Source organism: Vibrio sp. Isolate32 (assembly GCF_022397955.1).
Classification (GTDB): domain Bacteria; phylum Pseudomonadota; class Gammaproteobacteria; order Enterobacterales; family Vibrionaceae; genus Vibrio.
In genome coordinates this window covers 1-110,026 of record NZ_JAKEUQ010000014.1, presented here as the reverse complement: position 1 = coordinate 110,026, position 110,026 = coordinate 1, and the positions used below count along the sequence as shown (strand labels likewise).

The 110,026-nt window shown below is 45.5% G+C and carries 99 protein-coding genes and 2 pseudogenes; 30 read left to right on the top strand and 71 right to left on the bottom strand.

All coding sequences use genetic code 11. From position 1 onward, the window contains the following. Positions 1-218, top strand: a 218-nt coding sequence (locus tag L1D11_RS12545; protein ID WP_239833427.1) for an IS3 family transposase, incomplete at its 5' end; no start/stop codon positions are given. 292 nt (positions 219-510) lie between these two features. Here the strand turns inward: L1D11_RS12545 and fadJ are convergent. Next, positions 511-2,727, bottom strand: coding sequence for a fatty acid oxidation complex subunit alpha FadJ (fadJ, locus tag L1D11_RS12540; protein WP_239831835.1), 2,217 nt, complete (start codon positions 2,725-2,727; stop codon positions 511-513). Further along, the gene (fadI, locus tag L1D11_RS12535) at positions 2,727-4,034 is read right to left on the bottom strand and encodes an acetyl-CoA C-acyltransferase FadI (RefSeq protein WP_239831836.1); all 1,308 of its coding nucleotides are present in this window, start codon (positions 4,032-4,034) and stop codon (positions 2,727-2,729) included. Before fadI ends, fadJ begins: the two co-directional genes overlap by 1 nt. Before the next feature lie 562 nt (positions 4,035-4,596). Between fadI and L1D11_RS12530 the strand changes: the two genes are divergently transcribed. The 4 genes from L1D11_RS12530 (at position 4,597) to L1D11_RS12515 (ending at position 9,063) form a co-directional block, all read left to right on the top strand. After that, positions 4,597-5,145: a sigma-70 family RNA polymerase sigma factor gene (locus L1D11_RS12530; RefSeq protein WP_239831875.1), complete on the top strand. Its 549-nt coding sequence runs from the start codon at positions 4,597-4,599 to the stop codon at positions 5,143-5,145. Then, positions 5,138-5,866 (top strand): DUF3379 domain-containing protein, encoded by a 729-nt coding sequence (locus tag L1D11_RS12525; protein WP_239831837.1) that lies wholly within the window; start codon positions 5,138-5,140, stop codon positions 5,864-5,866. The genes L1D11_RS12530 and L1D11_RS12525 overlap by 8 nt, the downstream gene beginning before the upstream one ends. A 290-nt stretch (positions 5,867-6,156) precedes the next feature. Next, complete coding sequence (locus tag L1D11_RS12520) at positions 6,157-7,455, top strand: outer membrane protein transport protein (protein ID WP_239831838.1); 1,299 nt, start codon at positions 6,157-6,159, stop codon at positions 7,453-7,455. Positions 7,456-7,752: 297 nt separating this feature from the next. Further along, positions 7,753-9,063 carry an outer membrane protein transport protein gene (locus L1D11_RS12515; protein ID WP_239831839.1) on the top strand — a complete coding sequence of 437 codons (1,311 nt, stop codon included), beginning with the start codon at positions 7,753-7,755 and terminating at the stop codon, positions 9,061-9,063. Between the two features lie 90 nt (positions 9,064-9,153). On the opposite strand, the gene L1D11_RS12510 is transcribed toward L1D11_RS12515, so the two are convergent. The 60 genes and pseudogenes from L1D11_RS12510 to L1D11_RS12215 form a co-directional block, all read right to left on the bottom strand. After that, complete coding sequence (locus tag L1D11_RS12510) at positions 9,154-9,936, bottom strand: MlaA family lipoprotein (RefSeq protein WP_239831840.1); 783 nt, start codon at positions 9,934-9,936, stop codon at positions 9,154-9,156. A 117-nt stretch (positions 9,937-10,053) separates the two neighbouring features. Continuing rightward, entirely contained in the window at positions 10,054-11,274 is a 1,221-nt protein-coding gene (gene ccmI / locus L1D11_RS12505; protein WP_239831841.1) for a c-type cytochrome biogenesis protein CcmI, read from the bottom strand. Then, on the bottom strand, positions 11,274-11,765 hold the full coding sequence (locus tag L1D11_RS12500; protein WP_239831842.1) for a cytochrome c-type biogenesis protein: 492 nt from the start codon (positions 11,763-11,765) through the stop codon (positions 11,274-11,276). The genes ccmI and L1D11_RS12500 overlap by 1 nt, the downstream gene beginning before the upstream one ends. After that, on the bottom strand, positions 11,762-12,313 hold the full coding sequence (locus L1D11_RS12495) for a DsbE family thiol:disulfide interchange protein (RefSeq protein WP_239831843.1): 552 nt from the start codon (positions 12,311-12,313) through the stop codon (positions 11,762-11,764). The genes L1D11_RS12500 and L1D11_RS12495 overlap by 4 nt, the downstream gene beginning before the upstream one ends. Positions 12,314-12,318: 5 nt before the next feature. Next, positions 12,319-14,289 (bottom strand): heme lyase CcmF/NrfE family subunit, encoded by a 1,971-nt coding sequence (locus tag L1D11_RS12490; protein WP_239831844.1) that lies wholly within the window; start codon positions 14,287-14,289, stop codon positions 12,319-12,321. After that, the gene (ccmE, locus tag L1D11_RS12485) at positions 14,286-14,768 is read right to left on the bottom strand and encodes a cytochrome c maturation protein CcmE (RefSeq protein ID WP_061019578.1); all 483 of its coding nucleotides are present in this window, start codon (positions 14,766-14,768) and stop codon (positions 14,286-14,288) included. The genes L1D11_RS12490 and ccmE overlap by 4 nt, the downstream gene beginning before the upstream one ends. Further along, the gene (ccmD, locus tag L1D11_RS12480) at positions 14,765-14,971 is read right to left on the bottom strand and encodes a heme exporter protein CcmD (protein ID WP_239831845.1); all 207 of its coding nucleotides are present in this window, start codon (positions 14,969-14,971) and stop codon (positions 14,765-14,767) included. Before ccmD ends, ccmE begins: the two co-directional genes overlap by 4 nt. 14 nt (positions 14,972-14,985) lie before the next feature. Then, a complete protein-coding gene (locus tag L1D11_RS12475; protein WP_017064107.1) occupies positions 14,986-15,726 on the bottom strand; it encodes a heme ABC transporter permease in 741 nt (246 codons plus the stop codon). Between the two features lie 147 nt (positions 15,727-15,873). Continuing rightward, complete coding sequence (gene ccmB, locus L1D11_RS12470) at positions 15,874-16,542, bottom strand: heme exporter protein CcmB (RefSeq protein ID WP_239831846.1); 669 nt, start codon at positions 16,540-16,542, stop codon at positions 15,874-15,876. 1 nt (position 16,543) lies between these two features. Further along, complete coding sequence (ccmA, locus tag L1D11_RS12465; protein WP_239831847.1) at positions 16,544-17,161, bottom strand: cytochrome c biogenesis heme-transporting ATPase CcmA; 618 nt, start codon at positions 17,159-17,161, stop codon at positions 16,544-16,546. Between the two features lie 276 nt (positions 17,162-17,437). Further along, a complete protein-coding gene (locus tag L1D11_RS12460) occupies positions 17,438-17,950 on the bottom strand; it encodes a DUF2802 domain-containing protein (protein ID WP_239831848.1) in 513 nt (170 codons plus the stop codon). Continuing rightward, positions 17,950-18,444 (bottom strand): chemotaxis protein CheW, encoded by a 495-nt coding sequence (locus L1D11_RS12455; RefSeq protein WP_004739873.1) that lies wholly within the window; start codon positions 18,442-18,444, stop codon positions 17,950-17,952. Before L1D11_RS12455 ends, L1D11_RS12460 begins: the two co-directional genes overlap by 1 nt. Positions 18,445-18,514: 70 nt before the next feature. Next, positions 18,515-19,662, bottom strand: a pseudogene (locus L1D11_RS12450) (chemotaxis protein CheW). Continuing rightward, on the bottom strand, positions 19,649-20,431 hold the full coding sequence (locus tag L1D11_RS12445; protein WP_239831850.1) for a ParA family protein: 783 nt from the start codon (positions 20,429-20,431) through the stop codon (positions 19,649-19,651). Before L1D11_RS12445 ends, L1D11_RS12450 begins: the two are co-directional and overlap by 14 nt. Before the next feature lie 10 nt (positions 20,432-20,441). After that, positions 20,442-21,560, bottom strand: coding sequence for a chemotaxis response regulator protein-glutamate methylesterase (locus L1D11_RS12440; protein WP_239831851.1), 1,119 nt, complete (start codon positions 21,558-21,560; stop codon positions 20,442-20,444). Positions 21,561-21,573: 13 nt separating this feature from the next. Next, entirely contained in the window at positions 21,574-23,754 is a 2,181-nt protein-coding gene (locus L1D11_RS12435) for a chemotaxis protein CheA (protein ID WP_239831852.1), read from the bottom strand. A gap of 9 nt (positions 23,755-23,763) precedes the next feature. Beyond that, positions 23,764-24,495 (bottom strand): protein phosphatase CheZ, encoded by a 732-nt coding sequence (locus tag L1D11_RS12430; RefSeq protein ID WP_239831853.1) that lies wholly within the window; start codon positions 24,493-24,495, stop codon positions 23,764-23,766. A 106-nt stretch (positions 24,496-24,601) separates the two neighbouring features. After that, positions 24,602-24,970 carry a chemotaxis response regulator CheY gene (gene cheY, locus L1D11_RS12425; RefSeq protein ID WP_016767062.1) on the bottom strand — a complete coding sequence of 123 codons (369 nt, stop codon included), beginning with the start codon at positions 24,968-24,970 and terminating at the stop codon, positions 24,602-24,604. A gap of 42 nt (positions 24,971-25,012) precedes the next feature. Beyond that, a complete protein-coding gene (locus L1D11_RS12420; RefSeq protein ID WP_017060667.1) occupies positions 25,013-25,747 on the bottom strand; it encodes an RNA polymerase sigma factor FliA in 735 nt (244 codons plus the stop codon). After that, positions 25,740-26,627, bottom strand: coding sequence for a MinD/ParA family protein (locus L1D11_RS12415; protein WP_239831854.1), 888 nt, complete (start codon positions 26,625-26,627; stop codon positions 25,740-25,742). The genes L1D11_RS12420 and L1D11_RS12415 overlap by 8 nt, the downstream gene beginning before the upstream one ends. A 13-nt stretch (positions 26,628-26,640) precedes the next feature. Then, the gene (gene flhF / locus L1D11_RS12410) at positions 26,641-28,206 is read right to left on the bottom strand and encodes a flagellar biosynthesis protein FlhF (protein ID WP_239831855.1); all 1,566 of its coding nucleotides are present in this window, start codon (positions 28,204-28,206) and stop codon (positions 26,641-26,643) included. A gap of 27 nt (positions 28,207-28,233) precedes the next feature. After that, positions 28,234-30,333 (bottom strand): flagellar biosynthesis protein FlhA, encoded by a 2,100-nt coding sequence (flhA, locus tag L1D11_RS12405; RefSeq protein ID WP_239831856.1) that lies wholly within the window; start codon positions 30,331-30,333, stop codon positions 28,234-28,236. A 210-nt stretch (positions 30,334-30,543) separates the two neighbouring features. Continuing rightward, positions 30,544-31,674 carry a flagellar biosynthesis protein FlhB gene (gene flhB, locus L1D11_RS12400; protein WP_239831857.1) on the bottom strand — a complete coding sequence of 377 codons (1,131 nt, stop codon included), beginning with the start codon at positions 31,672-31,674 and terminating at the stop codon, positions 30,544-30,546. 9 nt (positions 31,675-31,683) lie between these two features. Further along, positions 31,684-32,466 carry a flagellar biosynthetic protein FliR gene (gene fliR / locus L1D11_RS12395; RefSeq protein WP_239831858.1) on the bottom strand — a complete coding sequence of 261 codons (783 nt, stop codon included), beginning with the start codon at positions 32,464-32,466 and terminating at the stop codon, positions 31,684-31,686. Positions 32,467-32,472: 6 nt separating this feature from the next. Then, positions 32,473-32,742, bottom strand: coding sequence for a flagellar biosynthesis protein FliQ (gene fliQ / locus L1D11_RS12390; protein ID WP_029235191.1), 270 nt, complete (start codon positions 32,740-32,742; stop codon positions 32,473-32,475). Positions 32,743-32,753: 11 nt separating this feature from the next. Then, positions 32,754-33,683 carry a flagellar type III secretion system pore protein FliP gene (gene fliP, locus L1D11_RS12385; protein WP_239831859.1) on the bottom strand — a complete coding sequence of 310 codons (930 nt, stop codon included), beginning with the start codon at positions 33,681-33,683 and terminating at the stop codon, positions 32,754-32,756. Then, positions 33,670-34,110, bottom strand: coding sequence for a flagellar biosynthetic protein FliO (gene fliO / locus L1D11_RS12380; RefSeq protein ID WP_239831860.1), 441 nt, complete (start codon positions 34,108-34,110; stop codon positions 33,670-33,672). The genes fliP and fliO overlap by 14 nt, the downstream gene beginning before the upstream one ends. Next, on the bottom strand, positions 34,110-34,520 hold the full coding sequence (fliN, locus tag L1D11_RS12375) for a flagellar motor switch protein FliN (protein ID WP_004739851.1): 411 nt from the start codon (positions 34,518-34,520) through the stop codon (positions 34,110-34,112). The genes fliO and fliN overlap by 1 nt, the downstream gene beginning before the upstream one ends. A 29-nt stretch (positions 34,521-34,549) precedes the next feature. Next, positions 34,550-35,593: a flagellar motor switch protein FliM gene (gene fliM / locus L1D11_RS12370; protein ID WP_239831861.1), complete on the bottom strand. Its 1,044-nt coding sequence runs from the start codon at positions 35,591-35,593 to the stop codon at positions 34,550-34,552. A gap of 7 nt (positions 35,594-35,600) precedes the next feature. Continuing rightward, a complete protein-coding gene (gene fliL, locus L1D11_RS12365) occupies positions 35,601-36,089 on the bottom strand; it encodes a flagellar basal body-associated protein FliL (RefSeq protein WP_239831862.1) in 489 nt (162 codons plus the stop codon). A gap of 53 nt (positions 36,090-36,142) precedes the next feature. After that, positions 36,143-38,200: a flagellar hook-length control protein FliK gene (locus L1D11_RS12360; RefSeq protein WP_239831863.1), complete on the bottom strand. Its 2,058-nt coding sequence runs from the start codon at positions 38,198-38,200 to the stop codon at positions 36,143-36,145. 182 nt (positions 38,201-38,382) lie between these two features. Further along, on the bottom strand, positions 38,383-38,820 hold the full coding sequence (gene fliJ, locus L1D11_RS12355) for a flagellar export protein FliJ (RefSeq protein ID WP_239831864.1): 438 nt from the start codon (positions 38,818-38,820) through the stop codon (positions 38,383-38,385). A 19-nt stretch (positions 38,821-38,839) separates the two neighbouring features. After that, positions 38,840-40,159, bottom strand: coding sequence for a flagellar protein export ATPase FliI (fliI, locus tag L1D11_RS12350; protein ID WP_061033695.1), 1,320 nt, complete (start codon positions 40,157-40,159; stop codon positions 38,840-38,842). Continuing rightward, on the bottom strand, positions 40,159-40,959 hold the full coding sequence (gene fliH / locus L1D11_RS12345) for a flagellar assembly protein FliH (RefSeq protein ID WP_239831865.1): 801 nt from the start codon (positions 40,957-40,959) through the stop codon (positions 40,159-40,161). Before fliH ends, fliI begins: the two co-directional genes overlap by 1 nt. A gap of 125 nt (positions 40,960-41,084) precedes the next feature. Next, entirely contained in the window at positions 41,085-42,146 is a 1,062-nt protein-coding gene (gene fliG, locus L1D11_RS12340; protein WP_060983693.1) for a flagellar motor switch protein FliG, read from the bottom strand. Further along, positions 42,139-43,881, bottom strand: a complete 1,743-nt coding sequence (gene fliF, locus L1D11_RS12335) for a flagellar basal-body MS-ring/collar protein FliF (RefSeq protein ID WP_239831866.1) — start codon at positions 43,879-43,881, stop codon at positions 42,139-42,141. Before fliF ends, fliG begins: the two co-directional genes overlap by 8 nt. A gap of 16 nt (positions 43,882-43,897) precedes the next feature. Continuing rightward, on the bottom strand, positions 43,898-44,209 hold the full coding sequence (gene fliE, locus L1D11_RS12330; protein WP_239831867.1) for a flagellar hook-basal body complex protein FliE: 312 nt from the start codon (positions 44,207-44,209) through the stop codon (positions 43,898-43,900). A 133-nt stretch (positions 44,210-44,342) separates the two neighbouring features. Beyond that, complete coding sequence (locus tag L1D11_RS12325; protein ID WP_239831868.1) at positions 44,343-45,752, bottom strand: sigma-54 dependent transcriptional regulator; 1,410 nt, start codon at positions 45,750-45,752, stop codon at positions 44,343-44,345. A 33-nt stretch (positions 45,753-45,785) separates the two neighbouring features. Next, positions 45,786-46,826, bottom strand: coding sequence for an ATP-binding protein (locus tag L1D11_RS12320; protein WP_239831869.1), 1,041 nt, complete (start codon positions 46,824-46,826; stop codon positions 45,786-45,788). 184 nt (positions 46,827-47,010) lie between these two features. Then, positions 47,011-48,477 (bottom strand): sigma-54 dependent transcriptional regulator, encoded by a 1,467-nt coding sequence (locus L1D11_RS12315; RefSeq protein ID WP_239831870.1) that lies wholly within the window; start codon positions 48,475-48,477, stop codon positions 47,011-47,013. Between the two features lie 228 nt (positions 48,478-48,705). Further along, positions 48,706-49,116, bottom strand: a complete 411-nt coding sequence (gene fliS, locus L1D11_RS12310) for a flagellar export chaperone FliS (protein WP_004736194.1) — start codon at positions 49,114-49,116, stop codon at positions 48,706-48,708. Between the two features lie 12 nt (positions 49,117-49,128). Continuing rightward, complete coding sequence (locus L1D11_RS12305; protein ID WP_004739828.1) at positions 49,129-49,434, bottom strand: flagellar protein FliT; 306 nt, start codon at positions 49,432-49,434, stop codon at positions 49,129-49,131. A gap of 3 nt (positions 49,435-49,437) precedes the next feature. After that, complete coding sequence (fliD, locus tag L1D11_RS12300; protein ID WP_239831871.1) at positions 49,438-51,465, bottom strand: flagellar filament capping protein FliD; 2,028 nt, start codon at positions 51,463-51,465, stop codon at positions 49,438-49,440. Positions 51,466-51,487: 22 nt separating this feature from the next. Further along, on the bottom strand, positions 51,488-51,913 hold the full coding sequence (gene flaG, locus L1D11_RS12295) for a flagellar protein FlaG (RefSeq protein WP_239831872.1): 426 nt from the start codon (positions 51,911-51,913) through the stop codon (positions 51,488-51,490). An 80-nt stretch (positions 51,914-51,993) separates the two neighbouring features. After that, positions 51,994-53,124, bottom strand: coding sequence for a flagellin (locus tag L1D11_RS12290; protein ID WP_061033702.1), 1,131 nt, complete (start codon positions 53,122-53,124; stop codon positions 51,994-51,996). Between the two features lie 656 nt (positions 53,125-53,780). Next, positions 53,781-54,914, bottom strand: coding sequence for a flagellin (locus L1D11_RS12285; RefSeq protein WP_239831873.1), 1,134 nt, complete (start codon positions 54,912-54,914; stop codon positions 53,781-53,783). Between the two features lie 646 nt (positions 54,915-55,560). Next, positions 55,561-56,697, bottom strand: coding sequence for a flagellin (locus L1D11_RS12280; protein WP_076651682.1), 1,137 nt, complete (start codon positions 56,695-56,697; stop codon positions 55,561-55,563). Positions 56,698-57,120: 423 nt separating this feature from the next. After that, positions 57,121-58,311 (bottom strand): flagellar hook-associated protein FlgL, encoded by a 1,191-nt coding sequence (gene flgL / locus L1D11_RS12275; RefSeq protein WP_239862552.1) that lies wholly within the window; start codon positions 58,309-58,311, stop codon positions 57,121-57,123. Between the two features lie 9 nt (positions 58,312-58,320). Further along, complete coding sequence (flgK, locus tag L1D11_RS12270; protein WP_239832354.1) at positions 58,321-60,201, bottom strand: flagellar hook-associated protein FlgK; 1,881 nt, start codon at positions 60,199-60,201, stop codon at positions 58,321-58,323. 209 nt (positions 60,202-60,410) lie between these two features. Continuing rightward, the gene (flgJ, locus tag L1D11_RS12265) at positions 60,411-61,328 is read right to left on the bottom strand and encodes a flagellar assembly peptidoglycan hydrolase FlgJ (RefSeq protein ID WP_239832353.1); all 918 of its coding nucleotides are present in this window, start codon (positions 61,326-61,328) and stop codon (positions 60,411-60,413) included. 10 nt (positions 61,329-61,338) lie between these two features. Beyond that, on the bottom strand, positions 61,339-62,430 hold the full coding sequence (locus L1D11_RS12260) for a flagellar basal body P-ring protein FlgI (protein WP_017085296.1): 1,092 nt from the start codon (positions 62,428-62,430) through the stop codon (positions 61,339-61,341). Between the two features lie 94 nt (positions 62,431-62,524). Next, positions 62,525-63,301 carry a flagellar basal body L-ring protein FlgH gene (flgH, locus tag L1D11_RS12255; protein ID WP_102426545.1) on the bottom strand — a complete coding sequence of 259 codons (777 nt, stop codon included), beginning with the start codon at positions 63,299-63,301 and terminating at the stop codon, positions 62,525-62,527. An 89-nt stretch (positions 63,302-63,390) separates the two neighbouring features. Further along, entirely contained in the window at positions 63,391-64,179 is a 789-nt protein-coding gene (gene flgG, locus L1D11_RS12250; protein WP_004739713.1) for a flagellar basal-body rod protein FlgG, read from the bottom strand. A 21-nt stretch (positions 64,180-64,200) separates the two neighbouring features. Further along, positions 64,201-64,950, bottom strand: a complete 750-nt coding sequence (locus L1D11_RS12245) for a flagellar basal body rod protein FlgF (RefSeq protein ID WP_004739714.1) — start codon at positions 64,948-64,950, stop codon at positions 64,201-64,203. 251 nt (positions 64,951-65,201) lie between these two features. Beyond that, positions 65,202-66,506 (bottom strand): flagellar hook protein FlgE, encoded by a 1,305-nt coding sequence (flgE, locus tag L1D11_RS12240; RefSeq protein ID WP_239832352.1) that lies wholly within the window; start codon positions 66,504-66,506, stop codon positions 65,202-65,204. Positions 66,507-66,555: 49 nt separating this feature from the next. Next, positions 66,556-67,269: a flagellar hook assembly protein FlgD gene (gene flgD, locus L1D11_RS12235; protein ID WP_239832351.1), complete on the bottom strand. Its 714-nt coding sequence runs from the start codon at positions 67,267-67,269 to the stop codon at positions 66,556-66,558. Positions 67,270-67,286: 17 nt separating this feature from the next. Beyond that, positions 67,287-67,700 carry a flagellar basal body rod protein FlgC gene (gene flgC / locus L1D11_RS12230; RefSeq protein ID WP_017631739.1) on the bottom strand — a complete coding sequence of 138 codons (414 nt, stop codon included), beginning with the start codon at positions 67,698-67,700 and terminating at the stop codon, positions 67,287-67,289. Between the two features lie 4 nt (positions 67,701-67,704). After that, positions 67,705-68,100: a flagellar basal body rod protein FlgB gene (gene flgB / locus L1D11_RS12225; RefSeq protein ID WP_004736175.1), complete on the bottom strand. Its 396-nt coding sequence runs from the start codon at positions 68,098-68,100 to the stop codon at positions 67,705-67,707. Between the two features lie 255 nt (positions 68,101-68,355). Further along, complete coding sequence (locus tag L1D11_RS12220) at positions 68,356-69,183, bottom strand: protein-glutamate O-methyltransferase (RefSeq protein ID WP_239832350.1); 828 nt, start codon at positions 69,181-69,183, stop codon at positions 68,356-68,358. Positions 69,184-69,194: 11 nt separating this feature from the next. Next, positions 69,195-70,121, bottom strand: coding sequence for a chemotaxis protein CheV (locus L1D11_RS12215; RefSeq protein WP_239832349.1), 927 nt, complete (start codon positions 70,119-70,121; stop codon positions 69,195-69,197). 77 nt (positions 70,122-70,198) lie between these two features. Between L1D11_RS12215 and flgA the strand changes: the two genes are divergently transcribed. From flgA to flgN, 3 genes are all read left to right on the top strand, one after another. Beyond that, positions 70,199-70,945 carry a flagellar basal body P-ring formation chaperone FlgA gene (flgA, locus tag L1D11_RS12210; protein ID WP_239832348.1) on the top strand — a complete coding sequence of 249 codons (747 nt, stop codon included), beginning with the start codon at positions 70,199-70,201 and terminating at the stop codon, positions 70,943-70,945. Between the two features lie 178 nt (positions 70,946-71,123). Continuing rightward, positions 71,124-71,441: a flagellar biosynthesis anti-sigma factor FlgM gene (gene flgM / locus L1D11_RS12205; RefSeq protein ID WP_239832347.1), complete on the top strand. Its 318-nt coding sequence runs from the start codon at positions 71,124-71,126 to the stop codon at positions 71,439-71,441. Between the two features lie 61 nt (positions 71,442-71,502). Beyond that, entirely contained in the window at positions 71,503-71,928 is a 426-nt protein-coding gene (flgN, locus tag L1D11_RS12200) for a flagellar export chaperone FlgN (RefSeq protein ID WP_061034109.1), read from the top strand. A gap of 259 nt (positions 71,929-72,187) precedes the next feature. Here flgN and flgP read toward each other — a convergent pair whose 3' ends face one another. Continuing rightward, positions 72,188-72,619, bottom strand: a complete 432-nt coding sequence (flgP, locus tag L1D11_RS12195; protein WP_004739728.1) for a flagellar assembly lipoprotein FlgP — start codon at positions 72,617-72,619, stop codon at positions 72,188-72,190. 9 nt (positions 72,620-72,628) lie between these two features. Beyond that, positions 72,629-73,264 (bottom strand): FlgO family outer membrane protein, encoded by a 636-nt coding sequence (locus L1D11_RS12190; protein ID WP_239832346.1) that lies wholly within the window; start codon positions 73,262-73,264, stop codon positions 72,629-72,631. Between the two features lie 192 nt (positions 73,265-73,456). On the opposite strand from L1D11_RS12190, the gene L1D11_RS12185 reads away from it, so the two are divergent. Both L1D11_RS12185 and L1D11_RS12180 read left to right on the top strand, forming a co-directional pair. After that, entirely contained in the window at positions 73,457-74,590 is a 1,134-nt protein-coding gene (locus tag L1D11_RS12185; protein ID WP_239832345.1) for a flagellar assembly protein FlgT, read from the top strand. A 139-nt stretch (positions 74,591-74,729) separates the two neighbouring features. Next, the gene (locus tag L1D11_RS12180) at positions 74,730-75,236 is read left to right on the top strand and encodes a Fe3+-citrate ABC transporter substrate-binding protein (RefSeq protein ID WP_239832344.1); all 507 of its coding nucleotides are present in this window, start codon (positions 74,730-74,732) and stop codon (positions 75,234-75,236) included. Positions 75,237-75,361: 125 nt separating this feature from the next. Here L1D11_RS12180 and L1D11_RS12175 read toward each other — a convergent pair whose 3' ends face one another. From L1D11_RS12175 to L1D11_RS12165, 3 genes are read right to left on the bottom strand one after another with little or no spacing between them, the layout of a single operon-like run. After that, entirely contained in the window at positions 75,362-76,603 is a 1,242-nt protein-coding gene (locus L1D11_RS12175) for an NAD(P)/FAD-dependent oxidoreductase (RefSeq protein WP_239832343.1), read from the bottom strand. A 25-nt stretch (positions 76,604-76,628) separates the two neighbouring features. Then, entirely contained in the window at positions 76,629-77,702 is a 1,074-nt protein-coding gene (locus L1D11_RS12170; RefSeq protein WP_239862549.1) for a methyltransferase, read from the bottom strand. 30 nt (positions 77,703-77,732) lie between these two features. Beyond that, the gene (locus L1D11_RS12165; protein WP_239832341.1) at positions 77,733-78,122 is read right to left on the bottom strand and encodes a hypothetical protein; all 390 of its coding nucleotides are present in this window, start codon (positions 78,120-78,122) and stop codon (positions 77,733-77,735) included. Positions 78,123-78,194: 72 nt separating this feature from the next. Between L1D11_RS12165 and L1D11_RS12160 the strand changes: the two genes are divergently transcribed. The 17 genes from L1D11_RS12160 (at position 78,195) to L1D11_RS12080 (ending at position 93,865) form a co-directional block, all read left to right on the top strand. After that, on the top strand, positions 78,195-78,941 hold the full coding sequence (locus L1D11_RS12160; RefSeq protein ID WP_239862547.1) for a beta-ketoacyl synthase chain length factor: 747 nt from the start codon (positions 78,195-78,197) through the stop codon (positions 78,939-78,941). Next, a complete protein-coding gene (locus tag L1D11_RS12155) occupies positions 78,941-79,711 on the top strand; it encodes a lysophospholipid acyltransferase family protein (RefSeq protein WP_239862545.1) in 771 nt (256 codons plus the stop codon). Before L1D11_RS12160 ends, L1D11_RS12155 begins: the two co-directional genes overlap by 1 nt. A gap of 105 nt (positions 79,712-79,816) precedes the next feature. Next, complete coding sequence (locus L1D11_RS12150) at positions 79,817-80,077, top strand: phosphopantetheine-binding protein (RefSeq protein ID WP_004739743.1); 261 nt, start codon at positions 79,817-79,819, stop codon at positions 80,075-80,077. Between the two features lie 10 nt (positions 80,078-80,087). Then, positions 80,088-80,345: an acyl carrier protein gene (locus tag L1D11_RS12145; RefSeq protein WP_239862543.1), complete on the top strand. Its 258-nt coding sequence runs from the start codon at positions 80,088-80,090 to the stop codon at positions 80,343-80,345. Next, on the top strand, positions 80,345-80,896 hold the full coding sequence (locus tag L1D11_RS12140; protein WP_239862541.1) for a septation protein IspZ: 552 nt from the start codon (positions 80,345-80,347) through the stop codon (positions 80,894-80,896). The genes L1D11_RS12145 and L1D11_RS12140 overlap by 1 nt, the downstream gene beginning before the upstream one ends. A gap of 12 nt (positions 80,897-80,908) precedes the next feature. Next, a complete protein-coding gene (locus tag L1D11_RS12135; RefSeq protein WP_239862539.1) occupies positions 80,909-82,297 on the top strand; it encodes an AMP-binding protein in 1,389 nt (462 codons plus the stop codon). Positions 82,298-82,385: 88 nt separating this feature from the next. Next, entirely contained in the window at positions 82,386-82,748 is a 363-nt protein-coding gene (locus L1D11_RS12130; RefSeq protein ID WP_239862537.1) for a 3-hydroxyacyl-ACP dehydratase, read from the top strand. Further along, positions 82,741-84,540, top strand: a complete 1,800-nt coding sequence (locus L1D11_RS12125) for a glycosyltransferase family 2 protein (RefSeq protein WP_239862535.1) — start codon at positions 82,741-82,743, stop codon at positions 84,538-84,540. Before L1D11_RS12130 ends, L1D11_RS12125 begins: the two co-directional genes overlap by 8 nt. Beyond that, positions 84,518-86,065, top strand: coding sequence for an aromatic amino acid ammonia-lyase (locus L1D11_RS12120; protein ID WP_239862533.1), 1,548 nt, complete (start codon positions 84,518-84,520; stop codon positions 86,063-86,065). The genes L1D11_RS12125 and L1D11_RS12120 overlap by 23 nt, the downstream gene beginning before the upstream one ends. 55 nt (positions 86,066-86,120) lie before the next feature. Then, positions 86,121-86,624: an acyl-CoA thioesterase gene (locus L1D11_RS12115; RefSeq protein WP_239862531.1), complete on the top strand. Its 504-nt coding sequence runs from the start codon at positions 86,121-86,123 to the stop codon at positions 86,622-86,624. Beyond that, positions 86,611-87,291 carry an outer membrane lipoprotein carrier protein LolA gene (locus L1D11_RS12110; protein WP_239862529.1) on the top strand — a complete coding sequence of 227 codons (681 nt, stop codon included), beginning with the start codon at positions 86,611-86,613 and terminating at the stop codon, positions 87,289-87,291. Before L1D11_RS12115 ends, L1D11_RS12110 begins: the two co-directional genes overlap by 14 nt. Next, complete coding sequence (locus L1D11_RS12105) at positions 87,263-89,635, top strand: MMPL family transporter (RefSeq protein ID WP_239862527.1); 2,373 nt, start codon at positions 87,263-87,265, stop codon at positions 89,633-89,635. The genes L1D11_RS12110 and L1D11_RS12105 overlap by 29 nt, the downstream gene beginning before the upstream one ends. Continuing rightward, complete coding sequence (locus L1D11_RS12100) at positions 89,632-90,255, top strand: DUF3261 domain-containing protein (RefSeq protein ID WP_239862525.1); 624 nt, start codon at positions 89,632-89,634, stop codon at positions 90,253-90,255. Before L1D11_RS12105 ends, L1D11_RS12100 begins: the two co-directional genes overlap by 4 nt. A 5-nt stretch (positions 90,256-90,260) precedes the next feature. Continuing rightward, positions 90,261-91,460 (top strand): beta-ketoacyl-[acyl-carrier-protein] synthase family protein, encoded by a 1,200-nt coding sequence (locus tag L1D11_RS12095; RefSeq protein WP_239832328.1) that lies wholly within the window; start codon positions 90,261-90,263, stop codon positions 91,458-91,460. Next, positions 91,453-91,917: a hotdog family protein gene (locus L1D11_RS12090; protein ID WP_004739763.1), complete on the top strand. Its 465-nt coding sequence runs from the start codon at positions 91,453-91,455 to the stop codon at positions 91,915-91,917. Before L1D11_RS12095 ends, L1D11_RS12090 begins: the two co-directional genes overlap by 8 nt. Continuing rightward, the gene (locus L1D11_RS12085; RefSeq protein WP_239832327.1) at positions 91,914-92,639 is read left to right on the top strand and encodes a 3-ketoacyl-ACP reductase FabG2; all 726 of its coding nucleotides are present in this window, start codon (positions 91,914-91,916) and stop codon (positions 92,637-92,639) included. Before L1D11_RS12090 ends, L1D11_RS12085 begins: the two co-directional genes overlap by 4 nt. Beyond that, entirely contained in the window at positions 92,636-93,865 is a 1,230-nt protein-coding gene (locus L1D11_RS12080) for a beta-ketoacyl-ACP synthase (RefSeq protein ID WP_239832326.1), read from the top strand. The genes L1D11_RS12085 and L1D11_RS12080 overlap by 4 nt, the downstream gene beginning before the upstream one ends. Positions 93,866-93,942: 77 nt before the next feature. On the opposite strand, the gene gltX is transcribed toward L1D11_RS12080, so the two are convergent. Then, entirely contained in the window at positions 93,943-95,370 is a 1,428-nt protein-coding gene (gene gltX / locus L1D11_RS12075; RefSeq protein WP_239832325.1) for a glutamate--tRNA ligase, read from the bottom strand. 300 nt (positions 95,371-95,670) lie between these two features. Between gltX and L1D11_RS12070 the strand changes: the two genes are divergently transcribed. Together L1D11_RS12070 and L1D11_RS12065 are read left to right on the top strand one after the other, a co-directional pair. After that, a complete protein-coding gene (locus L1D11_RS12070) occupies positions 95,671-98,484 on the top strand; it encodes a copper-translocating P-type ATPase (RefSeq protein WP_239832324.1) in 2,814 nt (937 codons plus the stop codon). Next, positions 98,474-98,914: a DUF411 domain-containing protein gene (locus L1D11_RS12065; RefSeq protein ID WP_239832323.1), complete on the top strand. Its 441-nt coding sequence runs from the start codon at positions 98,474-98,476 to the stop codon at positions 98,912-98,914. The genes L1D11_RS12070 and L1D11_RS12065 overlap by 11 nt, the downstream gene beginning before the upstream one ends. 262 nt (positions 98,915-99,176) lie before the next feature. On the opposite strand, the gene L1D11_RS12060 is transcribed toward L1D11_RS12065, so the two are convergent. Next, a complete protein-coding gene (locus L1D11_RS12060) occupies positions 99,177-99,923 on the bottom strand; it encodes an oligogalacturonate-specific porin KdgM family protein (protein ID WP_239832322.1) in 747 nt (248 codons plus the stop codon). 533 nt (positions 99,924-100,456) lie between these two features. Then, positions 100,457-103,111 (bottom strand): beta-N-acetylhexosaminidase, encoded by a 2,655-nt coding sequence (locus L1D11_RS12055; protein ID WP_239834789.1) that lies wholly within the window; start codon positions 103,109-103,111, stop codon positions 100,457-100,459. A 403-nt stretch (positions 103,112-103,514) separates the two neighbouring features. Between L1D11_RS12055 and L1D11_RS12050 the strand changes: the two genes are divergently transcribed. Then, a complete protein-coding gene (locus tag L1D11_RS12050) occupies positions 103,515-104,387 on the top strand; it encodes a TraB/GumN family protein (protein ID WP_239834593.1) in 873 nt (290 codons plus the stop codon). Positions 104,388-104,647: 260 nt separating this feature from the next. Here L1D11_RS12050 and L1D11_RS12045 read toward each other — a convergent pair. Continuing rightward, a pseudogene (locus L1D11_RS12045) lies at positions 104,648-110,026 on the bottom strand (hypothetical protein); the annotation flags it as partial.

Here is a 110,026-nt window from a genome sequence, read left to right as displayed (position 1 = left end):
GTATGAGTAGGAAAGGAAACGGCTGGGACAATGCTTGTGTTGAGAGCTTCTTCCATTCAATGAAAGTTGAAGCGATCCAGTATGAGCCGATCATGACGCGAGACGAGATGCGCCAAACAATCTTTGAATACATAGAGGTTGATTATAATCGGACAAGAAGGCACAGTGCTCTTGGGTATCTAAGCCCAGTTAACTTTGAAAATCAAAATGTCGCTTAATGAAGTGTCCAGTCTGGCTGGAGCAGATCATTACGCTCCTTCGTCGCTTAAGGAGATGACGGTACAGCAGAGTTGATATTCTCCCCAAGGAACTTATGTGCTACCAACGACTACTGTAATGACTCCGTCATTCTGAAAAAGCAGAGACTACCAAGCAAAGTTCCACCCTTTTCGTCATTCCCGATAAGGAGGAACGACTGAGTCAGGAATCTCTTTCTTTTCACATGCTCCTATAAAACACAAAGCCCGCATCAATCGCTTAATACGGGCTCATAATCAGTGAGTTAGAGAGTTACTTATAAAAAGAATCACCCAATCCAGCACGTTTCAGCAGTCCATCACATGGTGCAAAACGATCACCATACTTCTTAGCGAAGTCGTTCATCACCTCTACCAGTGACTTAATACCGATTTGATCCATGTAACGGAACGGACCTCCTAGGAATGGAGGGAAACCAATACCGAAGATAGCACCAATATCACCATCACGAGGGCTACGGATAATGCCTTCATCCAGACAACGAACCGCTTCATTCAGCATAGGTAACACGCAACGCATTGCGATGTCGTTATCACTTAGCTTCGGCTCAGGTTGCAGCTTAAGTAGCTTGTAAACAGACTTATCGACTTCCTTCTTCTTGCCTTTGTAAGTGTAGAAACCTTTACCGCTCTTACGGCCTTTACGGTTGTCATTCAAAAGAATGTCGAACACATCAGGGCCTTGGAAACGGTCACCTAACTCATTGACAAGAATCGGAATGATCTTAGCACCGATATCCACACCTACCTCATCTAGCAAGGTAATCGGGCCAACCGGAAAACCAAAATCCAGCAGTGCACTATCCAATTTTTCAATCGGCTCATTCGCTAGTAGCAGATGTGCCGCTTCATTCATGTATGGAGCAAGAATACGGTTTACGTAGAAACCTGCCGTGTCTTTAACAACAATCGGTGTTTTGCCTTGTTTTTTCGCTAATGCCACTACCGTCGAGATAGTCTCTTCTGAAGTTGTTTCATGAGGGATAACCTCAACCAGCGGCATTTTCTCTGCAGGGCTGAAGTAGTGAAGACCTACCACGTTTTCTGGGCGCTGTGCCTTCTCTGCAATCCTATGGATTGGCAGTGATGAAGTATTCGTCGCGAAGATAGTCTCTGGCTTCGCATTTTGTTCAATGTCTGCAACCATAGACTGCTTAAGATCGAGATCTTCAAACACCGCTTCGATTACTACGTCAGTGTGGTTGAAGCTCGTAAAGTCGATACCACCAGAAAGCTGAAGCATCTTACTTTCAAGACCCGCACGGCTCAGAATACGACGCTTGCGCTGCTTATCGAACAACTTATAGTTGTAGTTAAGCGCGTTCAAGACACCATCATTTGATACATCTTTAATACGAACCGGTACTTTTGCTTTCGCAACACTCACATGGCTAATACCAGCACCCATTAGACCACCGCCTAACACACCAACACGCTTAACCGCTTTTGGTTCTGCGTCTGCACCGTGTTCTTTCTTCATTTCTGTAGTAGCAAAGAAGATAGAACGAAGTGCTTTTGATTCAGAGGTCATGACCAGTTCAGAGAAACGCTTCGCTTCATACTGAAGACCTTTTTCAAAGCCGTTTTCTAGACCGTAACGAATCACATCGAGAATCGCGTCAGCTGTTGGGTAGTTACCACGAGTTTTCTGATTGGTCTTCTTCGCAGCTTGTTCGAAAATCACTTTACGACCAAGGCTGTTGCGAGAGATAAGTTTCTCTTTAGTCGAAGCTTGGTTCTTAGAAGCAAGGCGCTTACCTTTTTTGCTGCCCGTATTCTTTTCAACGTAGCTTTTCGCAACTTCAAGCAAAATCGTATCAGGGACACAAGCATCCACGACACCGAGCGATTTCGCTTTTTTAGCGCGCAATTGCTTACCGGTAAGAATCAAGTCGAGTGACGGTAGCAAACCAATTAAACGAGGCAAGCGTTGTGTACCACCAGAACCTGGCAGTAAACCCAGCTGAACTTCAGGTAAACCAAGGCGCGTCTTATCTGAATCGGTACATACACGGTAGTCACAAGCTAATGCGAGCTCTAAACCGCCACCAAGACATGGGCCGTGAATTGCAGCAACAACTGGGTAAGGAAGATCAGACAACGCTTGGAACATATCTTGACCTTGGCGTGCTAGAGATTGTGCTTCATCAGCGGTTTTACACGCATCCAGCATTCGAACATCAGCACCAACGATAAAGTTATCTGGCTTAAGAGAATGAACAATTAAGCCCTTAACACGGCTTTGTTTTTCTTTTAGCTGTTCAAAGATCGCTTTCATCTCTTCTGCAAAAGCCGCTTGTAGCGTGTTCATTTTATCGCCTGGTACATCAATCGCTAGCCAAGCAATGTCTTGATCATCGATGTTAAGAGAGAATGCGGTCGCTTTCTTTTTCGGTGCTTCAGTCACTGGAGTTGACTCCGCGTTAGTGACTACTTCTTTTTCTGTTGTTGCATCAAGAGTCGTAGACATTATTCTACCTCCAAGATCATTGCTGCACCTAAACCACCAGCTGCACATGCTGTATTCAGTGCCAAGCCGCCACCGCGGCGTTTTAATTCACGTAATGTTTGAGTCATCATACGCGCGCCAGTTGCTGCAAACGGGTGACCATAAGCAATTGAACTGCCCAGCACGTTGAACTTATCCATATCAATCTCACCGATCGCTTTATCACGGCTAAGATTCTTCTGTGCGAACTCATCACTAGCAAACATCTTCACATTCGCTAGAACTTGGGCTGCAAAGGCTTCATGCATCTCGATAAGCGTAAGATCCGATAGCTCTAAGCCAGTGTTTTTTAATACTTGCGAGGTCGCGTAAGTTGGGCCCATTAGCATGTCCGTTTCAACACCAATAGCTGAGAACGCATAGCCACGAATGTAACCCAGCACTTCTAAGCCTAGCTCTTTCGCTTTACCTTCGCGCATCAACATCACAGCTGCACCGCCATCAGTCAGCGGCGTTGCATTCGCAGCAGTCACACTGCCGTATTTTCTATCGAACGCAGGACGAAGTTTGGCGTAACCTTCAACCGTAGAGTCATGACGAATGTTGTTATCTTCCGCTAGGTACTTTTTGTACGGTGCCGGAAATGCCGTCATGACTTCATCTTTAATCTTGCCTTCTTTCCATGCTTGAGAAGCCAAAGAGTGAGAACGGTGAGCAAGTGCATCTTGATCTTCACGAGTAATACCGTGTGTCTTTGCCATCTGTTCAGCGGTTTGGCCCATCGATAAACCAGTCGAGTATTCAGCAACCGCAGGTGGCACTGGCATCAAGTCTTTCACTGAAAGTGTTTTGAGGATTTTCAGTTTTTGGCCCATGGTTTTCGTTTTGCTCAGCGCTAGCAAGTTAGCGGCAAGCTTTTTAGAAACACCAATCGGCAATACAGAAGAAGAGTCTGCACCACCAGCAATGCCGACATCAATCGTGCCAGCCATAATGCTTTCAGTCACATTAACTGCAGCTTGGAAGCTGGTCGCACATGCTCGAGTCACACTGTAGGCATCAGTATTGATATCCATGCCTGTGCCCAACACGATTTCACGCGCGATGTTCGGTGCTTCTGGCATTTGCACGACTTGACCGAACACGACTTGTTCGATAAGCGCAGGATCGACATCTGTTCTTGCAAGCATTTCGCTCACAACCATTTTGCCTAAGTCGACCGCAGGCACTTGACTAAATTCGGTGCTCTGGCGAGCGAATGGGGTTCGTAATCCAGCGACAACGGCAACACGTTCTCCAGAACGCGTTTTGACTTCCTGTTTGCCCATGGTTTCTCCTTAAAGTTAAGAGGTCTGACCTGAATCATTGTAAAGAAGTTGTTAATTAAATCAAACGAGCGTTTAAATAAACGTGATACGAGTATCTCACTGTCTGAAAATATAACTGCAAATTCAGGCGAACCTTTTGGGGTGAAAGGTTGTCGTAAGATACTAAACTATTGTAAGTAACGACTGTTATAGCGGTTTAAGAGATTGGTTTTCTTGAGGCAAAAAAAAACCACACAATACTGTGTGGTCGGAATGTGTATAAAGCAATTAACTTAACGCCAATTGAAATAATCAGTTTCCTGATTAGGAGAAAGTAAAGTCAGCCTTCAAAAGGAAGTGGCGTCTTGCTCAACATGCTAGCCACGAATGACTAACTAGACGACAAGGTGTACTATAGCTTTTTCAGGGTCTTAGATTTTGAAGTAGATCAATTTTAATGTGATTTTACGATTTCCTGCCGCTCGTTCGCTCTAAAGACGAAACAGATTATAAAACGAAGCACAACGTATAGAGGACAGCTATACGCAGAGCAATTATGGAGGCTCGTGTGTCAATAATAAAAATGTTTGGAAAGAAAAAAACCAAGCGCCCGGTCAACTCTGATATGGACAAACAAAGAAAATACGAAGCACTCGTACGTGCCTATCACCGTGACCTCTTTCGCTACGCCTATTGGTTATGCAAAGACAAAAGCATTGCCGAAGATCTAGTACAAGAAACTTGCCTCCGCGCTTGGAAGTCACTCGATAGCCTACAAGATGAAAAAGCCGCGAAGTCTTGGCTGATTACTATCTTGCGCCGCGAGAATGCTCGACGTTTTGAACGCAAACAGTTTGATCTGGTTGATATCGACGATCATGGTAATGATGCTAGTGTCAGTGATGACCCACACCATCAACACCAATGGTTGCAAGTCCAGATCATGAAACTTGAAATTGATTACCGTGAACCTCTCTTCTTACAAGTGATTGGTGGTTTTAGTGGTGAAGAGATCGCGGATATTCTCGATCTCAACAAAAACACGGTGATGACACGTTTATTTAGAGCTCGAAACCAATTGAAAGAGATGCTAGATACAGAAGAAGCAGAGAGGGGGCAACATAATGGATGATTTAGAATTTCGTCGTCGTGTATTGTCGGAACCTAAACAGCGCACACAAGATATTGTTGATGCAGCCGCGAGCAGTAAAGCTAACAGTCACTTTTTAGATGACGTACTATCGCTTGATAAACAGATCCACTCTGCAATGAATGTAGACGTGCCAGACGATCTTGCCGATCGCATTCTGTTCAATCAAACCTCAAGCGAAGAAAGCAAAGTCGTAAGGCCTACGTTTGCGAGACGTGCAATGGCAATGGCGGCTTCTGTAGCGTTTGTCGCTGGTCTATTAGTTGGCCAAGTAAACTGGGGGAATGCATTAGTATCTCCAGCACAAGCAAGCTTGGCTGATACGGCGATGAAACATGTTATCGATGAAAAAAGCTTTGTCAGCACCATCGATGAACAAGTTACATCACAGCAAATCAATGCAAAAATGAACCCATTTGCTTTTCAGTTTGATGAAGCTTTCCCATACCACGTCTATTATCTGAACCATTGTGGTTTTGGGAAGACTAACGCAGTACACATGGTATTCCAGGGTGAAAAAGGCAAAGTTACGCTATTTCTAACTAGCATCCCGACAGACAAACCGGTCGACTTTGACGAAAAAGGAATGTCAGGCTCGGTAACACCGATTGATAACAGCAGTTTGATACTCGTCGGTGAAAATGGTGAGGATGTTTCTAAAATCTCAGAAAAGCTGACAAAAATGATCAAACCGATGAGTTAATCAGCCCTCAAAGCCCCACCACAAAAGGCCCAGCCAATATATTACTGATATTACTGGGCTTTACTTTAAAAAAACACAAACCATTCATCACACCACCACCTAGAGTTCATACTCTAAAAAATGGCATTTTTGACCATTTTCATGCCAGATACTAGTCATTTTCATAATTTTCCACTCAAATTTCCCAATGGTCGGATTTGTATATCGTATACTTGCGAATAGGATCAGCCACCATTGAGCAATTGCTCAAATTAATCGCCCTTTAGAGGCGTAAATAAAGGAATAAATGAATGACTACCAACAACACGCGTCTGTTTAAAAAGTCTCTTTTAGCAGTAACAATTACACTGGCGTCTTCGCAAGCGATGGCAGCCGGTTTCCAACTTAACGCACAATCGGCAACCGGTATCGGCCGTGCTTTCGCCGGTGATGCCGTAATCGCAGATAACGCGTCAGTAATGGCACGTAACCCTGCAGCAATGGCACTGTTTGACAAAACTGAGCTGTCGCTTGGTTTTGAAAGCATCACTTCGATGATTGACGTTAAAGATGCAAAATACTGCGGTACCACGTGCCAAGTCGCTCCTACACTTTCACCACCAAAAGATGCAAACCAAGACGGTGTTGGTGGTACTTCAATTGCTCCAAATATCCACTTGATCGTGCCAGTAAATGAAAGATTCGCGTGGGGTATCAACGCATACACAAACTTCGGTACTAAGACAGAATTCTCAAACAATTATGTAGCATCAGAATATGGCGGATTAACTGATGTCAAAAGTTTAAACTTCGGCTTGGCAGGTTCATACCGTTTAAATGAGCAGTGGAGTTTTGGTGCAGGTCTAGATATGATCTATGCTCAAGGAACAATGAAACGTACCGCTAGCTCAGATGTTAATGGTATAGGCGGCATGGACCTTATCAATGTTGATGAAGCTGACGGTTTTGCTGTTGGCTTTAATGTTGGTACTGTTTACGAGTTAGATGAAAATAACCGTTTTGGCGCAGCGTATCATTATAGTCCAGAGTTCACTGCAAAAGACGACAACAGTCAAAAGATTACTCTGCCACTTCCTGATATCTTTGAGTTTTCTGGTTACCATAAAATCGAAGACACCAAGTTTGCTGTGCATTACTCTGTACAGTGGATTGGTTGGAGTGCATTCGATCAAATCGACTTTGAAAACCTACAAGGGTCACCTCTTGGTTCAACATACGAAAAGTCATACCAATGGCAAGATGGCTGGCACTATGCTATCGGTGGCACTTACTACCTAAACACAGATTGGACTCTCCGTGCAGGTTACATGTATGACACTAGTGCGCAAGACTCTTTAACTTCTATTTCTGTACCAGACTCAGATCGCCAATGGTTTTCAGCAGGCTTTACTTACAACATTGATAGCAAATCTAATATTGACTTCGGGTTGACTTACCTATTGGGTGACGATGTAAATACAAATGAATCTACACCTAACCCACAATATGACCCGACAAGCCCAACTAGTCCACAATACCTATCGACTCTAACGGCAACAACACACGCTGACGCAATCCTACTAGGCCTACAATACAGCCGCAGCTTCTAATCTAAGCTAGGTGATAATTGTTAAAGGGTCGCTTTATGCGACCTTTTTTTTATTGCCTAAATTACTGACCGACATCAATTTAAGCTTACAGCTGTAGTCTACACAAGCTATTTATGGCTACAAGTGTACGCTCAAATTCGATAACACACTCGAAACATTCAGACGATTTGCCTAATAATTAGTCATATTTTGTCATTTAATCCCTAAAACGCTGTTTTACTCGAATTTCATTTTTAAAGTAATGACTCTAAAAGTAGAATCACGCCACTAAATACTTATGATTCAGCGAACATAATAATGAAAATGAATAAGACTCTTCTATCTACTGCAGTGGCAGTTGGACTACTTTCAACTTCTACTGTGACTCAAGCAGCAGGCTTTCAACTAGCAGAATACTCAGCAACAGGCCTAGGTCGCGCATACGCTGGTGAAGCAGCAATGGCTGACGGTGCAGACGCACAATGGCGTAACCCTGCAATGCTAACTTACCTAGAAGGCACTCAAGTTTCAGTTGGTGGTACCTATGTAGATCCAAATATTGACATTGACGGCACCTCTACAACACTTCGTGGTACAACGACCTCAAACTCTAGTGACTTCGCCCACAGTGCAGTAATTCCAAACTTTTATGTTTCTCATAAGTACAACGACAAATTCGCGTTGGGCTTTGCTGCAGGCACTAACTACGGCATGGAAACAGACCTAGGTAAAGACTTCGGTGGTGCAAACCATGGTAACGAAGCAAGCGTTACTACTATGGAGCTGAACCTAAACGCTGCATACCAAGTACTTGAAAGCGTATCTATTGGTGGTGGTATTCGTTACATCATGGCTGAAGGTAGCTTTGGTGCGGTATCAGCAATAACAATCCCAACCATGGTAAACCAAGGTGATGCTCTTAAATACATGGAAGGTGATGACACTGCGTGGGGCTGGCAAGTTGGTACAGCTTGGCAAATCAATGAAAATAACCGCCTAGGCTTTACCTATAAGTCAGAAGTGGACCTAACGCTTGAAGGCCATGCTAACGGTGTCGCTTTTGATGCTGTTGCCGGTGCTTTAGGTTCTCCCGTGAAGTCAAAATACAACGGCTCAATGGAACTAGCTTTACCAGCTACAGCGGAACTAGCAAGTTTCCACCAACTTACCGAGAAAGTAGCAGTACACGCGAGCGTTAACTGGACTAACTGGAGCAGCTTTAAAGAACTAGTTGCTGACATCCCTGAATTCGGCCCAGCTAGAACTCAAGATATCAAAGAAGAAAACTGGGAAGACAACTACCGCTTCGCTATTGGTACCACATACCAAATGACACCTAAGCTGGCACTACGTTCTGGTATCGCCTACGACACTTCAGCAGTAAGTGATGAGCACCGTACTGCGACGATCCCAGAAACAGACCGTACTTGGTTGAGTATTGGTGCTGGCTACCAGTGGTCTGAGCAACTAACACTAGATGCCGGCTTTACTTACATTCTAGCGAAAGACGCTAAAATGCATGAAACAGACCCAGGCTTCGGTGGTGCTGATATGTTTGGTGGCAGCTTCGAAGGTGAAGTGACTGGTAGCATCTGGCTAGTTGGTGTACAAGCTAACTACCGCTTCTAATCTACTATTCTGAATAGTAGAAGCATTAAAAAGGCTCGATGTTGTTTTCAACATCGAGCCTTTCTTTTATCGGTTTCCTAAATCGTGTTTCTAGTAATCTTCTAGATAACCATCGATGAAATCTTCCTCTTCGAGATCCACCTCTTCAGGTTCAATCTCAGCTTTAAAATCACGACGTTGAATGTAGACGTCACGTGTTAACGCGTATGGGTCTGGAGAATCATCCAGCAGCGCTTCTTGCGACACTAACTGAGCACGTGTTTCCATACCTTCGAAGGCCCATTTGCCTAAGCTCGCCCAAAAGTTCAAGAACGACAGAGGAACATACAGACCATCAACGGTTTCAGTCACTTCACGGGTCGTTAAAGGGCCATAACCTGGCACCATAAAGTACGGACCATTCCCTACTCCGTAATGACCAATCGCATCAGAGAAGGACTTATCATCATATTTGGTGATCCCGGCTTCGCTGGCAATATCGATTAAGCCTAGTAGGCCAAATGTCGAGTTAATCCAAAACCGGTTAAAGTGGTCTAGCGCTTTCTCACCATTACCCATGATGAGGTTATTCACCATGCTTGATGGTTCGTCTAAGTTGGCTAAAAAATTGGAGATACCAGAACGTACCGGCACAGGAGTGTAGTCAATATAGGCGAGAGAAACGGGGCGAACCAAATAAGGATCCAAATACTCGTAGTTAATATTCCACATCGCTCGGTTGAAACCTTCAAAGGGATCATTCGGGTGGGACTCTTCGACGTATTCAGAGGTTTCGAGATTATCATTATTGCTTTCATCTGGCGAGCTAGAACAGCCCACCGTTAAGCTTGCGATAAATAATAAACTCGAGAGTCTTAAAACACTGACAGACATATCACCTTTTCCATAAGGAATAAAAAAAAGGCCAGCAATCGCTGGCCTCAATTGTTTGCATAAGTTTATAACGTTTATTAATAAATCGGAATAGCTAACACCTATGCAAATCGATGATTAATATTGCTTATTGATATTAATGGTCACAGGTTCACCCAATTCAACCACTTCACTCTCACCGTACCAATCACCATCGCGAGTTGAAACGTTACCATCTGTATCAAGCCTAGCTCTAACCATCAGAGTTTCAAGGCTAGACAGCTTTTGACCTTGTATCATGCTGTTACCGTCATCCAGTACTACCGTGCGAGGGAAAGAGCCCAAAGGGTAGCGAGCTGCTGCGATAGGCATTGGTGAACCATCCGCTCGGTGTACAGAGACAACTAGCACTGAGTTTGGATCCGCGTTCACATCAGCAGACAGATCAAGTGTTACTGCAACACTCTTGCCTTGATCAACCCCCATCGCGTCGCCCATTTTCTTCCGAGCACTTTCGATGCTGCGAGAAAGCATTTCGTAACGGCTGTCTTGCGGACCAATCATCTGCTGCATGATGCTCCAGTACTTAACCGCACTTGGGTAGTCTTGACGCTCAAATGCATCAAACGCAAGTAGTGAGAACACTCGAAGATCTACGTAATCGTTTTGAACCAAACGGCTTAGAAGCAGACGAGCTTGGTTTTGCTCTGCCTCATCTGGCGATAACATCAGTGCTTGCGCAAAGCCAAGTTGAACGTCTTCGTCTTTAGGCTCTAGCTTATAAGCACGCTCCATCGCATCAATCGCGGTTTGTGCATCTCGATTAGCCAGCGCAATGCGACCTAGCAGCAGCCAACCCGTTGAATCTTTAGGTTGGTAGTGCAAGCGCGTACGAAGTGCTAGTGTCAAATCTTCGAGCTCATCATCGGTCAGCGTGCCACCTTCTGATGACATTAGCTTTTTAGATAGCTCAGGAAGGTTATTGCTTACTTCTTGCCAATGTTGAACTTTGTCTAGCGCACCAAACTTGAAGTACATACCGTAAGTAACGGCCACAACCAAAATGATAGAGGGTACAACCACACCCACTGTTGAGATGTGAGTTTTCTTCATCTCTTGCTTGGCAGGAACATCATCAAGTAGAGACTGTTTCAAATCAGCAATTAGCTCTTGTTGGTTATCAACAAGGCCTTCTTCTGCTTCTACTTCTAGCTCATCGAGACGGTCTTTATAGAATGCTTTATTCAACTCATCACGAAGCACATCGTCATTGTTTGCCTTTTTATTAATGAAAGGCAGAACAATCAACAAGATTGCTGCTAGCGAAAGGATAATGGTAGAAATCCAAAATAGAGTCATTACTGTTTATCTCCGTCGTTCTCTTCATCGAGTAACGCTTTTAAACGTGCTTCTTTATCTGCATCCCAGTCTTGATCTGGCTCTGTTGCTGCTTTCGATTTTGACTTTCTGCTTCGTACAATGATCAAGCCAAAGCCAAACACAACCACTGCAAATGGACCGATCCACAGGATCGACGTCGCAAGTGTTAATGGAGGATTGTAAGTAACGAAGTTACCGTAACGAGCAATCATGTAATCAATGATGTCTTGCTTCGACTTACCATCTTTTGTCATCTCGTACACTTTTTGGCGCAAGTCGACCGCTAATACAGCATTCGAGTCACCAATTGTGTTGTTCTGACATTTAGGACAACGCAGCGTGTTGCTCAGCTCTTTAAACTGCTGTTCTTGGTCAACGTTATCGAATTCATGAAATTCGATAGGCGCTGCAGACACAGTCGCTGAGATTGCGAACGTAGCAAATAAAGTGATCAGAGCCTTTTTAATCATTTCGCTTCCTCCAATAACTCGTTGTACATCGGCTCAAGCGTCGATGCCCAGTTCGCTGGGTTCACATCACCCACATGGCGATAGCGAACGACACCGTTAGCGTCGATTAAGAAAGTCTCCGGAGCGCCATAAACGCCGAGGTCTAGACCTAACATGCCGTTACCGTCGAACAGGCTAATCAGGTATGGGTTACCCAACTCTTTTAGCCAACCCATAGCCTTATTACGATCATCTTTGTAGTTCAAACCAATGATCTTAACGCCCTTATCAGCAAGCTTGTTTAGGTAGGAGTGCTCTGCATAACAAGTAGGACACCAAGTCGCCCACACGTTAAGAAGTAACGGCTCACCTTTAAAGATAGCTTGGTCATGTAACTTGCCTGGTTGCTCTAAGTCTTCTAAATCAAACTCAGGCACTGGCTTACCAATCAATACCGACTCAAGTTTAGTCGGGTCATCGCCCGACTGGTTACGCACTAATTGCGTAGCAAAAATTCCCGCTAGAATCATGAACGCAATCAATGGAATGAATAAAATCTTCTTGTTCATTCGAGTTAAGCCTCCTGCTCTTGAGCCGACTTTTTGGTTGGCTTGCGGAAACGGTAACGGCGGTCACTGATAGCAATAGCACCACCAAGTGACATGATCAAAGAACCCGCCCAGATCCAACGTACAAATGGTTTGTAGTAGATACGAACAGCCCAAGATTTGTTGTCGTCTAAACGCTCACCCATTGCGATGTAAAGGTCACGTGTCACGCCACGGTCAATCGCCGCTTCTGTCATCATAGACTTAGCAGTCGTGTAGAAACGTTTTTCTGCGTGAAGCGTGTTGATGTACTTGCCTTCTTTTGTGATTTCAAAGTCAGCAATGTAACCATCGTAGTTTGGACCATCTTTGTCACGAACACCTGTAAATAGGAAATCGTACTCTTCAAGCTGGTAGCTTTCGCCAGGAGCCAGACGAACGTCACGTTCAATACTGTAATTCTGTACCATCGCGATACCAATTACAGTTACCGCTAAACCAATGTGACCACATACCATAGCCCAGTGGCTACGAGGCAGTTTAGTTAGACCTTTCAAGAATGTGTGACGGTGAGTCGCGCGCTCATGAAGCTCAAAACCATGCATGAAGATGATCCAGAATGCCATTACCCAACCAGCGAAAGCAGTACCACTGAAGCGATCAGCTAGCATAGTCACCATGAGCACACTCAAACCAAGTGACAATGCACCCGAAATCAGCATAGGTTTAACTAGTTTAGATAGGTTGTCACGTTTCCAGCGGATCAGAGGACCGATACCCAATAAGAACGAGAACGGGATCATTAACCAGAAGAACAACATATCAAAGAATGGAGCACCGATAGATACCGAGCCCAAGCCTAACTGTTTGTGAACTAGAGGTAATAATGTACCTACTAACACAACTACTAGAGCTGCAATCAATAAGATGTTGTTACCAAGCAGTGCGTTTTCGCGAGAAACCAGATCGAAGTTACCGCGAACACGAACCGATGCGCCTTTAACCGCGAACAGCAGCAGTGAACCACCGATAACAAAGACTAGGAAACCTAGAATAAACATACCGCGAGCAGGATCCGACGCAAATGCGTGAACCGATACCAAGATGCCCGAACGAACTAAGAATGTACCTAATAAGCTTAACGAGAATGCAGAGATAGCCAGCAATACTGTCCATGCTTTAAATGTGCCACGCTTTTCGGTTACCGCTAGTGAGTGCATTAGTGCGGTACCAGCCAACCAAGGCATGAATGAAGCGTTTTCTACTGGATCCCAGAACCACCAGCCACCCCAGCCAAGTTCGTAGTAAGCCCACCATGAACCTAGTGCGATACCTACCGTTAGGAATAACCAAGCCGCGATTGTCCAAGGGCGCGACCAACGAGCCCACGCAGTATCAAGACGACCACTCATTAGAGAAGCGATTGCGAAAGAGAACGCAACAGAGAAACCTACATAACCCATGTAAAGCATTGGCGGGTGAATAATCAAACCCGGGTCTTGCAGTAGTGGGTTCAAGTCACGACCATCAACGGGGAAGAAAGGCAATGTACGTAGGAACGGGTTAGACGTTACGATAATGAACAGCAAGAAGCCGACAGTGATCAAACCCATGATAGCCAGTACGCGAGCCACAGACTCTTGAGGCATACCACGGCTAAACGTCGCTACAGCAACCGTCCAACCCGCTTGGATAAGCACCCAAAGCAGTAATGAACCTTCGTGAGCGCCCCAAACCGCCGTAATTCGGTAGTACCAAGGTAGCTGGCTATTCGAGTTACTCGCTACATATTGAATCGTAAAATCATTTGTGTAGAACGCGTAACACAAGATAAAGAACGAAATCGCTAAGAATCCGAACGTACCCCACGACAACGGTCGTGCGCTGTTCATCAATAATGTGTTATTTCGAGCGGCTCCATACAATGGGAGCACGCTTAGCAGCAATGCAAGTCCCAAGGACAGGATCATCGCAAAATGGCCGATCTCGGCTATCATTGAGCATTTCCTTCTTTTTGTTCAGTTGTGTATTGCAGAGGCTCATGGGTTTTCTTCATTGCTTCAGCAACTTCAGAAGGCATGTACTCTTCATCGTGCTTTGCCAACACCTCAAACGCTTCAATTGTCGTTGCATCTTTAAGGACACCTTGAGCAACAATACCTTGACCTTCACGGAAAAGATCAGGAAGGATACCATCGTATAGAATCGTTACTTTAGGGCCGACATCAGCCAAATCGAAGCTTACACGCAATGATTCACTGTCACGGCTTACAGAGCCGACTACGACCATGCCACCAATGCGTAGGCGTTGACCAACTTCGGGTTTTTTACCATCTTTGCCGTTGACCAGCTCGGTTGGCGTGTAGAACAGATCCATGTTCTGGTTAAGTGCATAAACCATCAATCCAATAGTCGCACTGATACCAAAAAAGATTGCTAAGACAATGCCCAGCCTCTTTTTACGTCTTGGGTTCATAGAGTGTTCTCCATATTTTTTGCTGCATCGATACGAGCTTGACGATCAACCTTAGCTTGTACTTCATTTAGTAATTGCTTACCACGACGAACACTTACCACCAGTAAGATAATCATCGAGAGGAATGTGATTCCAAATGCGCTCCATACATATGAGGCGTAGCCACCCATGGCAAAGAAATCATTCAAAGATTCAAAATACATAATTACCTACCCTACTACGCTTTTTCAGCCGCAAGCTTGCGAACCCATGGACGGTGACTCTCTTTACTAATGATTTCGTTTCTAAAACGAACCATAGTCACAGCACCAAAGAAAAAGGCGAAGCCGAAGATGTTAAGAAGAAGCGGCCATAGCATGTCACTTGAAATAGAAGGCTTATCGAACTTAGTGATCGTCGCACCTTGGTGAAGTGTGTTCCACCACTCTACTGAAAAGTGAATGATAGGGAGGTTAATCACACCAACGATAGCCAAAATACCTGCCGCTTTGGCTGCTGTTTTTTGATCGTCAAACGCATGGTGTAGTGCAATCACACCTAAATATAGGAATAGAAGAATCAGCTCTGAGGTCAAACGCGCATCCCATACCCACCAAGCGCCCCACATTGGTTTACCCCAAACAGCACCTGTTAGTAACGCGATAAAGGTAAATACCGCACCGATAGGTGCCATCGCCAACGCTGCCATGTCTGATAGCCTTACCTGCCATACCAAGCCGATAAACGCAGCAATTGCCATCGACATGTACACGCCCATAGACCAAATGGCAGAAGGTACGTGGATGTAGATAATTCGGAAGCTATCACCTTGTTGGTAATCAGAAGGCGCAAATGCTAACCCCCATACTGTACCAACGGATAGGCACAATAGCGCTAGGATGGAGAACCATGGCAAAAGTTTACCAGCAAGCTGATAAGAGGTTTCTGCTTTGGCATAGGGATGGAGCCATTTCCACATTTTGTAATCTCACTCTTACTTCATATTGCTTACAGCTACTAAAGCTATAATTATAATAATATATTTATTCTGCTTTCTGTTTTGCTGACTCTATGAGTCTCATCGAACACTTTGTTTCACTTTAGCTATACGATACTGGTACCGTTATCAGTTCACACTCACGCGAAGTGCGGCACTGATCGCAAAAGGAGTTAGCGTCATCGCACCCATCAACATCGCAGCGAGAATCGCTAATTGGCCATTGTATGCAACGCCCAACGACGCAGCGTCAATCGCTGATGTCGCGAAAATCAAAATAGGGATGTATAGCGGCAAAATTAGCAGGCTCAGTAACACCCCGCCCTTCTGCAATCCAACTGTCAAAGCAACACCAATCGCCCCAATAAAGCTCAAGGCAGGCGTTCCGACAAGCAAAGTCATCACAACAGAAAGCCAAGTGTCAAAATCCAATGACAACAAAACAGCCAACAATGGGCTAATTAAAATTAATGGTAACCCGGTCAATAACCAGTGTGCTATGACCTTGGACAATACTACCAACTGCAACGGGATGGGCATCAGCATCATCTGTTCAAGAGCACCATCTTGAAAATCATCACGAAATAGGCGCTCAAGAGAGAGCAATGCAGAGAGCAATGCGGCAACCCAGACAATACCCGCAGCAATACGTGCAAGTAGGTTTGGCTCTGGGCCGATACTCAAAGGGAAAAGCGTGATAACAATAATGAAGAACCACAGCGGGTTAAAGATATCCGCCTGGCGTCGAAAAGCGATAAGCAGCTCACGTCGGATAATCGTGGTCATTGAAGAGATCATATTACTCACCCAACTTTATTTTTCTTAGTTTCGGGCTATCAGCAAACATATCTTGGTGAGTAGTGAGTAACACAATCCCACCGTTATCCGCATGCTGAGAAAAAAGCGATTCTAGAACCTTAACGCCCTGCTTATCAATCGCAGTCAATGGTTCATCGAGAATCCACAACATCTGCTTACTTAACCAAAGACGAGCTAAGGCTACACGACGTTGTTGGCCGGCAGACAATTGACCCACAGGCACATCTTCTCGGCCTGCAAGCCCTACCTGAGCAAGCGCTTGATAAAGCTCTTCCTTATTAGTTTCGCCACAATGAATTGACTGGTAGAAACTGAGGTTCTCATAAGCGCTAAGCTCGCGCTTTACGCCTGTTTGATGGCCAAGAAAAAGCAGATTTTGATGATACACATCTCGACTTGATTCGATTGGATCGCCATCCCAAGAGATAGTGCCTTCGTCACGATCACCTAAACCAGTGATAATCCTAAGGAGCGTCGTTTTTCCTGTACCGTTTCGACCTTCAACTTGAACCAGTTCTCCTGGCTTCAATTGAAAAGACAACGATTCAAACAGAACCCTTTCGTCACGAATAGCAGTTAAATTTGAGACTTCTAGCATAGGTAAATTTAGTCGAGTAATGAGAGGGGTATAGTAGCACACCAATATGGTGACAAAACAGGACTAGGCGTTTTCAGTAGAACAAAGTCGGTAAGAAACTGTTACTACTGCATCACAATTTACACATTTTGACCAAAAATGAGATATTGCAATAGTAACAAGCACTTATAAACATCGTTCTATAAACAGTTACTCAGGCACAAAAAAAGAAGCCGAAGCTTCTTTTTAAAGGGGTTTGTGGCAAACAGAATGTGTTTATCACGCGTAGCGCTCAATTTAACGGCGTCGAGGTGGATCCCTGCGATCACGCGAGGCTGTGGGATGCTCATCAAACGAGGAAGGGTCGCTTCGTAATGAAGGAATTTTCTCTTTACCGGCAAGCTTGTTCTGAAGAGACATCATCAGCTCAGCTTCAGCTTTAGGTAATTCACATTCTTCAATTAACTCGTTAATCCCAGCGCCAAGCTGAACCATTTTCGTTGCACGAGTGTACAAACGTCCATCGGTATCCGCATGCTCCAATTCGACAATACGTTCATTCAGGTGTTTGATTAGGTCTTGTTGTTCAGTCACTTTTTGGCCAAGGCCAACCACAACAGAGCGAACTTCTAGCAATTGCTTACTCGATTTTTGTAGCTCTTTGTCCAAGTTTCGGACTTGTAGACGTGACTGATCCAATTGCTTTTGAATCGCACTTTTTACTTTGCTAATCAAAATCACAATGAATGACGTAAAAACCCCAACTCCAGCAATCAGTGCAGCAGGGCTTAAAGGAAGCGCTTCAAACATTATAGGTGAGCCATCTCATCCCATTCGTCTTCGCTTAGTAGTTTGTTTAGATCTACTAAGATAAGCAGCTTGCCATCGCGGTTGCTTACGCCCTGGATGAACTTCGCGCTTTCATCAGTACCCACACTTGGTGTTGTATCGATTTCAGAAGAACGTAGGTAAACCACTTCAGCAACACTATCAACCAGGATGCCAATAACTTGACGTTCAGATTCAATAACGATGATACGAGTGTTATCTGTGATTTCACCTTGCATCAAACCAAAGCGAGAGCGAGTGTCGATAACAGTAACAACGTTACCACGTAGGTTAATAATACCTAGAACGTAGTCAGGAGCACCTGGTACCGGAGCAATCTCACTGTAACGCAGTACTTCACGAACTTGCATTACATTGATGCCGTAAGTTTCTTCTTCTAGCTGGAATGTTACCCATTGAAGTACTTCGTCATTCGTTTGATCTTTTCTTACTTCAACTTCACTCATTTGAGACATAGATAATCCTCTTGCCGTCGTTACCGACCACTATTATTAACTTGATGCTTTTGTTGTACCAGTCGTGGTACTAGCTCAATGCTTTTACATCTAGCCCTGCATTTAGCATGGCGATTAATGCTTCGACATGGATCAAAGCACACATTTTTTCTTTTACCATACCAGCGAGCCATGGGCGTTTACCTGCCATTTCTCGCCAACGTACTTTGTCAGTATTCAGCAGCTCGGTGCCTTTAAGTTCAGTGCTTGCAAGGCCCCATAAGCTTTCTCCAAGCATCACTATATATTGATAGTTTTTTTTGTATTCGTCACTGGCTAACTTCTCAGCCATCACCCATTTTGCGGTGTCGACCACATCTAACTGGCTATCTCGGTTGGTTTGTAACCCCAAATACCAAGATGGTTTGCCAATAATATGATTGACCTCTTCGAGACGGTGGATACCACCCAGTTCATCTAATGGTACCGCGAAGGTCACGCCATTGACATCGAAATACAAAACTTGGAAGTCTTCAGTTCGAGCCGTACTTTCCCAAGAAGTAAACTGCCCTGCACCACCCGCTTGTGTTTTGGGCTCAATCGCGGATTCAATGTCAGGAGCATCGGCTTCGATTTCAGAGGCTTGCTGATCAACTACTGGAAACTCTGCTTCTACTGTTGGTTCTTCGATTGGCTGCAGCTCCACCAGAGCTTCTGCCGCTATCGATAAATCGGGTGCCGGAAGATTCCAGTCTTGAATCTCTGGCTCTAATGAGACTTGAACCGATTCGACCGCAGCATCAAACATTTGCATGTCTGCTTGCTGAGCGATTTTCTGCGTGTTCTGGTCCATCAGCTCATCGAGGTTCAGGTCCTCAACAACATTCGTTGCCTCTAACCGACTCAGTAGCTTCTGAACGTCCTCTAGATTAGGTACTTCAAACTCAGCTGCACGTATTTCGTCGTAGCTTGAGTGATGACTCGCTATGGCTCTGGCTCTGGCTCTGGCTCTGGCTCTGGCTCTGGCTCTGGCTCTGGCTCTGGCTCTGGCTCTGGCTCTGGCTCTGGCTCTGGCTCTGGCTCTGGCTCTTCAGAGTGTGACTCATCATCAGACTCGTCAACTAAAAACTCTTCAGTTTCAAAGTTTTCATCACCTAATAGCGCGGTAAAATAATCATCCAGTGCTTGTTCACTCGATAGACCTGGTCGCGCTATTGTTGAATCTTTATTCTCGCTCATTTATCGCCAACCTTTCGAGATAAATAAGCAGCTGTTTATAAGCAAATACACCTCGACTACCCGACGCAAAGTGAGAGGCTGGCAAGCGCTTTAAGCTTGCGTCTCTGAACTTGGTATCAATCGGTACAGCTGAAGTCCAAACTTGGTTTGGATAATCATCTTTCAGCTGCGTAAGAGTTTGCAGCGATGCCTTGGTTCGTTTGTCGTACATAGTAGGGACAATCGTCACCTTAAACGGCGTTTTACGAGACTTCTGCATAATAGTTAACGTGCGAATCATGCGCTCTAAACCTTTCATTGCCAGAAACTCGGTCTGTACCGGAATCAAAATACGGTCACTCGCCGCTAAGGCATTCACCATCATCACGCCAAGAATTGGTGGACAGTCGATCAACACATAGTCGTAATCGTCTTTCAACGCCGCTAAAGCACGCTTCAAGATTAACCCCATGCCGCTTCGATTTCCCATCACACGGTCAAGTGTTGCCAGTGACATGTGTGCTGGAATGATATCGATGCCTTCAACTTCGGTTTGTAACGTCAGTAGTCTTACCGCCTGCGCAGAAAACTCACGAAGCTGAAACAGATCAAACAAGCTCGACTCCACCGTATCTGAGTCGTAACCCAGATAGGTGGTCAGTGATGCATGTGGGTCAGTATCAACCAACAACACACGGTGCCCTTTTAGAGCAAGCAAGCCTGCTAGGGTCACTGTTGTGGTTGTTTTACCAACACCACCTTTTTGGTTTGCAACACTCCAAACAATCATCTTGATTTACCTAAGCTAACCCAACTTCAACCAAGATCCGTTCCGCGATGCGGTCCAGAGGTAGGTCTTCGGTAGAAATGCCAGCTTTTGCTACAGCTTGAGGCATACCATATACAACACAGCTATCTTCATCTTGTGCCCAGACACTCGAGCCCGCAGTTTTCAACATGCGTGAACCTTCACGACCATCTGCACCCATGCCAGTCAGTATCATCGACAACACTTTGTCGCCGTAGATCTTAGCTGCAGACCCGAAAGTCACATCGACACATGGTTTGTAGTTCATGCGATCGCCGCCATCAATAATTCTTAGGCGAGCCGAACCTGCACGACCATCAACCATCATCTGCTTACCGCCCGGCGCAAGATAAGCAACACCAGGCTTCAACATATCTCCGTCTTGAGCTTCGCGAACTTCGATCTTACACAAGGTGTTCAAGCGACTAGCAAAAGCGGCAGTGAAAGTCGCAGGCATATGCTGAACTAACACAATCGGATGCGGGTAGTTCGCAGGGATGCGCGTCAAAATTTTTTGTAGCGCAACAGGGCCGCCAGTCGACGTACCAATGGCGGTGAGTTGATACTTTTTGCCCGAAGCTCTGAACTTCGCAGCGGTTGCCGCAGCAGGTCTAGCGGCTGGAGCAGCATTAGATACCGGTTGACGCAATGGCGTGGATGTTGACGCAGTTGCTGTCACCCTCGGTGCAATTGGCATACGACGCATGAAAGCACGTTTAGCCGCAATCTGAATCACACGCTGTTGAAGTAACGCAACGGCATCATCGCGGTTACGTGCGATGTCTTCGAACTTCTTAGGTAGGAAGTCTAAAGCACCCGCATCTAGAGCATCTAATGTCGCTTTAGCACCATCATGCGTTAGCGATGAAAACATCAAAATAGGCGTTGGAGACGCCGCCATAATTTCACGAACGGCAGTGATACCGTCCATGACAGGCATTTCAATGTCCATGGTAATTACGTCAGGTCTTAGCTGTTTCGCTTTCTCTACCGCTTCTTTACCATTTACCGCAACATCGATGACTTCTAGGCGAGCCTCTGAATTGATGATCTCGCTTACTCGACGACGAAAAAAGCTCGAATCATCAACGACTAATACTTTAATCGCCATATTTATCCTTAAATTAAATTCTTGACGCAGCTGCGTACTGCTTCAACAAGTCCGGCACATCTAAAATCAATGCAATGTGACCATCACTTGTAATTGTTGCACCTGCCATGCCTGGCGTACCTTGCAACAGTTTATCAAGCGGCTTGATAACCACTTCTTCTTGACCGATAAGCGTATCCACAACAAAACCAACACGCTGACTACCTAGTTGCACTATAACCACATGACCATGTCCTTTACGTAGCTCAACATCGCCGGCTTTCGGTGCAAGCCAGTTTTGTAAGTAGAACAACGGAATAGACTTATCGCGAACGATGATCGTCAGCTGACCATCAACCACGTTTGTGCGGCTTAAGTCTAGGTGGAAGATCTCGTTTACCGATGCCAATGGCAATGCAAATGGGTGACCCGCAACACCGACCATCAAGGTTGGTAGAATCGCTAGGGTTAGTGGAACCTTGATGGTGATCTTGGTACCTTGTCCCATTTCTGAATCAATATCAATAGAGCCGTTCAGTGTGTTGATCGCTGTTTTCACAACGTCCATACCCACACCACGACCAGAGATATCTGAGATCTGCTCTTTGCTTGAGAAGCCAGGAGCAAAAATAAGGTTGAAACACTCTTTATTTGATAAGCGAGACGCTGCATCTTCATCCATCAGGCCACGCCGAACAGCGATAGCACGAAGCTTATCTGGGTCCATACCGCCACCGTCATCAACGATAGCTAGCTCAATGTGGTCACCTTCTTGAGAGGCAGACAGAATCACTTTACCTGTTCTAGATTTACCTGCTGCAACACGGTCGTCCGGCATTTCAATACCATGGTCGACAGAGTTTCTCACCAAGTGAATTAGGGGATCAGCAAGTGCTTCGACTAAGTTTTTATCAAGGTCCGTTTCTTCGCCACGCATTTCAAGAACAATGTCTTTCTTCAAGCTACGAGCAAGGTCACGGACAACTCGTGGGAAGCGACCAAATACTTTCTTGATCGGCTGCATACGAGTCTTCATTACCGCACCTTGTAGGTCTGCAGTAACAACATCTAAGTTAGAGACAGCTTTCGACATTTCTTCGTCGTTGCTGTTGAGGCCTAGGCTGACGAGTCGGTTACGCACCAATACCAGTTCACCCACCATGTTCATAATGGTGTCCAGTGTTGATGTATCAACGCGAACTGTCGCTTCAGCTTGCTGCTTCTTCGCCGGAGCTTTAACTTCAGCTTTTGCTGGAGCGCTCGGTTTTGGCTCGGTTTTAACGGCAACTGGCGCGGCAGCTTGAGGTTTAGGCGCAGCTTGAGGTGCCACTGCCTTAACTTCTGCAGGCTTAGTCGCTGCATCCAATTCTTCAATTGAAGGTCCATTACCTGAGCCATGGAGTTGGTCAAGTAACTTCTCGAACTCTTCGTCAGTCATCAGATCATCACCTTCAGACATCGCCGAAACAGGTGCAGCAGGAGGAGCTGGCGGTGGAGGAGGCGTTGAACTTGCCGCAGTCGGGCTCTTACCCGCACCGTGCAATTCATCTAATAACTTTTCAAATTCATCATCAGTAATATCACCACTGTCAGCAACAGACTGAGGTGCAGCTGGTGCAGGCGGCGGTGTTGGTGCAGAAGGCGCTGTTGGTGAACCTCCTTTACCGTGAAGCTCATCAAGCAGGCGTTCAAACTCATCTTCAGAAATGTCATCGACTGAAGATGCATTGATGTTTGAGCTTTCGACAATAGGCTCAGGCGCTGCCACAACAGGTTCAGGGGTAATAGATATAGGCGCTTCTACTGGTGCCACTTCATCCGCAGACTCTGGTTTGCAGAGACGGTGAAGTTCATCCAATAAAGATTGATCAGCTGGTACTAAAGGTTCCTGCTCTTGCACGGCACGAAACTGTACATTGACTGTATCTAGCGCCTGCAGCATCGTATCCATCAAACCTGATGTTACGCTGCGTTGGCCGTTTCGTAGAATGTCGAACACATTCTCAGCACCATGACAAGTATCCACCAGCTCAGTCAATGCTAGGAAACCAGCACCACCTTTTACTGTATGGAAACCACGGAAAATAGCATTTAATAGGTCTTTGTCGTCAGGGTTATTCTCTAGCTCTACCAGTTGCTCTGATAGGAGTTCAAGGATCTCTCCTGCTTCGACTAAAAAGTCCTGAAGAATATCTTCGTCTAAATCGTAGCTCATACGTTACCTTTAAAATCCAAGACTGGATAACAAATCGTCGACTTCATCCTGAGATGCAACAGCGTCTTCGCGCTCTTCTGGGTTCATAATTGGACCTTCAGGCGCAATAGATGCTTTCTTCTCTGACTCTGGAGTTGGCTCTGTTTGATTCGCACCGAATACCGTGAGAATCTCGACCAAACGTCCTTCAACCTCATTCACCAAGGTAATAACTTTGCTAATTATCTGCCCAGTTAAGTCTTGGAAATCCTGAGCCATCAAGATTTCAGTCAATTGTCCACGTAGTTCAGTACTATCGCCTTCTACTTGGACAAGCAATCCATCAATGCGGTGACATAAAGCTTTAAATTGTGCCAGCTCAATGCGGCCATGCATCAGTTCATTCCATTGAGGCCTTACTTGAAGTAAACACTCGTGTAGGTTGTCTGCAATTGGCATACAACGATCGACAGCGTCCATCGTCTTATTTGCCGCAACTTCCGTTTTATCAATGACATATTGAAGGCGATCCCTTGCATCAGGGATTTCATCATTTGCGATAACGCTGATGCGTTGATCGAAATTAAATTGAGTCAAAGAGTCATGGAGGTCGCGAGTCAAACTTCCTATTTCTTGAAGCATTGGATTGTCTTGAAGACTAAAATTGTCTTCATAAATGCTTCTAACAAGAGAATCAGCATTTTGCTGCTCATCGTTCTCAAGCAGCTCTACTAATTTTTTTGCTTGTTCTAATGAAATCATCCTGAGTTCGGCCTTACTCCGCATACTTTGTGCGCTTAGGCTATCGAGATAAACAGAGAACTTTTCAGTCAGTGTTTGCCTAGAAGTGCCTAAAACTTATTGATGCTTATAAGCGATCAAAAATCTTATCAAGTTTCTCTTTCAGCGTTGCAGCAGTGAAAGGCTTCACAATGTAACCATTAACACCCGCTTGCGCTGCTTCGATGATCTGCTCACGCTTCGCTTCAGCTGTGATCATAAGCACAGGAAGGTGCTTAAGCTCTGCGTCTGCGCGAATGTGTTTAAGCAGGTCAATCCCTTGCATGCCTGGCATGTTCCAGTCAGTTACCACAAAATCAAATTCGCCTTTTTTCAGCATAGGTAACGCGGTCAAGCCATCATCTGCTTCTTGAGTGTTGTTGAAACCTAAGTCGCGAAGTAGGTTTTTAACAATTCGGCGCATCGTTGAAAAATCATCAACAATGAGAATTTTCATGTTTTTGTTCAAATTAGCCTCCACTGAATAGGATCAGTGTTGTTAGTCGTTCTGTGTCCAAGCACTTAACTTAGTGCGTAAACGCTGCATAGATTGGCTCAGTATTTGGCTGACACGAGATTCGCTGACACCTAACACTTCCCCAATCTCTTTTAAATTGAGTTCTTCGTCGTAATAAAGCGAAAGCACAAGGCCTTCCCTTTCCGGAAGTTGTTTTATCGAATCGATCAAAGCTTGGCGGAATGACTCATCAGCAACCCCTTGAAAAGGCGTATTATCTTGAGAGTCTTCATTCGGAGATATTACATCATCTGAGACGCCTAAATCTTCGATTCCAACCAGTCTTGAGCAATTAATGTCAGTTAAAGCACTGTGATACTGCTCCAAACTGAGTCCCATGTGTTTTGCCACCTCGGCATCACTCGGGTCGCGATTGAGGATACCCTCTAATTCCGCGATTGCACTGCTGATTTCTCGATTGTTTTTATGAACCGATCTCGGTACCCAATCCCCACGGCGAATGTCATCCAACATTGCCCCGCGAATCCGAATACCAGCATACGTTTCAAAGCTTGCGCCTTTAGTACCATCATAGTTTTGTTGCGCTTCAATCAAGCCGATCATGCCAGCTTGAATTAAGTCATCAACCAATACATTAGGCGGTAATCGCCCCAACAAGTGATGAGCGATACGTTTAACCAACACAGAGTACTTCTCAAAAAAAGCCTGTTGGCTATTGTGATTAGCGTGTTGGTCGTAAGTAAGCGCTTTATTCACCAAATGGTTCCTCTATAAATTCAGTACGATTCAGCAGCCTTTCAACAAAGAACTCCAAGTGTCCGCTCGGTATTTTTGGTATTGGCCAGGTCAATGCTTTGTTAGCCAAAGAGCTGATTGCCAATGCAGCTGGAGAGCGAGGAAACGCATCGACTACGATTTTCTGTCTCTTGACTGATTGACGTACTTTATCATCTAAAGGAATACATGCTACGAGTTCGAGGCTCACATTCAAGAAGCGCTCTGTGACCAAAGTCAACTTTGCAAATAATTCTCGGCCTTCGCGGTAGCTTCTGACCATATTTGCAACAACTTTGAATCGCTGAACTTGGTGTTCTCTGCTCAAAAGCTTAATCAAAGCATATGCATCAGTGATAGAGGTAGGTTCATCACATACCACGACAACCACGTCTTGCGCCGCTCTTGAGAAGCTGATCACCATGTCCGAAATACCGGCTGCGGTATCAACCAACAAGATGTCCATCTCGTCTTCAAGCGAACCGAATGCGCGAATCAAACCAGCATGCTGTGCGTGTGAAAGTTCAGTCATGCTTTGTGTGCCCGATGTCGCAGGAATAATTTTAATTCCGTGCGGTCCTTCGACAATCGCATCCTTTAGTTCACATTCGCCTGCCAACACATGCCCAAGGTTTCGTTTAGAACGAATACCCAGCATGATATCGACGTTCGCTAGCCCTAAATCGGCATCTAGCACCATGACTTTTTTGCCTTGGCGCGCCATGCAAATAGCCATACCTAACGTCACATTAGATTTACCAACGCCTCCCTTACCACCGGTTACAGCGATAACTTTTGTGAGTGAAGGCTTGGTTAAGCGACGGAGGCCGCTAGCTTGATCATGTATCATATTTTCATTCATATTTATCCGCAGCCTAGAGCCCTTCAGAATCGCTATTCCAGTAATGAGGTTCATTCTCTGTAGATTTTTCTAATAACTCATTGGCCTTAGCAATCATGTACTTTGGCTGAGCTATAACGATATCTTCAGGAACTCGTTGACCATTTGCTATGTAAGCAACCGGTAATGCATTTTGTATTACGACACTGATGAATTCACCTAGACTTAGGGATTCATCCAGCTTAGTCATGATGCATCCCGACAATGGGATTCTTCTAAAGTGTTCAATTGTTTCTTGCAGCACTTTGCGTTGTGCGGTTGCAGGCAACACAAGGTAGCTATTGATAACGGAACCACTCTCTTGCATCAATGTGTCTAACTGCTCAGATAGGCGAACATCTCGTTGTCCCATACCTGCAGTATCGACCAGAATCAGGCGACGATTACGTAACTGATATAATACATCGGCCAGTTCGCTAGAATCTTTAGCAACTCTTACAGGACAACCCATAATTCGACCATAGATCGATAACTGCTCATGTGCACCTATACGATATGTGTCAGTTGTCACTAGTGCGACGTTATCTGCGCCATATTCCATCGCAGCACGTGCAGCTAGTTTTGCAACAGTCGTTGTTTTACCCACGCCGGTTGGGCCAAGTAGCGCCACAATACCGCCGCGTTTTAAAATATCTTTTTGAGTAACAGAAATTTGGTCTGCCACCAGAGCTAACAAAGCCTTCCATGCTCGTGCTGGTTTGGTATCTTCAGGAATGTAGCAAGCCATCTGATCAGCAAGCTCTGCAGATACACCCATACGTTCAAGGCGCTTAATAAGCATGGCTCTGAGCGGTTCACGACGCTCGACTTCTTGCCACATTAGCCCTGATACTTGATGTTCTAACAAACGACGAATTGAGGTCATCTCTTCGCGCATCGTTTCCATTTCAGAATCAGAACCTTTGGAATGAGTATTCTCACGACCACGATCATAACGAGTAGGATCCAAACGAGGTGCTGGACGTTCTACTCTGCGGTCTTCAGCAATCAACTTTGATAAACCCGTTTCACGAGCAAACGCTGAATCAAGGTTGCCGTGAGACTGTTGGTTACTGTGAGATTGCTGATGGCCATAAGACTGATGACTACTTTGAGCCTGATGATTACTGTGCGGGTTATGACCTGTGTTTGATTGGCGATTGAGCAATGCTGACAATGAATCTTCATTTTCAGCACGATGTTGTGGTTCATCATCAGCCCCATGACTGTATTGCTTTAGCATATTTGCAAAGCGCTTGGTCATCGAGCGTCCACCTTCAGCACTTGCCTGAAGACTAACCTTATCATCGTCGAGTTGGCGTCGCCCAGCGGGAGCGGGAGGCGCGGCCATCTGCGTATATTGGCTTAGTGCAGGCTGCTGAGGTTTATTTAGTCTCTGGCTCACTGTCGACTGGCTGGATTCGCCATCAATAGCGGCAACAATTTCCACGCCACCTGCGACCTTTTTGTTAGACATGATTACCGCTTCTGAACCAAGTTCTTCTTTAACTTGGAGCAGTGCAGTTCGCATATCTTTTGCAAAAAATCGTTTAATTTTCAATTCGATCGTCCGTTCTAATTAGGCGGCTTAATTACCAACAGCTTGTACTATACGTATCTGCTTTTCGTCCGGTATCTCTTGGTAAGACAAGACTCTCAAGCTTGGGATCGTGTTTTTCACGAACTTAGCCAGAGTCGAGCGTAACACACCAGAGGTCAGTAGCACCGCTGGTTCACCTTTCAGCTCTTGCTCTTGTGTAGCGTGGCTGAGGGAGGTCTGTAAACGTTCGGCTAAACCAGGTTCAATACCAGCAGATTCTCCGCCGGATGCCTGCATGGTTTGATGCAAGATTTGTTCCAGCTCAGGAATTAAGGTTATCACTGGCAACTCTGGCTCTATACCATTGATTTCTTGAACAATTAAGCGTTTCAACGAGATGCGAACTGCCGCAGTAAGTATGTCAGGTTCTTGACTCTTACCTGAATACTCCGACAAAGTTTGGACTATGGTTCGAATATCACGGATTGGGATGGCTTCATTAAGCAGGTTTTGTAGCACTTTCACGACTACACCAAGCTGTAATTGCTCCGGTACAAAACCTTCCACTAGCTTAGGTGTTGAGCGGCTGAGCATCTCCAGCAAGTTTTGAACTTCTTCATGGCCAATGAGCTGTGATGCGTTGTTGGTTAGTAATTGACTGAGATGTGTCGCCAGTACTGTAGAAGAATCTACAACGGTATAACCTAGAGCTTGTGCGTGTTCTCGCTGCTCTTCTCGAATCCATACCGCTTCAAGGCCAAAAGCGGGGTCAATGGTAGGCTCACCATCGATCATGCCGTAGACTTGACCCGGGTTAATAGCGAGTTCCATGTCCGGCTTAATCTCAGCTTCACCCACCGCTACGCCCATCAGAGTAATTCGGTAGCTGTTTGGTGTCAGCTCTAGGTTATCGCGAATGTGTACCGCTGGGATCAAGAAACCAAAGTCTTGAGACAGCTTCTTACGCACACCTTTAACACGCTCAAGCAGTTCGCCCCCTTGGTCTCTATCCACCAAAGGGATCAAACGATAACCTACCTCTAAACCAATAATATCAACGGGCTGAACATCATCCCAAGAAAGCTCCTTCTGAGAGCCTACTTCTCCATTCGCTTCAACGGTCGCCGGAAGATTAGGTTCTTCCGCCTTCTTTTTGTTCTTCTTATCGATGTAATACGCACCCGCACCCGCAATAACAGCAAGGCTCAAGAACGAAAAATGTGGCATACCCGGAACAATACCCATAATGCCAAGGATAGCGGCGGTGATCATCAAGGCTTTTGGATTATCGAACATCTGGAAGACGAGCTGTTGCCCCATATCTTCATCAGTATTTTGACGCGTTACCATCATTGCAGCAGCTATAGAAAGGAGCAGTGACGGGATTTGTGCAACCAGACCATCACCGATAGTCAGTAGCGTGTAGATTTCGATTGCTTCACCAAAACCAAGGTCAAACTGAGCCATACCAATGCTCAAACCACCAATGATGTTGATGAATAAGATTAAGATACCAGCGATCGCATCGCCTTTAACAAACTTAGAAGCACCATCCATCGAACCGTAAAAATCAGCTTCTTTGGTCACTTCAAAACGTCGCAGACGCGCCTGATCTTGGTCGATCAAACCTGCGTTCAAGTCGGCATCGATTGCCATCTGTTTACCCGGTAACGCATCCAAGGTGAAACGCGCGCTTACCTCCGAGATGCGGCCCGCACCTTTGGTTACAACCATGAAGTTGATGATCATCAGAATCAAGAACACCACTAAACCTACGGCGTAGTTACCACCGATAACCACGTTACCGAAGGCTTCAATCACGTTACCCGCAGCATCGCCACCTTCGTGACCGTGCAGTAGAACCACACGAGTAGATGCAACGTTCAAGGCCAAGCGAAGCAGAGTCGCAATCAGCAAGACAGTCGGGAATGCAGCGAAGTCTAAAGGCCTTCGGGTATAAACCGAAACCAATAGCACAACCATAGACAGTGCGATGTTGAAGGTGAAGAACATATCCAACAAGAAAGCTGGAATTGGCAGCACCACCATAGCAAGCGTTGCAAGTACCATAACAGGCGCACCAATCGCAGGCATTGCACGGTTAGGAATTTTAGGTAGCTTGTCCGTAAAAGGCAGGGTGAATTTCATAAATCTAGACAGTTTCGCTATGTTGTAGCTATCTCACTAAGCAGATTGAGGCCTAGATCTAAGCTATGTTGCTATGGGCTAATATGTTCGGGTTGATATAGCAAACACTGTACCAACATCTTACGTCAAATTACCGCCATCACCTCGAAAAGCGAGGCGTAGCTAAGCCACTATTATCAGGGTTCATCAAGCTGAGCTCAAGCAATTGATCTAATGACGTAAATCAGGTGGGATCGGCATATTAGAATCTTGCAGTTTTGGCCTCTCTCCTCCTCGTTTTCGATACTGCTTAAGCTGGAAAACATATGCAAGCACCTGCGCAACTGCCGTAAACAAACCGTCAGGAATTTGTTGTTCTAGCTCAGTGGTGTGATAAAGCGCCCTCGCCAATGGCGGTGCTGGAACAATATAGATGTCGTTTTCGCGCGCAATTTCTCGGATCTTCATCGCCATGTGGTCGACACCTTTAGCAACTACAATCGGCGCTTTATCTTGATTCTGCTTATAGCGCAGTGCCACGGAAAAATGCTCTGGGTTGGTCACAATCACATCCGCTTGAGGAACGTCAGCCATCATTCGACGCTGAGCCGCTTCCCTTTGAAGCATACGAATTCGCCCTTTCACTTCAGGCTTACCTTCAGTATCTTTGAATTCGTCTTTGACTTCTTGTTTGGTCATCTTCAATTGATCGGCGTGTTGCCAGATCTGGAACGGGATATCAATCGCAACCACGATCAGCAAAGAACAGCTGATCAACAGAATAAAGTTAAGCAAGATATCCAAAGCATGAAAGATGTTCTGCGGGTACACATCCATACTCAGCTGCATTAAATCATGCTGAGAGGCTTGAATCAGATAAATCGCCATACCCGACACGAGCGCTACTTTCAAAATAGACTTGAGCAATTCAACCCAGCTTTGCAGGCCAAACATACGCTTGATACCACTGAGTGGGTTGAGCTTAGACGCCTTTGGCATCGCGGCTTGCATTGAAAAGTTAATCCCACCGACCCCCGCCGCACCAATCACGGCTGCAACAAACAGGGTTATTAGAATCAAAAACAGCGGAAACAACAAATTCACCAGTGCACCACCGGCAATTTCGAAGAGTTTATTGGTATCAAAGATCTCGTCGCGACTTAGAGAAAACAGGCGTTGCATAGCCTCGAACAAAGCCTTCGCCATCGATTCGCCAAACCACATTAATGAAATCGCACCTACTATCAGTACCGACGCTGACGCTAGCTCTTTTGACCTTGCAACCTGCCCTTTTTCTTTGGCCTGTTGCAAGCGTTTGGGCGTGGCGTCTTCTGTGCGTTCTTGACCGTCTGACTCTGCCATTTCAGTCTCCTAGCAATCTAACCGGATTAGACGACATATCTGTTGTTCGCCTTGCATCCAGAATAGCTCATAGTGACTATACAAGCCGCCAAGGATGTACCAACAAAGTAACAGACCCACGAGTAGCGCAAATGCAAAACCCAAAGAAAAGATATTTAACTGAGGTGCAGCACGCGTCATTACACCAAAAGAAAGGTTAATCGTTAGTAGCGCGATAATCCCCGACAAGGACATCGCCAGTGCCGTTTTGAACATGATGCCGAGCCACAATGCGAGCTCTCGAAAATCCACAGAGGTCAACGCTCCACTACCAATCGGCAATGTCTTAAAGCTAAACACCACCAGCTGCAACATTTTCAAGTGACCATCGGTCGCCAAAAAGAACATGGTCGCAAGCAACATGAACAGTTGACCAAGTACAGGCGTGTTTTGCCCGTTAGCCGGGTCAACCATTGAGGCGAAGCCCAAGCTCGATTGCATACCAAGGATTTGACCGAGCATAACAAAGGTTTGAATCATAAACTGAGTGACAAAACCCATCGCCACACCAATCACGATTTGTTCGAAGACGGTTAGGAAGCCTTGGAAGGACAGAAGTTCAATTTCTTTGGGAACAGCAGGAATCGCTGGCATTACTGCAAAAGTGATCGCCAAACCTAGATACAGACGAATACGCGGAGACACAAAACGTGCCCCTGTTACCGTCATCACCATCAGCATCGCTGAGATGCGAGTGTATGGCCAAAAATAATTGGCTAACCACTCTAGTACAAGGCTCGTTGGGTATTCCATATCGAATTAATACAGAACTTGCGGCAAGCGTTCGATGAGTTCGAAAAAGAACTCCATCATCATCTGAGTCATCCAATGTGCAAATAGCATCAACGCCAACAAAGTTACGATCAAACGCGGCAAGAAACTCAGTGTTTGTTCATTGATAGAGGTCGCGGCTTGGAATACAGCGACGACTAAACCGATCAGCAGGCTCGGGATGATAATGGCGCAAACCATGATGAGTACCATCCAAAGGGCATCTCGGAACAACTCTACGAATATTTCAGGATTCATTATTCCCCCAGCTACAAGGCAAAACTGCCGGCGAGTGTGGAGAGGATCAAGTTCCAGCCATCAACAAGAACAAACAGCATCAACTTAAACGGCAGCGATACAATCATCGGTGACAACATCATCATACCCATAGCCATTAATACCGATGCCACCACCAAGTCGATGATTAGAAACGGCAAGAACAGCATAAAGCCAATCTGGAAGGCAGTTTTGAGTTCAGAGGTGATAAACGCAGGAATCAGCACTGCCATTGAAACATCTTCAGGGTTAGTCACTTCCGCACCAGAAATCTCAACAAAGGTTTCAAGATCTTTGATTCGAGTCTGTTTAAGCATGAAGGATTTAATCGGTTCTTGTGCAACATCAAATGCCTGTCGCGCCGATATTTGTTCATTAAGATACGGCTGAACTGCTTGTTCGTTTACTTGGTTAATCACTGGCGACATGATGAAGAAGGTCAAGAATATCGCGATACCAATAATAACTTGGTTAGACGGTGTTTGTTGTAGACCCATCGCCTGGCGCAAGATAGACATCACGACCACGATACGAGTGAACGACGTCATCAAAATCACCATCGCAGGCAAGAAGCCAAGTATGGTCATTAGAGCCAATATCTGTAGATTTATCGAGTAGTCTTCACCGCCATTGGCATTGGTTGTCATGGTAAAGGCAGGTATGCCGCCACCATTGCCAGTCAAGCTGCCCGTGGTCATGGTTGTCGATTTGGCTTGGTCTTGTTCCATCGTGCTTATGGTGACCGATTCCGATCTAGCGGTATTCGCAGGAATGACGGTGCCATCTTCAGCTTGTGCAAATACCGACACACTGAATACGATTGAGCATAGGAAAGTAAGCTGAACCAACAGCACTTTCACCGCTCGGAAAGCTCCGGTTTGGTGAAAGTAAGATGAGTTCAAAAGTCCGTTACTTGTTTGCATCTTTTTTTATTAGCTGGGAAAGCTGACTTGAAAATGTACTTTTTTCCAGCATCTCCTGAGTAAGAGGTTTATCGAGCTTAGAGATCAGCTGAATCGATTGTGTGGTAATGCCCACCAAGAACTGTTCATCGCCCGCTTGCACAATAGCTATACGCTCTTTTGTACCCACAGGGATTTGCCTAACAATCGCCAAGCCTTGTTGATTGGACATCGCTGGCACTTGCATGCGCTTAAGCAACCAAGCAATGAATAAAATGAAGGCTATAACGAAAATTAGCGACCCAAAAGTGGTCGCTAAATCAAGAGAAGGAGGCGTCGCTGCAAAGGCAACAGAAGGAATAGCAAACAGCCCTACTCCTACTATTGCTCTAGATAAGCTCTTCAACCCTTGAGGTAAACGCGTCAACCTTAGAGACGATAAGCGCATTAACGTAGCTTCTTAATACGTTCTGTTTGACTAATTACATCGGTCAAACGAATACCAAATTTGTCGTTCACCACAACCACTTCGCCGTGAGCAATCAGAGTACCATTAACCATCACATCCAGTGACTCACCAGCAATTCTATCTAGCTCAACAACCGAACCTTGGTTCAACTGAAGTAAATTACGGATACTGATCTGAGAGCGGCCAACTTCCATTGAGATAGTCACGGGGATATCCATGATGGTATCCAGTTTACGACGCTCATCTTCAGAAATCGGAGACGATGAATCGGTTAGCTCATCAAGTGGTGCCGCAAGCACGTCATCAACATCAATTGATGGTGCTGAAGGATCTTCACCAAGTGCCGCAGCCCATTCGTCTGCTAGCTTTTGATCTTCACTAGGTTCCATTACCAATTCCTATACTTTTATCTATTTTGCTATTCGTCATCGTCGCTATTTTCCAGCTCAGACATTAAGTCCTTGCCTAGAAAAGCGAGATCAGTTTTAACCAGATGTGGTCGTTGAATTTTTTCAGAAATCTGTACTGCGAGCTTCTCACCAGAGCGCCCCATCTTCACACGATACGTTGGCAGCTCTTCAACGAACATGGTCGCGTGCTCAGGCATGTTCATTGGGATGACATCACCGGGACGCAGCTCCATCAAGTCACGCAGAGAGATATCTTGCTCTAGCAAGTTCACACGGAAGTTAACCGGCACATCCATAATTTCATCACGCAGCGCGGTACTCCAGCGAACATCGGTTTCCATTTTATCTGATTGAACACCGGCATCCAGCAGTTCACGAATCGGCTCTACCATGGAGTAAGGCATCACGACGTGGAAGTCACCACCACCGCCATCCACTTCAATGTGGAATGAGCTTACAACAATCACTTCTGTTGGGCTCACAATGTTCGCCATACTTGGGTTCACTTCAGAATCCAAGTATTCAAACTCAACCCCCATCACTGGAGACCAAGCTTCTTTGTAATCTTCAAAAACAATTTTCAGCAGTAACTGAATAATTCGTCTTTCGGTTGGCGTGAATTCTCGGCCTTCAATCTTGGCGTGGAAACGTCCATCACCACCAAAAAAGTTCTCTACGAGAATAAAAACAAGACGAGCTTCCATGGTGATAAGCGCCGTGCCTTTCAGCGGGCGAAAACGAACCATGTTTAAACTAGTAGGTACATACAATGTGTTTTGGTACTCACCAAATTTCATCATCTGTACGCCGTTGATCGACACTTCAGCCGTTTTACGCAACATATTAAACAAGCTAATTCGCATATGACGTGCGAAACGCTCGTTAATAAGTTCAAGGGTCGGCATTCGACCACGGACGATTCGATCTTGAGAGGAGAAGTCAAAATTGACCGCACTGTCATTGTCGGTCTCTAAGACATCTTCAACTTCTTCAACATCATCAACGCCGTGTAACAGCGCATCAATTTCGTCTTGGCTTAATAAATCGGTCACAAATTACCTATTGAATTACGAAGTCAGTGAATAACACTTTTTCAATCACAGGCTGGCCAACAGCTTGAGCCAGACTTGCTTTAATATCTTCTGTCGCTTTATCACGCAGTTCCACTCGCCCTGTTGGTGAGCGAAGTTGGTCAACCGTTGCCGAAGCGAACGTTGAGAGCAATGTGCTCTCTACTAATGGAGAGTGGTAACGTGCCAGGTCTTCATTTTTGCTACCGCGCACCATCAGTTGTGCTTTTATCTGAACTAGGCGATCTTTTTTATCACCTGTTACATTGAACAAGAAGGGCTGAGGGATGTTCACATACATAACAGGCTCTGCTGCAACCACAGCAGTGGCTGGCTGAGACTGAGATTCTGAGGCACTGTCATCGGAGCCTAAGAAAAAGAACAGCGCACCACCAATACCAAGCAGTAAAACAACGACCGCTATAATGATAATAAGGAGCTTACTCTTTCCTTTAGGTGCATCTTGTACTTCTGCCATATTTTACTCTAACTTCCTGTTCTTTCGATTAACTAACTGCGCTCAGCCTGATATTAGGCATAATAACTAATTCCATCACGCTTTGATGCGACATTCAATTCAAGATTGCTGCCACTATCAAGGTTTTCATCACCTTGCGTATCATTTGTGCGGTTAGAGCCTGATTGTTGCTCACCACTGTTGTATCTGTCTTGTCCCTTACCTGAACTTTGCTGTTGAACGGATGAATCGGCAAGCTGCATACCCTGTTGAGCAAGCATCTCTCTCAATCGAGGTAAGGTTTGTTCAATCACATCCCTCGCCTGTTGGCTGTTCACCGTAAAATGCACGTTCGCCACGTCATTGTTCATGGTCATACGGATCTTCATTTGACCCAACTCTGGTGGGTCGAGTCGAATGTCTAAGTTCTTAAGGTTTTTAGACATCATCATTTGTACTTTTTCAGCGACCTGTTCGTTTGCTAGCTCTTTAGTCAGCTGCAACGGTGCCTGTTGAGCGGCTTGAATCTCGGTGCGTGTTGGCGCCGAGCCTGCGTTCGCTGCACCTTGTACACCAGCCGCAGAAGCGATCTGCTGAGCAAATGTGGTGTCTTTCGAATCTTCCTTAGCACCGGCTTTACCTAAGCCAGAAAGAGCAGCCGCACCAGCGCCGGCCTTAAGTAACATGTCTGTTGAACCTGCTTTCGTCGCGGCAGGTGCTGCATTCAACGCCACACCTTGCGCGGTTAACGCCGGATCCAACACAGCTTGTGGCTGTTGTGCTGCGACATTAGCTTGTTGAGCAGCAGCCTGTTGGGCTATATGCGTATTATTAGCGTGCAGCATTGCTGCTTTATCCGTCGCTGCATGAGTGGTAGCAGCGTTACTTGCCGATTGCGCTGCAGCTTGCGCCGTAGTTTGCTGCGCAGCCGTCGCAACCGCTGCTGTTGAAGCTGCCGCTGCTAAGGCTTTGGCTTCATTTGAATCTGTATTATCCCAATCAATCGCAACAGGCTCAGCTGAGGCGCTGTTTGCGCCCGGAGCTTGGCTCAATAAAGCCGTTGCTTGTTGCTGAACGTTTGCGAGTTGTTTATCCAAAACGTCTAACTCAGCAGTCGTTTTAGCCAGCATCGCTTGCTCATCAGTCGTCAACTTTGTACCACTTTGCTGCTTCTGCAACAAACCATCAACAACGGACTGTTTTGACTCAATCTGAGCATTCAGTTGATTGAGCGATTTGGTGTGCGCATCTACCTGTTTTGCCAACTCAATATCCGCTGGAGACACTACTTGGCTTTGCTCATCAACTGCTGCTTGTGCCCCATTTTTCTGGCTGAGCTCTCGGCTCATGCTTGCTTCAATCTGTTCCGGAGTAACGCCTTTATCCATCAACTGGCGAATTTCATCATCTGTCAGTTGCGAAACACCTTTCCCGCCAGTAAGCACAGCAATTTCAGAATCCACTTCTAGCGCCCGAGCTTGATCGACCTGAGCCTGTTCTAACTGATACTTCTGTGGCAAGGCTTTGCCGTTCGGAGTCTGATTCAACGTTTTATTTGCCTCATCCAACTGACCTAATAACTTGTTTCCTTCATTCATCGCTGCCGCCGCTTGCGATGCTTGGGTAGGTTCGTCTACCGCTGATGAAGCCTGACCTTGGGGTTTAGCTGTCTGTTCCTGAGAGTCGTTGTTGTTAGCCAACTCACCTTTCCCATCCGCCTTGTTAGCGATAGCAGCATCATCGGTTGAATTCGCTTTGAGTTGTGACTCTGAACTATACACGGACTCTACAGGAGTTTTGTCTGTGGCTTTCTCACCCTCAACTTCTGAAGCCACTTGCTTACTTTGTGCTTGGCTTGACTCATCCGTAGTCTCAGCTGTTGAGTCCGTTTTCTTTGCTTCATCTGAAAATTCATTTTCCGTAGAGGCTTGTTTAGCATCAGATTTTGTAGTGCTGTCTGCTTCTTTTTCCGTTGCTTTGCTATCACTTTCTTCAAAGCCGAGCGCTTCTTTGAAAGATTCAAAGAAGCCTTTTGAGTCGCCGGTTTCCTCTACCTTTGAAGCGGCAGAACCGGTGTCCAACAACGAAGACGTTGTGTTGGTCGCTGAATTTGAAGAAGGACTAACGTTCATATATACAAGCTCTATCTACTAGCTTTGCTGCCACAAAATCGGCAACAAAAAGAAAGTCGGATGCTTTTTATGCCTTTGCTGGGCATAACGCGCAATTTTATATAAATCGGAGCAAGAAACATGCCTATAAGTTCTATCCTCACAATATCGAGAACAGCATCTGCGTCATTCGTGGCTTAAGATCACATCTGCTTTCGGCTATATAACAGAGTCGAGAACTCATCCATTTGCTTTTGTTCTCTTTGAACCTGCAGCTTTGCTTTCTCTTTCTGCTTTTTCTCCATCAACCACTCGTAGGATTTGCGTTTTTTCCGTAACTCCATCCAGTAGTTTTGACAGTTGTCTACTTGATTTTTGAAGTGGTGCTCTGCTTCTCGCTGCTTGGATAATGTTTCATCTAACTGGGTTAAGAAGCGATTCAAGTGACCATATTGACTTGCCGTTAAACCAGCCTTGCCACGGTCGACAAGCTGCTGGCAGTAATCAAGTCGATACTTTTCAATCTGTGCGACCTGTTCGTAGTAACCTTGGAGTTCCGAATTCGCTTTATTGAGCGCAAGTACGGCTTGATTCTCTTGATCTTTGGCTTGATCGAGCAAAAATTCTAATGCGTTATCCATGACTAACCTTATTCATTCGTTAGCCACCCAATACATGCTTCAACATGTTGACACACATGTCGTATGGGACTGTTTCTTTCATCTTCTGCTGCAAGTACTCATCCAGTTTTGGCTTCAAAGTAAAGGCACTATCAATTGCAGGATCAGTTCCTGGCTTGTAAGCGCCAATCGAAACCAAATCTTGGTTTTTACGACAAATAGACAGCACTTGCCTTACCGCTTTCGACATCAAAACATGTTCTTCAGTGGTAATTTGCGGCATAACACGACTGACGGATTTCTCTACATCGATCGCAGGGTAATGACCCGCATCCGCCATCTCACGGGACAATACAACGTGACCATCGAGAATCGCTCGTGAAGCATCAGCGATTGGGTCTTGTAAGTCATCGCCTTCGGTTAACACGGTAAAGAAAGCTGTGATAGAACCTTGTTCATCGTTGCCGTTACCCGCACGTTCCACCAGCGCAGGAAGCTTGGCGAATACTGACGGCGGATAACCTTTGGTTGCTGGCGGCTCGCCAACAGATAGTGCGATTTCACGCTGAGCCTGTGCAAAACGGGTCAGTGAGTCCATCAAGAGCAGAACATCTAAACCTTGATCACGAAAGTATTCCGCCACCGTTAGCGCCGTTTGACAGCCTTTCAATCGCATCAAGGGTGATGAATCGGCAGGCGCAGCAACCACAACCGATCGCTTACGGCCATCTTCACCAAGAATCTCTTCGATAAACTCTTTTACTTCGCGTCCACGCTCACCGATTAAGCCCACCACAACCACTTGCGCTGTGGTACCTCGAGTCATCATGCCTAGTGTTACGGATTTACCGACACCTGAGCCTGCGAACAGCCCGATACGCTGACCTTTACCTACCGTCAGCAAGCCGTTAATCGCTTTCAAGCCAACATCAAGTGGTTCAGAGATTGGCTTACGTGCCAAAGGGTTAATCGGTTCGGCACTGAATGATGCGCGTTGCTCAGTATAGATTGGGCCAAGTCCATCCAGAGGATTACCGACACCATCAATCACACGACCAAGTAATTCCATACCCACCGGAATACCGCTTTCAGAAGTCATGGGAGTGACGCGAGCACCGGGTAAGATCCCTGTGATTTGTTCACTCGGCATCAGAAATAGGTTATCACCAGAGAAGCCAACCACTTCAGCTTCCATCTGGCCAGACATGGTTTCGACTAAGCACAGGCTACCAATCGGAGCTTTACAGCCGGTTGCTTCAAGGGTTAGTCCGACTACCCGCACCAATTTACCAGAGGCAACGGGACGTGATTTTAGCCCTTCGACTTTGTATTGGCTGAGACGATTCGCTAACTCAAGCATTACGCGTGACCTTGATGGCGATTAGCACCACAGAAGCTCTGGATAACGTTCTTCACACGCTCTTCCATTCGATAATTCACACTCGATTCACCCGCTTCAATTTGTACGTCGCCACGGTTAAGTGCTGGCTCTGAAACTAATGTCCAATTGCGGCAGTCCAGTTCCGTATCCCCATACGCAGAGCGAATGATCGTGACGTCTTCTGGGTTAAGCTTCAACGTAATAGCGTGACCAGAGATCGGCAGCGACTCTACTGACTCTTTCACGGTATCTAGGATGATTTGTGGATTGGTTTGCACTTCAACGTGCACAACCTCTTTAACCATAGTCAGCACCATGTCCACCAGCTGCTTTTCAACCTGAGCGTTCATTAGCTCCAAAGGTTGAGCAAACTGGTTTGCGAGCCCCATAAAGATAGCGACTTGTTGTTGAATATACTCTTGACCAGCGGTAACGCCTTCGAGCTTGCCCGATTCATTACCCTCAGCATGGCCCGCGGCAAAACCTTCTTCTTTGCCTTTTTCGTAACCTTGCTTAAAGCCAGCTTCCTGACCTTGATGCAGGCCTTCTTGATAAGCGCCTTGCTTGATCAGTTCGATTTGTTCTTCGGTCAGAATAAGCTCTTCTTCTTCGATCGCTTCTTCGACTGTCGGCATCCAACCTGGATCGTAGTTAAACGCCGTTTCTTTGGCTTGTTTACTCACGTCAGAGGTGTAGTCAGGCAGCCCCCATTTCTGAGGTTGGGCAACCGTATTATCTTCTTCAGGGCGAAGGAAGCCACGTTTTCTATCACCTGACATATCAGTACCTATCTATGAGTACGTCCAACTGTATTGTCAACTCAAACAGTTAAACAGAGTTAATCTGTGGTTCGAAATTGGATAAAGAAAAGCCCCAACAGTATGGGGCTTTTGAGGTTTCTGTATTAAAGGAACTCGTCGGCGCCACCAGACAGCATAATCTCACCACTGTCTGCCATCTTCCTCGCAATACCCAATATCTCTTTCTGAGCCGCTTCCACGTCAGAGACTTTCACTGGCGGCATCGCCTCAATATCGTCTCTCATCATATCGGAAGCGCGTTTAGACATGTTCTTAAAGATCTTCTCACGTAGACCATCATCAGCACCTTTAAGTGCTTTCTGTAGAATGTCTTGTGGAACATCACGCAGCAGTCGCTGAACACCTTGGTCATCCACTTCAATAAGGTTTTCAAAGACAAACATAAGATCTTGAATCTGAGTTGCCATGTCTTCGTCTTGATCTCGAATTTGATCCATCAAGACACCTTCTACGTTGTTGTCCATATAGTTCATGATCTCAGCCGCAGCTTTCAGACCACCAATTTTGGCAGCTTGAGCACCAGCTTGACCCGCAAACTGTTTCTCCATGATCTCGTTCAATTCAGCAAGAGCCGAAGGTTGAACTTCTTCAAGGTTGGCGATACGCATCATTAAATCCAGGCGAACACGCTCTGGGAACTGTGACAGAATCTCAGCCGATTGATCAGCATCGAGGTACGACAAAACAATAGTTTGAATTTGAGGGTGCTCATTGATGATGATGCTCGCCACTTGACGAGGATCCATCCACTTAAGCGAATCCAAACCTTTCGAGCCTGTGCCGAGAAGGATTTGGTCAACAAGGTTATTTGCCTTGTCTTCACCCAGAGCAGCCACCAACGCGTTACGCATGAAGTCTTCGCTACCCATACCAATGTTGGTATACTTCTGAATATCATCTAAAAAAGCACGGTGCACTGCGCCTACTTTCTCTTGAGATAGATCCGTAGCTCGCGCCATCGCACTACCCACACGCTGAACCTGCTTTGGTTCTAGATGGCGAATAATACCAGCAGCGTCTTCTTCATTTAAACTGAGTAACAAGATCGCAGCGCGCTCATCGCCTGAGATAGAGTCGATGTCCACGCTAGAGACATCAAGCACTTCACCGCCTTCAGTTTGTTGTGGAACTATTTCGTTAGCCATCTACCATCCAATTCTTAACTACTTGAGCTGCTAGCTCCGGTTCATTCGCGACAAGTGCACGTACTGCTTTCAGCACGTCTTCATCTTTATGAAGGTTCGGTAAGTCAATGCTTGAACCAAATTCAAACAGCTCTCCACCTTCAATATCACCGCCAATTAGGCTGGTCTCACCATCGGCACCAATTGGCATGCCGTCTGGGCCGTACATCTGATCATCGTTGTCTGCAGCTGGGTTAAGCAGTTTCTTCATTGCTGGACGAACAAGAACTAACACCACCACAATAATAACTAATGCACTCGCAAACCAACGTACCCAGTCATTAAAGTTAGGGTGCTCCCAGATTGGCACATCAGGAACCACGTCTGTGATTTGAGGTGCGAACTGCATGCTTAATACATTCAGTAAATCGCCACGGCTTTCATCAAAACCTACAGTACCAATCAATACCTGACGAATCGCATTGATTTCGCTCGTAGGGATTGGAGTATGAACCACTTCGCCCGTATCTGGGTTGATGGATTGACGATCTTTAATCGCTACCGATACCGTTTGACGATTCACCGTGCCAGTCTGCTTACGCTCATGACTGATAGTGGTATCTAATTCGAAGTTTCGTGTTGCTTCTTTATGAACCGAGCCCTGACCAGTCATCGCGCCATCTTTCATCTGGGCGACATCTTGAGGGATAGACGCATCTGATGGAGGCTGGTTACTCAGCGCACCAGGAATACCAGCGACAGTATTACCGTTATTGTAATCTTCTAAGGTGTATTCGCTTCGAGTTGCCGGCGTGTTCGGATCAAAACGTTTTCTAGTCTGTTCTACCGCACTAAAGTCGAGCTGAATATCAACTTGAGCCGTGTAGTTTCCAAAACCAAGGATAGGAATCAAGATAGAGTCAATTTTCTCACGCAGTGCTTGTTCTTGGTTACGCTCCAACTCGTGCTCTTTACGACGCGCCGCTGAAATTGGGTCTTGAGAGCCTGAACTCAGCAGTCGACCATGTTGATCAGTCACAGTAATTCGTGAGGTTTTCATTCCCGGAACGGCACTCGCGACCATATCCACAACAGAGTCAATTTCTTGCTGCTTGAGGTTCGTACCGGTTTTGAGAGTTAGAAATACAGAAGCAGAGGCTTCTTGATTGTGACGTACAAAAACACTTTGCTTAGGTAATGCCAATAAAACCTGTGCTTTACGCACCTGTTTCATCTGTTCAATAGCTTTCGCAAGCTGTCTTTCACGGCTTAATTTGAGGCGTTCTTGCTCTAAACGTTGTGATACACCAAAGCCCATGTCTTGCATGAGGATGTCATCACCTGCGTTTCGCTCTTGGTTCAAACCAGCTCGCACCATATTGAGCTTCAGAGAGTTGTAATCACTCGCAGGCACCGAAATAGTATTGCCTTCAAGTGAATATTCGATCTTTTGCTGATCTAAATAGTCAAGAACGGGGATCAATTCTTCTGTTTCGTAAGCCCCTAATGGACGCATTTCTGGCTCTTTTACCCAGAAAAATAGCATCACAATAAGCGCGACACAGATTGAGATAGACAGCACTAAGACAACCTGACGAAGTAAATCTAGGTCACCTACGGCCATATCAAATTTAGATGAACTACGTTCACCTAGATCGGGATTTTGCCCTTCTCCGTCCAGCTCAGCACCCGCAATGAGTGCGTGGTCGTTACCATCGCTCACGGTTAAATCTGTTGTTTGACTATTATCTGCCACTACTTAACTACCCAACTTATACCGGCATATTCATCAGCTCTTTGTACGACTCAACCAACTTATTTCTAATTTGGATTGTCGCTTCAAAGGCCACACTAGATTTATTACGAGCAATCATCACATCAGACAGCGACACACTTTGGTCGCCGCTATCAAAACGAGTTTGAAGATCCCCTGAGGTCTTTTGCAATGAGTTCACATTGTTGATGGCTTGCGTCAGTATGTTGCCGAAGTCTGCACCGACCGTTTGTCCTGTCGCAGCAGGACGCGCGCTCGCAGCTTCAATCATCATTGCCTGCATTTCGCCTTGTAAACCATCTATTCTCATTTACTACCTCAAGGAGTCAAATTTATGACTATCTATTTTGCTGTATTATTGAAACAGCAATTAGCGTGCCATACCTAAAAACGACTAGATATCGTATTACACTAGTCAGAAAGCTGACACTACTAATCTGTGCTTAGTTTGGGATATCTATTCCAGCATCGCGCATTTTTGCTAACTTATAGCGCAATGTACGAGGACTAATACCTAGTTTCTCAGCCATATCTTTACGTCGGCCATTACATGCGATCAAAGTTTCGAGGATGATCGCATACTCTTGATCTCTAAGCTCATTCCCTAGCCCTTCACTGCTTGAAGCGATTTTATTGATTGGGTTTGCTTCCGCAATAGGCTTGATATCGGGCGTTGCCGCATCGCTACCTTCCACAATCTGTTGTAGACCACTGGCGTCTTGCCAATCAACCCCTTCAAGTAGGATATGCTCACCAGAAATTTTTTCTTCTTCGCTCAGAATCAAGGCACGCTGCACGACATTATCAAGCTCACGGACGTTCCCCGGCCACGGATAATTGACGAGTTTGCTGATCGCTTGAGCTGACATAACCGGAACTGGCATACCCAGTTTGGTACAGTGGCGCTCAACTAAGTGCTTCGCTAAAGGCTCAATATCACCTTTACGTTCACACAGTGGAGGCCAAGAAATTGGGAAAACATTCAAACGGTAGTACAAGTCTTCACGGAAATTACCTTCAGACACATACTGCTTGAGATCTCGGTTACTGGTCGCAAGTACACGAACATCAAGTTTAATGCTCTTACGGCTACCTAAACGTTCAACTTCACGCTCTTGCAGTACACGCAATAACTTAGCTTGCAGGCCGAGGTCCATTTCACTGATCTCATCGAGTAAAATTGTACCGCCTTGAGCTTGCTCAAACTTACCTGGACACGCCTGAATAGCGCCAGTAAATGCGCCTTTCTCGTAACCAAACAGAGTCGCTTCCAACATATTGTCAGGAATTGCCGCACAGTTAATAGCGACGAACGGACCATCTTTACGGTTAGAGGCATTATGGATGTAACGCGACATCACCTCTTTACCTGAACCACTCGGGCCAAGAACCATAACATTGGCGTCCGTTTTTGCCACTTTATCGGCCAGCATCATCAGCTTGATACTTTTCTCATCGGCAACGATGGCATCACCATTGTCGTCCGACTTCACGGGAGCGTAACGGCTCACCATGTTTAGCAGTACTTCCGGTGCAAATGGCTTTGCCATGTAATCGATAGCGCCCTCTTTCATTGCAGCAACGGCATCTTCGATGTTGGCATAAGCTGTCATCAATAATACAGGAAGATTTGGCCAGTGCTGCTTGATGTTTCGTAACAGTGCCAAACCGCCCATGCCTGCCATCTGAACGTCAGAGACAACGATATCAACGGAGTTCGATTTTAGTTTGACCAGAGCATCTTCTGCGCAATCTGCTTCTAGCCATTCATAGCCAGCAAGCGCGAGTGTATCGACAAGGGCCTCGCGTAGACCTTCATCATCTTCGACGATTAACACTTTGCTTTGAGCCATAGGATTCTCCAGTGTAAATTCAGTTAAAACTTCTTAGTCTTCAGTAGAAGCGCTTCTTTCTAGTGGCAAGCACATAGTAAAGCATGCGCCGTCACCCTCTTCTGAGATCAATTCCAGTCGGCCTTCGTGTGCTCGACATACCATTTGTACAACCGCCAAGCCTAAGCCTGTACCTTGCGAGCGAGTGGTAAAGAATGGTTCCATGATTTTACCTTGAAGCTCTTTTGGTACGCCGGGACCACTGTCTTGAACTGATATCTTAAGTTCACCTTTTACCGGTCTAAAAAACACATCTATCTGTGATTCCTTGCCGGCAATTTGAACCGCGTTCAAAACCAGATTACTTAAAGCAGAGGCAATCGCGTTGGCATTGCCGAACATTTGAGTCTGTTCGCCTTCCACTTCTTGGCAGTAATCAATTTGGTTCGATTTCAAAGCTGCTTCTACCATTGGCTTAAATTCTTTGATCAATTCAGCTACGGTAAAAGGTTTCACCACCTTGTTATCACCACCCTTAGCAAACAACAGCATGTCATTGACTTGTTTTTCTAAGTCATGAAGTCTATCCATAAGCTTAGATTGAAAACGTGTCTTTGTTGCCGGTGGTAAATTGGGTACGGCAAGGTTTGACGCATACAACATCGCACTAGAAAGCGGTGTACGAATCTGATGAGCAAGTGACGCCACCATTCTACCTAATGACGACAGACGCTGAAGGTCACTAATTCGTGATTGCAGCAAACGCGTCTCGGTCAGATCGGTAATCAAAATCAGCTGACCTGTGGTAGAGGCAGAAATCGCCAAACGTACCTTTCGACCGTTTTTTAATGAGATCTCGTGACCATCATCGTCTTTTGGATCAAAAGCACTTTGGATAACAGAAAACCACTTTTCTCCAACTAACTCGACGCCAAGAATGCGGTGTGCTTCAGGGTTCGCTTCTCTCACTTCGCCATGAGTATCTAACAAGATAACCCCTGCAGGCATTACATCGAGTACTTGCTTGTAGCGTTCAACCTGCTGCTCAACAGAATCTAGGTGTGATTGATTTTCTGGTTCGTTAGCTATATGCATGTCAAAAATTTGCCTCAGATACTAAAACAGCCTGAGACGTACAACACGAGTCAGGCCATTTGCTATATTTATCACATAGTTAAGCAAGCAACAACTCGACTATGGTCTATCTATTCAGTTAGCTAGAGTCGCCAAATAGCTAAGAAGTGTGTGTGAGTTTTTCGTTTTCACCGAAAACTGGACACTATCGCTGCAAGTTATATTTACGCATTTTTTCAACCAGAGTAGTCCTGCGCATTCCAAGCATATCAGCAGCACGAGCAACAATACCGCCCTGCGCTTCCAAGGCTTGATTGATCATATTCACTTCCATATCTGCGAGTAGCTCTTTCAGGTTAACCCCTTCAGGCGGTAACTCTTGAGGCGCATTGGCATTGCCGGCAAGTTCATCTTGCTGATCAAAGCTAAAATCTTCTGCGAACAAGTCGGAAAGTGCGTCACGCTCTTGCTCTTCTTCAGAGACAAAGCTATTAAACTCAGGCTGGAATTCAGGAATATCACTATATCGATATTTAGTTGGTAGGTGATTCACATCAACTAAGCTATTTGGATATAGGATAACCATTCGCTCAACGAGATTCGCTAGTTCACGAACGTTACCTGGCCAGTGGTGCTCCATTAGAGAGTTAATCGCACGAGCGGTAAAGCAGATAGGCATACTGCCCTCCGCTTCCATTCTCGTCATAAGCTCCTGAAGAAGAAGAGGAATATCTTCTTTACGCTCTTGTAAGGCTGGCATTTCAATCGGGAACACATTCAAGCGGTAGTAAAGATCTTCACGGAACGAATCATCATCGATCATATCTTCAAGGTTTCGGTGTGTTGCCGCAATCACACGAACATCAACTTGTATGGTGTTGTTACCACCTACGCGTTCAAAGCATCGCTCTTGTAATACGCGTAACAGTTTAACCTGCATCGCCATCGGCATATCGCCAATTTCATCAAGAAACAGTGTGCCACCTTCCGCTAATTCAAAACGGCCTTTACGAGCGGTGATGGCACCAGTAAACGCGCCCTTCTCATGACCAAACAGTTCACTTTCGAGCAAATCAGGTGGAATCGCGCCACAGTTCACTGGAACGAAGGGCCCAGAGCGGCGCTTAGAGTGATAATGAATGTTACGAGCAACCACCTCTTTACCGGTACCAGATTCGCCAAGAATTAGCACGTTTGCTTCCGTAGAAGAGACTTGTTCAATTAAATGACGTACTTCTTGAATACCAGCACTTTGCCCTACTAAGCTGCGAAACAGTGTGTTCTTACGTGCCGAAGGCACAACTTGAACACCTTTGCGGCCTAAGAAGTCTTTACAGTGTTTTAATGCATCACTTAATTGCGGGTAGTTAAGAGGAAGTTCAAGCTCACCAACATAGTTAGTCAACTCGTCAACCGGGTGATTGTTTTTGCCAATCACCAGTAAAGGGATGTGATTGGCGTGAACAAGCTTCTCATTCAGCAATGCGTTGAAGCGTGTACCTTTAATGGTACCAATGATGCAACCGGCCCACTGTAGTGACCAGTCAACTTTACGTGCTTGTTCAGAGCTGATTACTTCGCAGCTCTCTCCTACAAACTCTAATATTGTGCTTAAATTGTGACGATCTTGAGCGTTATCGTCGACGACAAGCAGTTTTGCCAAACCTTGCATAAGTAGGAATTATTGCCTTTATTCTGGTGCGATGCGGAAAAACGGTGAGCGACGTAGTCTATAAAACAGTGAAAAATATCAATGATTATGATCTACGAGGACAAATTTATGAAATCAGCAACGAAAAAAGCCATTAGGCTATCTAATGGCTTCTATTTTATTTGATTAAAAAAATAAGGCAACCAACCAATTAGCTGATCTAAGGTTGGCTAAAACAGCAATTTTTCTTTAAATACCGACGTCAGCAGACGTCAAGTTGTGATATTCATTCGGAATTTGGTCCCAAGCGCTCTTGATTTCGCGAATAATATCGATAACATCGTCAATAGGCTGAGGATCATTTTTGTGATTTGCCGCAGAAATTTGCGTGATCATGAACTCATAAAGTTGATCTAGGTTTTTCGCAATATCACCACCATCGTCCATAGAAAGGCAGCTACGTAGGCTAATAATGATATCTAGAGCCTTGCCAAGACGCTCACCTTTCACAGGGATATTACCCGCTTGCATTGCCGCTTTACCTTGGATCAAACGCTCGATCGCGCCTGCCATCAGCATTTGCACAATCTTATGCGGTGAGGCAGCCGTTAACTGACTATCCACTGATACCTTTTTATATGCCTGTAAAGAACCGCGCATAGTAAACCTCTTCTATAAAAACTTTTTGTATTGTTGAACTGACTTGGCACCGTGTCGGTACTTGTGCAGGGTTTTCCCTACCCGACCAGTTTCAGACTGCATCAATTCGACTAATTTTCGTGTTCTCGAAATGGCTTCAAACCACTCCGAACTTTGCTTAACGTCAGGGTGTGAATCGATGAATTGAAGCACGTTTTGCAATAACTGTTCTCTGTTATCGACAAGCGTCGCTATTTCTTCAGCATTAATTTCGCTAAATTCGAGCTTAGAGATAATTAATTGATCTAGTTCACAAAGCTCTTGAAGCTGACTGGTCATCTATTAACCCAACGCATTCATCATGCTGCCAAGCTGAGACTGCATCTTACTGGTTGCATCTTGCATGGCGGTGAACTTAGAGTGAGTACGACTTTCAAGACTGTCCATACGGCGGTCTAATGCGTTTTGGTCGTCTGCTAAACGGTAGTTTTGTTCAACCAGACTCTTTTCTCGAGTACGGATTGAGCCGGTAATACCAGTGATACCCTGAATCGCATCTTCGACCTTTTTAGCAAAGCCATTATTGCCGCCAAAGAACTCGCCCAGCTTATCAAAGTTATTGTTTAGCTGTCGGTCCAACATGTCGTAGTTGATCTCTAACGAGCCTTGTCTGGTGGTCGTGATACCAAACTCAGTTAAAGACTTAAGGTTTTCAGGTGCCCCTTCGATACTTGAAGAGAATACCCCTTTCAATCGTGAGTCAGCGTTGCGAACCGTACTGTCACCAGAAAGTGGGCCTTTTTGTCCGGTCGTAGGATCGACACCCGCCAAGTTTTTAGACACTTGGTAAAACTGGTTGTAGGAATTCACAAAGGCTTCAATGTCTTGACGAACACTATTACGGTCGTACTCAACACCAATTTCTGCAGGTGGCTTATCTTTTGGCGTCTTTCCTTTCACCGTAATATCAATGCCTTCAACGGCATCTTCAATCACATTGTTGTTACTCGAGAGCTGAGCGACACCGTCCAGAACGACCATCGAGTCTTGGCCAGCTTGAACTTCGGTCATGCCGCTATAACTATCAAAAGATTGCTGAGCAAGCACCAAATCAGCTTGTGCCTTGTCGACTTTCTCTAAGCGCTCTCGCTCTTCAGGCTCTAATTTGGCACGCTCGATATTTTTGGCTTGCTCTGCGGTCAATTCACCGTTTTCTACTTTCTTGGCCAGATCTGCTTTTTCTTGAGCGATCTTCTCTTCGATACGTGCTTGCTCTGCCTCTAGCTTTTGCTGGGCTTCTTTCGGTGTCACGTATGAATCAGTCAAGGTACCAGAGGCCGTATTCGACCAACCAGGGACATCAGGCGCCTTCTCAATCGCTTTTTCGTCAAGCTCAAGCTCTGGTGTGTAATAAGAATCTAAAAGCGTGCCAGAAGCGGTTTCCGTCCAACCTGGGATATTGTCTTCAGGCATGACAGATTTTGCCGCTTGAGCGGCGTCTAAGGCAGCTTGGCCATCTGCAGCGGCTTGTTCACCAAAGCTAAGGCTTTGAGAGCCATCTTCTGCAGAAGACGTTGAATCCGCTTGAGAACCTGGAATGATATTGCCGTCTTCGTCGACAGCTTCATCGGCTTTCGTATCATCATCAGAGATAGCCTCATCAATAAGATCAACGGCCTTTCCAGCAGGTGTAAGACCAAGTACGTCTTGAGCGGCAAGTCGAGCTTTCTCTAGCGCTTCAACACGTTCTTCAAGGGTTTTGTATTCGAGTTTTTTTAGAGGATTTGACGCATCAGATTCTACATTGATGCTGATCTGTTGGTCTGCGCCAGATTTGTTGGAGGCGATAATAAGTCGAGGGCCTTCGGTATCATTAATAATGGATGCACGAACACCTGGGTTTCTATCTGCACCGTTTATGCTACGAACAACATCGATTAGCTTTGATCTGTCACCTACTTGTACGTAAAAGCTATCATCACCAAGCGAAACCTGCAGCTTACCTGGGCCAAATTTCATGTCATCAGACAGAACATCTGACGCTACTTTATGGCTTTGGGCAAGCTGCAACACATCGATGGCATATTTGCCAGCGATCGCTTCAGTAGTCGCGGTTGCAGAAACAAGACCTTCATCAGTACTTTCAACTGTACGTACAGCGAAAGCTTTTTCCTGACGAAAATTTGTCATCAGGTTTTTCATCGAATCGAGAGATTCTCTGAGTCTTCCATAGGCACTAATGCTGGTATCGATTCGCGCTCTTTCATTGTTGATTCGTTGCTGTTTAGGTACACGCTCCGAATCCACAATTTTGCTTACCATGGAATTGATATCCATGCCAGACGAAATCCCCATTGGGCCAAAACTCATTAAACCACCTCAATAATACGACTTAGACCTTCACCTCAAATATTCTACTATTCGAGTTTTGGACTGCTAGGCGTCTGAGAATTTCAAGCATTTCTTCATCGGGTATTTGGCGAATAATATCGCCGGTTGTGGTTTCATAAATAGTCACCACATCCCTTCCCGATTCTTCATCGACCTTAAAGGCAACGCCCTTATTGAGAGAGGAGATAAACTCGTTTACCTTCTCCACCATCTTGACTCGCTCTTCATCATTTAACTCTTTTCTCTCTTGAGCTAATTGAATCGCAGCTTCGGTAGCTTCTTCTTTCGATTTCTCTACCTTGCCATAAGAGGTTGCTTCTTTAAGTCGTGAAATACTCGACGCACTACTACCTTCATCGCATGCAATTTTAATGCCATTAGGTGAGCCATAAGGCTGGATGTTCGATGCGTTGGATGGTATTTCCATAACACTCTCCCTCCCTCCTTCATGAGCCAACGATAAAACTCCACGTAAAGCGGAGTTTACCGCTACTTACCGAGGTAAGTTTAGCCCAATAAGCTTAGAGCTGCTGATGGTGATTGTTTTGCTTGAGCTAAGATAGAAGTACTCGCCTGTTGTAGGATTTGAGACTTCGTCATTGCCGTTGTTTCTTTCGCGTAATCGGTATCTTTGATACGGCTCTTAGAAGCATTAACGTTTTCGTTGATGTTTTCTAAGTTGCTGATTGCGTGGTCAAAACGGTTTTGAAAAGCACCAAGAGACGCACGTTGGCTATCTACAGATTTTAGAGCGCCATCGATAATAGATACCGCTTCGTTTGCGCCCGCAACTGATGTTACGTCGATGTCGTTTACGGTTACATCTTTACCTGCGCCAATACCTAGCTCACTTGCAAGGCTACCACCAAACTCAACATCACCTTCAACTTTTTGGCTAGAAGCGAAAAGTTGTAGTTTACCGCCTTCACCTACAGACGCTTTAACGTCTTGGCTTTGACCGTTGATGTAAGTTGCTAGTTCTTCGATATCGTTGCCTTCTTTAGCTGAGATAGATAGCTCTTGAGCTTCACCGAACTTATCGTTGTATTTGATTGTCAGGTCAGCACCAGCACCTACACGCCAAGATGCATCTTTACCTTCAGTAACACCGTAGCTCTTACCACCCATGTCTTGAGTGTCAGTACGCATGTTGCTCATAGAAAGCATTACCGCTTCACCTGAGTCAGCACCGATTTGGAAAGATTGGCTACCGTAAGTACCGTTAAGAAGCTTGTTACCACCAAAAGAGGTTGTTTCAGCGATACGGTTAAGTTCTGTGTTTAGAGCAGATACTTCTTCTTGGATAGCAACACGCTCAGACTTGCTGTTTGAACCGTTTGCAGATTGAAGAGAAAGGTCACGCATACGTTGCAGAATGTTGGTTGACTCATTCATCGCACCTTCAGCTGTTTGTGCAATAGAGATACCGTCATTCGCGTTTTTCACAGCCATATCTAGGCCGCGGCTTTGTGACGTTAAGCGGTTAGAGATTTGTAAGCCTGCAGCATCATCTTTTGCGCTATTGATTTTATAGCCAGAAGACAAACGCTCCATTGATTTTTGAGTACCTTCAGCCGCGTTATTTAGGTAACGCTGAGCCGTCATTGCAGACACGTTAGTGCTTACATTAATCGCCATAGTTGATCTCCTTTAGGCATTTTTTATGCACCCATGTGACTCTCACCTCACACAAATACATATCAATTTGTTTACGCACCACTGTCTCTCTCACCTTACATTGGTACATATCATTTCTCTCAATCCCTTTAACGGCGCCTTAATTAGAAGCTTTAATAAAAAATGTGTTTTTTTTCGCATTATTTTCAATAACAAAGAAAAGTGTGATCACCATTTAATTAATTGACCGATATGCGCTAAAGTTTCCTATCTTCATTTATTTATAAGTATCATTTTGCACATAAAAGACAAAACAAATCCCTGATGTCTCGTTCTGCTCGATTCTGGAATGACGGTTGATTACCTCACCGACTTACAGATAGCTCTTCATTTCTGACTGCAGTCAGCAAAAGCTACGAAACCTCTTTCTATAAAAGCGAGAACCCTATTCCCGTCATTCCCTACAGCCAGGGACGAGCGTGATAGGGAATCTCGCTTTTGCTTTTGCTCCTGATCATCAACTCTACTATTTCCCAAGTCCTTCGCTTACTAAATAACAGGCAATAAAAAACCCAGCCGAAGCTGGGTCTGTTTAGCGCTCATCTCTCACCACGAGCTAATTTGTGGAAGCCTATCGTTAACGCTTATGAGTATAGTCAACGTAGCCTTTCAATCGATTAACCTAGTAGGCTAAGTGCCGAGTTCGGCGCTTGCTTCGCTTGAGCAAGAATCGAGCTTGAAGCTTGAGAAAGAATCTGAGACTTAGTCATCTGAGTCGTTTCTTTCGCGAAATCGGTATCTTTAATACGGCTCTTAGATGCGTTAACGTTCTCGTTAATGTTGTCTAAGTTGCTGATAGCGTGGTCGAAACGGTTTTGGAAAGCACCTAGCTCAGCACGGTGGCTGTCTACATACTTAAGTGCCGCATCGATTACTGCTACAGACTCTTGTGCGCCACCCACAGACGTTACGTCGATAGTATCAACCGTTACGTCTTTGCCAGGTTGCATGCCTAGTTCGCCTGCAAGGCTGCCAGAGAATGCCACTTCGCCTTCAACTTTGTTGTTACCAGTAAACATTTGTAGCTTACCATCTTCAGTTACAGACGCTTTCACAGAGTCTTGTTGACCGTTGATGTACGTTGCTAGCTCTTCGATATCGTCACCCACTTTTGCGTTGATGTCGATTTCTTGTGCTTGACCGAAGTTATCAGTGAACGACAATTTTAGGTCGTTAGAACCCGCTTGAACGTTCCAGTCTTTGTCTTTTGCGTTCTCAGTTTGGTAGCTCTTACCACCCATCTGAGCATTATCAGAGCGCATGTCTTTCAGTTGAAGCATTACCGCTTCACCGTTATCCGCACCGATTTGGAATGATTTAGTACCGTGAGTACCGTTAAGCAGCTTGTTACCACCAAAAGACGTCGTTTCCGCGATACGATTTAGTTCGTCGTTTAGAGCTGTTACTTCTTCTTGAATCGCTACACGCTCAGATTTTGAGTTTGAGCCGTTTGAAGATTGTAGAGACAAATCACGCATACGTTGCAGGATGTTAGTCGTCTCGTTCATTGCACCTTCAGCAGTTTGTGCAATCGAGATACCGTCGTTCGCGTTACGTACTGCAACATCAAGGCCGCGGCTCTGAACGTTCAAACGGTTCGAGATTTGTAGGCCCGCAGCGTCATCTTTTGCGCTGTTGATTTTAGAACCTGAAGCTAGACGCTCCATTGATGTTTGTTGTGCGCTGTTTGCATTGTTTAGGTAACGTTGCGCTGTCATCGCTGAAACGTTTGTATTTACATTCACTGCCATGGTGATTTCTCCAATTGATTTTCCGGTATAGCGGTTTCCGACGTCTCGGAAAACCAAGTAGTTCTCTCAAAGTTACTTTTAATAACGGCTCAAAATTCATAAGCTTTAGAAAAACTTTTAAAAAACCACAAAAAAATATTAATTTTATATTTATCAGTCACTTAATTTTCATCATTTTCTAATGCAGCGATAGATTTCAACTGAGAAAAGATCTTAACCTGTTTGAAAACGTACGAATCGCCGTCTAAATTGCTCAACATGGAGAAATGATCAATCGCCAAAGATCTCTGGGTTAGGCTGATCTTGTGTCATAGGTGAAATTATTTGTCATGAAGAAGAATAGTTAAATAAACATTTGAGAAAGGTAGAGCGAGAAAATTCACAGGAAAATAAATAGCAAAAACAAGAAATACTGAAAGGAAAAAGCCCCTTTTCCTTTGAGAGAACCGGGGCTAGTTGGCGCGTCAGAGCCTGTGTGGAGATCATCGAGAAATGAACACATTTCCGACTTGCCGTTGCATTCTTACCGTAAAAATGGATAGCAGGTGAGAGATGAGAGAGCTAAACACTCAATAGTAAGTATGCTTGCCAGTTTCCCTTGCTGCATGGCTCACGTCTGAACACGAGCAGCAAGTTCAACCAATAACTATTGCAACAATGTCATTGCAGAGTTAGGCAACTGTTTTGCTTGAGCAAGTATCGAAGTACCTGCTTGTTGCAGAATTTGTGACTTGGTCATTTGCGTCGTCTCTTTCGCAAAGTCCGTATCTTTGATTCGGCTGTTAGAAGCGTCTACGTTCTCTTGTACGTTTGCCAAGTTATTAATACTGTGGCTTAGACGGTTTTGTTTCGCACCCAAATCAGCACGCTGTGAATCTACGTACTTCATTGCAGAATCAATCACACTGATTGCGTTCTGTGAGCCTGCAACGCTTGTTAGGCTGATATCTTGAACTGATGTAGCACGCCCTTCACTCTTAATACCTAGCTCAGATGCTAGTCCACCAGAGATAGACATTGAACCCTCAAGATCAGGTTCAGCAACGAATAGCTGTAAACGGCCTTCATCGGTAACCGATGCGTTCACTAGATCAGATTGACCATTAATGTAAGTCGCCAGTTCTTCAATATCGTCACCCGCTTTGGTGTTGATATCTAGAATGATGTCTTCGCCCGCTTTAGTCTTAAATTCAAACTTAAGATCGCTTGCGGTTGGCGGCACTTGCCAATCTTTATCTTTCGCGTTTTCTGAATCAAACGTAGTACCACCCATGCGGAAATCATCTGCACGAATGCTAGTCAACGCCATGATCATCGCTTCACCAGAGTTAGAACCAATCTGGAACGACGCTTCACCAAATGAACCGTTCAATAGACGACGGCCACCAAAAGAGGTTGTTTCCGCGATACGGTTAAGCTCATCTTGAAGTGCCATTGACTCTTCATTCAGTGCTGTACGCTCTGCTGGAGAGTTAGTGCCATTTGATGATTGAATCGCTAGATCACGCATACGTTGTAGTACGTTGGTTGATTCGTTCATCGCACCTTCAGCGGTTTGAGCAATCGAAATACCGTCGTTGGCATTACGCATTGCCACATCAAGACCACGAGATTGTGCTGTTAAGCGGTTCGAGATTTGCAGACCCGCAGCATCGTCTTTCGCGCTGTTGATTTTGTGACCAGATGACAAACGCTCCATAGAAGTCGCTAAGTCATTCGACGCTTTATTCAGGTAACGTTGTGCTGTCATAGCAGATACGTTAGTGCTTACATTGATAGCCATTTTGCTCTCCTTATGAGTTCGCAAACTTTCTGCGAAGCGGCCAGCTTTACTCTCATATGGATAAGCACTGACCGTGTATTACTCGATAAACCCTATTCAGGGTTTAAGATCTGTATTAATCATTTATAACCAACACAGATACAAGTTGTATGCCAAGTTTAATTTTTTATAAGTAATTTTTTAATTAATTAATTAAAAATCAAAAACTTACAAAAAATTAAACGCGATTGTAATTGTTTGCTCTTTGAGGGTGGAACAACGTATACCCTCCTGATTGCCGTTTTTTGCCGCTATCTTGAAAAACAAAATGTTTCGTACAAAAAAGCGGCAAGCATTGAAGTCATTCGCCGTATGGCATAGCACATAAGGCAAAGAATCGACTCCGTGGTATTTAGCAGTTCACCACCAAATACCGATTGATCATTAAATATAGTTAAACAAGGTTAGGTCTTTTGTTTTGCCAAACGCTTGTTGTGAAGCTTGGAGTGCTCGAGAGTTTTCATTGAATTCAATGATGGCTTTCGAATAATCCAAGTCTTCAAAGTTGCTTTTTGCTTTCGCCAAAGACAACTTAAAATCTTCATGTTGCTGCTCTTGAATATCCAATGTACTCAAGCGTGCACCCACATCGGTTCTCGCCTTAGTCAAGTGAATGAACGCAGCATGGAACTCTTCTGTCACTTGGTGCAATTTCGCCGTTGCTGATGCATCCGACACCGGGTTTTCTGCCTGTTCTGCGGCTTCTTTGAACGTATCAAAGATAGAGAATGTATCTCTCGGCTCTAAGGTGATGGAGTCACCCTTAGTAATTTGGCCTTTAATTTGAATATTTAGCCCTTCATAAACAATGCCAGTTGAAGGGTCAAAATCTTCAGCGGCAACCACCGAGCCATCTTTTTCAAGTTGATAAGCAAATTTACCTGTCTGCATATCGACGAAAGTCACTTTATAAGTAGACCCATCTTCATCGCTGTTGGTCGCACGTCCGAGCAATAGCTCAGACGCAGGTTCAAGCTCGTATTGAGGTTCGTAGTCACCGAACGGATTATCTATTTCCATAAACATCTTGCTGCCCGGGTCATTCATTGCCATTTCGAAGCTGCTTGCTACACGCATCTTGCGTTGATAGTCATCACCTTGATACGTCACATTTCCTTCGTTATCTCGAAAGAAAGGCTGATTTTTCGGCTTAGTGCCTGCAAATGTGTAGTTACCCGACTCATCTTGAGAGTTGGCCAAGTGCAAGAAGTTATTCGCCAGTTCTTGAATTTCACGCTTCTTAGCTAAGCGGTCTTCTGGAGAAAGTGCACCGTTGATCATTTCCATCACGGTTCGTTTTGCTTCATCAGCAAAGCCTTCAGTGTTGGAGACCAATACCTCGTGATGTTCAAGACGGTTTCTTACTAAAGTAATCGCATCTACATACTGTTTAAGCTGCTCTGACTGCTGACCAATATTCTGTAAATAGTGCGTTGCCAATGGGTCATCACTCGGCGACTGCAACTTCTTACCAGAAGCGAGCTGCGCTTGGTTGTGATGCACCTTGTTCTCTTGGCGGCGCAAGTCATTTTGTACTGACTGATAATTGTGGAAGCTAGAAATACGATTCAACATTTATCCTTCCTACCTCAAAGCCAAAATAGTGTTAAACGTATCATTGGCGGCTTGCATGATGCGTGAAGATGCCATGTACGCTTGCTGAAATTTCATCATATTTGCCGCTTCTTCATCGAGGTTAACCCCCGAGATCGAAGCGATACGCTCTTGAGCTGACTCTTTCTCTAATCTCGCGATATCGCTCAAACGATTTGCCGTTGAAGACTTCAAGCCTGTATTGGTATTTAGGTTATTGTAAATATCTAAAATCGTAGATTCACCATCGTTCAAAACTTTTTCTGTTTGGAGGTCTTGTAGCTTACGTAAGTTGCCATTGTCACCTTCTGATGGGACAAGGTTTGCCGTAAATTTATCGTTCGCCACCGCGCCAGTTGTTAACTCAAAGGTCGTGCCATTAATAGTCACTGGTCCTTCAGGTGGATACGGTTGCGGCTGCATTAAAATGTTGCCCTTTGGATCCGTCACGGCAAATTGCTCACCCTTTGGCGATACAACCACTTCGAACTCACGTAATTGGCCAGCCGCTAAAATTTTGAACCCCGCAGTGCCTTTAGCAAAGGTGGTCGATGCCTCATAACTTTGTGCGGCAATGTCTTTTGGATCTGTGGTTGCCATATGAATCTGCGCGGCAAAATTACGCGTTGGACGCAGTAACAGCTTTTCACCAAGTTCAGGCGGATTACGAATTTCGACGCGCATACCATCAAGATAAAACGCGTTGCCGCTTGAATCGGTACTCACTTTGACCGTTTCGCCAGTTGGCTTGGTCACCACGTAATCACTACCATCGTATTTAAGACCGTACTCTCCACCTTTTAAGGCAGCAGTATCATCAATAAACACAGCTACATCCGCTTTGGATTGCCCACTTGCCGTCACACGAGATTTTGCCACCAGCTCAGAGTTCACATCGGTAAACAAATTCTTACCCACGTTGCCGTTGAGATCTAAGCCTTGCTCTTGAAGACTATTTACCTTGTACGAGAACGCCGTCGCCAAACGTCCAAGCTCATCCATGATGTCAGGGATGTGTTCGTCTCGCATATCGAGCATGGCACCGATTTTTCCATCGATATCACTGCTAGTGATTGGCTTTAAGGATTTCCCTTCAACAATCGCCAAACGACGCTGATGTGCATCGGGCAAGCCATCAACCATTTTCAGTTGGCTTGCTTCACTACCTGAGACCAAAGTGTGACCATTGCCGATATGAACGTTAAATCCTTCGGCATTCGAGCGCGGCGTTACCGTGACTTTGGTGTAACCAGACAGCTCATTGATCAGCTTTTCGTGCTGATCTCGAAGGTCGTTATGTGGCCCAGGAGTTCGCATCATTAAGCGTTGTACGTCACGGATCTCGATCGCGAGTTGGTTTACTCGCTCGATACCCATATCTAATTTTTTATTCGTAGAATCAGACTGTTGACGAACCGTTTCATGAAATTCATTCAACGTTTTACTCAGTAACCCAGCCTTCTCTATTACGACTTTTCGTGCACCAACGTCATTCGGTGTATCGGCTAAGGTTTTAACCGAGTCAAACCATTCATTTAGGTTTTCTGGAACCTTCTTCGAAGCCACCGAAGACAACATGTTCGACAGCATATCCAAGTTGCCTTGAGTGTCGCCTTTGTTGGCGGCATTGGTTGTCGATAGGTTAAGTTCATTGACGGCAAATTGGTCCCAAGAGCGGCGAACATTTTCCACATGCACACCCATGCCGTAGGTTTGACCACCGTACTGGCGCGGGTCATTAACACCTTGAATCACAGATTGGCGGCTATAGCCCTCTGTATTGGCGTTAGAAATGTTATGACCTGTGGTGTTTAGCTGTCTCTGAGCAGTAAGAACACTTTGTGCCCCTACATTCAGAAGATCCGACGCCATAATGCCCCCAAAAAACTTAACCAAATCAGGATAAACTGATTAACTACTCGTTTAAAAAGCAATATATGTGCCAATAGAGGAAGTGGATAGCTAAAAGACAATAATTTATTGAAGTGTAAGGAGATAACTACAGATTTCGCAGCAAAATTTGAGGTGATAGATAAGAAAAGAGCCTGCCAATGGCAAGCTCCCGTATACATTCAATAACGCTAGTTCATCTCGTCAATCTTGGCTTTCACTCGCAAAACCTTGTCTGCATAGTTAGGGTCAGTTGCATAACCCGCTTGGTGGATACCTTTGATGAAATTCTCTGAATTACCTTGGTGCTGTAGCGCCGTTTCGTACCTTGGATTTTCGTTCAAGAACTTCACATAATCGTTGAAGCTGTCCTCAAAACTCGAGTACGAACGGAAAGAAGCAGATTCTTTAACGGCAGTTTTACCATGGAACTCGAGTGTTTGAGTCGCCACTTTATCGCCTTTCCAGCTTCTGTCGGCTTTGATGTTGAACAGGTTATTACTGTTGCCCAGAGAGTTCTTAATCATCTTAGAGCCCCAGCCTGTTTCCAGTGCCGCTTGTGCCAATAGTAGAGATGAATCTACACCAAGCGCGCTCGCTGCTTTTTCTGCGTAAGGCTTCATAGAGGTTACAAACGACTCTGGAGAATCGAAAGAGACGGGTTGTTTAACCTGTGACGCTGATTTAACTTCAGATGCTCTCTCTTCTGAGCGACCTGAGAATTGAGGTCTTTGTAATGAAGTATCAAAGCCTTCACTACGAACCTTATCTTCCGTCGCATCGCTTGCTTGACCCGCGCTTAACTGTGCCACAATCATATCCGCAAGACCTAACGAACCTGAAGCACTCAACTCACTCGCCATTTGGTCATCTTGCATCTGACGATAGAACTGTTCGTTCTGGCTGTTCAACATGTCCGACTTGAAGCTTGAGTTCGCATCGCGCATCGATTTAAACAACATTGAGGTAAAAATCGATTCAAACTGTTTAGCCGCAGCGGTGAGCGCTTCTTTTTCGCTGCCCTCTTCACCGTTTACCGCTTGTTGACGAAGGCGGTCGAGGCTACCGATGTCGTGAATAAAGCCGATATCGTTATTATTCTTAATCATGCTCTATTCCTTAGATAATAATCAACTGGCCTTCAATTGCACCCGCTTGTTTCAGTGCTTGAAGGATTGCCATTAGATCAGAAGGCGCTGCGCCGACTTCGTTGACTGCACGGACCAAATCATCCAGCGTTAGGCCCGGTTCAAATTTGAACATTTTGCCATCGCCTTCCGTGATTTCGATATCAGAATCAGGAACCACTACCGTTTGACCACCAGAGAATGCATTCGGCTGGCTCACGTTGAGATTTTCTTTAATTGCAACTGTCATACCACCGTGCGTTACCGCCGCCGCTTTTAAGCGCACATGCTTACCAACCACAATCGTACCGGTGCGAGAGTTAACGATGATTTTCGCTGAGCCTTCAGCAGGGTCGAATTCGATGTTTTCGATAGCGGATAAGAACGCGACACGTTGGCTGATTTCTCGAGGTGCACGAACTTTTACTGAAGTCGCGTCTACCGCAGACGCCATTTGTGGGCCTAAGAAGTTGTTAACCGCATCAGCCAAACGCTGAGCCGTTGTGAAATCTGATTGGATTAGGTTGAAGGTGATGTAGTCACCACGGCCGAATGGCGTTGGGATCTCTTGTTCGACCGTTGCACCGCTAGAGATGATGCCAACGTTAGGGTTGTTACCGACAATCTTAGAACCGTCGTTACCTTGAGCGCTAAAGCCACTTACTACCAAGTTACCTTGCGCTACGGCATACACCTGACCATCAAGACCTTTTAGAAAGGTTTGTAGTAGCGTGCCACCACGTAGGCTTTTTGCCGAACCGATAGAAGATACGGTTACGTCAACTTCCTGACCTTGCTTAGAGAAAGCTGGCAGTTCAGCAGTCACAATAACGGCCGCTACGTTTTTAGTTTTTGGCTTAGTGCCGGGCGGCAATTGAATGCCAAAATTTTGCAGCATCGCGTTAAACGTTTGATCGGTAAAGGGAGTTGTCTCACCGGTACCCGGCAAACCTGTGACCAAACCATAACCGACAAGTTGGTTACTACGAACACCCGCCACTTTTGCCACGTCTTTAATACGCGCAGCATGGGCACTGGTGGCAAGAAATAGCATGCCGAATAGTACGAGTGTCAGTTTTTTCATTGAGTAACCTGTCTGTATTGCTTTAATTAATAATAGCTTAGCGAAATATTGTTGAGTAACGCGGGCTGTCAGTATGTCGACGTCTTCTCAAGCTCTACAGAGATACATTAAAGAATCGTGCCAAGAATCCAGGCTCTTGCATATCTTGTTGCACTCCGGTACCTGAATACTGGATTCGTGCATTAGAAACACGGTTTGAAGCGATGGTATTATCGAAATCAATATCGTCTGGACGGATGGTGCCACTTAAGCGGATGTACTCATCACCCGTGTTCAATGTCATCCATTTTTCACCACGCACCACTAGGTTGCCGTTAGCGAGCACTTCAATCACTTCCACAGTAATGTAACCACTGATGCTGTTGCTCTGATTAGCAGACGCGTCACCTGCGAAAGTATTGGTATTGCTTAGGTCATACGAGAAGTTGTACTTGTCTATCGTTAACTCTTGACCGCCAACAGCCAATGGCTCCATTGACGAGTCATTCGACTTAGACATATCTGCATTGGCTTTTTTCGTCGCACGAGTATTTTCATCTAGCGCTACGGTAATGATGTCACCAATACCGCGAGGCTTTGAGTCATCGTACATGCTACCAATATGGTTTACGTTGAATAGTGAACCGGTTGCCGCTGCGTAATGTTCTGGTTTCTGTTTTGGGTTGATTGGCGCCCATGCAGGATCACCTGCGATAGGATCCGTTCGACCGCGAAGCGTATCAACAATGCCTGAACTTTCTTGAGCCGATTTATCACCTTCTACCGCATCAACCACTGTGGTCGCGTTCTCTTCTGCTGGCGTCTCGATTGGATCCAGCACAGAACAACCGCTCATAGATAAAAACAGGGCTAAACAAAAAATACGTTTCATGGCGATATACTCTCAGCAAGTCGTGGTAATTAGTAGGCCGTGACGAACACGTCGATTAATACGAAACAAGTAAGCGGCGAATAAACCGATTACAGCTGTTGGTTAACAAAGCTCATCATCTTGTCTACCGACGAGATTACTTTCGAGTTCATTTCGTAAACACGTTGAGCTTCGATCATATTTACAAGCTCTTCGGTTACGTTTACGTTCGATGTTTCTAACATCGATTGGCGGATGTTGCCTAGGCCATCAAAGCCAGGAACTCCTTCTTGTGGGTCGCCACTCGCACCTGTCGGCAAGTAAAGGTTTTGACCTACTGGTTCTAAACCGCCTGGGTTTACAAAGTCAGTGATAGTGATTTGGCCTACAACAACGTTGTTCTGCTCACCACGGAGACGAACCGATACTTCACCGTCGTTACCGACTGTCACCGAGATTGCATCTTCAGGGATAACGATCTCTGGTTGTAGCGGGTAACCTTGACCCGATGTCACGATTGCGCCGTCACCGTTCAGTGTGAATTGACCATTTCGGCTGTAACCTGTTTCACCATCTGGCATTTCAACTTGGAAGAAACCGTCGCCTTCGATCATCATGTCGAGGCTGTTAGATGTAGTCTGCGCGTTACCGTGTGTGTGAACCTTTTGAGTCGCAACCACTTTAGAACCCGCACCTAGCATCAAACCACTTGGCAACTCAGTATTCTGAGACGACTGACCGCCAGGCTGGTTGATGTTCTGGTAGAACAGATCTTCAAATACCGCGCGGCTCTTTTTAAAACCAATCGTCGAGGCGTTGGCAAGGTTGTTTGAAATCGTTGAAATATTGGTTTGTTGGGCGTCTAAACCTGTTTTACTTACCCATAATGCTGGATGCATAGCAATTTCCTTTAAATTCTATTAACTCATACGAAGCAGTGAATCAGACGACTTGTCCATTTCCTCTGCTGTACTCATCATCTTGACCTGCATTTCAAACTGACGTTGTAAGTCAATTAGGCTGGTCATTTCACCTACGGCATTTACGTTACTGCCTTCGACCGCACCTTTTAGCAACGTTACCGCTGCATCTGCTTCGTATGCCTGATCTGGGTTTTTCGAACGGAATAGACCGTTCGTATCTTTAAACAAACTTTGGTTGTCTGGGCGTACAAGTTTAATACGATCAACCACCTCCAATTCCTCAGCTGGAGCGCCTTGAGGAATGACTGAGATCGTGCCGTCTGTACCAATTTCTACTTTACTGATTGGGATTGGCAGTGTGATTGGCGCGTCGTTTTCGCCCAATACCAAGTGGCCACTTGCATTGGTCAACAGACCGTTTTGGTCAACCTTTAGGTTACCATTACGAGTTAAGCCTTCACGGCCAGTGTTATCCATTACCGAAATCCAACCATCACCTTGGATAGTGACATCGAGATCACGGCCAGTAGTAACAACACTACCCTGCGCAAAATTATGTCCCGGACGCTCTGTCATGCTGAAAACACGAGTAGGCATACCTTCGCCATACGCTTGCATTGAACGCGCTTGTGCTAAATCAGCACGGAAACCCGTTGTACTTACGTTGGCAAGGTTGTTTGCACGTAGCTGCAAAGCTTGCATATTTTGCTTAGCGCCACTCATGGCAAGAAACAGTGCGCGATCCATAATTTTGCTCCAAAAATCATCTTCTGGAGATAATAAAGCAAACACTGTGCCAATATTTTTAGCTGTTATTTATCAAAAGTTTAAATAGAAAACAAACAAGAAAGGTGATCATAAAAGGATCATTGAGGAAGAATTGTTGCCAGTGGTATTACCGTGCGGCAATAAAGGCGGCAAATATAAGGCCAAACAACAATACCCAATTCAATAACATTGAATTGGGTATTCGCAGATGATTCAAACGTTAGAAACGATTAACGAATCTGAAGAATATTCTGTTGTAGTTGGTTGTGTACTTCTAGAGAACGAGAGTTCGCTTGGAAGTTACGTTGAGCAGAAATCAAATCAACCAATTCTTGAGTCATATCGATGTTCGACTGCTCCAAAGAGCCATTGTTGATGCTACCAAATGAACCTTTGTTCGATTCGCCCCAGATTTTGTCACCCGAGTCGTTAGTAGAATCCCACTGAGTACCGCCTTTCTTATCTAGACCCTGCTCGTTTGGTACACGTACTAGGCCTACACGACCAAGCATCACGTTTTCACCATTTGAGTAAGTACCTAGAACACTGCCGTACTCATCGAAATCGATTTTTGTTAAGAAGCCTGTTGTCGCACCATCTTCATCAAACTTAGTCAGTTCAAACGGAGCCGCAAACTGGGTTGAAGAATCTAGACCAAACTTAAGCACTTGTGTTGGATCGGCACCATTAAGATCGATAGGATTAGCACCTGCACCTAGAGGTTCCGAGTTAATCGGCTGACCACTGTTCAGGCTTGCTAACGTACCGTCATTGTTGAACTTCATTGTGTGACCAACATGGCCTTGAGCATTCGTTGCATCACCACCAGTGATGTTGATTGGCTTCTCGCCAGTCTCATCAGACATGGTGTAGTACGTCTGCCAAGTGTTTGGTTGGGTTTGATCTTTGAGGTAGTAAGTCGTTAACTTGTAAGACTGACCCATAGAGTCGTATACCGTCGAAGACGTTGCACGGTTATAGGTATCAGCATCTTTGAAGTTAAATGCAGCCGGATCTTTAAGGTCACCGTTTGCAGGAAGGTTAACCCCTACTTCAATGTTTTCTGTCTGTTTTGGCTTACCAAATTCAGCTGGAATGTCGAGCGGCTTTGGCGCATAAGAAAGAACCTCACCCGAGTTTGGATCAACATCATAACCTAAAAGAAACTCATCATTAGCCGTAACCACGTAGTTGTCTTTGTTTAGGTGAAATGCACCATTACGTGTTAGTTCGTTAATCTCCGGCACCATACGGTCTTTTGCTACCGCAAAGAAACCTGTACCACTTACGCGTAGATCCATTGGGTTGTTTGTATAAATACTTGAACCTTCGTGGAACTGTTGCGCCACTTGGCTAGCTTGCGCACCGCCACCTGACGTCGTTTTTGCATTTGTGAACAACGAGTTTGAGTAAACATCACCAAATTCAGCACGAGACTCTTTAAAGCCAAATGTGTTTGCGTTCGCAATGTTGTTACTGGTTGTATTCAGGTCTAATTGTGCAGCGGATAGGCCGCTTAAAGCTACATATGACATTCCAATATTCTCCTAATCTATCTAGCTAGCATGTTCACTCACTTAAGAGCTACGCTTTACCAACTTCTAGTACTTCAGCAAGTCGTACTGGCGATGTGAAACCAGCCAGATTGAGTAGCACGTTGCCATCACCCTTACCAAGAAGCACACTGTTCACGTTCGCATAACTGGAAACTTGGAACTCTGTGTTCTCGCCATCTAGTAAACCCGACGCTTTCACGTTGTATTTACCCGCCGGCAATGGGTTACCGTCTTCGTCTTTGCCGTCCCATTCAACACGTGTATCGCCTGCAGGTTTAGAGCCGATATCAAAAGTGCGAACTAACTGGCCCACTTCGTTCTCAACACGGACCATAACGTTGTCCATCGCTTGAGGAAGCTTAACCATAGCCGCCATACCGCCATCACCTTGCTTTACACCTGCCGCACCAGGAACCAATACATCACGGCCAACCAAAGAGGATGCCTGAAGTGCTTGGTTAGAGGTCATTGATGAATTCAAGCTTTCAAACTGTGTATTCATTTTGCCAATGCCATCTACGGTCGCAAATGAAGCCATTTGCGCAATCATCTGGTCATTGCTAACCGGCTTGAAAGGGTCTTGTTGTGCTAGTTGCTTAGTCAACAAAGATAAGAAGTCTTCTTGTTTAAGATCCTGCTTACCTGTTGTTTCGTCGGGCTTCTTAGCGCCATCTTGAAGACTCTTCAGCTGGTCAACATAGGACAAGCCGCTTTGACCAACATTGTTGTTGATTCCAGCCATGTGCTACCTCCTTATCCTTATTGACCCATCTGCAGCGTACGCAGCAGCATTTGTTTACTCGAGTCAGCAACCTGTACGTTTGTTTGGTACGCACGTGATGCCGAAATCATGTTTGCCATCTCTTCCATAACGTTCACGTTAGGCTTGTAGATGTAGCCTTCGTTGTTCGCTAATGGGTGGTCAGGGTTGTACTCCGCACTCAGCGGCTTATCGCTTTCTACAATACCCAATACTTTCACAGGCACAGTGTGGTCACTGTTGCGTGCTCGATTTAACTCTGCGCCGAACACTGCATGACGAGCCTTGTAAGTTTCTTCAGCAGAACTGCTTACACTGTCCGCGTTTGCAAGGTTGCTCGAGGTCGTATTTAGACGAACAGATTCAGCACTCATCGCAGAACCAGTCACATTGAATACATTAAATAAGCTCATCTAATTATTCCCCTTTAATCGCTTTAGTTAAATTCTTGAACTTACTTCCTAAGAAGTCGAGAGAGGCTTGATGCCTAATTTGGTTTTGCATGAAAAGGTTTCTTTCCAAATCCAAATCAACCGTGTTGCCATCTCCTGTATCAGGTTGTGTAGGAATTCGATACTTCGTTTCCCCGTTCACCGTTGTTGAGGCAGAAATATGCCGACCATCTGTACGGCTAAGACCAATGCTTGCCCCAGAACTTGCCGCTTGCAGTGATTTTTTAAAGTCTAATCCCTTTGCTTTATACCCAGGCGTGTTTGCTTGCGCGATATTGGTGGAAAGCACCTCAGCGTTACGCTCACGTACACCAACTGTGTGCTGGTGAATGCCCAAAGCATTGTCAAAAGAAATAGCCATGTAAACCTCAACTCAAGAACTGACTGTTATGAAATAACCAAAGCAATATATATACCAACTTTTTAAAAAAAGCGGTCCATCAATACTTTCACAGGTTACTCATGGGTAAACTTGCAATATACAAGCCAAAAAATAGAGTAAATTGGAATGTCACTCTGACTTAAAGATATAGGTTAAGCAGGAAAAAGAAAACCCAGCACTTGGCTGGGTTTTGAATTTAAGCAGGAACGTCGCACCTTATACTGGTGCTATTCATTACTTTAATTTGTAGATGATACCTGGATTACAGCGAACCATTTCAAAACGATCCGTTAAGCCTGTTAACGATTCAGACGCACCCAATAGTAGGTAACCACCAGGGTTGAGGCTGTTTGCCATCTGGTTAAGTACCTTTGACTTCATATCAGGTGAAAAGTAAATCAACACGTTACGACAGAAAATGATGTCGAACTTGCCTAGCAAAGCATAGCTGTCCATCAAGTTCTGAGGGCGGAAGTTCACCATGCGCTTAACGTTATCTTTCACTTTCATACGACCATCGCCCGCCTCTTCAAAGAAAGTACGACGACGCTCCGGAGAAAGTCCACGTCCCAATGCAAGATTGTCGTACGCGCCAGTGCGGCACATATCCAACATACTTGCTGAGATGTCGGTTGCAGTAATCGATACATTTGGCAACATACCTGGCTTACGAGCTTGAGTCTCAAGAATCGTCATTGCCATTGAGTATGCTTCTTGGCCTGAAGAGCTTGCCGCAGACCAAATCTTAATAGGACGTTTATTTGCCGCTATTTCCGGTAGAAGTTTATCCGCAAGCACAGCAAACGGGTAAGTATCTCGGAACCAAAGTGTCTCGTTCGTCGTCATGGCATCGACAGCAGCCACACGCAGCTCACGGTTTCGACCTGTTACTACGTCTCTCAATAGATCAGATAGAGAAGCCAAATTAAACTTCGCTACTAATGGACTTAGACGACTGCGTACCAAGTACTGTTTGCTGTCACCTAATACAATGCCACATTGAGATTCTAAGAAACGGCTGAAATCGCGATACTCTTGATCACTTATTGTTATAGCAGTCATTAATGTCTCTTTTAGTTAGTTAACGCAGCTTTTACCGCTGCACCAAGCTCATCAGGGTTGAATTTCGCGATGAAGGAGTTAGCTCCAACACGCTCAACCATGGCTTGGTTAAATACACCACTCAATGATGAGTGTAAAATTACGTATAGATCTTTAAGTTCGGCGTGACGACGAATCTCAGCAGTTAGCGTGTATCCATCCATCTCTGGCATTTCAATATCTGAAATCACCAAGGAAATCTGGTCGTAAATACTGCCTTCTGCTGACATCTGCACCAGCTTCTCATAGGCCTCTTTACCATCTTTCACTGAGATAACTTCAAAGCCAATCGACTCAATAGCACGTTGAACCTGCTTACGAGCAACGGTCGAGTCATCAGCAATCAAGATACGGCGAACGAGTTCTTTTTCTTGTTCTACTTCTGCGATTTCTTCAGCGATCTTACTGTCCATGGTTTCATCAACAGGCGAAATTTCAGCTAGGATTTTTTCAACATCAAGAATTTCAACTAACTCATTATCGATATTAGTTACTGCTGTTAGGTAGTTCGCTTTACCAGCGCCATCTGGCGGCGGGAGAATCGATTCCCAGTGCATGTTGATAATGCGCTCAACAGAACTGACCAAGAAACCTTGAATGGTTCGGTTGAACTCAGAGATAACCACAAAACACTTTTCAATATCCGTTGTCGGACGGCCACCAATCGCTAAGCTCAAGTCAATCACAGAGATCGTTTGGCCACGAATGTGTGCGACACCTTTAACAAGTGGGTTTAAATTTGGCATCTTCGTCAACTTAGGGCATTGAAGCACTTCTTTTACTTTAAAGACATTAATGCCGTAACGCTGGCGCCCCATTAGGCGAAAGGTTAGTAATTCTAATCGGTTTTGACCGACGAGTTGCGTACGCTGATTCACCGAATCAAGAATACCCGTCATGAGCTCATCTCCATATCAAACTTTTTTGTATAAAAAGTGTTAGTCTACTGCAGGCTACGAACCACCAGAGAAACGGAATGACGTATTATAAAACAAATTTGCCACCTCTTTCCATAGCAATGTGTAGAGCTACTTTTAAAACTGTCGCTAAGTTTATCGGCATTTTATCAATATTGTTTAGTTTTTTTGTACAAGCTGCGACCCCAGAACAAATTGAGATGATTCAGTCTGCAGCAGAGCAGCACATCCTTGATACAGTTGCACAACCTCTAGGTGGCGAACTCCTTGTAAATTCAGCAAATATTGATTCAAGAATCAAAGCGACAGACTGCCCTATTCCTTTGGAAACCAGTGCCTCAATCACCACCAATACCCGCAGCAATATTACGGTTTTAGTGCAATGTGTTCCTGATGAGTGGCGAGTTTATGTACCTGTAAGACTCTCAATGTCAGTGCCCCTTGTCACGACGACACGCGCACTCGCAAGAGGCGAAGTCGTCGGACAATACGACGTAACCACTGCGATGATTTCTCTTAACAAATTTCGTCGCCAAGGCTTCACTGCTCCAGAGCAAGTTATCGGGGCCAAGGTAAAAAAGAACCTAAGACCGGGTGACGTTGTCGAAAGAGGTGATATTTGTGTCGTATGTCGAAACGAGAAGGTTATCATACAGGCGGTAAAAGGTGGCATGACCATTACCACTAAAGGCACTGCACTTACCGATGGCTCTATGGGCGATCAAGTAAGAGTGAAAAATGATAAATCACAGCGTATAATTGAGGGGATTGTTACCAGCATGTCTGAAGTCACGGTTTACTTTTAACTCTCCACTTCTAAATTGACGGTATCGTTAGCTGTTTTGCTCTCAACTCTAACGCCAAATATAACGGCGGCGGTGGTTTGTCCCTTTTCGACTATTGAGCTAAAAATTGCTAAAGTATTCGAACCCTTGGTCGATATTGACTGTACAGGTTCCCATTTTTGAAGAAAAAGGCTTAACTATGGCAGGCATTGATAATATTCGTTCAGGGCAAACCCTAACGACCACCAACCGATCAGCAGCCCGCTCTGATTCTAGTTCTGAGGCATCACGCTCTGATGTATCAACTAAATCACCGGCGAGCAAAGACGCGGTATCACTTAGCCAACAAGGCAAAGCAATAGGTCAACTTCACCAAGACATGGCAGCAAACCCAAGCTTTGACTCGGTAAAAGTTGCAGCAATCAAAGAAGCAATCGCGAACGGTTCATACACAGTTGACCCAGAAAAGCTGGCCGACAATATGATCAAGTTCGAAAACGAATTAAAAGGTCTTTAAGCACTCCCTTCATATTGAGTGATTAACTTAGAGCACACGAGGTTATTGATAGGTTTACGTTATGGCGGCACTAGCAGATTTAGTTAATTTCCAACTTCAAAATGCCAAAGCCTTATCTGAATTATTAAGTTCAGAGAAAACCGCTATTACGAGCCGACAGTCAACGGATATTGAGCGAATCGCCAAAGAAAAAGTGGTCCTTGTCGAACAACTAAGATCCACCGATCAGCGCATCGCTGCCCATAGCAATATCTCAGAACTGACCGAGAATCCTGAACTCGCTCAGTTAGTCTCAACCATCAAGTCTATTGTGCACGATTGTCATCAAGCGAATCTGATGAATGGCGAAGCACTAAATCGAGCACACCTCAGCTTCAAAAAACTCAGCAACATGATGCAGCAAAGCCACGGCAAGATTGGAATGACTTATAACGCTGGCGGCCAAACGCACACTATTTCAACGCTGGGAACCAACGTAAAAGCCTAGTCAAGCTACCGCTTCAACAACACTACTAGCCCTGTCCTGCTTGTATCTGTATCTATATCTGTATCTGTATCTGTATCTCAGCCTATCTATATTCCGACTCCAATCAAAAGCCACACTCCTGAAAGTACGCCCATGATTACGATAAACAAAAAAGCGGCAAGTATTTTCATACTTGCCGCTTTCTCATTGATATGAGTTATTGATTGCCGATACGCCATCTGGAAAGCGACTGGCAACCAATATCATTTATTCACTGATACTAGAACAGTGTTTGCTGTCTCTTCTCTGGTACTGCTTGAACTTCACCGTAGTTACGTAATTGATCCATCTTGCGAATATCCAACTGAAGCTCGGTCACGTAGCTATCGCCTACTGGGTAACTGCGCACTACTTCTGCACCTCGGATAACCCCATCAACCGCACCAGATGTGCGCTCTGTACCAAGGCGTTGATCTTCAAGTTCAGCACGGCCGCTCACTCGCATACCATAAACTTGTTCTGCAAGTTCGCGATAAGCATCAATCTTAGAGGCTCTCATCGCACGGATACGCTTCTCTTCGTCGTTGCGACCTTTTTGTTCACTGATACTCGCGTAACCAACGGCAACCAAGAAATCGTCTGGTCTCATGCTCTGCAGAGGCTGACAGCCAACAAGCAGTAAAGCGGCAACTACAAACATTAACTTCTTCATCTCGAACTCCTAAGGGCGAAGAATAACAGTATAAGGCTGGCTGATCGTTGGGTCAGAGCGAATGATCACACCATCTTGAGTTCGAATACTGTTGAGAGTATCGAGATCACGACCAATACGGTCTGCCGGTAAGAAGCCTTGTGCAGAAGCCACAACGATACGAGTTTGCATGCCCACCACTCGAGCATTCACAAGTACACCACCCTCTTGGCGCAGCATAGTACCCGTTAGTACGTATTGAACGTCTTGCTCTTGAGCTAAATCTTTCCAGTCACGGCTTATCGCAAAGTCACCTTGATGAGTTACCTGGATAGAACCCGTGGTTTTAAAATCAACCACCTTGAAACCACGACGCTGAAACTGATGAATGAAACCTTCTGATACCGAGTTACCAAGCCAGTTTGTTGTGTCCATGTGTTGCAGGTCAACAAACGAGGTGATCGCAATAGGCGTTCTTGCTGAGATACTTGTATTCGACACGATCAAGTCTTCGGTCATGCTTTCAACAAAGAAATCCATGGTGTGGCGAGGGCTGCCCATCAGCATAAACTGACTGCCTGCGTACTCAGTCTTACCGTTATAGATCGGCGAATAAGCGCATGATGTCAGTAACATGACACTCATTACTACGAGCCATTTTTTCATTATCTAATCTCCAGATAGTTTTAGTGCTACCTGTTCCAATATGTTCTCACCATTATTCTTTTGAATGGATTACAATGTTGGAACAGTCTTTGCTTTTCATTAATGGTTCAGATTAAGAAAAACGCACTTAAGTCAGCTTCAAGCTTATAGTTATTTGTTAAGCAATATTTATACCCAACTGGTAACAAATAGATGATAAAAATAATTTCTTACTTATTTTCAATAGGTTCACTGATAATCACAAGTTTCAGTGCTCATGCCTCATGGTATGAAGTTACCGGTACAGCAACCATCGTATCGTCAGAAGAGACGGCTAGGATCCACGCTCTGGAAGACGCAGTATATAAAGCTATCCAGTTCTCAGGTGCTGACATCGGCAGTATTGCTAACCTAACGCCTTATTTAGATGGCAAGAAAAAGGAATACCAATTTACTAACCACGAAGTACGCTACATCTTGGTTGATAAAGAGAAGAAACGCGGTGGCAATTTAATGATCACCGCAAGGATCGACATCTACCCTTCGGCAAATGCTTGCCATGAGAGCCAATACAAGAAAACCTTCTTGGTGGGTAATATCGATGTCACCTCTCCACAACAAGCCGTGATGGGCAGAATCTACAACATCGGTGACGACTTCAGCCATGTGGTTGACAGACAGTTAGCCAAAGAGTCACGCAGCTTCGTGTCTGTTGGCACTACCAACTACGACATCGATAAACGCCGACCAGAAGTGATCAAGATGATCGCACAGGATACCGGCGCGCAGTACATCATCAGTGGTGAGATTACTGACTTAACGGCAACCATCGAATCAAAGCTATTAAAAGATGACATCATCAACCGTCAGTTTGCGTTAGAGATGCAAGTCTTCGATGGTAAGACGGGACACCAGATCTACACACGCAGCTATCGTGAAGTGGCAAAGTGGCCGTTTGCTAAGACCAGTGAAGTCGACACCCGCAGTGCCCGTTTCTGGGCATCAACGTACGGCAGCATGATGCTGCGTGTTAGCCGCAATATTATGTTGGACTTGGAATCTGAAGTGTCATGTAAGATCACTCTTCCAGAGGTTGCAGCGGTATTTGGGAACACTGTGACCATTGATTTAGGTCGAATGCATGGCGTACAACAAGGTGACAAGTTGCAACTGTGGCACACAGGTTCGTTTATCGACCAACGCGGTTTGCCACACAATAAGGTTTCTCAAAGCGACATCACCCTAACGGTTTCTCGCGTTTACGAAAACGAAGCGGAACTCACGATTGATCAGCCAAGCCTTGCGGGAAGCATTCAAATCGGTGATGTGATGGAGAAAATCATGTAGTTAGCGGCACTCACCACACACAGTATCTAATAAAGCCTTAGCAAAAGTGTTAAGGCTTTATTTTTTTCATGGTGATTAGTTTCGATTTTTACGTATTTGTCGTAATCTTATTAATAACATAATCATCATTTAGTAAACTATGAGTCAGAATAATCTAATTGGTGCTACCGGTTACCGCTTTATCTCGAAAGGTAAAACCGCTTTTAAGATCCACATCCATACTCCCGAAGATACGGTGCTGCATCGTTCGGTTGGTTTTGTTCGTATGGGTGAAGATAAAGCACTGAAGAAAACCATCAAATTAAGAGATGAACTGGGCAGACAGCTTTGGGGTAAGTTTTGGCCCAAAGTCCTCAGAGAGCCCTATCTTATGACGCGTCTGCCTCATAGTTTAGAGCCTAAGATCGTATTCAAGCCAAACCCAACACAAAGTGACCCTGAGCATCGTGATGAGTGTTATATCGCGAAATGGCGAGTGCTCTCCGATGACGGCGGTTACAAATACAAGACCAAAGTCTGCTCCATCAGAAAGCACGGTAGACTGGCCGCTTACAGCCAAACTAAGCGCGCACTACTTGATGCTCACAAAGATGTGATTGATTTACTCATATTCATGGGACGCCTAAACAGCATCGACCTCAAGTAACCCGCAAAATAGACAAAGCCAATTCCCTATGGACGAATACAAAAACAGCCGCACTTACGGCTGTGTTTATTTCTAGAATCGTCATCTTAGCGCTTTGGAATATTGCCACGCACCAAGTAGATGTCCTAGCTTCGGCAGATCTCTGCCAGCGTCGTTAACCGGCGTATTGAGTCTTTCACATAAGGATTGGTTTGATCCCATGCGTAGCCCGCTAAAATCGAGCACACCATTTGTTTAATCTTAGGGTTAGGATCTTGATAGAAAATCACATCCTGCAACGTACCGGAATACCACCCCTCAACATACGTTCTGAAGGTGTTTACACCGACCATCAATGGATCGGCATACTCACGCTCCCAATCGACCTTCTCGCCGTTAAGCTGCTTTTCCACACACTCAACCGCAAACTGTGCCGATTTCATCGCAATCGTAACGCCTGACGAGAACACAGGATCAAGAAACTCACCAGCATTCCCCAGTAGTGCGTATTTGTCAGTTGCAAGATGCTTCACGTTAGCAGAATAACCACCTATCTCACCTGCAGGATTTGGATACTCAGCGTTTGCCAGTATTTCCACCAGTCCCGGCTCTTCCATTGCCAACTGCTTAATCGCGGCAACCTTATCTTCTGGGTAAGATTCAAAGAACTTCGGTTCGCCTACTACACCAAATGAAGAAACACCGTTGCTAAACGGGATCAACCAATACCAAACATCAGGGTTAGTTGGGTGCACAGAGATTAGAATTTTGTTTCGGTCATAATCTAGCTCAGTATCCACCTCAGCAATACGATCGTTAATGTGCGTGAAAATCGCTTTACGAGGTGGAAGTGATGATCGCTCTTCCAGATCAAGCATCTTCGGCAGTACTCGACCAAAACCACTGCCATCCAAAACGTACTGTGCTTCTAGCTGATAGCTTTCTCCATCAAGCACTTGAACGTCTAAAATAGTGCTGTCGTCAGTAAAATTAATGCCCGTCAACTCATGCTGGTAATCGATAATGACACCTTGTGCCTTTGCTTTATCAGCAAGCACCTTATCAAAAGCACCACGTTGAACCTGAAACGTGGTTCCCGGTCCAGTAGAGAACTTATCTTCAAAATTGAACGCGGTGTACACACCATTTTTACGAAATGCTGCACCATCTTTGTGTTGGAAGTTAGCCTGGGTCACCGCGTCGGTCATGCCAGCTTGTTCAATCACTTCCATACAAGCGGGTAACAGGCTTTCGCCAATTGAGAAGCGAGGGAACACGCTCTTTTCGATTACTCGAACATCGATGCCTTTTTTGTGTAATAAAGACGCGGCAATAGACCCTGATGGCCCAGCTCCGATGATCACTACTTGAGTAGACAGTTTTTTCATTAATTTAAGCCATGTTTGTTATGTGTTATTGCGCGCTAGCTTTCAATTCAAGAAGCGTATGACCAAGACCAATATCATCGGTGCGAGTCACCACTTCAAAGCCCGCTTCTTCAACTATCTCTAAGAAATCTTCACTGCGGTAAAAACGACTGTTGCCGTTTGCCAAGCACGTAAAGTAAAGCGAAGTCGCGTTTAAGCTATAAGAAGCCGCATCGTATTTCTGTGCATCCCAAAACAATTCAAGGATATAAACGGTCGCTTGTTCTGACATATGAGAGCGGACACGCTTTAAGATGCTAAGGATTTCCATTGGCGAGAAGCAATCTAGGAACTGGCTCATCCACCAAACATCCGCGCCCCTTGGCAGCGCTTGTTGCTTATCTAGCATGTTGGCCGGGAAAGGCATTACTCTGTTTTGATGGCCATGTTGCTTAGCGTTAGCCATTGCCATTTCTAGCTGCTGTGGTAAATCAACAATCGTGACTTCAACATCAGAGTCATGGTTGCAACACTGCATCGCCCATTTGCCTGTATTGCCGCCAATATCCACCAGCGATTTAGGTTTCTTGCTGAAAACCTTCTCAAGCAAAACTGGGAATGAGCGATCAGAATAAAAGTGGTCAAACTTGAACCAGCTTTCTTTCGCTTTTTCAGGTAATTGAGACAAGCCTTGGTAGATCGTCTCCCAATCCCCTAACTCCTTCAAACCAGCAGGAGTGCCCTCTTCAATCGCTTCAGTGAGATGCATCATCGCGGCGTAACAAACATCGGCTGTGAAATCCATGTTTGCGTTGGTCATGCCGTCGTGCAACAGGTAGAATCCAAGGTTGGCTATCTGATAGTTAGGCTTTTCCCAAACAACAATATGAGCGCTAAGCGCCATATCAAGTAACACTTTCACACCATATTCAGATACAGCTGTTATTTCTGAAATGGTCTCGGCAGGTAAGCCATCGCTCCCCGCATCATCGAGCGCTTTTAAAATACCTAAATCACGAAGTGTACGAGCAGTATGAAAAACAACAGGAGCAAAAGATAATTTTTGTGCTTCTGTTTTTGCTTCTAATGCATTGAATGGATCTATTTTATATTCCGACACGAAAAACCTAACTTAAAAAATATTAGCGGGTTACTCAGCTGCCATTTGTGCAAGCTTACGTTTAATATCAACGTTTAAGTTATTAACCCAGCGATTGTAATTACGGTGTATTTCACCATCGTCATACTTCAAATTCTCTGATTTAACGTAAAGAATAGAGTAAAATTTGTCGTTATAAGGCATATCAACCACTGCGTGATGTGAACGTACATACAATTCCGCGCGGATCAAGCCAGGTTTAACCTCAGAAACTAACCAACCTCGATTTTCAGCAGATTCATAAATAGCTGATTTCACCTGTTTACTTTGAAGATTATGTGCAACTGGAGTATCCTCAACATTCATTACAGGCTGGACACGTCCACACCCTGCAAGAACAAATATGAATAACATTGAAACGGCTATTTTTAGTAATTTCATTTAAATTCCTTACCTGTGTTTATTTATAAGCACGCATAGTATTTAGTTAGACCCAAAGCAAATCAATACTCTATGTCAAATCAATCCCAATTAATGTCGTTTAATATTGAAAAATGGTCTGCAAACTCGGCTGGTCTCAATTCTGATGCCGAATGGAAAGCCTGGAGCACTAATTTAGATTGGCCTCAAGATGGCTCAACTGAATTTAAAGCGATCCCACCGATGATGCGTCGCCGAATGAGCCTACAGAGCAAATTGGCCGTTCAAACTGCATTGACACTCTTAAAAGACAACTCGATTGATTATCTGGTTTTTGCCAGTCGACATGGTGAGCTGCATCGAACTGCAACCTTGATTCAGTCGATATTGGAAGGTGACGATGCCTCACCAATGGCGTTTTCACAGTCCGTACATAACACAGCAGCAGGGTTAACCACCATTGCCGCAAAAGCGCCAATCCCTCTGACCTCTATCGCGGCTGGAAAAGATACTTTCCACAACGCTTTGATTGAAGCCTACCTTTACCTGAGCCAATATCCATCGCACCGAGTGTTAGTCATCGATTTCGACCAACCACTGCCACAACTGTACCAAGAGTTTGAAACCGAACACTATGCCGACTATGCTCTGGGCTTTGTACTCACATCCGGAAGTGATTACTCCGTATCAAGAACTGTTACCAACGAAAGCTTAGCCGCTCCCTTACCACAAGGCTTGCAGGCTCTACAAAACATCCTTCAGGACTCTCAGAGTTGGACCGTGACCGGTAAGCATCAAGATTGGACTTGGTTAAACAACGCAAAAGCCGGAAAGCTATAATGAGCAAAGTAGAACAATATTGGCGAGTATTTGCCACAGGCCTCTGCTTTACCATCTTTGGTCTAGGCGGCTTAGTATTAAGCTTCTTAATCTTACCGACTATCGCGCTAACTACTCCCAATATCATTAAAAGAGAACTTAAAGCGCAGCGATTGATTCGCTTGTCATTCAACGCTTTTTGCCAAATCATGAAATTCACAGGCGCAATTGACTACCGAATTGATGGTGCTGAGCAGCTGCGTGAAGATCGAAACTGTATTATTGTTGCCAATCATCCGAGCTTGATAGATTACGTGCTAATCGCCTCACAGCTTCCCCAATGTGACTGCCTCGTTAAATCAGCCATTTGGGAAAACCTATTTATGAAAAGGATCGTCAAAGCCGCGGGCTACATACCAAATCAGGCGCCCGACGATCTTTTAGAGCGTTGTGAAGAGCGTTTTTCACGTGGCAATGTCCTACTAGTTTTTCCAGAAGGTACTCGCACAACGCCCGGAATTAAACCACCCTTGCAGCGTGGTGCGGCACAAATTGCCACTCGAACACAAACGAATCTACGTATAATTCATATTACGGTTTCTCCGACATTCTTAACGAAAGAGAAGAAATGGTATCAAGTTCCAGTAACGAAGCCCTTTTTTCATGTCGCGGTGAAAGGTAAAATAGAAGTCGCACCATTTATTGAAAGCTCAAATAACTTAACTTCGGCAGCAAGACGCCTTAATCATCATCTTGAACAAACAATTTTCCCTTCCGAAGGAAATATTTAGCTCATCAATAACATAACTGGCGATATCAGCATTTCGAAAATACTTCAGGTCATGTAGAATCGCCCCCTTAAAGCAGCATTTAGATAAAGCATTAAGTAGGCCAAAGTGGAAACATTACACAACGAACTGAAACAACTGATCATCGACGCACTAAACCTTGAAGACATGAGCATTGATGAGATTGAAACGGAAGCTCCACTGTTTGGTGATGGACTAGGACTTGATTCTATTGATGCACTAGAGCTTGGCCTTGCTATCAAGAAGAAGTACAACATCGTGATTGATGCTGACGATTCAAACACTCGCGAGCATTTTGCATCAGTTGCAAACCTAGCAAACTACATCTCATCTCAAACGAACAACTAGACAGATCTTTATGACACAAGCTAACCAACAAGAAGTATACAACCAGGTTAAAGATGCGCTGATTGAGCTGTTCGAGCTTGATGCTGAAGATATCACTCCGGAAGCTCATCTCTATCTTAATCTAGACCTAGACAGCATTGATGCGGTTGATTTAGTCGTTCACCTCCAGAACGTAACAGGCAAAAAGATCAAACCTGAAGAGTTCAAAGCAGTACGCACCGTTAATGACGTTGTAGAGTCTGTGGTTGAACTATTGAAGGACGCATAGTGCGTCCTCTGCTGACTTTACTGTCGGCAATCATACTTTTCACTTATCCAATAGCGGTTTACTTTGGACTCAACAAGTTTGGCCTGCAAACCGTGGGTATCGTCTTGGCCGTTATCTTTGCTGTTCGCATTTTTACTGGCGGCCAGGCAAAAATCAAAGAGCTAAAACACCTAGCTTGGATCAGTGGAAGTGCTGGTATTGTTCTACTGACATTAGGTTTAGCCTTTAAACAGCATGGCTGGCTAACCTATTACCCCGTTATCGTTAATGTTTGTATGCTGGCTGTCTTTGCTTCAAGCCTATGGCAACCACAAACGATCATTGAACGTCTTGCTCGCCTTCAAGAGCCTGAGCTTCCACAAAGTGGCATTGATTACACAAGAAAAGTCACCAAAATCTGGTGCTTGTTCTTTGTTATCAATGGCACTATTGCTTTTTACACCTGCTTCCAACCGCTAGAAGTATGGACCCTATATAATGGCTTACTCAGCTATGTGTTTGCAGGGGCGCTCTTTGCAGGGGAGTGGATAGTGAGACAACGTATTCGTTAGAGTTAAATTGTTATGACCCAAACCGTATCTTACACCTCGCTGTCTAAGCTTCTCACTCAAAACCGAGTGCCAGAATCTATTGTCTGCTTTGATGACAATAGCGAGATTACGTGGCAAACCTTTAACGACGACTTATCGAGACTCGTATGGCAATTGAGCTCATCGGCCGTTCAACGAGTCGCGATTTGTACCCAAGACAGCTATCTGTTCTCAGTGGCGTTCTTAGCATCTGCAGCTGCTAACAAACACATTATTTTACCAGGCAACTATCAACCTTGTGCACTTGCCGAGCTAAGTGAACATTTTGATTGCTTGTTAGTTGATGATTCAATTGGCTTAGTTGAGGTGGCTGACGTTCGCAATATTCAAGCCTTATTGAATTCAAGCACTGAAGTAGAAACATCTCAGTCCAATAGTCTACCGGCCATTGATTTGGCAGCCACCCATTTGACCCTGTTCACTTCAGGTTCAAGCGGTACACCAAAAGCGATAAATAAAACGCTAGAGCTCCTAGATATTGAGACTGCACAGTTACACAAAAACTGGGGCAAACTGCTCAAAGGCAACCAAGTTCAAAGCACGGTTTCGCATCAACATATCTATGGTTTACTGTTTAGAATCTTATGGCCACTCTGCTCTGGTATTCCGTTTGCTCGTAACAACCTAGAATACCCTGAACAAATTCTTTCTCATGCCAATAAAAACTGCGTTCTGATCAGCAGCCCTGCGCTACTGAAGCGATTGAAGCATGAGACCAACCAGGTACAACTTGCAGGAATCTTCTCTTCAGGAGGTCCATTGCCTACCGAGTCGGCTCACCAGTCACGAGATCTACTAGGACATTTACCTATCGAGGTATTTGGCAGCACAGAGACCGGTGGTATCGCCTTTCGCCAACAAGAGAGCGCTCAAACCCCTTGGCAGCTTTTTGACTGTATCGAGGCTAGTCTCAACAGTGAGAATTGCATTAAGTTATTGTCGCCGTATATCGATAAGAACAACTGGTATCAAACCGCTGATGAGTGCGAAATGGTCTCGGAGAATCAATTCATATTGAAGGGCCGAACGGACCGAGTGATCAAGATAGAAGAGAAACGAGTATCACTGGTTGAAGTGGAGAAACGACTGGAGCAACTGCCTTGGATAAGTGAGTGCGTGGTGATTCCATTTGAGGAGCCTGAGCGATTAATCTTAGCCTCTGTTTTGGTATTATCAGATGAAGGCCAAGCCGCTCTATCGACCATGAGCAAAGGTAAATTCTGGTTGATGCTGCGTACAGAGCTCAGAAAGTGGTTAGAGCCAATCGCTATCCCACGAAAGTATCGTATTGTTGATGAGATTCCTCTCAACAGCCAAGGTAAGCGGTTAACGTCTCACATAGAACAGCTAATAAAATCATAGTAACCGCTGATCGTATTTTACACTGAGATTATCTTTTTATACTTTTGTCAAAGAACCAATATTTACCCAAGGATTCTAAGCACGCCCTATGGATAAGAGAAAACCAACCGTCACTGCGGTAGACACTGTAGAAAATGAATCGACCCTGACACTTAATGTTAGCGGAGATATCACCGACTTTAAGGGACACTTCAAGAGCTTCCCTATTCTACCGGGCGTCACGCAAATTGATTGGGCACTTCACTACGCAGTCCAAGAATTAGGTGTCCCTGGTTTCTTTAAAGGCATGGAAGTCATCAAGTTCCAAGAGCCTATCTTGCCTGAGGCCACAATCCAACTATCACTCAAATGGGATGCTAACAAAAGAAAGTTGAGCTTCAGCTACACCTCAAATAACGGTGAGCAAACCCACTCATCAGGAAAAATGAAGCTGGGAGTGAAAAGTGAATAGCACTCCCGTCGAGGCTACTTCTCAACACCGAACAAAGGAAAGCAGCTACAAGGCTTGCTTCCTTATCCCGTGCTTTAATCATGGCGCAACCATGCCTGCGGTGGTGTCGTCACTCCATCATTTTGAGTTACCGATCATCATCGTTGACGATGGTAGTGAGCTCGCTACAAAGCAGTTTCTCACTCCCCTAGCAGAGCACTCACACGTAACCTTGGTAACACTTGAGCAGAACCAAGGTAAAGGCGGTGCGGTAAAAGCCGGTATCAAAAAAGCACAACAACTCGGCTTTAGCCATACCATTCAAATTGATGCTGATGGACAACACGACCTTGAAGCCTTACCAGCATTGATTCAAGCCTCACAAGCTAATCCACAACGTCTGATATCAGGCCAGCCTGTCTACGATGACAGTGTACCCAAAGCCAGGCTCTACGGACGTTACGCGACACATATTTGGGTATGGATAGAAACCCTGTCCCTATCGATCAAGGACAGCATGTGTGGCTTTAGAGCGTACCCTGTCGACCAAACACAAGCAGTACTGAGCAAATACGATGTTGGGTCTCGAATGGACTTCGATATCGAGATTTTGGTTCGTCTGTACTGGGAAGGCTGCGATATCAACTTCGTTGAAGCTCGGGTTATTTATCCTGAAAATGGCGTATCCCATTTCGATGCATTGTGGGATAACGTCAAAATCAGTTGGATGCATACACGCTTGTTCTTCGGCATGCTGCCAAGAGCACCAAAACTGATTGCTCGCCATTTCAAATCTAACGCTACTGAAAGTAACCTAGGTCCATCAGCGGGTTCAGAACTGCAAACGTCAGAGCAGCCGCACTGGTCTCGCACCCAGGAACGCGGCACAGTGTTAGGCATCAAACTATTATTGGCCATTTATACCTTGTTAGGTCGCGGTGTATTCAACCTTATTCTGCGTGGTGTCATGCGGTACTACCATTTAACTGGCAAGCGCGCACGAAACGCTTCTGAGCAATACTTATTTCAGTTGAAGGCCTATGCGGAACAGCAAAATATTGAGTTGCCCGCCGAACTAACCAGCTATAACCACCTGCTTTCGTTTGGGCATACCATGCTCGACAAGCTCGCGGCATGGAAAGGCGATTTCTCAGTGGATAACCTCACCATCCATGGTCAAGACCAATTCGAAAACATGGTGGCAAACCAACAAGGTGTGCTAATTCTTGGTTCTCATCTTGGTAATATTGAGCTGTGTCGGGCTTTGGGTCGTAGACACTCAAACATCAAAATCAATGCGCTGGTGTTCACTGAGCACGCTGAGCGTTTTAACTCAGTGATGAAAGCGGTTAACCCGCAGTCGGATTTAAACCTTATTCAAGTGACTTCAATGGGGCCTGATACGGCTATCCTTTTACAGCAGAAGTTGGAGCAAGGTGAGTGGATCGTAATTGTTGGTGATAGAACTTCCACCAGCAAGGAGAGCCGCTCAGTATGGGCAGAGTTCTTAGGGAAGGAAGCCCCGTTCCCTCAAGGGCCATTTATGTTAGCCTCTGTACTCAAGGCACCTGTATTTTTGCTATTTGGGTTACGTGACGATTCACAAGCAAAGCCGCACTTTAATGTCTATTTCGAGCATTTTAGCGACAGAATCGAACTTCCAAGAAAGACACGCGAACAATCTTTAAAGCAAGTCGTTCAGCAATACGCAGATCGACTGCAGCACTACACACTGAAAGCGCCGCTTCAGTGGTACAACTTTTTTAATTTTTGGACATTGAGCAAGCACCATGACGAAAAAGAATCCAAATAGCATCACCTTTGGTGCCGAACGCCTCACTATCGAGGACGTTGTCGCTATCTCACAAGGCGCAAAAGCCTCAATGAACACCAGCGACGAGTTCACTTCAAAAATCGACCGCGGTGTTGCATTCCTAGAGCGCCTTCTTAAAGAAGAAGGCGTGATTTATGGTGTAACGACAGGTTACGGTGACTCTTGTACCGTTGCGATTCCGCCAAATCTTGTCGATGAACTACCTCTGCATCTGACGCGCTTCCACGGTTGTGGTTTAGGTGAAACACTGTCTCACGAGCAATCTCGTGCTGTATTAGCAACGCGCCTGTGTTCTCTATCACAAGGCGTATCTGGTGTGACTCATGATCTACTTAACCAGATTGTTACCCTAATCAACCAAGATATCTCACCACGTATTCCTCAAGAAGGGTCGGTGGGTGCCAGTGGCGACTTAACACCTCTGTCTTATTTGGCAGCCACGCTAATTGGTGAGCGTGATGTCATCTACAAAGGTGAAGTTCGCCCAACCAGTGACGTTTACAAAGAGCTAGGCATTAGCCCTATCAAGCTCAAGCCAAAAGAAGGCTTAGCGTTGATGAATGGTACTTCTGTAATGACGGCATTAGCTTGTATCGCTTATAAGCGCGCGGAATACCTGGCTCAACTATCAACTAAGATCACCGCTATGGTATCGGTCGGTATGCACGGTAATGACTTCCACTTCGACGAAGCGCTATTTGCTGTGAAACCTCATCCAGGTCAACAACAAGTTGCAGCATGGCTGCGTGATGATCTGCAAGCAGACCGCCCGCCACGTAACAGTGATCGCCTACAAGATCGTTACTCTCTACGCTGTGCGCCACATGTTATCGGTGTGGTTCAGGACTCTCTGCCTTGGCTTCGTCAGATGATCGAGAACGAACTAAACAGTGCTAACGACAACCCAATTATCGATGGTGATAATGAACGCGTACTGCACGGTGGACAATTCTATGGTGGTCATATCGCAATGGCAATGGATACACTAAAAACTGCCGTAGCAAACCTTGCTGACCTGCTTGACCGCCAAATGGCGCAGCTGATGGATTACAAGTTCAACAACGGCTTGCCATTCAACCTAACGGGTGCTGAAGGCGAACGTAAACCAATCAACCACGGCTTCAAAGCGGTACAGATCGGCGTGTCAGCTTGGACAGCAGAAGCATTGAAACACACGATGCCTGCAAGCGTGTTCTCTCGTTCAACTGAGTGTCACAACCAAGACAAAGTGAGCATGGGCACCATCGCCGCTCGTGACTGTTTACGCGTTCTAGAGCTAACCGAGCAAGTAGCGGCAGCGTCACTTCTAGCCGGTACACAAGCGCTTGAAATTCGTAAACGCCACAATGAGCTTGATGAGCACCATATGAGTGAGAACCTCAAGCACATTCGCGACGAAGTACTGAAAGAGTTCGAGTTTATTGTCGAGGACCGCCCGCTTGAAGGCGATCTGCGCCACTTTATTTCTCGTATTCAAAATCAGCACTGGTCTCTTTATTCATAGAGTCATGACCTTATAAAGTAGCCAACCCTTTACGCAATATTGTTGAGAGCGATTTATGTCTGAAATCCTTCATCCATTACAATCTGAGGTGACACTTGTCACCTCATTCCAAGATGCCGACCCAATGGGCGTGATCTATCACGGCAACTACTTCCGATTTTTCGAAGAAGTAAGACGCATCATGATGGACAAGATTGAGTACAACTACCATGAGATGAAGGATTCAGGCTACATGTGGCCTATCATCGATACCCGCGTAAAATACATTAAGGCGATACCGTTTAATCACAAAATTAAAGTAACGGCGAAGCTCACCGAGTGGGAAAACCGCCTGCGCGTCGATTATGAAATTCATGATGCCCTAACCGGTGCTCGCATGACACGCGCACACACCATGCAGGTTGCGGTAACCATTGAAGAGCAAGAAATGTGCTTTGCTTCACCTAAAGTGTTTACTGAAAAAGTAGAACACTGGCACCAGTATGGCTGCTTACCTCTCGCAGCTGAACATCAATCCCAAGCTTCTAGCTCACAGCAGGTGAATCATGAATCTGTTTAAGCGCAGCCGCAAATACATCAACATCCTGCTACTTGGGCTTACTGCGATAATGACGAGTGGCCTTGTAACCGCCAAAGAGAACACTGCTGCTGTCGGTTCTATCTCAGAACTTCAGACGGTGCTCAGCGAAAATAGTATTGTTCGTGGCGAGTTTACTCAAACGCGCAATATGGAGATGTTCGCCCAGCCTCTGACGTCGCAAGGTACATTCCTATTAGACAAATCAAATGGCCTACTCTGGACACAAACCACACCGTTTCCGGTGAACTTAGTGCTCACCGACAACAAGTTGAGCCAAAGGTTTGCCGACCAGCCCGCAAAGATCATCACTGATAAAGAAAACCCAATGGCGTTTTATTTCAGCCACATTTTCCTATCGGTGTTCCACAGTGATACACAAAAACTTCAACAGCAGTTCTCACTGTCGTTCCAGCCTGCAACGGCACAAAGCTCAGACAAAAATAAAGGATCTTGGACACTGACTCTTAAGCCTAAAAGCGCACCAATGAATGCAGTATTTGAGGCCATCACGCTGCAAGGTAACAGTGATATTGAGCGTATTGAGTTAAAAGAGATTCGCGGAGATAGCACGGTGATCGAATTCAGTAAGCTAAGCCATCAACCGGAAGTATTGTCAGATGCCGAAGCGCAACAATTTCAGCTCTAAGCTCGCCCTTGCCTGGCTAGTGATTGTGGCACTATTCAGCGGACTGTTGATTAAACAGTTCGCTTTTTCTTCTTCAGTGCCTATCGAAAGCAACATCATGAAATTGCTGCCTGAAAATCAGCAAGATCCTATGGTTGAACAAGCTTTCCAGCAGATTTCCAACTCGATGAGTGAAGAGGTCGTATTCATCTTAAGTGGATCAGACATCAAGAACACCATCGCAGCAACCAAAGCCTTTGAAAAAGCACTCAATCATGACGCGTTTTCAGGTGGATCAGTACTCTTCAAACACGTGCAAGGTAAAATTAACTCAAGCACACAAAGCCAATGGAGTGACTTCTACTTCCGTCATCGGGCTCAGCTACTAACAGAGCAACAAAAAGAGACTCTTACGCACGCACCTGAGTCACGTGCTCAGTATGTGATTCAATCCTTGTACAACCCTTTTTCAGGCGTGACAGCGACCGAGCTCACCTTAGACCCATTCCTGTTATTTCGTGACTATATAAGCGAGGTTGGCACCCGCTCGAGTAACTTTGGGCTTAAAGATGGCTATCTCACCGCTCAATCTCAAGAACAATCACATATTCTCGTTACCGCAACGCTGGCGGGTTCTCCTTATAGCCTGACAATTCAGGAACAACTACCCGCGCTAGATGCTTTAGAGCGGAAAATCGAGAAGCAGTTTGACATTAAAGTTCAGCACACTGGCGTGGTTTTCTACGCAAATTACGGCACCCAAAGTGCGAAGTCTGAAATCAGCACTATTGGCTTAGGATCCTTGGCAGGCGTCATTCTATTAGTGTGGTTAACGTTTCGTAGCGCACTCCCGCTTGCCCTGTCTTTACTCTCAATTAGCACGGGGTTATTGGTCGCACTGGCAAGCACCGTCGCTATCTTTGGCAAGGTCCACCTATTCAGCTTGGTGTTTGGCGCGAGCTTGATTGGCGTATCCATCGATTACTCGTTCCATTACCTCACTGACCGTTTGGCCGCTGGAAGCCGATGGCAGAGTGATAAAGGGCTAAAGCACATCTTAGTTGCCATTACCCTAGGTTTAATCACTAGCTTAATCGGATATCTAGGGCTGCTGGTTGCGCCCTTCCCTGGACTACAGCAACTTGCGCTATTCTCGTCTATCGGGCTTATCGCCGCCTACGCTAGCGTAGTGTGTTGGTACCCCGTGTTGGCCTCTAAACCAAGCCAAGAGCGAGCGCTTCCTTTGGCTAGCCTTTGGCACACATGGTTAAACTTGTGGAGCCATCCTAGGTTTAGAATCGGCTTGCCATTGATAGTGACTGTCTTAAGTTTGGCGTCAATCACTCAGGTTCGCTACGACGACGATATCAGGCAACTTCAAGCAATGCCTGACGAGCTAAAACAACAAGAGCAAGCCATCTCTGAGATATCTGGTTTAGGTAGTGCTCAGAACATGCTGCTAGTTACTGCCGAAAGCAACCAAGCGCTGCTCAATAAGTTAGCATTGATCAGTTCTAATCTTGATAACTTAGTCGCTCAGCAAGCTATCTCAGGCTATCGCAGCGTCAATCAACACCTGCCAAGTGAGCAAGAACAACACCATAACTATCAGCTGGTTAAGCAGCTTTATGATAGTCAAAGCGCCACACTACAAACTACGCTTGGCTGGCCGAGCTTCCCAGAGCTTCCTAAATACAGTCCGATCACGCTCGATGAGTTTCTATCGTCGCCTGTATCAGAGCCTATTCGCCCGCTTTGGTTAAAACCCATCAATCACCAAGCAGCGTCGGTTATCATGGTCAAAGACGTCACTAACACGGAACTATTCTCACAGTGGTTAGAGTCAGACTTCGCTCAGCAACAAGGTGTGAAATACCTCAATAAAGCAGATGAAATCTCCTCTCTTTTTGCTGAGTACCGCGTCAAAATTACCGAGCTATTATTGATTGCCTTCGCTGCTATTGGCATGGTGCTAGGTTGGCGATATGGCTTGAAACAAAGCCTATTAATGCTTCTACCATCTCTTATTGCAGGTGTAGCGGGGTTAGCGGTGACTGGCGTTTTAGGCTCAACATTGAACCTATTTAATCTGCTTGGTTTGATTCTGATTTTAGGGATCGGTATCGACTATACCCTGTTCTTTGCGGAGCAGAAGAAGTCGCTGAGCACCCTATTAGCAATCACTTTATCTGGCCTCACGACGCTGCTGTCATTCGGCTTACTGTCACTCAGTCAGACTCATGCCATTCATAGCTTCGGGATTACCGTGTTAACCGGAATTTTTGTGGCGTGGCTGCTTTCCCCGCTCGCCATCAACAATGAGCAAGCCCCAAAAAAGAACAAACCGCGTGAGGCATTTAGATGAACAAGACAATCAAGATAGCACTCGCTGTCGTATTTAGCTTCCTACTCAATGCCTGTTCACTGGTTTCTCAACAACCGACAGGTGCGAGCGCCACTATCAATAAAGACACAGAACTCGCCTTGCCTCTACCCGAAGAACTTGGGTACTCATTAACAGCAAGTCAATTGATTAGCGCAACCTGGCAAGAGGATACCCAACAGTTACCGGTTCAAGTTGAAGTTACACCCGATAAGGTCGTTTTAGCTGGCTTCTCTTCTTGGGGCACACGTATCTTATCGCTGCAGTATCAAAACCAAGCCATTGAAACACAAGTACTATCTGGCCTCGGCGCTACCCTACCTCAGCCCGAACAGGTACTGTTTAATTTGATGCTCACCTTGTGGCCTGCAGAAGCATGGGCACAACCGCTACAAGGTATAGGCTGGCATTTGGTCGATACAGATAACAGCCGCACTGTGTTTGATGACAAGAAGCAGGCAATCATACGAATTGATTATCAAGCCGAACCGAATACACACAAAACGGCAGGCAACATTGTTTTCAAACATTTGACCCAAGGCTACACCATTACTATACAAACGTTGAATTCAACGATTGTCGATAACCCAAGTAAGAGCTAAACACTATGCCTATTTATATCCAAGACTGTGGTTTCCACTCAGCGCTAGGCTCAAGTATTACTGACATTCATGACTGCCTAAAAGGCGAACGTGAACCGAACATGGTTGAAGTCAGTGATATGCTGAACGACGGCAAACACACTGTCGTTGGCAAAATCGCAGGTGCGCTACCAGAGGTTCCATCCACTCTCGTGAAGTATGCCACTCGCAACAACCAACTGGCGTTATCAGCTCTCAACCAAATCAAAGATTCTATTGAACTTGCCAAGGCACAATTTGGCGCAGACCGCATTGCTGTTGTTATAGGCACCAGTACCTCTGGTATCTCCGATGGTGAAGCGGCCTTCAAACAAAAACTGACAAACGGTGAGTTTCCAGAAGATTACCATTACTCAAAACAAGAGCTTGGGGACACTTCTGAGTTCGTTAGCCAATACTGCGCGTTAACGGGGCCAAACTACGTCATCTCTACGGCTTGCTCATCCAGCGGCCGCGTGTTTCTAACCGCCCAGCGCTTGTTAGATTCAGGCATGGCTGATGCCGTGTTAGTCGGTGGCGTGGATACCTTGTGTAAGCTGACACTCAATGGTTTCCATGGTCTTGAAGCCCTTTCAACCAAACATTGTAAGCCATTTAGCGCATCTCGAGATGGCATCAATATTGGTGAAGCAGCCGCATTTATGTTGCTCAGTAAAACCAAGATCAAGCGTGTTCATTCTACTCCAAACACACCTCAAATTGCCTTATTAGGCTGTGGTGATAGCTCTGATGCACACCACATTTCAGCGCCTCATCCTGAAGGAAATGGCGCTGAACAAGCAATGAAAAAAGCTTTATATTCTGCACAGTTAACCGCAGAAGACATCGGTTACATCAATGCGCATGGTACAGCAACGCCACTTAATGACTCGATGGAAAGTAAAGCCATCCATCGTATTTTTGCAAACAAGGTTCCCGTAAGTTCTACCAAGCCGTTAACCGGGCATACTCTAGGCGCAGCAAGTGCGATTGAGGCTGCAATTGCTTGGCATATTTTGAAATATGACTTACCGCTTCCCTTACAAAAATGTCAGGATAAAGCTGAAGATATTGAGGTTGATTTGGTAAACTGTTCCCAGAAACTTAAAGTAAAGAATATCTTAAGCAACTCGTTTGCTTTTGGTGGCAACAACATTAGCCTGATTTTTGGTGTAGTAAATGACTGATATCCCTTCTGTAGACCAACTTCTCCCTCACGATGATCCGATGATATTAATCGATCGTGCTATCAGCGTAGAGGCGTTGTCGATCCACTGCCAGGTCGATATTGGTGACCATAATCTGTTCTTTAATGCCGAATCTCAAACGGTCCCAGCTTATGTTGGTATCGAATTTATGGCCCAGTCTGTAGCGGCATGGTCTGGATACCATGCGCTTAAAAACGGCACCACTCCCCCTATCGGCTTCCTGCTTGGTTCTCGTCGCTATAAATCACTGTGTGATGAGTTTACTCAAGGTCAGACCCTTGATATCTATGCCGAACAGCTTATGGAAGACAGTGGTATGGCCGTATTTACCGCAAGAGTCGAAGACCAAGGCGAGTTGGTAGCTCAATGCCAACTCAATGTTTACGTACCAACCGAACAAAAATTACAAGAAATGAAAACTAGGAGCCCATCATGACCCGTCAGGTTTTAGTCACTGGTGCCAGCAAAGGCATTGGTAAAGCGATCGCTATTCAACTCGCGAAAGACGGATTTGAAATCGCCGTTCATTACATGGGTGACAAGCAAGGTGCTGAGGAGACTCTACAATCGATCACCGAGCAAGGTGGCGCTGGACGTCTTATCCAATTTGATATCAGCAACCGCAGCGAATGTCGTGAAAAGCTAGAGTCTTATATTGCTGAACATGGCGCTTACTACGGCGTAGTAAACAACGCAGGCATTACTCGCGACACTGCATTCCCTGCAATGACAGAAGAAGAGTGGGATGGCGTGATCCATACCAACCTAGACAGCTTCTACAACGTACTTCACCCTTGTGTCATGCCTATGGTTCAAAAGCGCAAAGGTGGCCGTATCGTCACTCTAGCGTCTGTATCAGGCATTATGGGTAACCGCGGTCAAACTAACTATGCAGCGGCAAAAGCGGGGGTGATTGGCGCAACTAAGTCACTTGCTCTAGAACTCGCAAAGCGCAAGATCACCGTAAACTGTGTCGCTCCAGGCTTAATTGACACCGGTATGGTTGACGAGCACGTGAAAGATCATGCGCTTCCTCAAGTACCCCTGCGTCGAATGGGTGAGCCGGAAGAAGTGGCAGGCCTAGTCAGTTACCTAATGTCTGATATTGCAGGCTATGTCACTCGCCAAGTAATTTCAGTTAATGGAGGCTTAGTATGACCCGTCGTGTTGTTGTAACAGGTATGTCTGGTGTTACTGCCTTTGGTAACGACTGGCAACAAATCGAGCCAAAGCTGAAAGCGTGTGAAAATGCGACTCAGTATATGCAAAGCTTTGAGCAATATGATGGCCTCAACACCAAACTTGCAGCACCGATTGACGATTTCCAACTGCCTAAGCACTACAAACGCAAGCAAGTTCGTGGCATGGGTCGTGTATCCCGCCTAGCAACGGTAGCGACCGAGAACGCTCTTGAACAAGCTGGCTTAATTGGCCATGACGTATTAACCAACGGTGAAACTGGCATTGCTTACGGCTCTTCAACCGGCAGCACTGATGCGGTTGGTGCTTTTGGTGTCATGCTCAACGAGAAATCGACACGAGCAATTACAGCAACCACATACGTACAGATGATGCCGCACACTGCTGCGGTGAACGTAGGTCTGTTCTTTGGCCTACGAGGCCGCGTGATTCCTACCAGCAGCGCATGTACGTCCGGAAGCCAAGCCATCGGTTACGCTTATGAAGCGATCAAACATGGCTACCAAACTGTGATGGTCGCTGGTGGTGGTGAAGAGCTTTGCCCAACAGAATCTGCGGTGTTCGATACCCTTTTTGCAACCAGTTTGAAAAACGACACACCAAAGAAATCGCCAAGCCCATACGACAGTGAGCGCGATGGCCTGGTAATTGGTGAAGGTGCAGGTACTTTGATCCTTGAAGAGTACGAGCATGCGGTAGCACGTGGCGCTAAGATTTATGCTGAAATCATCGGCTTTGCGAGCAACTGTGATGCCGCCCACGTGACCCAGCCTCAAATGGAAACCATGCAGACCTGTATGGAAAAAGCCCTTAAAGATGCAGACCTTGCTGCAGACAAAATTGGTTATGTTTCAGCACACGGCACCGCGACAGAGAAAGGTGACATTGCCGAGAGTAACGCGACCGCGAACATCTTTGGTGAAGTGCCTATCAGTTCACTCAAGAGTTACTTTGGTCATACGCTAGGTGCGTGTGGCGCGATTGAAGCATGGCTCAGTCTAGAGATGATGCACGGCGGTTGGTTCAGTCCAACCCTAAACCTAGAGAATGTCGATGAACAATGCGGCAAGCTCGATTACATCACGGGCTCAGGTCGCGAACTGGATGTTGAATATCTGATGAGCAACAACTTTGCCTTTGGTGGTATCAACACCTCTATCATCTTCAAGAAAATCTATGCCTAACTAGATAAAACACCAAGTAAATAAAAAGGGTCAGTAACCAAGTTACTGACCCTTTTTTGAATCTAGCAATCGCTCAATTAAGCGTTAGCTTCACGCTCTGCGATGAACTCAAGAGCCATCTTGATACGAGCGATTACGCGCTCTTTACCAACCAGCTCCATCACTGCATCAACAGAAGGAGACTGACCACCGCCTGTTACTGCTACGCGAAGTGGCATACCGATTTTACCCATGCCGATCTCTAGCTCTTCACATACTGCTGCAATCACACCGTCTTTGATGTTTGCCGTTGTGAACTCTTCAAGTGCTTCAACCTTAGCAAGAGCAAGCTCTAGTGGGCCTTTAGCAACACCACGTAGGTGCTTCTTAGCCGCGCCAGCTTCAAACTCAGAGAAATCTTCGTAGAAGTAACGAGATTGCTCAGCAAGTTCGATAAGCGTGTTACAACGCTCGCCAACTAGCTTGATCACTTCAGTGATAGCTGGGCCGTTTGTTGTATCGATCTTCTGCGTATCTAGGTGCCATTGCAGGTATTTTGCAACGTACTCAGGCTCAGAAGTTTTGATGTAATGGTTGTTCAACCAAAGTAGCTTTTCAGTGTTGAATGCAGACGCAGACTTGCTGATTGCGTTCAGGCTGAAGAACTCAATCATCTCTTCTTGAGAGAAGATCTCTTGGTCACCGTGAGACCAACCTAAACGTACTAGGTAGTTGTTTAGTGCGTTAGGTAGGTAACCTTCGTCGCGGTATTGCATTACTGATACAGCGCCGTGACGCTTAGACAGTTTCGCACCGTCATCACCTAGGATCATTGCACAGTGAGCGAAAGTTGGAACTGGCGCGCCTAGTGCTTCGTAGATGTTGATTTGACGAGGTGTGTTGTTGATGTGGTCTTCACCGCGAACAACGTGTGTGATGCCCATGTCCCAGTCATCCACTACTACTACGAAGTTGTAGGTAGGAGCACCGTCTGTACGACGAATGATCAGGTCATCAAGTTGGCTGTTAGAAATTTCAATACGACCACGAATTTGATCATCAAATACTACACTGCCTTCTTTAGGGTTGCGGAAACGGATAACGCACGCATCGCCTTCTTGTGCTGCTTCGTTAGCGGCAATAATTTTAGGGTGGTTCGCATCGTAACGAGCCATCTCTTTGTTTGCTTCTTGCTCTGCACGAATTTCATCAAGCAGCTCTTTAGACGCGTAGCATTTGTATGCTTTGTCTTCAGCTAGAAGCTTATCAACCATTTCGTTGTAACGGTCAAAACGCTTAGATTGGTAGTAAGGACCTTCGTCCCATTCCATACCCATCCATTGCATGCCTTCTAGAATTGCATCAACCGCTTCTTGAGAGTTACGCTCAAGGTCTGTGTCTTCGATACGTAGAACGAATTCACCGCCTTGGTTTTTAGCGAATAGCCAAGAGTAAAGTGCAGTACGTGCACCACCAACGTGAAGATAGCCAGTAGGGCTAGGAGCAAAACGAGTTTTAACCGTCATTTAAATACCTTGATTATGTAGGTGATTCTTTTAGTGGAGCCTATTACAAGGCCTGCAATAGTCAACCATCACTAAATTTTGGGCGCTATTTTATCACCACCGCTTAAATCTACAATCAGTAGTGAATGATTAATGTGCTGTTGTTGTACGAAAGCCGTTATTGAAAGGCCAATTAAGTCCTTAAAGTCGTAAATAGATAGTCTTAGCCAGTAGATTATAGCCGCACATTCTTAAGTTCCCTCTTCCATTCCAGACTGAAACCACCAGCTAGCACACCACCAAGATCAAATTCTTGAATTTATGTTTGACCTTACCCTTACGGGAAGGTTTATGTTAGGCGTAGATGAGAATTGGAGTATCGATATGAACCACTATACAACCGCGCTCAACGGCCTAAATTGCATGGGTTGTGCGAAGAAAGTCCGCACACTGTTTGGCGATATCGACAACACGACCATCAATGACATATCGCCGACCTACATCGATATTTCGACTCCTTCTAGTTACATTGAGCTCAACGAACAGTTAGCAACGCTTGGTTATTCTATGGGTAATCAGCTGCACCTTTCGCTATCCGGCCTTAGTTGCGGTAAGTGCGTGAACAAACTGGCTCAAGCGCTTGAACAAACTGAGCAAGTATCAAACCTAGAGGTCAGCAAACAGGAGTTATCACTGGTTACTCTACTCCCAGAATCCGAGGTTATCGAGCTAGTCGAAAGTGTCGGTTATCACGCAGCCCCTTACTCTGAAGCTAATGACCAATCATCAAGTTCAAATTTAAAAGAAGATAAAAAACCAGCCTCCACAGTTGCAACGCCAACTGAACCCGTTGCAAGTCAATATACTTACCACCTTGTGCTTGAGGGGATGACGTGCGCGAGTTGCGTTTCTTCAGTCGAAAAAGCACTGAAAAAGAACGAGTTCGTCGTTCAAGCTCAGATCAACCTTGCCGAGCAAACAGCCTTAGTTTTCGCCTCTCAAACACGTGATCTTATTGAAAACAAGCTTATCCAATCGGTGAAAGCCGCAGGTTATGGCGCTGAGTTTGTTGATGATGCGGCAACACAACAACAAAAACAGCAAGAGCAACAACTTCGCACTCAACAGGCCTTCCTGAAAAATTCAGTGAGTGCGCTACTACTTGGCGGACCATTAATGGCATGGGGCGTCTTCGGTGGCAGTATGACCATTGCGACAGTTAACGACCAACTAGCATGGGGGTTAATCGGTGTGGTTTGCTTGGTGTTGTTAGCCACTTCTGGACGCAGCTTCTTCACTAACGCATGGCAATCCTTAATGCACAAACGCGCGACCATGGACACGCTAGTAGCTTTGGGTACAGGCGCAGCATGGTTCTACTCAATGTTGGTTGTGCTCATTCCATCATGGTTCCCTGAAGCCTCTCGCCATGTCTACTTTGAGGCGAGCGCGATGATCATTGGCCTTATTTCTTTGGGTCACTATATCGAAGCCAAAGCCAAAGCTCGCACTACAAAATCGCTACAGGCACTGATTAATTTACAGCCTCAAAAAGCGATGGTTATCGTCGATGGCAAAGAGCAGATCATTGCTGTAGAGGCTATCCAAATGGGTATGCAGATACGCGTCAAACCGGGTGAGAAAGTGCCGGTTGATGGTGTTGTGGTATCAGGTGAGTCTTACATCGATGAATCTATGCTGACTGGTGAGCCGCTTCCCAACGTAAAATCGGTTAATGATAGTGTTTCAGCAGGTACCATTAATGGTGATGGCAGCTTAATTATTGAAGCAACAGGAATTGGCTCAAGCACTATGTTGGCTCGCATCATCCAGATGGTTCGCCAAGCACAAAGTAGTAAACCTGCAATTGCCAAGCTTGCCGACTCGATCTCTGCTGTTTTCGTTCCTGTTGTCGTCGCGATCGCAGCCGTTGCTGCCTTAGTGTGGTTTTTTATTGGCCCACAGCCAAGTGCAAGCTACATGCTTGTTGTATCGACGACTGTGCTGATCATCGCTTGTCCGTGTGCTCTAGGCCTTGCGACTCCACTTTCTATTACTGTCGGTGTCGGCAAAGCTGCTGAGTTTGGCGTTCTGATCAAAGATGCGGATGTGTTGCAGTCAGCGAGCAAAATCGATGCTGTGGTATTTGATAAGACGGGTACCCTAACCCAAGGTAAACCAAGCGTGCAGCAAGCGTTTTACCACAACCTATCAGAACAAGAACTGCTGGCTTACGCCTATTCGGTTGAAGTTGGTTCAGAACACCCGCTTGCCAAAGCCGTTTGCCAGTATTCAGAGAACTTAGGAATTTCAGCACTCCCACACAGCGACTTTGAAAACCGCCGAGGCCTTGGCGTGCAAGCCAACATTAACGGAAAAGACGTTCAAGTCGGCTCTCTGAAATACCTCACCCAACTCGGTATTGATACTCAAATAGGTAGTGACTTTATTGAACTTTGCCGTAAACAAGCATGGACGCCAATCTTCGTCGTCATCGACCAAAAAATGGAAGGCATCTTTGGTATTTTAGACGCGTTAAAAATAGATAGTAAACAAGCTATTGCTCAACTAAAATCCGCCGGAATTCACACTGTGCTACTCACTGGTGACAACGACCCGGTTGCTCAAGCGATTGGCAAAAGCGTCGATATCGATGAGGTTATCTCTGAAGTACTTCCTGAGCAGAAGGCACAACATATTGTTCAGCTTCAACAACAATATAAGAGTGTAGCCATGGTTGGAGACGGTATAAACGACGCACCTGCACTGGCTCAGGCCGATATAGGTATCGCCATGGGCAGTGGCAGTGATGTGGCGATCGAGAGTGCACAAATGACACTTCTCAACTCGTCACCTCTCTCTGTTAGTAATGCGATAGAACTGTCCCAAGCAACGGTGAGAAACATGAAGCAAAACCTCTTTGGTGCCTTCATCTACAACTCACTGGGCATTCCTATCGCGGCTGGTGTGCTCTACCCGTTTTTCGGATTTTTACTCAGTCCAGTAGTGGCAGGCGCAGCCATGGCGATGTCATCCATTACTGTGGTAAGTAATGCCAATAGACTAAGACTATTCAAACCGACCCATTCTAATATCAACAATAACCATATTCATGAGGTTAGCCATGATTCGTAAAATTATGACTCTTACTGCACTCGCTGCAATTTCAGGACAAGCTCTCGCAACTGATGTTCTAAACCATAAATCACCATACTGCGGCTGTTGTACAGAATGGACCGAGCACATGCGTGATGCTGGTTTCGATGTAACAGAGACGCTCCACGATGATATGAACCCAATCAAGCAAAAGTTAGGGGTTACACCCGAGCTGGCATCTTGTCACACGGCAGAGATTGACGGGTACGTATTTGAAGGGCACATCCCAGCAGAAGACGTGAAAGCCTTTTTAGAAAACCCACCACGCAATGCGATTGGTTTAGCGGTTCCGGGGATGCCAATGGGCTCTCCAGGCATGGAGTATGGCGATAAGAAAGACGAGTATTCTGTGTATGCATTTAACGACAAAGGTCAGGTGTTTGAATACCGTCACTACAACGGGAAATAGAACTTAAACAGACCAACACGCAGCAATAAAAAGAAGTCATAAAATAGAGCCTAGGATTGAGTAAACCCAAGAATGTGGTTTACTTGCTAGGCTCTTTGCTTTTGGACAGTAAAGCAAATCTTGTCGCGGCACCAACTGGGCTGTTAGTACCGCTATGTTCCCCTCGCTAATTAGCTAAGAAGCTATTTGACAAAAAAGTTATTTAACGAAGAAACTCACTCGGCTAATAATCTAACTCAACTAGACAGCCAAATGAATCGGCTTAGAAGCCGTAAGAAGCACCAAAGACAAATGCATGGTTGTCGATGTTCGAACCTGTTGAGTCTTTCACGCCGTTTGCTTGGCTACGGTACTCAAAATAAGGTTGAACTCCGTTGCGAGTCCATGTAGCACGAAGCTCGTGGTCCATAGAATCTTGCTTCTTCATTACACCGTTGCCTTTATCTGACTCGTTACCAGCAAAAACATACACGTTATTGTAACTCAGTGTTAGTTCGTTATTTACTGTGTAAGCAATACGGTTATCCATACGAACATCTGTGCTCAAATCGCTATTTTCGTTGATGTGAGCACGAGTACGGTTGCTGATTGCAATGCCGTTATCAAAATTGTAGCCAATTTTAACAAGTGGACGGTATTGAACCGTGTCACCTTCAACCACTAAATGTTGGTAACCAGCCGCCACCCAAAGGTTATCGTTGATGTTAAACGCTTGTTCACCACCGATTGTCCAAGCTGGGTTTGCCGAAGAACCATTAGTATTAATTTGACCAATTTCTTGACGTTCTGTTGTCAATTCACCTAGTTGAATACCATCAATCTCAGTATAAACCGTGAAACCACCAAAATCGAAATCAAAGGTATGACCAGCCTCTAAAGTAGACGTCATTTTCGAACCGTGAAGATCGTCAGTATGCGCTTGAAGGTTACCAGTAACGTAAGAAGAGTCCGCTAGAACGTTTGAAGAAAATGCTACTGCTAGAGCGCTTAATGCAAATACTTTTTTCATAATTAACTGCCTTAGTTTGATTTTAAGCGACATATCTTCGGTATATCATTCACCTTCGTCGCTGAGTAATTAGTCGCCTCCCTGGCATGAAATCTATGTTGCTCGAATTAATTTTCGTTTCAAAATAAAAGAACCAACAGAGTGATCCTTCTCACTATCAAAAAAAGATAAGATATTTAACACAATAAAATCAACAAGTTAAAAATATAAAAATTGGTAAAAAACTAAAGAACAGAAAATGCACAGATCGGGATCACTTTATTTCACGAAGAAAAATTAGATTTGGATAGTTGAGTCACATCTGATTTAGAGTTTTTTATCGGGGACTTATTTTTCGAAGAGAATAATGAGAAGTGCGTCACTTTTGGGATAAAAATCACTTTATGTGTATTGTTTACGATATAAACAAAGTCGATTTCTATATGCTTCAGTTTTGGATATGCACCTAATTCGCAGCAAACAAAAAGAGCTCCCATTTTTAACCTTAAGTAAGGTGATAGCTAGGGAGCTCTTCTATTAATGTTGCTTATCGATTATTTAACTGACGTTACTCGACTTACTTTCTCACCACTTTCTGAAATAGAGCGGATGTAAGTTTCACCAGAAACCGATGGACGTTGCTGCTCATCATACGTTAGCCAGTTTTCACCATCCGCTGAGTATTGAAGCTCTACACCTGGGAATTGAACGTTCATCGCTAACTTACCGTCAACAACCTTCGCACCCGGTACTGGTAGTCGGTAGTCAATGCCCGCTTTTTCTAGCTTAGCCAGCTCACGTTGTCCCACGATATTCGCGAAGCGATTGAAGTCGCTGTTTAGCGCTTGCTTATTCACTAAGTTAGTTTCTTGAGAGTATTCAACGCCAACCTTGTAGTCGTTTTCCCAATCTGCTCTGTGCCATGCGCGCTCTGCAGCTGCTAGTACGCGAGGGAACACCATGTATTCATATTGCTCGTCAGTACGTACAGTTTCAGACCAAAGTTGAGCTGACAGACCATAGAAAGGTTTCGCTTCAACCTCACCTTTGCCTGTAAAACCATTGCCATCACGATCTAGTGACGTTTCTGCGTTTTGTGGCATGTTTTCTGGTGCGAAGCCAAACATCTTACGGGTATCGGTTGCACGAGTTGCCCAGTAGTAACCGCGCTCTGCTGCGTCAACTTCGTATGGCATATCCATATATACGTAGTCTGGGTTCGAAACAACTACGTCATAACCTTTTGCTGACCAGTCGTATACAGATGAAGTACCGCCCCAGTAAAGAACGTCCCAGAAGTTCACGCGAGTCGTTTCAGTCGCGAAACCAGCTTCACCTTCTTCAACGTACTTCAGACCATCTTGCCACGCTTGGAAGTGTGGAATGCCTTTATCTGCAACAATCTTTGATACCTCTTTAGCGAAGTAACCTGGTAGGTGGCCAAAATCACTCACGGTACCATTAGCAATCAACGACTGACACTGTGGAGACTGTTGGAATGGTTTATCTTGCTTAGACAAATCGATGTTGCCCTTCCAAGCCACTTTATCTTCCGCATTGATGTCTTGTAAGCCGGCACCTAACTTGATGTTTTTCGCTTCATCGCCGCCGAAGTGCCAAGTCGTTAGCGGAACGCCTGCTTCTTGGTGCATTGCCGCCACTTCAGAGATGACTTTATCGACGAAGTGTGTTGATGACTCCATACATGGGTTAATGAAGCTTTGCTTATCGTAGAACTGAACCGTGGTTACGTTCGATGTATCTTGTGGATCCATCAAGCGGTATTCGTTCGCTTCTGCTTCTTTACCTTCCGCCATTAGACGAGTGTAACGCGCTTCCATTGATACCACAGCTGAACGAGCGTGTGCTGGCATATCAATTTCAGGGATAACTTCGATGCTGCGCGCTTTAGCGTAGCTTAAGATTTCGACGTAATCCGCTTTACTAAAGAAACCAGAGCCAAAGTTGTCTGTTGTTGGACCAGAACCTAGCTGAGGCAGTAAGCAGCTTTGTTCATCCAAATCAAAGCAACGATTAGACCCTACATCCGTTAGCTCTGGTAAACCTGGGATTTCTAAACGCCAGCCTTCATCATCCGTTAAGTGAAGGTGCAGTTTATTCATCTTGTATGCAGCCATTTGATCTAGCGTTGCTAGGATGGCATCTTTTGAGTGGAAGTTTCGAGCAACGTCCACCATCACACCACGGTAATCAAAGCGCGGAGCATCTTTAATTGACAGTTGTGGTAATGATTCAGCGTTCTGACTGTCTATTAGGCCAAAAATAGACTGAACTGCGTAGAAAGCACCCGTTTTATCAAACGCTTTAATCGCAATCCCCTCTTCCGAGATGCTTAGTTCATAAGCGCCAGATTTTGCTAAATCACCCGTAAACTGAGTAGGAACAACGGCAACACTTACAGGAAGGTCACCACTCACATCTACGTTTACCACATCTGCACGTTCTTCAATTGCTGCGAACTGTTCAGCGTCGAATACGTCTCTTGGTAAAGCAATACCACCAGCAATGCTCACAGAACCTTCACCCGCTTCTACCGACATTGGCGTTGGCAATAGCGTTGTTGATACATCTTGAGTTGCTAGATCAGCATTCTTTTCAAAACGCGTCACCGCTGTTGCCATTACGTTATTATCATCAGGCGTACGCTTAAGGTTGTTACCCTCTAGACCGGTTACGAACGATGCAACATCTTCTGTATTCAATGATGCAATCATCTTAGGTTCTGCGTTTGGCGCCGTCACGAATGCACCTGGCATAAAGTCAGTTTCAAACAGTTGCCAGTATTCACTCGTTAACGGAAGAACCACTTCTTCGCCAGCCGCAAAGCCGTCAAATTTTTCAGTAGGTTCTAGCTTGTGAAGGTCACCAGTGACGTGAGTGATCTTAAATTGCTCATTATCAACATCTAGAATAAGACGAATACTGTGGAAGTAGATGCTCCAATCTTTCGAATCAATCGCTTCGCCTTCATTAGTTAGCGTCATGTTTACTTTGTTACATGACGCCCATTCAGCACCTAGGTCCTGACAAGCTAAGCCTTCATTCGCACCGTGGTTAGTTAGAATTTCGTACTGAACATCAAGATTGTCAGCCAGTGCATTCAATACTTTTTGTTCTGGTGCTTGTGTTACTGCACAACCCGTTAGGCCAGCCAATACCGCTACAGATAGTAAGTTTCTCTTCAACATCGTATTCACCCATAAATTAAAAATTGAATAAGAAGCAAAATGGAGCGCTTCGAAAGTTAGACAAACTATATGGGCTTATTTTTTACCGTGAATTAAATCGAGTTAATAAAGTGATCGGCTTCAAATCTCAAAAATCTTGAAAATATTATTCATATTAAAATCATTAAGTTAGAACCAACGGCACTTCCGTCATTTTTATTTTGACGTAAAATTTGAGAAATGAATCACAATCTTTTTTAGCGATTTCATAAAATCGTGTCATTGATAGCCAGAAAGGATTTAGAGTTTCAGCGTATTGTTATACTTTCCGTACAAACAACGTGACATTGTTCTCAAAAAAAACCGTTAAAAAACTCCGTCAAAATCATTTTTAACGAGTTACGTCTTCCTCTAGGAGCTCTCTTTGCGCACATTCTTATACTTAACGTTACTCGCTCTTACCTTTACTACTAAGCACGCTTTAGCAGAACCTCTGTATTGGCAAGCCAAAAAAGATGATCTGACCTTAACGATTTTAGGTTCTATACACGTTGGGGATGAGAGCATGTATCCACTTCCCACGCAGATTACCGACAAATTAAAAGAGAGTGATGGCCTAATCATCGAAACGGATATCAGGAAATCCGAAGGTGTTGTATACCCAACTACGACAGTCACCACGGCTGATACGCTCAACGCAGAACAAAAGCAGTTACTGACAAGCATTTCAAAATCTTTGGGAATGCCGACTCAGCAACTATTGAGCTCACCACCTTGGGCGACATCTCTGTCGATACAAATGCAACAGTTAAAAGACCTTGGTTACGGTTCGGCCAGCGGTGTAGACGTAACTCTCGCCAATCAAGCGACCATGGCAGATGTTCCAGTTATCAGCTTAGAGCCGCTACAATTTCAAATTGACCTAATCGCCGGACAAAAAGATTCGGGTAAAGAATGGTTGTTGACTAGCCTTGAAGAGTTTGACCAAACGGACCGTGTTGTACATTGCCTTATTGAAAGCTGGAAAGCGGGTGATGAGTCCAAACTTGAGGGTTTTGCGGAGTTGTCTGAAATGCCAACCGAGCTTGAGAAAGCATTCCTAACAAATCGCAACGTAGACTGGGCAAACAAACTATCAGCCAATGACTGGAAACTCGACGCGAAAGGAGACTACTTATTAGTCGTCGGAACTTTACACCTGATAGGAGAAGGTAACCTTTTACAGTTATTAGAAGAGAAAGGTTTCAACGTGATACGACAATCAAAAAGTGAGCTAGTAAAGTATAGGGACGACTAAAAAATAGAGGCTGTTTATCTTTTGATCTGATTTTTGCAGCACGTTGCTAGGTATTTATACAAAACAGAGGTATTAATGTATAGCTAGCCAAAATGAGAACGCTGTCGTAATGGCCAACTCTCCCTGAAATATTCGTCTAAAAAGTTAAACTCTTTGTTGAGAGAAATTTGAGTCTCCCCCGTAACCGAAAGAAACAGGGGCGACTCTATTTCGTTATTTCATTTTAAAGCTGTCACAACAATGGCTAGCTTCAGCATAATTTAATCATTAACGAACATATTTCGATTAAACAACTCTGTGATAATGGCATCACTATCAGCGCCACTTAACCCTAAATCAGCTTGTGAATATCCTTGAAGAACCACAGTCTGAGTGTTTCCATCATGGGTATATGTGAGCTCCATATTTCCTCCACTTTCCGTAACAGTCAGCAACCCAAGTAAATCATCGACCGTTAATGGGTCAGGGTCATTGAGCACATCAGTAAAGTCTAATTTATCTATATCGGTTTCAAAGTCCGTAATCGTATCTGACTGACCGTCTATGAAGTTAGTATCAAAGACGAATATATCGTCGTCTGAACCACCGGTTAAGATATCGGAACCAAAAGACCCCACCAAAGTATCACTGCCAGCAGACCCAGAAAGGGTATCAGCTCCTCGACCACCATAGACAGTATCATTTCCTGCTAATGCATCAATAGTATCTGCTGCTGAAGTACCTGACAATACGTCGTCACCAGCGGTTGGCGAAATAGCTGCATCGGCACCATCGGATACGGTAATCGTAATCACCTCATCGTAGGTCAAACCAGTACTATCGGTAAGTCGAACAGTCATGTTTAACGTTTCCGCGACTTCGTAATCAATTTGGCTAGCGTCATTAACCGTCACCAAACCTGTCGCACCATCAATGGCAAATGCCCCATTGGCGTCATCAGCTAACGAGTAGGTCACGGTATCGCCGACGTCTGGATCCACAAAAGACAAAGAACCCAGTACAATATCGCCAGTTACCGCCGTTTCATTGATCTGACCGAAACCAATTTGTCTTTTTACAACACCAGTGCCATTACCGTCACCAATCACAGCATCATTAGTTTGCCAAGACACAATCACCTCACCGGTCGTCAACTCTGCGATAGAAGGAGATGAGTTCAAGCCACCTGATGTTCCGATGACTACTGCTGGTGTAATCGCAGTACCATCCGCTTCAAGATACTGTCCCATCACTGAGGGGTAATCATTCCATACAAGATAATAACGTCCCGAAGCCAACGCGATGATCTCTGGCTGGGAAGTGGTACCAGATGTCGTCACTTGAACAGCGGCCAACGTCACTGCACCACTGCTGTCCCATGTTTGCAGGTAAATGTCACCTGCATTTTCATAAATGGCCGCAACCCCCCCATCCACCGTGGTTGTCAACTGAACATTATCGCCTGAATTCCCCCCGCTACCAAACGTAGAAGAACTGATAAGTACACCTGCAGAATTATAAATAGCTAAAGTGTGTGGATTAGTGTTGCCGTCACGGTAAGCCACAACTAGGTTACCATTATCGAGCACTGTCAACCCAGTTCTAGAACCAGCGAAGCTAGCATCAACCGTAATAGGGCCTAGCACTTGCGCTCCTGTGGTTGTATGAACCTCTAACATAAGCTTATCCGGAGACCCACCGCGATCTTCATACACTATCGCAATGTTACCCGTCGGCGTTTCCGCTATGTTGTAGTTATACGCTAACCCTTGTGCATAATAGCTCGACACTGGGTTGCCTAAAGAATCGAATACGGAAATACCGGCATAGTAAGTTCCAAGGTGTGCCATCATCGTCGAGATCACAAACCCACCATTGGAGAGAGTGAGAATATCAATCGGATTCCCTAAGTTATTCCCGGCCACATAAAACAGTGTCTCACCACCAGATTTGGTGCCATCAGCGTTGTACATTTGTAAGCGGGATGACCACCCACCCACTGCGTTGTTCCACGCCACCACGTAACGCCCATCGGCGAGTGAAGTGGTCACCGAGGCAGATTGGTTCCCTGCGATTGTGGTATTGACCACAACCGAATCTTCACCAGCGGTGCCCCACACCAGATCGGTAGGCGCTTCAGGCAAGTCAACCGAAGCAGTTTCGGAATTGGATGCCAAATTGCCTGCTAAATCGGTCACCGATGCGACAACGGTCATTGTTCCCTGAGTTAACCCTTTACCAGTGAGATCCGTTGTCACACTCCATGCATTACTTGTCACCGTCGCACTAAAGGTAGTTGAGGCGCCCACACTGTCCGTTACAGTGAGAGTGACCACTTGTCCATCTTCGACATCCGTAGTAGTACCAGACATCACAACGTTGTTCGCTTCTGTCCACGTAACGTCGAAGTCATCAATAGCGACAATATCAATTGTCGGGTCTGTTTTATCAAGTACCGCAACGGTCACCGTTTCATCGTAAGTGTTACCATATGAATCTGTAACACGGACCGTGATATTAAGGGATGTAGATGTTTCATAATCAATTTGGCTCGGATCGTTAACAGTCACCACACCGGTTGCACTGTCTATAACAAAAGCACCAGAGGCATCATCCGTTAATGTATAGGTAAACGTATCCCCCGTGTCTACATCGACAACATTATTAAATATACCAAGAAGGTCACCCGCGACTGCCAGCTCGGATATTTGAGTTCCCGCACCAATAATACGTTGTTCAATATCCCAACTCGTGCCGCTGGTTGAGTTAGCAGCCCAAACTAACGCCAATTCACCACTCTCAAGTTCTGTCAGGTGAGGGGCAGTATTGGAGCTAAAGCCGGTTAAGGAACTCATCTGCTGAGCCGTACCAATTGCTGTACCGTCCCCAGCTAAAAGCTGAACAAAAACATGAGGCGTTTGGCCATACGCAACAGCATAGCCACCACCAGTTAGTGAAATGATATCGGGTTGTGTTACCCCGGTTGTAACCAACGTGGGTGCAACTTCTTCAACTCCGGCTTCATTCCATGAAATAAAGTAAAGATTACCTCCATCTTCATATACTGCAGAGACACCGCCGTCAAGATCAGGGCTCAAAGTGATATTCGTTTGGCCATTCGCGGTGCCCGAAAGTGTAACAGTATTAAGTAGGGTGCCCGCTGAATCATAGAACTTATAGTAAAAGTCCGACCCGCCACTAAATTGGTAACCGACAACGATATTACCACCAGAAAGCTGCTCAACCTGTGGGCGAGTCACGTTGCTGCCGCTCGTGATACTATGGACCACAATGGCAGAGCCTGATGGGCTACCTGCCGCATCGTAAAGCTGTAGTTCGAGTTGATCGGTCGCAGGAGCTAAATTGGTGGATAATAACGCAACCCCACCTCCAGATAGCTCAGTCAGAGAACTTCGTATTGTACTCGATGGCTGTGCTATCTCATACAGTTTCGTACCCAAAGCATCATAAACTGCCACCCCGATAGTGCTGGTCCCACTGCCAACTACACCAGATGCCGCAAAACCACCATTAGGCATCGACGTAATATCCTCGATCATAGTGCTAGTACCGAAACTAGTCACTTCAATAACAAATTCAGCGCCCAGTTTCGTGCCATCTTGCTGGTATAACTGACCTAATGTCTGGGTCGGAGAAGCATTAGCGTCTCTGTAAGCAATCACATAATTACCGTCAGCTAGGGTTGTTATGTGAGGAGTGTTCTGAATATTATTTGTGGTGGTATTTACCGCGATGCTGCTTCCTCCGCCTAACGTAAAATCGACGTCAGTAGGAGGTTGACTTGCAAAGTATGCGAATGCCAAAGAGTTACTCGTTATCGCATTGCCGGCACCATCAGTTAGAGAACTAACTGCGTCGTAACTCCCTTCAACCGTTAAGCTAGGGACCAAAATAGCAGCACTGCCTCCACTTATGTCGCTACCTGTGAGAGTATGAGTATAGGTGGTGTCATCACCATTTGTATCAGTAAGTGTTAACGTAAGTATGTCTCCAACACTTGCTCCAACGGTGAAAGATATTACCACTTCAACGCCATCAACGTTTTCAGCATTATTTATGTGTCCGTCTGCTGCGTCTGCAATGCTTAATGTTAGTGTCGACGGTATAGTTGTATCAAAGGTCACGTCTTGGCTGTCACTGAGCTCGGTGTCGTTGCCGACGTAATCGAGCACGCGCACTTGGTACGTCTGCACTTCCCCGTCGCTGCGGGTGGTGGCGTCGACGTAACTCCAGCTGCTGCCACTGACCGTGGCGTCGTTCCACGTCGCGCCGCCGTCAAGGCTCACTTGGACGATGTCGTTGTTGACTGTTCCGGTCAGGCTACCGCTGACGGTGATGCCATCCAAATCGTTAGTAACAAAGTCTGCCGCACCTGAGTCATCAGTAATAGTATCGATAGAGACTGCTGTCACGCCCGAGTTGGTGCCGCCGGTACCCGTACCGGTGCCGCCGCCACTGCCGTCAATGTCAAAGGTCACATCTTGGCTGTCACTGAGCTCAGTGTCGTTGCCGACGTAATCGAGCACGCGCACTTGGTAAGTCTGCACTTCCCCGTCGGTGCGGGTGGTGGCGTCCACGTAACTCCAAGATAGACCACTGACCGTGGCGTCGTTCCACGTCGCGCCGCCGTCAAGGCTCACTTGGACGATGTCGTTGTTGACCGTGCCGGTCAGGCTACCGCTGACGGTGATGCCGTCCACATCGTTGGTGATGAAGTCTGTCGCCAGACCTGAGTCGTCGGTGATGCTGTCGATAGAGACCGCGGTCACGCCTGAGTTGGTGCCGCCGGTACCCGTACCGGTGCCGCCGCCACTGCCGTCAATGTCAAAGGTCACGTCTTGGCTGTCACTGAGCTCGGTGTCGTTGCCGACGTAATCGAGCACGCGCACTTGGTAAGTCTGCACTTCCCCGTCGGTGCGGGTGGTGGCGTCCACGTAACTCCAAGATAGACCACTGACCGTGGCGTCGTTCCACGTCGCGCCGCCATCAAGGCTCACTTGGACGATGTCGTTGTTGACCGTGCCGGTCAGGCTACCGCTGACGGTGATGCCATCGACATCATTGGTGATGAAGTCCGTCGCTAGACCTGAATCGTCGGTGATGCTGTCTATCGCAACACCAGTGATACCSGAGCTGGTGCCACCGGTACCCGTACCGGTGCCGCCACCACTGCCATCAGTGTCAAAGAGCACAACTTGACTGTCACTGAGCTCGGTGTCGTTGCCAACGTAATCGAGCACGCGCACTTGGTACGTTACGTTATCGCCATCCGCTCGAACATTCGCATCCACGTAACTCCAGCTGCTGCCGCTGACCGTGGCGTCGTTCCACGTCGCGCCGCCGTCAAGGCTCACTTGGACAATRTCGTTGTTGAMCGTSCCGSYCAGGCTACCGCTGACGGTGATGCCATCCACATCGTTGGTAATGAAGTCTGTCGCCAGACCCGAGTCGTCGGTGATGCTGTCGATAGAGACCGCGGTCACGCCTGAGCTGGTGCCGCCGGTACCCGTACCGGTGCCGCCGCCACTGCCGTCAATGTCAAAGGTCACRTCTTGGCTGTCACTGAGCTCGGTGTCGTTGCCGACGTAATCGAGCACSCGCACTTGGTACGTCTGCACTTCCCCGTCGGTGCGGGTGGT

Excerpts from the sequence above, each read along its gene's own strand:
- fadJ (WP_239831835.1), bottom strand. The coding sequence starts at position 2,727 with ATGTCTACGACTCTTGATGCAACAACAGAAAAAGAAGTAGTCACTAAC.
- fadI (WP_239831836.1), bottom strand. The coding sequence starts at position 4,034 with ATGGGCAAACAGGAAGTCAAAACGCGTTCTGGAGAACGTGTTGCCGTT.
- L1D11_RS12530 (WP_239831875.1), top strand. The coding sequence starts at position 4,597 with ATGTTTGGAAAGAAAAAAACCAAGCGCCCGGTCAACTCTGATATGGAC.
- L1D11_RS12525 (WP_239831837.1), top strand. The coding sequence starts at position 5,138 with ATGGATGATTTAGAATTTCGTCGTCGTGTATTGTCGGAACCTAAACAG.
- L1D11_RS12520 (WP_239831838.1), top strand. The coding sequence starts at position 6,157 with ATGACTACCAACAACACGCGTCTGTTTAAAAAGTCTCTTTTAGCAGTA.
- L1D11_RS12515 (WP_239831839.1), top strand. The coding sequence starts at position 7,753 with ATGAAAATGAATAAGACTCTTCTATCTACTGCAGTGGCAGTTGGACTA.
- L1D11_RS12510 (WP_239831840.1), bottom strand. The coding sequence starts at position 9,936 with ATGTCTGTCAGTGTTTTAAGACTCTCGAGTTTATTATTTATCGCAAGC.
- ccmI (WP_239831841.1), bottom strand. The coding sequence starts at position 11,274 with ATGACTCTATTTTGGATTTCTACCATTATCCTTTCGCTAGCAGCAATC.
- L1D11_RS12500 (WP_239831842.1), bottom strand. The coding sequence starts at position 11,765 with ATGATTAAAAAGGCTCTGATCACTTTATTTGCTACGTTCGCAATCTCA.
- L1D11_RS12495 (WP_239831843.1), bottom strand. The coding sequence starts at position 12,313 with ATGAACAAGAAGATTTTATTCATTCCATTGATTGCGTTCATGATTCTA.
- L1D11_RS12490 (WP_239831844.1), bottom strand. The coding sequence starts at position 14,289 with ATGATAGCCGAGATCGGCCATTTTGCGATGATCCTGTCCTTGGGACTT.
- ccmE (WP_061019578.1), bottom strand. The coding sequence starts at position 14,768 with ATGAACCCAAGACGTAAAAAGAGGCTGGGCATTGTCTTAGCAATCTTT.
- ccmD (WP_239831845.1), bottom strand. The coding sequence starts at position 14,971 with ATGTATTTTGAATCTTTGAATGATTTCTTTGCCATGGGTGGCTACGCC.
- L1D11_RS12475 (WP_017064107.1), bottom strand. The coding sequence starts at position 15,726 with ATGTGGAAATGGCTCCATCCCTATGCCAAAGCAGAAACCTCTTATCAG.
- ccmB (WP_239831846.1), bottom strand. The coding sequence starts at position 16,542 with ATGATCTCTTCAATGACCACGATTATCCGACGTGAGCTGCTTATCGCT.
- ccmA (WP_239831847.1), bottom strand. The coding sequence starts at position 17,161 with ATGCTAGAAGTCTCAAATTTAACTGCTATTCGTGACGAAAGGGTTCTG.
- L1D11_RS12460 (WP_239831848.1), bottom strand. The coding sequence starts at position 17,950 with ATGTTTGAAGCGCTTCCTTTAAGCCCTGCTGCACTGATTGCTGGAGTT.
- L1D11_RS12455 (WP_004739873.1), bottom strand. The coding sequence starts at position 18,444 with ATGTCTCAAATGAGTGAAGTTGAAGTAAGAAAAGATCAAACGAATGAC.
- L1D11_RS12445 (WP_239831850.1), bottom strand. The coding sequence starts at position 20,431 with ATGATTGTTTGGAGTGTTGCAAACCAAAAAGGTGGTGTTGGTAAAACA.
- L1D11_RS12440 (WP_239831851.1), bottom strand. The coding sequence starts at position 21,560 with ATGGCGATTAAAGTATTAGTCGTTGATGATTCGAGCTTTTTTCGTCGT.
- L1D11_RS12435 (WP_239831852.1), bottom strand. The coding sequence starts at position 23,754 with ATGAGCTACGATTTAGACGAAGATATTCTTCAGGACTTTTTAGTCGAA.
- L1D11_RS12430 (WP_239831853.1), bottom strand. The coding sequence starts at position 24,495 with ATGATTTCATTAGAACAAGCAAAAAAATTAGTAGAGCTGCTTGAGAAC.
- cheY (WP_016767062.1), bottom strand. The coding sequence starts at position 24,970 with ATGAAAATTCTCATTGTTGATGATTTTTCAACGATGCGCCGAATTGTT.
- L1D11_RS12415 (WP_239831854.1), bottom strand. The coding sequence starts at position 26,627 with ATGAATGAAAATATGATACATGATCAAGCTAGCGGCCTCCGTCGCTTA.
- flhA (WP_239831856.1), bottom strand. The coding sequence starts at position 30,333 with ATGAAATTCACCCTGCCTTTTACGGACAAGCTACCTAAAATTCCTAAC.
- flhB (WP_239831857.1), bottom strand. The coding sequence starts at position 31,674 with ATGGCAGAGTCAGACGGTCAAGAACGCACAGAAGACGCCACGCCCAAA.
- fliR (WP_239831858.1), bottom strand. The coding sequence starts at position 32,466 with ATGGAATACCCAACGAGCCTTGTACTAGAGTGGTTAGCCAATTATTTT.
- fliQ (WP_029235191.1), bottom strand. The coding sequence starts at position 32,742 with ATGAATCCTGAAATATTCGTAGAGTTGTTCCGAGATGCCCTTTGGATG.
- fliP (WP_239831859.1), bottom strand. The coding sequence starts at position 33,683 with ATGCAAACAAGTAACGGACTTTTGAACTCATCTTACTTTCACCAAACC.
- fliO (WP_239831860.1), bottom strand. The coding sequence starts at position 34,110 with ATGCGCTTATCGTCTCTAAGGTTGACGCGTTTACCTCAAGGGTTGAAG.
- fliN (WP_004739851.1), bottom strand. The coding sequence starts at position 34,520 with ATGGAACCTAGTGAAGATCAAAAGCTAGCAGACGAATGGGCTGCGGCA.
- fliL (WP_239831862.1), bottom strand. The coding sequence starts at position 36,089 with ATGGCAGAAGTACAAGATGCACCTAAAGGAAAGAGTAAGCTCCTTATT.
- L1D11_RS12360 (WP_239831863.1), bottom strand. The coding sequence starts at position 38,200 with ATGAACGTTAGTCCTTCTTCAAATTCAGCGACCAACACAACGTCTTCG.
- fliJ (WP_239831864.1), bottom strand. The coding sequence starts at position 38,820 with ATGGATAACGCATTAGAATTTTTGCTCGATCAAGCCAAAGATCAAGAG.
- fliI (WP_061033695.1), bottom strand. The coding sequence starts at position 40,159 with ATGCTTGAGTTAGCGAATCGTCTCAGCCAATACAAAGTCGAAGGGCTA.
- fliH (WP_239831865.1), bottom strand. The coding sequence starts at position 40,959 with ATGTCAGGTGATAGAAAACGTGGCTTCCTTCGCCCTGAAGAAGATAAT.
- fliG (WP_060983693.1), bottom strand. The coding sequence starts at position 42,146 with ATGGCTAACGAAATAGTTCCACAACAAACTGAAGGCGGTGAAGTGCTT.
- fliE (WP_239831867.1), bottom strand. The coding sequence starts at position 44,209 with ATGAGAATAGATGGTTTACAAGGCGAAATGCAGGCAATGATGATTGAA.
- L1D11_RS12325 (WP_239831868.1), bottom strand. The coding sequence starts at position 45,752 with ATGGCTCAAAGCAAAGTGTTAATCGTCGAAGATGATGAAGGTCTACGC.
- L1D11_RS12320 (WP_239831869.1), bottom strand. The coding sequence starts at position 46,826 with ATGCATATAGCTAACGAACCAGAAAATCAATCACACCTAGATTCTGTT.
- L1D11_RS12315 (WP_239831870.1), bottom strand. The coding sequence starts at position 48,477 with ATGCAAGGTTTGGCAAAACTGCTTGTCGTCGACGATAACGCTCAAGAT.
- fliS (WP_004736194.1), bottom strand. The coding sequence starts at position 49,116 with ATGCGCGGTTCTTTACAGGCATATAAAAAGGTATCAGTGGATAGTCAG.
- L1D11_RS12305 (WP_004739828.1), bottom strand. The coding sequence starts at position 49,434 with ATGACCAGTCAGCTTCAAGAGCTTTGTGAACTAGATCAATTAATTATC.
- fliD (WP_239831871.1), bottom strand. The coding sequence starts at position 51,465 with ATGAGTTTTGGCCCAATGGGGATTTCGTCTGGCATGGATATCAATTCC.
- flaG (WP_239831872.1), bottom strand. The coding sequence starts at position 51,913 with ATGGAAATACCATCCAACGCATCGAACATCCAGCCTTATGGCTCACCT.
- L1D11_RS12290 (WP_061033702.1), bottom strand. The coding sequence starts at position 53,124 with ATGGCGATTAATGTAAGCACTAACGTGTCTGCAATGACGGCTCAGCGT.
- L1D11_RS12285 (WP_239831873.1), bottom strand. The coding sequence starts at position 54,914 with ATGGCAGTGAATGTAAATACAAACGTTTCAGCGATGACAGCGCAACGT.
- L1D11_RS12280 (WP_076651682.1), bottom strand. The coding sequence starts at position 56,697 with ATGGCTATCAATGTAAGCACTAACGTATCTGCTATGACAGCACAACGT.
- flgL (WP_239862552.1), bottom strand. The coding sequence starts at position 58,311 with ATGTTGAATCGTATTTCTAGCTTCCACAATTATCAGTCAGTACAAAAT.
- flgK (WP_239832354.1), bottom strand. The coding sequence starts at position 60,201 with ATGGCGTCGGATCTTCTGAATGTAGGGGCACAAAGTGTTCTTACTGCT.
- flgJ (WP_239832353.1), bottom strand. The coding sequence starts at position 61,328 with ATGATTAAGAATAATAACGATATCGGCTTTATTCACGACATCGGTAGC.
- L1D11_RS12260 (WP_017085296.1), bottom strand. The coding sequence starts at position 62,430 with ATGAAAAAACTGACACTCGTACTATTCGGCATGCTATTTCTTGCCACC.
- flgH (WP_102426545.1), bottom strand. The coding sequence starts at position 63,301 with ATGAAACGTATTTTTTGTTTAGCCCTGTTTTTATCTATGAGCGGTTGT.
- flgG (WP_004739713.1), bottom strand. The coding sequence starts at position 64,179 with ATGCATCCAGCATTATGGGTAAGTAAAACAGGTTTAGACGCCCAACAA.
- L1D11_RS12245 (WP_004739714.1), bottom strand. The coding sequence starts at position 64,950 with ATGGATCGCGCACTGTTTCTTGCCATGAGTGGCGCTAAGCAAAATATG.
- flgE (WP_239832352.1), bottom strand. The coding sequence starts at position 66,506 with ATGTCATATGTAGCTTTAAGCGGCCTATCCGCTGCACAATTAGACCTG.
- flgD (WP_239832351.1), bottom strand. The coding sequence starts at position 67,269 with ATGGCTGGAATCAACAACAATGTTGGTCAAAGCGGCTTGTCCTATGTT.
- flgC (WP_017631739.1), bottom strand. The coding sequence starts at position 67,700 with ATGAGCTTATTTAATGTATTCAATGTGACTGGTTCTGCGATGAGTGCT.
- flgB (WP_004736175.1), bottom strand. The coding sequence starts at position 68,100 with ATGGCTATTTCTTTTGACAATGCTTTGGGCATTCACCAGCACACAGTT.
- L1D11_RS12220 (WP_239832350.1), bottom strand. The coding sequence starts at position 69,183 with ATGACTGCTATAACAATAAGTGATCAAGAGTATCGCGATTTCAGCCGT.
- L1D11_RS12215 (WP_239832349.1), bottom strand. The coding sequence starts at position 70,121 with ATGACGGGTATTCTTGATTCGGTGAATCAGCGTACGCAACTCGTCGGT.
- flgA (WP_239832348.1), top strand. The coding sequence starts at position 70,199 with ATGACGTATTATAAAACAAATTTGCCACCTCTTTCCATAGCAATGTGT.
- flgM (WP_239832347.1), top strand. The coding sequence starts at position 71,124 with ATGGCAGGCATTGATAATATTCGTTCAGGGCAAACCCTAACGACCACC.
- flgN (WP_061034109.1), top strand. The coding sequence starts at position 71,503 with ATGGCGGCACTAGCAGATTTAGTTAATTTCCAACTTCAAAATGCCAAA.
- flgP (WP_004739728.1), bottom strand. The coding sequence starts at position 72,619 with ATGAAGAAGTTAATGTTTGTAGTTGCCGCTTTACTGCTTGTTGGCTGT.
- L1D11_RS12190 (WP_239832346.1), bottom strand. The coding sequence starts at position 73,264 with ATGAAAAAATGGCTCGTAGTAATGAGTGTCATGTTACTGACATCATGC.
- L1D11_RS12185 (WP_239832345.1), top strand. The coding sequence starts at position 73,457 with ATGATAAAAATAATTTCTTACTTATTTTCAATAGGTTCACTGATAATC.
- L1D11_RS12180 (WP_239832344.1), top strand. The coding sequence starts at position 74,730 with ATGAGTCAGAATAATCTAATTGGTGCTACCGGTTACCGCTTTATCTCG.
- L1D11_RS12175 (WP_239832343.1), bottom strand. The coding sequence starts at position 76,603 with ATGAAAAAACTGTCTACTCAAGTAGTGATCATCGGAGCTGGGCCATCA.
- L1D11_RS12165 (WP_239832341.1), bottom strand. The coding sequence starts at position 78,122 with ATGAAATTACTAAAAATAGCCGTTTCAATGTTATTCATATTTGTTCTT.
- L1D11_RS12160 (WP_239862547.1), top strand. The coding sequence starts at position 78,195 with ATGTCAAATCAATCCCAATTAATGTCGTTTAATATTGAAAAATGGTCT.
- L1D11_RS12155 (WP_239862545.1), top strand. The coding sequence starts at position 78,941 with ATGAGCAAAGTAGAACAATATTGGCGAGTATTTGCCACAGGCCTCTGC.
- L1D11_RS12145 (WP_239862543.1), top strand. The coding sequence starts at position 80,088 with ATGACACAAGCTAACCAACAAGAAGTATACAACCAGGTTAAAGATGCG.
- L1D11_RS12135 (WP_239862539.1), top strand. The coding sequence starts at position 80,909 with ATGACCCAAACCGTATCTTACACCTCGCTGTCTAAGCTTCTCACTCAA.
- L1D11_RS12130 (WP_239862537.1), top strand. The coding sequence starts at position 82,386 with ATGGATAAGAGAAAACCAACCGTCACTGCGGTAGACACTGTAGAAAAT.
- L1D11_RS12120 (WP_239862533.1), top strand. The coding sequence starts at position 84,518 with ATGACGAAAAAGAATCCAAATAGCATCACCTTTGGTGCCGAACGCCTC.
- L1D11_RS12115 (WP_239862531.1), top strand. The coding sequence starts at position 86,121 with ATGTCTGAAATCCTTCATCCATTACAATCTGAGGTGACACTTGTCACC.
- L1D11_RS12110 (WP_239862529.1), top strand. The coding sequence starts at position 86,611 with ATGAATCTGTTTAAGCGCAGCCGCAAATACATCAACATCCTGCTACTT.
- L1D11_RS12105 (WP_239862527.1), top strand. The coding sequence starts at position 87,263 with ATGCCGAAGCGCAACAATTTCAGCTCTAAGCTCGCCCTTGCCTGGCTA.
- L1D11_RS12100 (WP_239862525.1), top strand. The coding sequence starts at position 89,632 with ATGAACAAGACAATCAAGATAGCACTCGCTGTCGTATTTAGCTTCCTA.
- L1D11_RS12095 (WP_239832328.1), top strand. The coding sequence starts at position 90,261 with ATGCCTATTTATATCCAAGACTGTGGTTTCCACTCAGCGCTAGGCTCA.
- L1D11_RS12090 (WP_004739763.1), top strand. The coding sequence starts at position 91,453 with ATGACTGATATCCCTTCTGTAGACCAACTTCTCCCTCACGATGATCCG.
- L1D11_RS12085 (WP_239832327.1), top strand. The coding sequence starts at position 91,914 with ATGACCCGTCAGGTTTTAGTCACTGGTGCCAGCAAAGGCATTGGTAAA.
- L1D11_RS12080 (WP_239832326.1), top strand. The coding sequence starts at position 92,636 with ATGACCCGTCGTGTTGTTGTAACAGGTATGTCTGGTGTTACTGCCTTT.
- gltX (WP_239832325.1), bottom strand. The coding sequence starts at position 95,370 with ATGACGGTTAAAACTCGTTTTGCTCCTAGCCCTACTGGCTATCTTCAC.
- L1D11_RS12070 (WP_239832324.1), top strand. The coding sequence starts at position 95,671 with ATGTTTGACCTTACCCTTACGGGAAGGTTTATGTTAGGCGTAGATGAG.
- L1D11_RS12065 (WP_239832323.1), top strand. The coding sequence starts at position 98,474 with ATGATTCGTAAAATTATGACTCTTACTGCACTCGCTGCAATTTCAGGA.
- L1D11_RS12060 (WP_239832322.1), bottom strand. The coding sequence starts at position 99,923 with ATGAAAAAAGTATTTGCATTAAGCGCTCTAGCAGTAGCATTTTCTTCA.
- L1D11_RS12055 (WP_239834789.1), bottom strand. The coding sequence starts at position 103,111 with ATGTTGAAGAGAAACTTACTATCTGTAGCGGTATTGGCTGGCCTAACG.